The organism is Avibacterium volantium, from assembly GCF_049366555.1.
GTDB classification, from domain to species: domain Bacteria; phylum Pseudomonadota; class Gammaproteobacteria; order Enterobacterales; family Pasteurellaceae; genus Avibacterium; species Avibacterium volantium_A.
The window spans coordinates 1-92,993 of record NZ_JBMMGT010000009.1 but is presented as its reverse complement, the minus strand read 5'-3'; the positions used below and the strand labels follow the sequence as shown (position 1 = coordinate 92,993).

Annotated in this window: 88 protein-coding genes; 49 read left to right on the top strand and 39 right to left on the bottom strand. The window is 41.9% G+C overall.

From position 1 onward, the window contains the following. Positions 1-27: 27 nt before the first annotated feature. Positions 28-2,298: an NADP-dependent malic enzyme gene (locus tag ACLS0A_RS04445; RefSeq protein WP_416082559.1), complete on the bottom strand. Its 2,271-nt coding sequence runs from the start codon at positions 2,296-2,298 to the stop codon at positions 28-30. Between the two features lie 205 nt (positions 2,299-2,503). Between ACLS0A_RS04445 and rsuA the strand changes: the two genes are divergently transcribed. Then, a complete protein-coding gene (gene rsuA, locus ACLS0A_RS04440; RefSeq protein WP_416082562.1) occupies positions 2,504-3,199 on the top strand; it encodes a 16S rRNA pseudouridine(516) synthase RsuA in 696 nt (231 codons plus the stop codon). 7 nt (positions 3,200-3,206) lie between these two features. Continuing rightward, positions 3,207-4,403: a Bcr/CflA family multidrug efflux MFS transporter gene (locus ACLS0A_RS04435; RefSeq protein ID WP_416082561.1), complete on the top strand. Its 1,197-nt coding sequence runs from the start codon at positions 3,207-3,209 to the stop codon at positions 4,401-4,403. Here the strand turns inward: ACLS0A_RS04435 and cueR are convergent. Next, positions 4,398-4,796, bottom strand: a complete 399-nt coding sequence (gene cueR / locus ACLS0A_RS04430; RefSeq protein WP_103853946.1) for a Cu(I)-responsive transcriptional regulator — start codon at positions 4,794-4,796, stop codon at positions 4,398-4,400. The genes ACLS0A_RS04435 and cueR overlap by 6 nt on opposite strands. Positions 4,797-4,902: 106 nt before the next feature. Between cueR and ACLS0A_RS04425 the strand changes: the two genes are divergently transcribed. Beyond that, positions 4,903-6,528 (top strand): phosphoethanolamine transferase, encoded by a 1,626-nt coding sequence (locus ACLS0A_RS04425; RefSeq protein ID WP_416082558.1) that lies wholly within the window; start codon positions 4,903-4,905, stop codon positions 6,526-6,528. Between the two features lie 76 nt (positions 6,529-6,604). Here the strand turns inward: ACLS0A_RS04425 and bcp are convergent, their stop codons facing one another. After that, positions 6,605-7,072, bottom strand: coding sequence for a thioredoxin-dependent thiol peroxidase (gene bcp, locus ACLS0A_RS04420; protein ID WP_416082557.1), 468 nt, complete (start codon positions 7,070-7,072; stop codon positions 6,605-6,607). Between the two features lie 138 nt (positions 7,073-7,210). On the opposite strand from bcp, the gene dapA reads away from it, so the two are divergent. The 8 genes from dapA (at position 7,211) to tsf (ending at position 18,326) form a co-directional block, all read left to right on the top strand. Next, positions 7,211-8,107, top strand: a complete 897-nt coding sequence (dapA, locus tag ACLS0A_RS04415; RefSeq protein WP_416082556.1) for a 4-hydroxy-tetrahydrodipicolinate synthase — start codon at positions 7,211-7,213, stop codon at positions 8,105-8,107. 112 nt (positions 8,108-8,219) lie between these two features. Continuing rightward, a complete protein-coding gene (gene bamC / locus ACLS0A_RS04410; protein WP_416082555.1) occupies positions 8,220-9,224 on the top strand; it encodes an outer membrane protein assembly factor BamC in 1,005 nt (334 codons plus the stop codon). 123 nt (positions 9,225-9,347) lie between these two features. Further along, on the top strand, positions 9,348-10,193 hold the full coding sequence (locus ACLS0A_RS04405; protein WP_115249984.1) for a 23S rRNA (adenine(2030)-N(6))-methyltransferase RlmJ: 846 nt from the start codon (positions 9,348-9,350) through the stop codon (positions 10,191-10,193). A 118-nt stretch (positions 10,194-10,311) separates the two neighbouring features. Then, positions 10,312-11,667, top strand: a complete 1,356-nt coding sequence (gene gorA / locus ACLS0A_RS04400) for a glutathione-disulfide reductase (RefSeq protein WP_416082554.1) — start codon at positions 10,312-10,314, stop codon at positions 11,665-11,667. A gap of 281 nt (positions 11,668-11,948) precedes the next feature. Further along, positions 11,949-14,363 (top strand): endopeptidase La, encoded by a 2,415-nt coding sequence (gene lon, locus ACLS0A_RS04395; RefSeq protein ID WP_416082553.1) that lies wholly within the window; start codon positions 11,949-11,951, stop codon positions 14,361-14,363. A 134-nt stretch (positions 14,364-14,497) separates the two neighbouring features. Next, on the top strand, positions 14,498-16,357 hold the full coding sequence (gene ppiD / locus ACLS0A_RS04390) for a peptidylprolyl isomerase (protein WP_416082552.1): 1,860 nt from the start codon (positions 14,498-14,500) through the stop codon (positions 16,355-16,357). Between the two features lie 263 nt (positions 16,358-16,620). Next, entirely contained in the window at positions 16,621-17,349 is a 729-nt protein-coding gene (gene rpsB, locus ACLS0A_RS04385) for a 30S ribosomal protein S2 (protein WP_017807014.1), read from the top strand. Positions 17,350-17,480: 131 nt separating this feature from the next. After that, positions 17,481-18,326: a translation elongation factor Ts gene (gene tsf / locus ACLS0A_RS04380; protein ID WP_264256738.1), complete on the top strand. Its 846-nt coding sequence runs from the start codon at positions 17,481-17,483 to the stop codon at positions 18,324-18,326. Between the two features lie 100 nt (positions 18,327-18,426). Here the strand turns inward: tsf and ACLS0A_RS04375 are convergent, their stop codons facing one another. After that, entirely contained in the window at positions 18,427-18,762 is a 336-nt protein-coding gene (locus ACLS0A_RS04375) for a carboxymuconolactone decarboxylase family protein (protein WP_416082551.1), read from the bottom strand. A gap of 150 nt (positions 18,763-18,912) precedes the next feature. Between ACLS0A_RS04375 and ACLS0A_RS04370 the strand changes: the two genes are divergently transcribed. From ACLS0A_RS04370 to rsmC, 3 genes are all read left to right on the top strand, one after another. Next, the gene (locus ACLS0A_RS04370) at positions 18,913-19,821 is read left to right on the top strand and encodes an AraC family transcriptional regulator (protein WP_416082550.1); all 909 of its coding nucleotides are present in this window, start codon (positions 18,913-18,915) and stop codon (positions 19,819-19,821) included. Beyond that, positions 19,814-20,320: a DUF2301 domain-containing membrane protein gene (locus ACLS0A_RS04365; protein ID WP_416082549.1), complete on the top strand. Its 507-nt coding sequence runs from the start codon at positions 19,814-19,816 to the stop codon at positions 20,318-20,320. The genes ACLS0A_RS04370 and ACLS0A_RS04365 overlap by 8 nt, the downstream gene beginning before the upstream one ends. A 146-nt stretch (positions 20,321-20,466) precedes the next feature. Next, positions 20,467-21,459 carry a 16S rRNA (guanine(1207)-N(2))-methyltransferase RsmC gene (gene rsmC, locus ACLS0A_RS04360; RefSeq protein ID WP_416082548.1) on the top strand — a complete coding sequence of 331 codons (993 nt, stop codon included), beginning with the start codon at positions 20,467-20,469 and terminating at the stop codon, positions 21,457-21,459. Between the two features lie 94 nt (positions 21,460-21,553). Here the strand turns inward: rsmC and fbpC are convergent, their stop codons facing one another. The 4 genes from fbpC to ACLS0A_RS04340 are packed head-to-tail and all read right to left on the bottom strand — an operon-like array spanning position 21,554 to position 26,790. Continuing rightward, the gene (gene fbpC / locus ACLS0A_RS04355; RefSeq protein ID WP_416082547.1) at positions 21,554-22,603 is read right to left on the bottom strand and encodes a ferric ABC transporter ATP-binding protein; all 1,050 of its coding nucleotides are present in this window, start codon (positions 22,601-22,603) and stop codon (positions 21,554-21,556) included. 12 nt (positions 22,604-22,615) lie between these two features. Further along, positions 22,616-24,673 carry an ABC transporter permease gene (locus ACLS0A_RS04350; RefSeq protein ID WP_416082546.1) on the bottom strand — a complete coding sequence of 686 codons (2,058 nt, stop codon included), beginning with the start codon at positions 24,671-24,673 and terminating at the stop codon, positions 22,616-22,618. A gap of 21 nt (positions 24,674-24,694) precedes the next feature. Then, the gene (locus ACLS0A_RS04345; protein WP_416080569.1) at positions 24,695-25,723 is read right to left on the bottom strand and encodes an ABC transporter substrate-binding protein; all 1,029 of its coding nucleotides are present in this window, start codon (positions 25,721-25,723) and stop codon (positions 24,695-24,697) included. Between the two features lie 26 nt (positions 25,724-25,749). Further along, the gene (locus ACLS0A_RS04340) at positions 25,750-26,790 is read right to left on the bottom strand and encodes an ABC transporter substrate-binding protein (RefSeq protein ID WP_416082545.1); all 1,041 of its coding nucleotides are present in this window, start codon (positions 26,788-26,790) and stop codon (positions 25,750-25,752) included. Between the two features lie 271 nt (positions 26,791-27,061). Between ACLS0A_RS04340 and udk the strand changes: the two genes are divergently transcribed. The 4 genes from udk to ACLS0A_RS04320 are packed head-to-tail and all read left to right on the top strand — an operon-like array spanning position 27,062 to position 30,858. Then, positions 27,062-27,703: a uridine kinase gene (gene udk, locus ACLS0A_RS04335; RefSeq protein WP_103853449.1), complete on the top strand. Its 642-nt coding sequence runs from the start codon at positions 27,062-27,064 to the stop codon at positions 27,701-27,703. Positions 27,704-27,711: 8 nt separating this feature from the next. Beyond that, complete coding sequence (gene dcd, locus ACLS0A_RS04330) at positions 27,712-28,296, top strand: dCTP deaminase (RefSeq protein WP_103853448.1); 585 nt, start codon at positions 27,712-27,714, stop codon at positions 28,294-28,296. Positions 28,297-28,299: 3 nt separating this feature from the next. Continuing rightward, entirely contained in the window at positions 28,300-29,610 is a 1,311-nt protein-coding gene (locus ACLS0A_RS04325) for an AsmA-like C-terminal region-containing protein (protein ID WP_416082544.1), read from the top strand. 57 nt (positions 29,611-29,667) lie between these two features. Then, complete coding sequence (locus ACLS0A_RS04320; protein ID WP_416082543.1) at positions 29,668-30,858, top strand: sugar transporter; 1,191 nt, start codon at positions 29,668-29,670, stop codon at positions 30,856-30,858. 74 nt (positions 30,859-30,932) lie between these two features. On the opposite strand, the gene der is transcribed toward ACLS0A_RS04320, so the two are convergent. Further along, complete coding sequence (gene der, locus ACLS0A_RS04315; protein WP_416082542.1) at positions 30,933-32,462, bottom strand: ribosome biogenesis GTPase Der; 1,530 nt, start codon at positions 32,460-32,462, stop codon at positions 30,933-30,935. 295 nt (positions 32,463-32,757) lie between these two features. On the opposite strand from der, the gene ACLS0A_RS04310 reads away from it, so the two are divergent. The 4 genes from ACLS0A_RS04310 (at position 32,758) to ACLS0A_RS04295 (ending at position 37,275) form a co-directional block, all read left to right on the top strand. After that, positions 32,758-34,353 (top strand): lactate permease LctP family transporter, encoded by a 1,596-nt coding sequence (locus ACLS0A_RS04310; RefSeq protein WP_103854979.1) that lies wholly within the window; start codon positions 32,758-32,760, stop codon positions 34,351-34,353. 75 nt (positions 34,354-34,428) lie between these two features. Further along, positions 34,429-35,160, top strand: a complete 732-nt coding sequence (locus ACLS0A_RS04305; protein WP_416082541.1) for a (Fe-S)-binding protein — start codon at positions 34,429-34,431, stop codon at positions 35,158-35,160. Position 35,161: 1 nt separating this feature from the next. Continuing rightward, positions 35,162-36,574, top strand: coding sequence for a LutB/LldF family L-lactate oxidation iron-sulfur protein (locus ACLS0A_RS04300; protein ID WP_416082540.1), 1,413 nt, complete (start codon positions 35,162-35,164; stop codon positions 36,572-36,574). Further along, complete coding sequence (locus ACLS0A_RS04295; RefSeq protein WP_423105263.1) at positions 36,574-37,275, top strand: LutC/YkgG family protein; 702 nt, start codon at positions 36,574-36,576, stop codon at positions 37,273-37,275. Before ACLS0A_RS04300 ends, ACLS0A_RS04295 begins: the two co-directional genes overlap by 1 nt. A 195-nt stretch (positions 37,276-37,470) precedes the next feature. Here the strand turns inward: ACLS0A_RS04295 and typA are convergent, their stop codons facing one another. Further along, positions 37,471-39,321, bottom strand: a complete 1,851-nt coding sequence (typA, locus tag ACLS0A_RS04290) for a translational GTPase TypA (protein ID WP_416082538.1) — start codon at positions 39,319-39,321, stop codon at positions 37,471-37,473. A gap of 317 nt (positions 39,322-39,638) precedes the next feature. Between typA and glnA the strand changes: the two genes are divergently transcribed. Then, on the top strand, positions 39,639-41,057 hold the full coding sequence (glnA, locus tag ACLS0A_RS04285; protein WP_416082537.1) for a glutamate--ammonia ligase: 1,419 nt from the start codon (positions 39,639-39,641) through the stop codon (positions 41,055-41,057). Between the two features lie 73 nt (positions 41,058-41,130). Here the strand turns inward: glnA and ACLS0A_RS04280 are convergent, their stop codons facing one another. The 3 genes from ACLS0A_RS04280 to arsC all read right to left on the bottom strand — a co-directional run bounded on the left by ACLS0A_RS04280 (position 41,131) and on the right by arsC (position 42,138). Beyond that, entirely contained in the window at positions 41,131-41,424 is a 294-nt protein-coding gene (locus ACLS0A_RS04280; RefSeq protein WP_103853438.1) for a DUF5377 domain-containing protein, read from the bottom strand. Continuing rightward, positions 41,396-41,707: an alternative ribosome-rescue factor A gene (locus ACLS0A_RS04275; RefSeq protein WP_103853437.1), complete on the bottom strand. Its 312-nt coding sequence runs from the start codon at positions 41,705-41,707 to the stop codon at positions 41,396-41,398. The genes ACLS0A_RS04280 and ACLS0A_RS04275 overlap by 29 nt, the downstream gene beginning before the upstream one ends. Positions 41,708-41,787: 80 nt before the next feature. Continuing rightward, positions 41,788-42,138 (bottom strand): arsenate reductase (glutaredoxin), encoded by a 351-nt coding sequence (gene arsC / locus ACLS0A_RS04270; protein WP_416082536.1) that lies wholly within the window; start codon positions 42,136-42,138, stop codon positions 41,788-41,790. A 73-nt stretch (positions 42,139-42,211) separates the two neighbouring features. Between arsC and ACLS0A_RS04265 the strand changes: the two genes are divergently transcribed. From ACLS0A_RS04265 to artM, 5 genes are all read left to right on the top strand, one after another. After that, positions 42,212-43,279 (top strand): AI-2E family transporter, encoded by a 1,068-nt coding sequence (locus ACLS0A_RS04265; RefSeq protein ID WP_103853435.1) that lies wholly within the window; start codon positions 42,212-42,214, stop codon positions 43,277-43,279. A gap of 122 nt (positions 43,280-43,401) precedes the next feature. Continuing rightward, positions 43,402-44,139: an arginine ABC transporter ATP-binding protein ArtP gene (gene artP / locus ACLS0A_RS04260; protein ID WP_416082535.1), complete on the top strand. Its 738-nt coding sequence runs from the start codon at positions 43,402-43,404 to the stop codon at positions 44,137-44,139. An 11-nt stretch (positions 44,140-44,150) separates the two neighbouring features. Then, positions 44,151-44,873 carry a lysine/arginine/ornithine ABC transporter substrate-binding protein gene (locus tag ACLS0A_RS04255; RefSeq protein WP_103853430.1) on the top strand — a complete coding sequence of 241 codons (723 nt, stop codon included), beginning with the start codon at positions 44,151-44,153 and terminating at the stop codon, positions 44,871-44,873. A gap of 5 nt (positions 44,874-44,878) precedes the next feature. Further along, a complete protein-coding gene (gene artQ / locus ACLS0A_RS04250) occupies positions 44,879-45,550 on the top strand; it encodes an arginine ABC transporter permease ArtQ (protein WP_416082534.1) in 672 nt (223 codons plus the stop codon). Further along, entirely contained in the window at positions 45,550-46,233 is a 684-nt protein-coding gene (artM, locus tag ACLS0A_RS04245) for an arginine ABC transporter permease ArtM (RefSeq protein ID WP_103854706.1), read from the top strand. The genes artQ and artM overlap by 1 nt, the downstream gene beginning before the upstream one ends. Positions 46,234-46,359: 126 nt before the next feature. Here artM and era read toward each other — a convergent pair whose 3' ends face one another. Genes era through lepA form a run of 4 tightly spaced genes read right to left on the bottom strand, consistent with a single transcriptional unit; the run spans position 46,360 to position 50,822 of the window. Further along, the gene (era, locus tag ACLS0A_RS04240) at positions 46,360-47,283 is read right to left on the bottom strand and encodes a GTPase Era (protein ID WP_103854019.1); all 924 of its coding nucleotides are present in this window, start codon (positions 47,281-47,283) and stop codon (positions 46,360-46,362) included. After that, the gene (gene rnc / locus ACLS0A_RS04235; RefSeq protein WP_416082533.1) at positions 47,280-47,966 is read right to left on the bottom strand and encodes a ribonuclease III; all 687 of its coding nucleotides are present in this window, start codon (positions 47,964-47,966) and stop codon (positions 47,280-47,282) included. The genes era and rnc overlap by 4 nt, the downstream gene beginning before the upstream one ends. A gap of 18 nt (positions 47,967-47,984) precedes the next feature. Beyond that, the gene (gene lepB, locus ACLS0A_RS04230) at positions 47,985-49,016 is read right to left on the bottom strand and encodes a signal peptidase I (protein WP_103854021.1); all 1,032 of its coding nucleotides are present in this window, start codon (positions 49,014-49,016) and stop codon (positions 47,985-47,987) included. Between the two features lie 9 nt (positions 49,017-49,025). Beyond that, a complete protein-coding gene (gene lepA / locus ACLS0A_RS04225) occupies positions 49,026-50,822 on the bottom strand; it encodes a translation elongation factor 4 (protein ID WP_194751252.1) in 1,797 nt (598 codons plus the stop codon). A 249-nt stretch (positions 50,823-51,071) separates the two neighbouring features. Between lepA and ACLS0A_RS04220 the strand changes: the two genes are divergently transcribed. From ACLS0A_RS04220 to metK, 4 genes are all read left to right on the top strand, one after another. Beyond that, the gene (locus ACLS0A_RS04220) at positions 51,072-53,024 is read left to right on the top strand and encodes an LTA synthase family protein (RefSeq protein ID WP_416082532.1); all 1,953 of its coding nucleotides are present in this window, start codon (positions 51,072-51,074) and stop codon (positions 53,022-53,024) included. 136 nt (positions 53,025-53,160) lie between these two features. Continuing rightward, on the top strand, positions 53,161-54,063 hold the full coding sequence (gene corC, locus ACLS0A_RS04215) for a CNNM family magnesium/cobalt transport protein CorC (RefSeq protein WP_416082531.1): 903 nt from the start codon (positions 53,161-53,163) through the stop codon (positions 54,061-54,063). Then, positions 54,060-55,598 (top strand): apolipoprotein N-acyltransferase, encoded by a 1,539-nt coding sequence (lnt, locus tag ACLS0A_RS04210; RefSeq protein WP_416082530.1) that lies wholly within the window; start codon positions 54,060-54,062, stop codon positions 55,596-55,598. The genes corC and lnt overlap by 4 nt, the downstream gene beginning before the upstream one ends. Positions 55,599-55,733: 135 nt before the next feature. Continuing rightward, on the top strand, positions 55,734-56,888 hold the full coding sequence (gene metK, locus ACLS0A_RS04205) for a methionine adenosyltransferase (protein WP_416082529.1): 1,155 nt from the start codon (positions 55,734-55,736) through the stop codon (positions 56,886-56,888). Between the two features lie 66 nt (positions 56,889-56,954). Here the strand turns inward: metK and ACLS0A_RS04200 are convergent, their stop codons facing one another. Together ACLS0A_RS04200 and ACLS0A_RS04195 are read right to left on the bottom strand one after the other, a co-directional pair. Next, positions 56,955-57,284, bottom strand: coding sequence for a hypothetical protein (locus ACLS0A_RS04200; protein WP_416082528.1), 330 nt, complete (start codon positions 57,282-57,284; stop codon positions 56,955-56,957). A gap of 1 nt (position 57,285) precedes the next feature. Continuing rightward, positions 57,286-57,576, bottom strand: coding sequence for a hypothetical protein (locus tag ACLS0A_RS04195; RefSeq protein WP_416082527.1), 291 nt, complete (start codon positions 57,574-57,576; stop codon positions 57,286-57,288). 123 nt (positions 57,577-57,699) lie between these two features. On the opposite strand from ACLS0A_RS04195, the gene ACLS0A_RS04190 reads away from it, so the two are divergent. The 4 genes from ACLS0A_RS04190 to ACLS0A_RS04175 are packed head-to-tail and all read left to right on the top strand — an operon-like array spanning position 57,700 to position 60,128. Next, complete coding sequence (locus ACLS0A_RS04190; RefSeq protein WP_416082526.1) at positions 57,700-58,209, top strand: SprT family zinc-dependent metalloprotease; 510 nt, start codon at positions 57,700-57,702, stop codon at positions 58,207-58,209. 45 nt (positions 58,210-58,254) lie between these two features. Further along, positions 58,255-58,779, top strand: coding sequence for a DNA polymerase III subunit psi (locus ACLS0A_RS04185; RefSeq protein ID WP_416082525.1), 525 nt, complete (start codon positions 58,255-58,257; stop codon positions 58,777-58,779). After that, positions 58,779-59,222 carry a ribosomal protein S18-alanine N-acetyltransferase gene (rimI, locus tag ACLS0A_RS04180; RefSeq protein ID WP_416082524.1) on the top strand — a complete coding sequence of 148 codons (444 nt, stop codon included), beginning with the start codon at positions 58,779-58,781 and terminating at the stop codon, positions 59,220-59,222. The genes ACLS0A_RS04185 and rimI overlap by 1 nt, the downstream gene beginning before the upstream one ends. A 9-nt stretch (positions 59,223-59,231) precedes the next feature. After that, positions 59,232-60,128 (top strand): DMT family transporter, encoded by an 897-nt coding sequence (locus tag ACLS0A_RS04175; protein ID WP_416082523.1) that lies wholly within the window; start codon positions 59,232-59,234, stop codon positions 60,126-60,128. A 21-nt stretch (positions 60,129-60,149) separates the two neighbouring features. On the opposite strand, the gene ACLS0A_RS04170 is transcribed toward ACLS0A_RS04175, so the two are convergent. The 5 genes from ACLS0A_RS04170 to focA all read right to left on the bottom strand — a co-directional run bounded on the left by ACLS0A_RS04170 (position 60,150) and on the right by focA (position 65,665). Beyond that, positions 60,150-60,590, bottom strand: coding sequence for a methyltransferase family protein (locus ACLS0A_RS04170; RefSeq protein ID WP_416082522.1), 441 nt, complete (start codon positions 60,588-60,590; stop codon positions 60,150-60,152). After that, entirely contained in the window at positions 60,590-61,330 is a 741-nt protein-coding gene (gene pflA / locus ACLS0A_RS04165) for a pyruvate formate lyase 1-activating protein (protein WP_103853371.1), read from the bottom strand. The genes ACLS0A_RS04170 and pflA overlap by 1 nt, the downstream gene beginning before the upstream one ends. Before the next feature lie 134 nt (positions 61,331-61,464). Then, complete coding sequence (locus ACLS0A_RS04160; protein WP_416082521.1) at positions 61,465-62,277, bottom strand: 5'-nucleotidase, lipoprotein e(P4) family; 813 nt, start codon at positions 62,275-62,277, stop codon at positions 61,465-61,467. Between the two features lie 146 nt (positions 62,278-62,423). Continuing rightward, positions 62,424-64,736: a formate C-acetyltransferase gene (gene pflB, locus ACLS0A_RS04155; protein ID WP_410678042.1), complete on the bottom strand. Its 2,313-nt coding sequence runs from the start codon at positions 64,734-64,736 to the stop codon at positions 62,424-62,426. A gap of 74 nt (positions 64,737-64,810) precedes the next feature. Then, on the bottom strand, positions 64,811-65,665 hold the full coding sequence (focA, locus tag ACLS0A_RS04150; RefSeq protein WP_416082520.1) for a formate transporter FocA: 855 nt from the start codon (positions 65,663-65,665) through the stop codon (positions 64,811-64,813). Positions 65,666-65,979: 314 nt separating this feature from the next. On the opposite strand from focA, the gene hinT reads away from it, so the two are divergent. The 4 genes from hinT to rlmC are packed head-to-tail and all read left to right on the top strand — an operon-like array spanning position 65,980 to position 68,929. After that, positions 65,980-66,330: a purine nucleoside phosphoramidase gene (gene hinT, locus ACLS0A_RS04145; RefSeq protein ID WP_103854702.1), complete on the top strand. Its 351-nt coding sequence runs from the start codon at positions 65,980-65,982 to the stop codon at positions 66,328-66,330. Further along, on the top strand, positions 66,330-66,698 hold the full coding sequence (locus tag ACLS0A_RS04140; protein ID WP_416082519.1) for a YcfL family protein: 369 nt from the start codon (positions 66,330-66,332) through the stop codon (positions 66,696-66,698). Before hinT ends, ACLS0A_RS04140 begins: the two co-directional genes overlap by 1 nt. 8 nt (positions 66,699-66,706) lie before the next feature. Beyond that, positions 66,707-67,750: a beta-N-acetylhexosaminidase gene (gene nagZ / locus ACLS0A_RS04135; protein WP_416082518.1), complete on the top strand. Its 1,044-nt coding sequence runs from the start codon at positions 66,707-66,709 to the stop codon at positions 67,748-67,750. A gap of 9 nt (positions 67,751-67,759) precedes the next feature. Continuing rightward, a complete protein-coding gene (rlmC, locus tag ACLS0A_RS04130; protein WP_416082560.1) occupies positions 67,760-68,929 on the top strand; it encodes a 23S rRNA (uracil(747)-C(5))-methyltransferase RlmC in 1,170 nt (389 codons plus the stop codon). Between the two features lie 21 nt (positions 68,930-68,950). Here the strand turns inward: rlmC and ACLS0A_RS04125 are convergent, their stop codons facing one another. After that, a complete protein-coding gene (locus tag ACLS0A_RS04125) occupies positions 68,951-69,190 on the bottom strand; it encodes a YgjV family protein (RefSeq protein WP_416080513.1) in 240 nt (79 codons plus the stop codon). Between the two features lie 109 nt (positions 69,191-69,299). Beyond that, positions 69,300-70,442 carry an acetylornithine deacetylase gene (gene argE / locus ACLS0A_RS04120; RefSeq protein ID WP_416082517.1) on the bottom strand — a complete coding sequence of 381 codons (1,143 nt, stop codon included), beginning with the start codon at positions 70,440-70,442 and terminating at the stop codon, positions 69,300-69,302. Between the two features lie 101 nt (positions 70,443-70,543). Here argE and argC point away from each other — a divergent pair, with 101 nt between their 5' ends. From argC to argH, 3 genes are all read left to right on the top strand, one after another. Continuing rightward, positions 70,544-71,551, top strand: a complete 1,008-nt coding sequence (gene argC / locus ACLS0A_RS04115) for an N-acetyl-gamma-glutamyl-phosphate reductase (RefSeq protein WP_416082516.1) — start codon at positions 70,544-70,546, stop codon at positions 71,549-71,551. A 12-nt stretch (positions 71,552-71,563) separates the two neighbouring features. After that, positions 71,564-72,337 carry an acetylglutamate kinase gene (gene argB, locus ACLS0A_RS04110; RefSeq protein WP_416082515.1) on the top strand — a complete coding sequence of 258 codons (774 nt, stop codon included), beginning with the start codon at positions 71,564-71,566 and terminating at the stop codon, positions 72,335-72,337. Between the two features lie 84 nt (positions 72,338-72,421). After that, positions 72,422-73,795, top strand: a complete 1,374-nt coding sequence (argH, locus tag ACLS0A_RS04105) for an argininosuccinate lyase (protein ID WP_416082514.1) — start codon at positions 72,422-72,424, stop codon at positions 73,793-73,795. A 56-nt stretch (positions 73,796-73,851) separates the two neighbouring features. Here the strand turns inward: argH and ispD are convergent, their stop codons facing one another. From ispD to ACLS0A_RS04080, 5 genes are all read right to left on the bottom strand, one after another. After that, positions 73,852-74,553, bottom strand: a complete 702-nt coding sequence (gene ispD, locus ACLS0A_RS04100; protein ID WP_416082513.1) for a 2-C-methyl-D-erythritol 4-phosphate cytidylyltransferase — start codon at positions 74,551-74,553, stop codon at positions 73,852-73,854. 12 nt (positions 74,554-74,565) lie between these two features. Beyond that, the gene (gene ftsB / locus ACLS0A_RS04095; RefSeq protein WP_416082512.1) at positions 74,566-74,844 is read right to left on the bottom strand and encodes a cell division protein FtsB; all 279 of its coding nucleotides are present in this window, start codon (positions 74,842-74,844) and stop codon (positions 74,566-74,568) included. A 257-nt stretch (positions 74,845-75,101) separates the two neighbouring features. Beyond that, a complete protein-coding gene (locus tag ACLS0A_RS04090; RefSeq protein ID WP_416082511.1) occupies positions 75,102-76,247 on the bottom strand; it encodes an N-acetylneuraminate epimerase in 1,146 nt (381 codons plus the stop codon). Positions 76,248-76,300: 53 nt separating this feature from the next. After that, on the bottom strand, positions 76,301-77,284 hold the full coding sequence (locus ACLS0A_RS04085) for a sialic acid TRAP transporter substrate-binding protein SiaP (RefSeq protein ID WP_130231557.1): 984 nt from the start codon (positions 77,282-77,284) through the stop codon (positions 76,301-76,303). Between the two features lie 385 nt (positions 77,285-77,669). After that, positions 77,670-79,517, bottom strand: a complete 1,848-nt coding sequence (locus ACLS0A_RS04080; protein ID WP_416082510.1) for a TRAP transporter large permease subunit — start codon at positions 79,515-79,517, stop codon at positions 77,670-77,672. Positions 79,518-79,862: 345 nt separating this feature from the next. Between ACLS0A_RS04080 and ACLS0A_RS04075 the strand changes: the two genes are divergently transcribed. From ACLS0A_RS04075 to nanA, 5 genes are read left to right on the top strand one after another with little or no spacing between them, the layout of a single operon-like run. Then, positions 79,863-80,552, top strand: coding sequence for an N-acetylmannosamine-6-phosphate 2-epimerase (locus ACLS0A_RS04075; protein WP_416082509.1), 690 nt, complete (start codon positions 79,863-79,865; stop codon positions 80,550-80,552). 18 nt (positions 80,553-80,570) lie between these two features. Then, complete coding sequence (locus ACLS0A_RS04070; RefSeq protein WP_416082508.1) at positions 80,571-81,452, top strand: N-acetylmannosamine kinase; 882 nt, start codon at positions 80,571-80,573, stop codon at positions 81,450-81,452. Positions 81,453-81,470: 18 nt separating this feature from the next. Next, entirely contained in the window at positions 81,471-81,941 is a 471-nt protein-coding gene (nanQ, locus tag ACLS0A_RS04065; RefSeq protein WP_416082507.1) for an N-acetylneuraminate anomerase, read from the top strand. 21 nt (positions 81,942-81,962) lie between these two features. Continuing rightward, positions 81,963-82,832, top strand: coding sequence for a MurR/RpiR family transcriptional regulator (locus tag ACLS0A_RS04060; RefSeq protein WP_126371808.1), 870 nt, complete (start codon positions 81,963-81,965; stop codon positions 82,830-82,832). Between the two features lie 19 nt (positions 82,833-82,851). Next, positions 82,852-83,733 (top strand): N-acetylneuraminate lyase, encoded by an 882-nt coding sequence (gene nanA, locus ACLS0A_RS04055; protein WP_416082506.1) that lies wholly within the window; start codon positions 82,852-82,854, stop codon positions 83,731-83,733. Positions 83,734-83,864: 131 nt separating this feature from the next. On the opposite strand, the gene ACLS0A_RS04050 is transcribed toward nanA, so the two are convergent. The 8 genes from ACLS0A_RS04050 to lexA all read right to left on the bottom strand — a co-directional run bounded on the left by ACLS0A_RS04050 (position 83,865) and on the right by lexA (position 90,315). Further along, a complete protein-coding gene (locus tag ACLS0A_RS04050; RefSeq protein ID WP_416082505.1) occupies positions 83,865-84,416 on the bottom strand; it encodes a DUF5358 domain-containing protein in 552 nt (183 codons plus the stop codon). A gap of 2 nt (positions 84,417-84,418) precedes the next feature. After that, the gene (gene rlmB / locus ACLS0A_RS04045; protein ID WP_126371812.1) at positions 84,419-85,159 is read right to left on the bottom strand and encodes a 23S rRNA (guanosine(2251)-2'-O)-methyltransferase RlmB; all 741 of its coding nucleotides are present in this window, start codon (positions 85,157-85,159) and stop codon (positions 84,419-84,421) included. 116 nt (positions 85,160-85,275) lie between these two features. After that, positions 85,276-87,678 (bottom strand): ribonuclease R, encoded by a 2,403-nt coding sequence (gene rnr, locus ACLS0A_RS04040; RefSeq protein ID WP_416082504.1) that lies wholly within the window; start codon positions 87,676-87,678, stop codon positions 85,276-85,278. Between the two features lie 191 nt (positions 87,679-87,869). Continuing rightward, complete coding sequence (rplI, locus tag ACLS0A_RS04035; protein ID WP_103854029.1) at positions 87,870-88,319, bottom strand: 50S ribosomal protein L9; 450 nt, start codon at positions 88,317-88,319, stop codon at positions 87,870-87,872. Positions 88,320-88,336: 17 nt separating this feature from the next. Continuing rightward, a complete protein-coding gene (gene rpsR, locus ACLS0A_RS04030) occupies positions 88,337-88,561 on the bottom strand; it encodes a 30S ribosomal protein S18 (RefSeq protein ID WP_035687245.1) in 225 nt (74 codons plus the stop codon). 12 nt (positions 88,562-88,573) lie between these two features. Next, positions 88,574-88,900: a primosomal replication protein N gene (priB, locus tag ACLS0A_RS04025; RefSeq protein WP_416082503.1), complete on the bottom strand. Its 327-nt coding sequence runs from the start codon at positions 88,898-88,900 to the stop codon at positions 88,574-88,576. Then, positions 88,887-89,264: a 30S ribosomal protein S6 gene (gene rpsF / locus ACLS0A_RS04020; protein WP_035687243.1), complete on the bottom strand. Its 378-nt coding sequence runs from the start codon at positions 89,262-89,264 to the stop codon at positions 88,887-88,889. Before rpsF ends, priB begins: the two co-directional genes overlap by 14 nt. Before the next feature lie 415 nt (positions 89,265-89,679). Then, positions 89,680-90,315, bottom strand: a complete 636-nt coding sequence (gene lexA, locus ACLS0A_RS04015) for a transcriptional repressor LexA (protein WP_416082502.1) — start codon at positions 90,313-90,315, stop codon at positions 89,680-89,682. 224 nt (positions 90,316-90,539) lie between these two features. Between lexA and plsB the strand changes: the two genes are divergently transcribed. Further along, a complete protein-coding gene (gene plsB / locus ACLS0A_RS04010; RefSeq protein ID WP_416082501.1) occupies positions 90,540-92,972 on the top strand; it encodes a glycerol-3-phosphate 1-O-acyltransferase PlsB in 2,433 nt (810 codons plus the stop codon). Positions 92,973-92,993: the final 21 nt, after the last annotated feature.

Here is a 92,993-nt window from a genome sequence, read left to right as displayed (position 1 = left end):
AAATCTGCCCTAACTATTTTTTCTTTTTTAAGCTTCTTGCTGTGCTTTTACTGCGGCGACCGCCACCATATTAATAATACGGCGAACAGAAGACGCTGAGGTTAAAATATGTGCGGTTTTATTTACGCCCATTAAGATTGGCCCAATGGTGATTGGCGTTGCCGTGCCTTGTAGCAAGTTAAGGCTGATACGCGCCGCTTCCATTGTTGGCATAATTAGCAAGTTTGCCGCGCCTTTTAACGGGCTATCTGGCATCACTTCGTTGCGTAAACTTTCGGAAAGCGCAATGTCGCAGTGCATTTCGCCGTCAATGATTAATTCTGGCGCTTTTTCACGCACAAGTTTTAACACTTCACGCATTTTCACTGCATTTTCATCATTGAAACTACCATAGTTAGAATGAGAAACCAGCGCCACTTGTGGCTCAATACCAAAACGGCGAACTTCTGCCGCAGACATTAAGGTGATTTCCGCTAATTCTTCTGCCGTTGGATTTGGATTAACGAATGTATCGGCGATAAACAAGTTGCCTGTTGGTAACACCAAACCATTTACAGTAGCAGGAATTGCGCCTGCTTTCACACCCGTGAAATCTTTGATTGCGCCTAAGTGAGAAGCATAAGGCCCAACCAATCCGCAGAGCATTGCATCGGCTTTGCCAAGTTCTAACAACACCGTGCCAAGTGCGGTCGGATTATGCAACATTTTACGTTTTGCGCCTGATGGCGTCATTCCTTGGCGTTTTAGCTTGTCGTGATAACGTTGCCAGCATTCGTCATAGTAAGGATTGTTTTCGATGTCGATAATGTCAAAATCACGTCCTACTTCAAGATGCAAGCCAAGTTTTTTGATTTTTTCTTTGATGATGTGCGTACGTCCTAGCAACACCGGTTGTGCAATGCCTAAAGTGGCAATTTCTTGCACGGCGTGAAGCACGCGCGTTTCTTCACCATCTGTCAGTAAGACACGTTTTTTGTCTTGTTTCGCTTGGGCGAACACAGGTTTCATAAATAAATTCGTTTTGTAAACGAATTGAGTAAGTTTTTCTAAATAGGCATCAAAATCTTCAATTGGGCGAGTTGCCACCCCACTATCCATTGCTGCTTTTGCAACAGCTGGTGCAATTTTTACGATAAGACGTGGATCAAACGGTTTTGGAATAATGTAATCTGGTCCAAAAGAAATTTCTGCGCCACCATAGGCGGAAGTAACCACTTCGCTTTGCTCCGCCAAGGCGAGATCCGCAATGGCGTACACCGCGGCTAATTTCATTTCTTCATTAATGGTGGTGGCGCTCACATCTAATGCACCACGGAAAATGAATGGGAAACAAAGCACGTTATTTACTTGGTTCGGGTAGTCTGAACGGCCTGTACAAACAATGGCATCAGGGCGAACTTCTTTAGCAAGTGGCGGTAAAATTTCAGGTTCTGGGTTCGCCAAGGCAAGAATTAGCGGATTTGGTGCCATCACTTTAACCATTTCTTGGGTTAATGCGCCCGCTGCGGAACAGCCAAGGAAAATATCACAATTCGGCATTGCATCTGCCAAGGTGCGCGTGCCGTTATCTTCAATGGCGTAAAGCTTTTTGGTTTCGTCCATTCGCTCATCACGGCCTTTGAAAATCACGCCTTTGGAATCGCACACGGTGATGTGTTCTTTTTTCATTCCAAGGGAAACGAGCAAATTCAAGCAAGCAATAGACGCCGCACCTGCGCCCGATGCCACTAATTTTACGTCTTCAATTTTTTTATTCACAATGCGTAAACCGTTGATCACCGCCGCAGCTGAAATAATGGCTGTGCCGTGCTGATCATCGTGGAATACGGGAATATTCATTCGCTCACGCAATTTTTGTTCAATGTAAAAACACTCTGGGGCTTTGATGTCTTCAAGGTTAATGCCGCCGAAAGTTGGTTCAAGTGCGGCGATAATTTCTACTAATTTATCAGGATCTTTTTCATCAATTTCAATATCAAACACATCTACGCCAGCGAACTTTTTAAATAGCACGCCTTTCCCTTCCATTACGGGTTTGCCTGCTAAGGCGCCGATATTACCTAAGCCTAGCACCGCCGTTCCATTAGAAATTACCGCAACGAGATTGCCGCGAGCGGTGTATTTATAAACATTGGCAGGATCTTTTTCAATTTCTAAACAAGGCTCTGCCACTCCCGGTGAATAAGCTAAAGCAAGATCACGCTGTGTGGCGAGAGATTTGGTTGGGGTAACTTCAATTTTTCCCGGCTTTGGAAATTCGTGGAAATCAAGCGCCGCTTGGCGTAATTGTGCGTCCATAAAACAGTCCTTATAACAATTTGAAAAGGTTGTGAGAATAATTCAACGCCCTATTATAGGCGAAAAAATCAGAAAATCTGTGATTTACAACACATTATTTACAATTCATTCACAAAATCAACCGCACTTTTGTTTTCGGCTCAACTAGGGTTTTATGCCGAGATGTTGTACAATGTTTCGTTTTTATAAACGAGAAAATCACGCAATGAGATTAGATAAATTTTTAGCCGAACAAACAGGGCTGACGCGCTCTCAAGCCAATAAAGCCCTACGCCAAAGTGCGGTGCAAATTAACGGAAAAATTGAGAAAAACGGCGCAACCAAAGTGAGTGCGGAAGATGAGATTTACTTTGATGGTGAACGCCTTACTTGGTTTGAAGCGGGGCATTATATTATGCTAAATAAACCGCAAGGCTATGTTTGTTCCAATGATGACGGCGATTATCCAACAATTTATCAATTCTTTGATTATCCCCTTGCCGGCAAATTGCACAGTGCAGGACGGCTAGATGTGGATACCACAGGGCTGGTGTTGCTCACTGATGATGGGCAGTGGTCGCATCGCATCACTTCACCAAAGCATCATTGCGAGAAAACTTATTTGGTTACCCTTGCCGATCCCGTAGAAAATCATTATCAACAAGCCTGCGCCGAAGGCATTTTATTGCGTGGTGAAAAACACCCTACCAAGCCTGCTAAACTTGAAATTATTGATGATTACAATGTAAATCTCACCCTAAGCGAAGGGCGTTATCATCAAGTAAAACGAATGTTTGCCGCCTTAGGCAACAAAGTGATTGGGCTGCACCGTTGGAAAATTGGCGATGTGGTGCTAGATGAGCAATTAGAAGAAGGGGAATACCGCCCTTTAAGCGTAGAAGAATTAAACGCATTAAAATAAGGATAGCATTTTGAGCGAAAAAACGATTCATAAACCCAGCTTTATTTTCATTTTGACCCTTGGGCTACTTTCAATGTTGCCACCGCTTGGGGTAGATATGTATTTGCCTGCCTTTTTGCGAATGTCGCAAGATTTGCACGTTAGCCCTGAACAAATTCAACATACCCTAACCTTTTTCGCTTACGGTATGGCGGCGGGGCAGCTTTTCTGGGGACCTGTGGGCGATAGCTATGGGCGTAAACCCATTATTCTGCTAGGCGTAATTGTCAGTGCCATTACTGCGTTAATTCTCACGACAATCAATCAAATTGGTAGTTTTACCGTGCTACGCTTTATGCAAGGCTTTTTTGGCGCAGCGCCCGTGGTTTTAGTGGGCGCATTGTTACGCGACCTTTTCAGTAAAAATGAACTTTCACGCACAATGTCCACAATCACCCTTGTGTTTATGATCGCCCCACTGGTTGCGCCAATTATTGGTGGCTATTTGGTAACTTATTTCCATTGGCACTCGATCTTTTATGTGATTGCGGTAATGGGCGCGTTGAGTACCTTGCTGGTGTTTTTCATCATTCCTGAAACCCATAAAAAAGAAAACCGCATTCCTTTACGCTTAAACATTGTAGTGCGCAATTTCGTCAATTTATGGCAGAAAAAAGAAGTGCTGGGTTATATGTTTATGAGCGCCTTTGGCTTTGGTGGCTTGTTTGCATTCTTAACCGCAGGATCGATCGTATATATCGGCATTTATGGTATTCCAGAACAAAACTTTGGTTATTTCTTTATGCTAAATATTAGCGTGATGACCTTAGGTTCGTTTTTAAACGGGCACTTGGTAACCAAAGTCGGCGCAGAAAAAATGTTGCAAACAGGTTTGATCATTCAATTTCTTGCGGCGATTTGGCTATTATTAGTAGTGTTTTTCGATCTTGGCTTTTGGTCAATGGCTATTGGCGTAGCACTGTTTGTTGGGCAGAATTCACTCATTAGCTCAAATGCAATGGCATCAATTTTAGAAAAATTCCCTGCAATGGCTGGCACAGCGAATTCAATGGTAGGTAGTGTGCGTTTCGGCACGGGTGCTTGTGTGGGATCGCTTGTTGCATTAATGAAAATTAACAGCGCCGCGCCAATGCTTTTAACCATGGTCGGCTGCTCATTTTTAGCCGTAAGCTGCTATTATTTCTTAACCTACAAACGCCTATAATTTCGTTTTTTCCGTTAGCCCTGAAAGGATAGAACAATCAGGGCTATCATTTCCTTGGCAAGAACAATGCCAGCGCTGCAATAAATCCAGCATTTCTTGTAAGCTAGCAATTTTGTCTTTTAGCTCTGTAATATGTTGTTCTGTAATGGCTTTTACTTCGCGACTAGTGCGATTCGGATCACTATTTAACCTTAACAATTCGCGAATTTGTTGCAATGAAAATCCCACTTTACGCGCGTTACTAATAAAGCGCAGCTGGCTTAAATCCTGCTCAGAATAAAAGCGATAACCCGATAAAGTGCGTTGCGCCTCAGGCAATAATCCCGCTTTTTCATAATCCCTAATTTGCTTGGCAGATAAACCTGCTTTCTCGGCTGCTTGGCTGATGTTCATTTTTTCCTCATTTTATTTGTAAGTTTTCGTAAAGAACTTTTTAATTTTTTATTTGACTAATTCAACGACTATTCAATGATAATCTTAAAATTAGGAGATTCTTTTTATGTTATTTTCTCGGTTTAAATTAAAAAGCTCAACCCTTATTGCACTGGTTGCGCTTTATTTTACTTTAGTGCTAAATATTGCATTTTACAAAAAAGTGTGGGCGCTGCACCCATTTGCGGGTCAACCTGAAGATTATTTTCTTCTCACCGTTCCCGTCTTTATTTTCTTTACGCTAAATGCGGTTTTTCAGCTTTTTGCTTTGCCTATTTTGCACAAAGTGATTATTCCGCTGTTGCTGATTATTAGCGCTGCCATTGGCTATCAAGCCTTATTTTATGATGTGCATTTCACCACGGATATGCTCGAAAATGTGCTGCAAACCACGCCTGCGGAAAGTGTTCGTATGCTCACTTGGCAATATCTCACTTGGATCGCCGTTTTTGGCGTGTTGCCAGCCATTTTATACATTATGGTGAAAGTGGATTACCGCACTTGGTGGAAAGAGTTTGGTTTGCGCGTGGGCTTGATCGCCCTTTCTGGCGTGGTGATTTGGGGCATTGCGAAAGGTTTTTATCAAGATTACGCCGCCTTTGTTCGCAATAATAAGCCCGTTGTGAGCTTGCTTGTACCGTCTAATTTCATTAGTGCAGGCGTAAATAAAGTGAAACGCGTGCGTGAAGCCAATCGCCCTTATGAACAAATCGGTTTAGATGCACAACAAGCCAAACCTGATGAATATCGCCATTTCACCGTGATTGTGGTGGGTGAAACCACGCGTGCGCAAAACTGGGGGCTAAATGGTTATGCACGCCAAACCACCCCAAAACTGGCAGCGCGTGGCAAAGACATCATCAATTTCACGGACGTTTCCAGCTGTGGCACATCAACCGCCATTTCCGTGCCTTGTATGTTCTCCTATCTCACTCAAGCCCAATACAATGGTGGCAAAGCACAAAAAATGGACAATTTGCTCGATGTGCTACAACGTGCGGACGTGAACATTTTCTGGCTAGATAATAACAGCGATTGCAAAGGCGTTTGCTTGCGTGTGCCAAATGAAGTTACCAATATGAAAACGCCAGAATACTGTACGGACGGCGAATGTTTAGACGAGATTTTGCTGAAAGATTTCGACAAAATTCTCAACGAAAGCCAAAAAGATACGGTGCTGATTTTGCATACCATCGGCAGCCACGGACCGACCTATTATGAACGTTACAAGCCTGAATTTAAGAAGTTTGTACCAACTTGCGACACCAACGAAATTCAAACTTGTAGCAACGAACAATTAGTGAATACTTACGATAACGGCATTTTGTATATTGATAACTTCCTTGATCAAGTGATCCAAAAATTGGAACACCGTGATGATTTGGAAAGTGCGGTATATTATGTGTCAGATCACGGTGAATCCCTTGGTGAAGACGGCATTTATCTGCACGGCACGCCTTATGCTATCGCGCCAGATTATCAAACCAAAGTGCCGATGTTCTTTTGGTTTTCCAAAACGTGGCAGCAAAATGAAGGTGTGGATTTAGAGTGCCTGCGGCACAATGCCAGCGCCCAACATTATTCCCACGACAATTTATTTAGCACCGTGATTGGAATGATGGATATGAATTTAAAAACGGACGTGTATCAAAAGGATTTGGATATTTTGGCGAGTTGTAAAAAAGCTCATTAATAAAAATCACAAAAAATAAAGTGCGGTGGAAAAATTTAAAAAATTTGCACCGCACTTTAATTTGAGCCGTCAGAGATTATTTTTGTGTTAAATAATCTAGCACCACTTGATGATGCTCACCGGTTTTAAATTTCTCAAAGACTTTTTCGATTTTGCCTTGTTCATCAATTAAGAAGCTAATGCGATGAATGCCGTCATAGGTTTTTCCCATAAATTTTTTCTCGCCCCATACGCCAAATTGTTCAGCGACTTGGTGATCTTCATCGGAAAGGAGCGTGAAATTCAAGGCTTTTTTCTCGGTAAAATTAGCGAGCTTTTTCGGGCTATCGGGGCTAATGCCAAGAATCACGACATTGAGTTTTTCCAGTTCCGCTTTGCTATCACGCAATCCACAGGCTTGCGTGGTACAACCCGGGGTGAGTGCTTTGGGGTAGAAATAAACCAAGACTTTTTTGCCTTTAAAATCGGTAAGCGAAACCCGTTGCTCATTTTGGTCTAGTAAAGCAAAGTGCGGGGCAAAATCGCCCGCTTTTAATGTTTGCATAGTAAATATCCTTAAAAATTTGATGTTATTGAGAAAAAATGCAAAAAATTGCTTGCAAATTTTGGTTATTTTAGCGATCTTAAACAAACTTTTTCAAGCAAACTCAATAGACATAACAAAAATAATTCGGAGGTCTTTATGTCAGCAACGAATCCTTTATTTTACGGTAGTATTACCGCGTTGATTACCCCTATGGACTCACACGGTGAGGTTGATTTTGACGCACTAAAAAAATTGGTTGAGTACCACATCGCTGCGGGAACGCACGGTATTGTGTCTGTGGGAACAACAGGGGAATCTGCCACATTAAGCATAGAGGAAAACGTTAAAACAATTCTAAAGACCGTTGAATTTGCCGATGGACGTATCCCTGTAATTGCTGGTGCGGGCGCAAATGCCACCAGTGAAGCCATTACAATGACAAAATTATTAAACGGCAGTGGCGTTGCGGGTTGTTTATCTGTTGTGCCTTATTACAACAAACCAACGCAAGAAGGAATGTATCAACACTTTAAAGCGATTGCAGAATGCACAGATTTACCACAAATTTTATATAACGTGCCGGGGCGTACAGGCAGCGATATGCAGCCTGAAACCGTGGGGCGTTTAGCACAGATTGATAATATTGTGGCAATCAAAGAAGCAACAGGTGATGTGAGCCGTGTAGCGAAAATTAAACAGCTTGCAGGTGAAGATTTCATCGTGTTAAGTGGTGATGATGCGACAGGGTTAGAAAGTATCAAAGCTGGCGGTGAAGGGGTGATCTCGGTAACAAATAACATCGCTGCCGCAGATATGGCGAAAATGTGTGAGCTTGCTTTAGCGGGTAAATTTGATGAAGCAGAGGTGATCAACCAGCGTTTAATGGCATTACACAAAGATCTTTTTGTTGAATCTAACCCAATTCCTGTGAAATGGGCGGCTTATAAATTAGGTTTAATTCCAGAGCCAGTGTTGCGTTTACCACTGACAACATTAAGTGAAGCGGCACAACCAAAAGTGATTGAAGCCTTGAAAATTGCAGGATTGTTATAATTTTTAGTAAAAATCCACTGAGGGGTGTTGAGCAGTCAATGCCCCTTAAACTTTTCTGCATTCTGATTGTCAAAACTGGCAATGAAATTTGTTTAACCTTGAGGATAAATTGATGAAAAAGTGGTTATTAAGCACGCCAATTTTAATGACATTAGTGGCTTGTTCAGCAAGCAATGAAAGTAAACAGCAAGCTAATGATAACTTTGAAAAATACGCTGAACAGCAAGTGGTTTTTGCACCCCTAGCAAGCGGTGGGGTAAATTTACCTGCACAAGATAACACTTATGCATTGCCGCAGCTTAATAAACAAGCACATCAAAAAGTGGATATTCGCCCACCAAGCACACCAATCGCAGTGATTAATAATTCCATTGCACAGTTTGACGGTGAGCGTTCTTTGATTGTTTATCCCTCATCGAAAGAAGCAGTTTATAGCTTAAATCAAGTAGCACGTTTATTAAAAGAACAAGGGATTACTTATCAATATCAAGATAATCGTATCGAAACCAGTTGGGCGGCAACGGGGCGTGCCGATGATATTGGCGACACACAAATTCGTTATTTGATTGAGCAAGTGCAATATCAAGGGGCGAGTGCGTTGGTGGTGTCAATTCTGCAAATGAAGCGCGATAATATTATTTTTACCCCAACGGTGGCGCAAAAGCAGCGTTATACGTCTGATCGTTTAAATCAGCTGATCGGTGAGTTAAATACGGCGTATCGTAAACAGCAAAGTGAATTAAATAGCACTGCAGTAACGCCAATTCAAACGCAATTAACCACAGATATAAACGGTCGTGCGGCATTAGCGTTAAATGCACCTTTTAACCAAGCGTGGCAACGTCTGCGTGGAGCGTTAAATCAAGTAGGATTTGAAACCACGTCAGAAAATCCGGGGCGTGGCTATCGTGAATTAAAATATAGTCCATTAGAAAAAACAGAATGGGCGAGATTTGGCGTGGCTGCCGCTGAATTAGAAAAAGGGGAGTATGCAATGCAACTTTCTGATTTAGGCAGACAAAGTGCAGTGGTGATTAGCGATGAAGACGGCAATGCGCTTTCAGGTAATCAAGCACAGTCTATTTACCAAGCCTTGCAAGCGATTTTAGCCAAATAAATTGTCATCAAGTAGTTCTTTGATGACACAGGGCGAGCCAGAATGTTCGCCCTTCGTTTTAACTATCATAATCCGCAAAAATAAAGTGCGGTCTTTTTTTATCAAATTTTTAAGGGCAAACAAATGCTGAGTTATCGTCATAGCTTCCACGCAGGCAACTTTGCCGATGTGCTAAAACACATTGTGCAAATGCTGATTATTGAAAGTCTGCAACAAAAAGATAAAGGCTTTTATTATTTAGACACTCATGCCGGTGTGGGGCATTATCGCTTATTCGGCAATGAAGCTGAAAAAACCGGTGAATATAAAGAAGGGATCGGGCGTTTGTGGGATCAAACAGAAATGCCCGAAGAAGTGGCGCGTTATGTCGCCCTTATTAAGAAACTGAATTATGGCGGCAAATCGCTACGATATTACGCAGGATCACCGCTGATCGCCGCACATTTATTGCGTCCACAAGATCGAGCGTTATTAACGGAGCTACACCCAGCGGATTTCCCATTATTACGCAATAATTTCAAAGAATTTGATAATGTTACCACCAAGCGCGATAACGGTTTTCAGCAAATTAAAGCTACCTTACCGCCAAAAGAAAGACGCGGGCTGATTTTGATCGATCCCCCTTATGAATTAAAAGAAGATTATGATTTGGTGGTAAAAGCCATTGAAGAAGGCGTGAAACGTTTTGCCACGGGCATTTATGCCATTTGGTATCCTGTGGTGCTACGTCAGCAAGCCAAGCGTATTGTAAAAGGATTGGAAAACACCGGCATTCGCAAAATTCTCCAAATTGAAATGGCGGTGCGTCCTGATTCCGATCAACGTGGAATGACTGCAAGCGGAATGATTGTGGTTAATCCCCCTTGGCAGCTAGAAGCGCAAATGAAAAAAATTCTGCCTTATTTAACCAAAACCCTTGTACCAGAAGGCACGGGCAGCTGGAAGGTGGAATGGATTACGCCAGAGTAAGAATTTACCGATTAGATTAATTAGTCGCTTTACTCCGTATTTTTCGGCAAAATAAGCGCAGATTTATTATGGGCTTTTTCGCATTCACAGCCCAATTCACCAATTTAGGGAGTTAAAAATGACAAAACATTATGATTACATCGCCATTGGTGGCGGAAGTGGCGGTATCGCTTCAATTAACCGTGCGGCAAGCTATGGCAAAAAATGTGCCATTATTGAAGCAAAAGAACTAGGCGGAACCTGTGTAAACGTGGGCTGCGTGCCGAAAAAAGTGATGTGGTATGGCGCGCAAGTGGCAGAAGCGATCAACCTGTATGCACCAGATTATGGCTTTGATGTTGCAGTAAAAGACTTTGATTTCAGTAAGTTAGTGGAAAATCGTCAGGCTTATATTGGACGTATCCACAATTCTTATAACAATGTATTAGCCAAAAATAACGTGGACGTGATCAAAGGCTTTGCCAAATTTGTTGATGCCCACACCGTTGAAGTAAACGGCGAGAAAATCACTGCAGATCATATTTTGATCGCAACGGGAGCTTATCCTGCTCACCCTGAAATTAAAGGCGCAGAATACGGCATTGATTCTGACGGCGTATTTGAATTAAACGCGTTGCCAAAATCCGTTGCGGTTGTTGGCGCAGGTTACATCGCTGTGGAATTAGCGGGGGTATTAAACAGCCTAGGTGTGGACACTCACCTATTCGTGCGTAAACAAAGCCCATTGCGTAGTTTTGATCCGCTTATCGTAGAAACCCTTGTGGAAGTGATGGCGCAAGATGGCATTCACCTACACACACACGCCATTCCAAAAGAAGTGGTTAAAAATGCCGATGGTTCTTTCACCTTAAAATTAGAAGATGGACGGGAGCAAACTGTTGAAAAAGTGATTTGGGCGATTGGTCGTAAACCAAATACGGCAAACATCAATCTTGCCGCGGCAGGCGTGGAAACTAACGATCAAGGTTTCATCAAAGTAGATAAATATCAAAACACCAATGTGAAAGGCATTTATGCGGTGGGTGATATTATTGAAGGTGGCATTGAACTCACCCCTGTTGCCGTTGCCGCAGGACGCCGTTTGTCTGAGCGTTTATTCAACAATAAACCAAATGAACATTTAGATTACAATCTTGTGCCAACCGTAGTGTTTAGCCACCCACCAATCGGCACTATCGGCTTAACTGAACCGCAAGCCATTGAGCAATATGGCGCAGAAAACGTGAAAGTGTATAAATCATCGTTCACGCCAATGTACAGCGCAGTAACCCAACATCGCCAACCTTGTCGAATGAAATTGGTTTGTGTGGGTAAAGATGAAAAAATTGTCGGCCTACACGGCATTGGTTTTGGTGTTGATGAAATGATCCAAGGTTTTGCTGTTGCCATTAAAATGGGTGCAACCAAAGCGGATTTCGACAACACCGTTGCTATTCACCCAACGGGTTCAGAAGAATTTGTAACAATGCGTTAATGTTAAGTGCGGTGTAAATTTTCATCATTTTTAATCAATCCAACCTTTCGGGGTTGGATTTTTTATTTATCTACGCACAAATTGAATGTTTTTTAATCTTTTTCTTTCCTGAAAAGAGAAAAAATAAAATTTATGTGAAAAAATGACCGCACTTTTAATTTGAATGGGGTACACTGAACGGCATAAATCTTATTTTGCATAATTTGTGTTGCGAACTTGAACTTTGCTAAATTGCCCCAATATGGGAGAGTAATTTCAAGTTTTAAGGAAAGAGAGAAAATATGAACGCCAGACGAACAAAACAAAAAACCATGCCTGTTTTACCATTACGCGATGTGCTGGTTTTCCCATATATGGTTATGCCATTGTTTGTGGGACGCGAAAAATCCATCGCCAGTCTTGAAGAGGCAATGGAAAATGGCAAACAATTATTATTAGTTTCGCAAAAAGCGGCTGAGTTAGAACAGCCTACGGTGGACGATGTGTATGATGTCGGCACGGTGGCGAATATTATTCAATTACTCAACTTGCCAGATGGCACAGTAAAAGTGCTAGTGGAAGGGCAGCAACGTGCCAAAATTTCCCATTTAGAAGACAATGGGCGTTTCTTCGAGGCAAAAATTGAGTTAATGGATACCCAATTTGGTGATGAAACAGAATTAGAAGTGGCACAGAATACGGCACTGAAAGAGTTTGAAAAATACATTGAACTCAACAAAAAAGTGCAGCCAGATGTGCTTTCCGCCTTGAAAAATATTGCAGATCCAGAACGTTTAAGCGACACAATGGCAGCCCATATGCCGGTTTCAGTGGCGCGTAAGCAAGAAGTTTTAGGCATTGCAAATGTTGCTGAGCGTTTTGAATATTTGCTTGGTTTAATGATTAACGAAGCAGGCATTTTAGAAGTTGAGAAACGTATTCGCGGCCGTGTGAAAAAGCAAATGGAAAAAAGCCAGCGCGATTATTACCTTAACGAACAAATCAAAGCTATCCAAAAAGAGCTAGGCGAAACCGAAAGTACCGTTGATGAAGTGGAACAACTTCGTCAAAAAGTGGAAGAAGCCAAAATGCCGAAAGAGGCGAGAGAAAAAGTGGAAGCAGAATTGCAGAAACTGAAAATGATGTCGCCAATGTCAGCAGAGGCAACGGTGGTGCGCAGCTACATTGATTGGATGTTGCAAGTGCCTTGGCATAAGCGTAGCAAAGTGAAAAAAGATATTGTTAAAGCGCAAGAAATTCTTGATGCGGATCATTATGGCTTAGAGCGCGTGAAAGATCGCATTTTGGAATATTTAGCGGTACAAAGCCGTTTAAATCAGCTTAAAGGGCCTATCCTTTGCTTAGTTGGGCCACCGGGGGTAGGGAAAACGTCCTTAGGACAATCTATTGCCAATGCCACAGGACGTAAATATGTGCGTATGGCGCTAGGCGGCGTGCGTGATGAAGCGGAAATTCGTGGGCATCGCAAAACCTATATCGGCTCATTGCCGGGTAAATTAATCCAAAAAATGGCAAAAGTGGGGGTGAAAAATCCGCTCTTTTTACTTGATGAGATCGACAAAATGGCATCAGATATGCGTGGTGATCCTGCCTCAGCATTGTTAGAAGTACTTGATCCAGAACAGAATGCCAACTTCAACGATCATTATTTAGAAGTGGATTATGATCTTTCTGATGTAATGTTCGTGGCAACCTCAAACTCTATGAATATCCCAGGTCCGTTGCTTGATCGTATGGAAGTGATCCGTTTATCAGGCTATACGGAAGATGAAAAACTCAATATCGCCACACGCCATTTGCTTAACAAACAAATTGAGCGTAATGGCTTGAAAAAAGGTGAGTTGAAAATCGAAGACAGTGCGATTTTAGATATTATCCGCTATTACACTCGTGAAGCGGGCGTGCGTGGTCTTGAACGTGAGATTTCTAAAATCTGCCGTAAAGCGGTGAAAAATTTACTGTTGAACCCGAAATTAAAATCGATCACGGTAAACAGCGATAACCTGAATGAATATTTGGGCGTAAAACGCTTTGAGTTTGGCCGTGCAGATACACAAAACCGCGTGGGTGAGGTAACAGGCTTGGCGTGGACGCAAGTAGGTGGTGATTTACTCACTATCGAAGCCACTTCTGTTATCGGTAAAGGCAAATTAACCTACACAGGATCGCTAGGCGATGTGATGAAAGAATCCATTCAAGCAGCGATGACCGTGGTGCGTTCTCGTGCAGAAAAATTAGGCATTGCGCCTGATTTCCACGAAAAACGTGATATTCATATTCACGTTCCAGACGGTGCAACACCAAAAGATGGCCCAAGTGCGGGGATCGCAATGTGTACCGCCTTAGTTTCTTGTTTAACGGGAAATCCTGTGAAGTCTGAAGTAGCGATGACAGGGGAAATCAGCTTGCGTGGTAAAGTGTTGCCAATTGGCGGCTTGAAAGAGAAACTACTCGCAGCGCACCGTGGTGGCATTAAAACGGTGATTATTCCAAAAGATAATGTAAAAGATTTGGAAGAAATCCCAGATAATGCGAAAAACAGCTTAGATATTCGTCCAGTGGAAACCATTGATGAAGTGCTAAGCATCGCCTTAGAAAATCCGCCAGAAGGGGTTGATTTTTCTCACTTGATTACAAAAGAAGAAAAAACAACGCCACGCCGTAAAAGTAAACGTGCGGAAAGTGCGGTGAATTAATTGCAAGTTTTTTTCATAATAAAGTCGGTAAAGAACAATCTTTGCCGACTTCTTTATTTTTATGCTGGCAATCAAAGCACTTTCGATTATAATTCTCAAGAATTGTCTTAATCTTACATTTAAGGATAACTTCAATGTTAATGGAAAAACTCAGCGATGCGTCAAACAGCATCTTGTGGAAGATTATTTTCGCACTAATTGTGGTTTCATTTGTATTAAGTGGCGTGGCAGGCTATATGTTCACACGCGTTGATACTTCTGCTGCCAAAGTAAATGGCGAAGAAATTTCCCAACAAATTTTCTTAGAACAATATAACCAAGAATATCAACGTTTTAGTGAACAGCTCGGCGCACAATTTACCGCAGTAGCAGATTCCCCAGAATTTATTAATGGTTTACGCAGCTCCATTTTAGAGCGTTTAATTAACCAAGAATTATTGCGCCAATATGCTGCGGAATTAAAGCTTGACGTGAGCGATAGCCAAATTCAACAAGCTATCGTGACCAGCCCAATTTTCCAAAAAGACGGCAAATTTGATAACGAGCTTTATCAACAAATGTTATCAAACAATGGGTTAAGCGGTGAACGATATGCACAATATTTACGCCAAGGATTAACCTTACAACAGCTTAATGACGGTATTGCGCGTTCTGCGTTTACCGTATCTAGCCAAAATGAACGTGTAGCCCAACTATTTTTCCAACAGCGTGATGTTCGTTTAGCTGAATTTCCTTTAGCAGCCACTGTGGCGCAACAACAGGTGAATGAAGAAGAAATTAGCGCTTACTATAATGCGAATAAAACTGCATTTGCCGTGCCTGAGTTGGTGAAGGTGCAATATCTTGATTTAACCCAACAAGCCGCGGAAAAAAATGTGAAGGTTACTGATGTAGAAATTGCGCAATATTATCAAGATAACAAAGCGCAATATATGACTCAGCATTTGGCGCATATCCAACTTCCAACGGAGCAAGAAGCCCAAGCGGTTTATGCGGATTTACAAAAAGGTGAAAGCTTTGCAGCGTTAGCGAAACTTTATTCTACGGATAAAATTTCTGGCGCAAATGGTGGGGACTTAGATTGGGTCGTGGCAGGAATGATGCCGCCACAATTTGAAGCCGCGGCGCGTGAATTAAAAGCAGGGGAATATAGCCAACCAGTTAAGGTGGATAACGCTTACCATATCATCAAAGTGGAAGATGAAAAATTCCTGCCATTAGAACAAGTGAAAAATGATATTGCTGCCAAACTTCGTAGCGAATTAAGTGCGAAAGAATTCTACGCAATGGAAAAACAAGCCAATGAGAAAGCCTTTGAGCAGCCAGATTCGTTACAAGGAGCAGCGCAAGCGGCAGGCGTGAGTGTGCAAGAAACGGGTTATTTCTCACGCAACGATATTCCAGCTGCCCTTAATTATGGCAATGTGGTTTCGGCATTATTTGATTCTGAATTAACTCAGGGCGGAACAAACTCAGAAGCCATCAATGTGGGCGATCAGCATTCTTTGATTGTTCGTGTGGTGGAACATAAACCAGAAGGTGTGAAAACACTTGATGAAGCAAAAGATGAAATTGCGCAATATTTAAAACAGCAAAAAGCGGAAAAAATTGTGCTAGCTCAAGCTGAAAAAGTGGCGCAAGTGCTAAATGAAAATAGCAATGCCGCTCTGCCAAATGGCATTAAATTCGGCGAGAAAGAGCAATGGGTTTACGCTGAAAATAAAAATCCACAATTGCGTGATGTGATCTTTGCAATGAAAAAAGACACTGATAAACCTGTTTATACCGCAGCGAAGAATGGCGATAATAGTATTGTGGTGATTGAACTTACTAATGTTAAAGATGGCGAGTTAAACGCAGAACAGCTTAAACAGTTTGATGCACAGCTAAAACAAGCACAGCAAGTAGAGCTACAACAAGCGTTATTACAAGCGTTACGTGCGAAAGCAAAAATTGAAATTAACCAAGAGTTTTTAGCTCAGCAAGAGCAATAATTCTTAGCTCAAAAATTAAAGCGGCAATTTGCTATGACAGATTGCCGTTTTTTATTGGCTTTTAAAAAATTCGCTAGTTTTTCACCGCACTTTGTGGTATAAAGTGCGACGTTATTTTGGCTAGAATTAGAAAGCAATTTTTATTTTAGGCGAAATAATTTTTAACAATAAATCACACACATATCGCACGGATAAATCGGGGTGCCAAACGGTCGATTTATTTGGTATGTGGAGGCTAAACCCCAAACAAAAGGAAAATTATTATGGCACAAGTTTCAATGCGCGAAATGCTACAAGCTGGCGTTCACTTCGGTCACCAAACTCGTTACTGGAACCCAAAAATGAAACCATTCATTTTCGGACCACGCAACGGCGTTCATATCATCAACCTTGAAAAAACCGTTCCAATGTTCAATGCTGCATTAGCAGAATTAACTCGCATTGCGGGCAACAACGGTAAAATCTTATTTGTTGGTACAAAACGTGCAGCAAGTGAAGCAGTGAAAGCAGCAGCATTAGACTGTCAGCAATACTATGTAAATCACCGTTGGTTAGGTGGTATGTTGACTAACTGGAAAACAGTACGTCAATCAATCAAACGCTTAAAAGATTTAGAAACTCAATCTCAAGATGGTACTTTCGACAAATTAACTAAGAAAGAAGCATTAATGCGTAGCCGTGAGATGGAAAAACTTGAATTAAGCCTTGGCGGTATCAAAGATATGGCGGGTCTTCCTGATGCATTATTTGTTATCGGTGCAGATCACGAACACATCGCAATCAAAGAAGCAAATAACCTTGGTATTCCAGTATTTGCAGTGGTTGATACAAACTCTGCACCAGACGGTGTTGATTTTGTTATCCCTGGTAACGATGATGCAGCGCGTGCAATTCAACTATATCTTGCAGCAGCAGCGGCTGCAGTAAAAGAAGGTCGCCAACAAGAAGTGGTAGCCGAAGAGAAATTTGCTGAAGCAGAAGCAGCTGAATAATTCAGGTGAATGCGGCGAAAGCCCTTATTAATCACAACGATTAATTGGTTAGCAGGGGGCTTATGTTCCCTGCTTTTTTACATAAGTGCGGTCAAAAATCGCATCAAATTTTGTGGATAGAGGATTTTAAAATGGCTGAAATTACAGCATCTTTAGTAAAAGAACTTCGTGATCGTACCGGCGCAGGTATGATGGAATGTAAAAAAGCATTAGTAGAAGCAAACGGTGATATCGAATTAGCGATTGATAATATGCGTAAATCAGGTCAAGCAAAAGCGGCGAAAAAAGCAGGCCGTGTTGCGGCTGAAGGTGTTATCATCGCGCGTGTTGCTGGCGACTACGGTGTAATGATCGAAATGAACTGTGAAACTGACTTCGTAGCAAAAGACGCTGGTTTCTTAGGCTTAGCGAATGAAGTGGCAGATTACGCATTAAACAACAAAGGCGTAACCATCGAAGCATTACAAGCTGAATTTGAAGAAAAACGTGCTGCATTAGTGGCAAAAATCGGTGAGAATATGACAATCCGCCGTGTGGGTTCAGTACAAGCACCAGTTGTAGGTTCATACTTACACGGTGCGAAAATTGGTGTATTAGTGGGTGCAGCAAACGCTGATGAAGAATTAGTGAAACACGTTGCAATGCACGTTGCAGCAAGCCGTCCAGAATATGTAAACCCAAGCGATGTACCAGCAGACGTAGTAGAACACGAGCGTCAAATCCAAGTGGATATCGCAATGCAATCTGGTAAACCACGCGAAATCGCTGAAAAAATGGTTGAAGGTCGTATGAAGAAATTCACTGGTGAAGTGTCTTTAACTGGCCAACCTTTCGTAATGGATCCTTCTAAATCAGTGGGTGAATTACTAAAAGAGAAAGGCGCAGAAGTGGTTTCATTCTTACGCTTTGAAGTAGGCGAAGGTATCGAAAAAGTAGAAACTGACTTCGCCGCAGAAGTTGCTGCAATGACTAAATAATCATTGTAAAAGCATAAATAGAAAAGCAGATCTTTTGGGATCTGCTTTTTTGTTTATGTAGATAATAAAAACCTAGCGCTATCACTAGGTTTTTTATGAATTATTTATTAACATTAAACGCCTCTAAAGCTCTTAATGAATAAGTATAGGCAGCGCCAGCGTTGAGGGCGATAGCTGTAGCTAATGCTGCGGCAACTTCTTCTTCCGTTGCGCCTGCTTTGACAGCTTCATCTGCGTGTACTGCGATGCAGCTTTCGCAACGTGTGGTTACGGCAACGGCAAGGGCAATGAGTTCACGGGTTTTGGCATCGAGTGTGGAGGCTTCCATTGCACTTGATAATGCGCCATATGCCTGTAGCATTTTCGGGTATTTTTTGCCAAGTTCACCGAACGATTGTTTAACGTGGGTCTTTTCTTGTTTCCAGTCTTTAAACATTGTTTACTCCTATTTAATCAAATCATAGCTGTTTAACTTGTGTTATTATGAGATGATTTATTAGAGTTATCTTGCAAAATCATCTCAAGTTTTGGTTAAAAAAGTCTAACAAAATACGTTATGATGCTGGTTTAGCATAAGGAGAAAGCATTGGATATTTTGGATCATTTAATTGAACTGGCTCAAATTGAAGGAGAAATTCACACCCATTGTTTGTTTCAGGGAGATTGGCAGTCGCTACAACCAAGTGCAGGGCAAAATATGGGCGTTTTTCATATTATTGTGCGTGGTGAGTGTGAAGTTATTGTCAATAAAGAAAAAATTTTACTGAAAGCGGGAGATATTTTCTTTTTGCCTGAGGGGGAGTTGCACTATATTCGAAGCCGAAAATTTGCGGAAAATACACAAACCTTAATTGATAAGCGTGAAAATGGACTATTTCAAGTGGCGCGCAATAGTGTAGAAAAAAGTGATTTTGAAATGTTCTGTGGGGCGTTTTATTACGATAAGCAGTCTATTTTATTCAAAATTCTGCCGCATATTTTGCATTTTTCGATGTATCAAACGCCGATTGAGCAACTTGTTGCATTATTCCGTATTGAAGCCGAAGGGAAAGCGCAATTTGCAGGCAGATCTATTATTAATGCCCTTTCATCGGTGCTATTTTCCTACATTTTACGGCATTATATTGAAAAGCACGAAAGTAAAATGGGGCTGCTCGCGGTGCTACAGGACAAGCGTTTAGCGGTAGCGGTGCGAGCAATTTTGCAGAATCCAGAGAAAAATTGGAATATGGAAACCTTGGCAGAAATAGCGAATATGTCGCGCGCCAATTTTATTCGCGTTTTCCAAAAGAAAATGGATACGACACCCGGGAAATTTCTTTTCCAAGTTCGTATGCAGCAGGCATCAATGCTATTAAAAACAACGCAGAAAAACATTCTTACCATTGCTTTGGATATTGGCTATCAGTCAGAGGCTTATTTTAGCCGCGTCTTTAAGCAATATTACGGCATTTCGCCAAATCAATATCGTAAACAAGGAGAAACAGATGGCTGATCCACATATTCAATCACCGATGGATTGGTGTGATTATTTTACCGTCATCATTTATCGTTTAGGTTTTGTCTTAGCGGCAATAATGACAGCGCTTTTGCCTTATTATCCAGAGGTGGCTTATTTAGGATTACTCAGCGCGGCATTATGTTGTGCTTCATCATTACATATTTATTTGAAAAATATCCGTTTTCTACTGCAATTTGGCACTTGGGTGGCATTGTTATGCCATTTATATGGAATGCCGCAACTGGCTATGGGCGGTGCTTTGCTGACACTTGGCGGTTTGGCATTTAAAGAATATTTTTGTTTTCGCATTTGGGGATTAAATTGGCAACCTGTTTTTCTTGCTTTATTGTGGTTTGCAAAAGTGCTGAATTATTCTTTACTTCTCAATGGATTATCCGTTATTTCTGGATTACTCTTTGCCGTGCTTGCGATCCAAAAATGGCGAATGCCGCTACATTTTGATATTGGCGATAAGGGCAAATATCAAATTTAATAGCCAACAAAATGAAATGCTGAGATAAATTTTATTTACAAAGAGATTATTGTCTTGACTGATTTCGCATTATAGAATTCAGCAGTTTCATTCCTGCTTTTATCAAAGTAGGATTTTATTGATATTTTTATGAATAGGATAAAACCGTGATTTCACCTGAAAGCCAAGTGCTAGAACGCCATCTTTCTTTATTTGAAAATCGAAATGTATTATTTGCTGGGGCATTGAATGATGATTTTCCACAGCAATTACGCAACAAAGCGCAATCAGTTCATTGCTGGACGTGGTATTTTGATTATGCCGAAAACAAAAGTGCGGTGGATTTTTCCGTAGATTTTGTGCCAAGGGCCGATTTAATCGTTTATTATTGGACAAAAAACAAACAAGAAAATCAGTTGCAATTAATGCAGCTTTTATCGCAATGCACGCCTGAGCAAGAAGTGTTGATTATTGGTGAAAATCGCAGTGGCGTGCGTTCGGCGGAAAAAATGCTTTCCCCGTTTGGTGAGATTGGCAAAATTGATAGCGCAAGACGTTGTGGGCTTTATCATTTTTGTTTGAAAAATCCACCGTACTTTGATTTAGCCAAATATTGGAAATCTTATCAGCACGCACAACTTGGTGATTTGACGATTTTCAGCTTGCCGGGAGTCTTTAGTGCGGCGGAATTAGATGTGGGAACGGCATTATTGCTTTCTACCTTAGAGCACCCGATCAAAGGTCGTGTGCTAGATATGGGCTGTGGTGCTGGTGTGATTGGAAGCTACATTAAACAGCATAATCCAAGTGTGAATCTTGTGATGACGGATATTCACGCTTTAGCTATTGCTTCAGCAGAGCGTACTTTGATAGAAAATCAACTTGAAGCAGATGTGTTAGCAAGCAATGTGTTTTCACAAATAGAAGGCAAGTTTGACTTGATTATTTCTAACCCGCCTTTTCACGATGGCGTGGATACCGCATTTCGCTCAGTGTCTGAGCTTATTCAGCAAGCCAAATGGCATTTAAACGAAGGGGGCGAGCTACGCATTGTTGCTAATGCTTTCTTACCTTATGCGGATTTGTTAGACCAGCATTTTGGCTCGCATCAAGTGTTAGCCAAAACCAATAAATTTAAAGTGTACTCAGTGCATTATTAAGATAAATAAAGTGCGGTGGTTTTTTGCTAAATTTTAACAAATTTTCCACCGCACTTTTTTTATCGGCTGTTGTAAGCCATTGTAACTAAACGAGCTATTCTTTTTTCAGCAAGAACACGCCATAGTCAGCAAAATGCACATAGGCTTGCTTGATAGTAGGAGAAAAATTATCAGGTTGGCAGTTGATGAGTAGCGGTTTGCCACCCCATTGCGCCACAATTTCCCAGTGATTGCCCATATACACCGCGCTTTGAATTTCACAGCGTTGGGCCGCATCGCCTTGCGCTGAAAGACGTACGGCTTCAGGGCGAATGCCGACTAAACACTCTCCGTCTGGCAAACCGAAGGATTGTACATTTGGCAAGGTGAACGCGTATTGATTAACCGTTATCGTGCCGTTTTCAAGTTTGCCGTCAAAGATGCTACTTTCCCCCATAAAATTCGCCAAAAACAACGAGTTAGGGTGTTGATAAAGCTCTTTCGCAGAAGCCTTTTGCATAATTTTGCCTTTGTGCATTACGATCACTTCATCAGACACGGCGAAGGCTTCGCTTTGATCGTGGGTTACATAAAGGGAAGTGATGCCAAGGCGTTGTTGCAGCTCGCGGATTTTTTCACGCATACTACGGCGTAAATTCGCGTCAAGGTTGCTCAGTGGTTCGTCAAACAATAGCACTTTAGGCTTTAGCACCAGCGCACGCGCTAAGGCGACACGTTGTTGCTGACCACCGGAGATTTGATCCACATAGCGATCTTCAAAACCCGCCAAATCCACCAATTCCAAGGCTTCTTTAACCCGTTGTTTGCGCTCTGCTGATCCTACGCCCTGCATACGCAAGCCGTAGCCCACATTATCCCCAATGGACATATGCGGGAACAGCGCATAAGACTGAAACACGATACAAATATCACGGTTTTGAATGGAAGATTTGGTGACATCTTCTCCGTCAATAAAAATCTGTCCTGAAGTAGGACTTTCTAGCCCTGCTACAAGGCGTAGCACGGTGGTTTTTCCGCAACCAGATGGCCCGAGCAGGGTAACCATTGAGCCTTGTTTGATAGAAAGATTGAGATCATCGATCACTACCGCTTTACCGAAGGATTTAGTCACATTTTTTAACACTAAAAAATCATTATTCTTCATTTTTACAACCTATTAATTCATTTTTTTCGCTTTAGAACGAGCAATTCGCGTGTCGCCCACCAACCAGTCAAATAGCAAAATAATTGCCATCATTACCACGATTAAAATTGAGCCATAAGCAATGGCAACGCCGTATTCGCCGTCTTCCACGCGGTTTAGAATATAAGAAGTGGCAACCCTTGTATCCGCAGTAACTAAGAAGACAATGGCGCTGACCGTAGTCATTGCGCGCACAAAACTGGTTACCAACGCGGAGAGCAACGCGGGCTTAAGCAGTGGGAAGACAATATACCAAATGGTTTTTAACGAGCTGCCTTTGAGTGAAAGCGAGGCTTCATCAAGGGATTTATCGAGCTGTCCTAAACCTGCCACGGCAGCACGCATACCTACAGGCATATTACGCATTACCATTGAAAGCACGATGATGATGCTTGTCCCCGTGATATAAATTGGCGCATTATTAAAGGCAAGAATATAGGAAACCCCCGCCACCGTTCCCGGTACGGCAAAGCAAAGCAAGGTTAAAAATTCAAGGGTTTTCTTGCCTTTAAAATCACGGCGCACGGTGATGTAGGCAATCAATAAGCCAAAAATCGCTGTAATCGGAGCGGCGGTGGCGGCAAAAATCACCGTATGAATCAACGATGGCCAAGCGCCGTCACTAAAGCCTTGCCCGAATAAGGTGAGATAATGTTTAAAGGTGAAAGTGTAATCCACGCCCCAGTTCATTGTAAAGCTACCGTAGAAAATACTGCCGTATAGCACCGCATTAAACAGCACCCAGAAACCAAGGGTAAAAATAATGAAAAATTTCATCGCACTTGGCAAATCTTGCACATCACCGCGATAAGATTTGCCTGAAACGGTAACATAAGAGCGATTGCCGATCCATAAATATTGGATCACAAAAATCGCCAAAGAGAAGATCAGCAAAATACTGCCTAAGGTGCTGGCCGAAGCGTAATCTAACTGCGAGCCGGCAATGTAGAAATAAATTTGTGAAGAAATCACATCAAAGCTACCACCTAGCACAAGTGGGGTACTAAAATCTGCTAAAGATTGGATTGCCACCACTAAAAAGGCATTGGCAAGCGCCGGTTTGAGTAGGGGGAAAATAATATTGAAAAAGGCTTGATAGCGGTTTGAACGCAGCGTATATGCCGCTTCTTCAATAGACGGGTGAATGGATTTTAACGCCCCTTCTAAAATCATAAAAGCCATTGGCGTTAGCGCAAGCGTGTGGGCGATGATAATCCCAGTAAAACCATATAACCAGTTGCTGCTAAAGCCAAAATATTCCACTAAAAATTCCGTAACATAACCTGAACGCCCAAGCATTAGGGTTACCCCTAACCCCACCACAAAAGGCGGCGTCACAATCGGCAAAATGGAGAAAATTTTTCCGATCACGGCGGTGCGTTTAGCAATGCGTGTGGTGTAAAGGGCAAAAATCAAACCAAATAATGTGGCTAAAATGCCCACCGTAATTGCTACACTAAGGGAATTACCGATTATCCGAATGATGTAAGGTTTTTCCACAATGCTGATTACTTGGCTTGGCACAAATTCCCCGTTGTCGTAAAACATCGAGATAAAAATCGCCAAGGTGGGATACACAATAAAAAAGAAAATCAGCAAGACAATGCTAATGAGCGAGGCGATGATGAATTTATCCCCTTGCATCACCTTCATTTTTGCCAAGCCTTGAGTGGCAAGGGCAATCAGGCTCAACATTAGGACAAAAACGGAATAGCCAAGATTGAATTTTTCTATTGTGGCAGAAATAAACACAAATAGGAAAATCGCCAACACCGCCAGAAATTCTGCTATACCTTGCAGCCGTTCCCCTTTCCCTTTGAAAATGGCAGATAGAATTGGCACAAAGGCTAATGCAGCAAACCAAAACCAACTTAAATTAAAGTTCGCCCAGCCCATTGCTTCATAAATTTCATCAGGCGTGGATTCCGCCAAACCATAATACAACGCCATAGATGGCAAACAGATAAAGCCCAACAACGCGAGCAAAATCCAAAATAGGCTACTATTAAACATCTGTGACAGCTTTTTCATAACATCTCCGTGAAACAGCGATTATTTCGCCAATTTTACTTCATTCACCCATCTGTCAATAAGATGACGGCGCGTTTCGTTTGAACCAAATTTATCAAAATTATAATCGATCAAATTCAAATCAGCAGGTTTGAGTGCGTAAGGTGACGGCTCGGCATTAATGTTTGTGGCAACGTGATGAGATTGCGCTTCTTTCCATGACAATTCTTGCGCCTCTTTTGACATTACCCAATCAGCAAATAATTGTGCATTTTTTAAGTTACGCGCATTTTTAATAACGCTTACGCCACCAAGCTCATAACCTGTGCCTTCGCAAGGTACGACAAGCTCAATGGGCGCACCTTGCTGTTTTTCAAAAGAATAATTTTGTAAAAAACCGATACCAATCGCCGTTTCGCCCCTTGCTGTGTTGCGTGATGGGGCTGTTCCTGCTTTTGGATATTGTGAAATATTTTGATGGATTTGTTTTAAGTAATCAAAGGCTTTATCTTCTCCCCAAAGTTGCGTAAAAGTGGCAATGGCGGTGTAAGCTGTGCCAGAACTTTGTGGATCAGCAATTTGTACTTCATTTTTTAAGCGAGGATCTAACAGATCTTTCCAGCATTTTGGTGTTTCAGTAATACCTAGTTTTTTCAACCGTTCTGTATTAACGCCAAAACCTAAAACGCCCATATAAATAATAGAACTTTTTCCATTGCCAAGTTTTTGGAATTGGGTCATTACTTCATTGCGTTTCGGGAAATCATAAGATGCAATTAAGCCTAATTCACCTGCTTGGAGGTGGGTATCAAAAGGGCCGCCAACCCAAACATCTGCTTGAGGATTATTTTTCTCAGCTTCCATTTTGGCAAGGGTACTGCCAGAGCTATTACGAATAAAGGAAGTTTTTACATTGTATTTTTTCGCAAATTCTTGCACTGCTTTTTCGCATACAATATTCTGCGCACTACAATAAACCACCAATCGCCCTTCAGCAAAAGCCATATTAGAAAGACTTAATCCTGCTAATAATAGACTAGATAAAATTAGATTGGACGTTACTTTTTTCATTACCCACCTCACTATGACAAAACTATTTACTGCGCCAATTTCACTTCATTAACCCATTTGTTAATCAAGCGTTTGCGTTCTTCTGATGCACCGTATTTCTCAAAATCATAATTGATGAGATTAAGTTTGGTTGGATCAAACGCGGTTGGTGATTGTTCGGCGGTGGTGTTGGTTAGCGTTTGGAAAGCACGGCCTTTTTTCCACGCTAATTCTTGGCCTTCTTTTGACAATGCCCAATCCACGAATAATTTGGCGTTATCTAAGTTACGTGCGCCTTTTAAGATACTCACACCGCCAAGTTCATAGCCTGTTCCTTCGCAAGGCACGACTAATTCAATTGGCGCGCCCTGTTGTTTTTCAAGGGCGTAATCGTGTAGGAAGCCAATTCCTACTGTGGTTTCACCTCTGGCTGTGTTGCGTGAAGGGGTGATGCCCGATTTGGTATATTGAGAAATGTTCGGGTGAAGTTGCTTGAAGAAATCAAAGGTTTGATCTTCGCCCCATAATTGCACAAAGGTAGCAATGGCGGTGTACGCGGTGCCTGAACTTTGTGGATCGGCCACTTGAATTTCGCCTTTTAAGCGTGGATCGGTTAAGTCTTTCCAGCATTTAGGGACTTCTGTGATGCCTAATTTTTTCAAGCGTTCCGTGTTTACCCCAAAACCTAAAATCCCCATATAAATGGCGGAGGTGTAGTTGCCTTTGACTTTGGCAGGATCTTGGAATCTTGGCATAATTTGATCGACATTTGGCGAGCGGTAGGCTTCTAATAAACCAAGCTCGCCGGCTTGAGATTGTGGATCGAGCGTGCCGCCATACCATACATCAGCTTGCGGATTTTTCTTTTCTGCTTCAATTTTCGCAAAGGTACTGCCTGAACCATTACGGATAAAGGACGTTTTCACATCATATTTTTTGCCGAAGGCTTGGGTTTCAGCTTCACACATTTCATTTGTGGCGCTGCAATATACCACCAAGCGTCCTTTGGCTTGTGCTTGCACACTGAAGATTAAGGCAGAAGTGGCAAGTGCGGTGGAAATTGCGAGAGAAATTGCTTTATATTTCATTGGGGTACTCCTTATGGTTTGGCGCAAAATCGCCTAGATCATTGATTAATCTCAATTAAATGAGCCTAATCCTATCCGAATGGAGCAAAAAATGCTGTGAACCACTTCACAAAATGGAAGATTCCTTTCGTTTTATTTCATTAAAAGGGTGAAACTATGGGGGGCTGTTGATAACTCAAATGTCAAATGAATTATCAACAGCCCCTATAAAAAAACAAAATTTTTCTTTATAATTCTACAATCACTGTAACTCGTCTAGTTGAGCCATATTATGTCAGATCAAGATTGCATTATTATCGCTATCGCAGGGGCTTCCGCCTCAGGAAAAAGCCTTATTGCCTCCACCATTCATAAAGAACTTCGTGATGAGCTAAGTTGCGAAGATATTGGCATTATTTCCGAAGATAGCTACTACAAAGATCAAACCCACCTTGCTTTTGAAGAGCGCATTAAAACCAATTATGACCACCCAAATTCAATGGATCGCGATTTGTTGTTACAACATTTGCGCGCCTTAAAAGCAGGGCAGGCGGTGGATATTCCCGTTTATAGCTATGTGGAACACACACGCACGGGCGAAACCACGCATTTCAAGCCGAAAAAAGTGATTATTTTAGAAGGCATTTTGTTGCTCACGGACGAACGCATTCGCCAAGAAGCGAGTATTTCTGTATTCGTGGATACGCCGTTAGATATTTGTTTTATCCGCCGTTTAAAACGTGATATGGAAGAGCGTGGGCGTTCTTTGCAATCGGTAGTGGATCAATATCGTGCCACCGTGCGTCCTATGTTCTTACAATTTATTGAGCCGTCTAAACAATATGCCGATATTGTTGTTCCACGCGGTGGAAAAAACCGTATTGCAATCAATATGTTAAAAGCACAAATTAGACACCTGCTGAAAAGCAAATAGGGGGCAAAATGAGATTGTGTGATACCGACATTGAACGTTATTTAGATGAAGGCATTATCAGCTTAACGCCGCGCCCAGATAACGACAAAATCAATGGCGCGACCGTTGATGTGCGCTTGGGCAATTCTTTCCGCGTGTTTCGTGAACATACCGCGCCTTACATTGATTTAAGTGGCAAAAAAGAAGAGGTTTCAGCCCAACTTGAAGCGGTGATGAGCGATGAAATTCTCATTGATGATGGCGAAGCCTTTTTCCTCCACCCCGGTGAACTGGCACTTGCCACCACCTTTGAAGCGGTATCCTTGCCTGCCAATATTATCGGTTGGCTAGATGGACGCTCTTCCCTTGCCCGCCTAGGATTAATGGTACACGTTACGGCACACCGTATCGATCCGGGTTGGAATGGGCGCATTGTATTAGAATTTTACAATTCAGGCAAACTGCCTTTGGCATTGCGTCCGAAAATGGTGATTGGTGCGTTGAGTTTTGAAGTACTAAGTGGCGAGGCAGCGCGTCCTTATAATCGCCGTCAAGATGCTAAATATAAAGATCAGCAAAATGCGGTGGCCAGCCGTATTGATAAGGATAAATAAACAGTGAAAAAGAAAGCAATATGGCTAATCGCACTGTTGTGCGTGGGGCTGTGCTTTCTTTTTTGGCAGAAATCTCGTTTAACGGCACAGCTTTCTGAGCGTCTTGCGCAGCAGTATATCCAAGTGGAGCAACTGGAAAGCCAGCTTTTCCCCACTCAACTATCCTTACATAATGTTAAGTTCCAACAAAAAGCGCGGTGGTTTTTTTTCGAAAAAATTGTGCTTGAGCTCAATCCCACAGCATTGCTCGGCGGTGATCTTAAGCTCAATGAAATCCAGCTACATAACGGCAATATTGCCAACTCCCAATGGCAAAGGCTAAATTTTAGCCTAAAACCCACCGCACTTTCTTGGCAGGACGTGGCCCATTTACTCAATGCCTTACCACAAAATGCTCCGCTGAATTTGCAGAAACCTGTGCAAATGGCGTTTAGCGCACAAGCAACACGAGCAGCAAGCCAGATCCAGTTACAAGGCAATGTGCGGCTTTCTCAGAATGGCCTAGCATTTGAACAACTTGCAGGGCAATGGCAGTTTGAACGTCCTCTTTATGGTGATGTGAAAACAATGGCGTTACAGTTAAAACAAGGGCATTTACGCAGTGAAGCGCAAGGCGAAACGAACCGCTATCAGCTTGATTTCACGGATTTGAGCATTAATCAAATTCCCTTTTCGCAAGGCAAAATTTTGCTTGAATTTCAACCGAACTTTATTAGTGGCAAACTTGCTTTAGCACCGCAAGGAAATGTGGATTTCCAATTCTATCAACAACCCGAGCGTATGCAGTTTTCCGCGCAAAATATCGCCATAGAACAATGGCTTGCCTTGTTTAAGTTGCCTGTGCTAGCAACGGGGCAGGCGCAATTAAAAGGGGAAGTGGCACTTGTTGATATGCAAATCGAGAAAGGGCAGGCCAGCTTACAAATCGCGAATGGTAAGGTGAAAAACGTGAATTTGTTAGCCATTGTGGCACAACGTTTACCGATTAATTATGATGCGGAACAATTGCAAAATATGGATTCCCCCTTTGAACAGCTTAATGCGCAATTAATCTGGGATCAGCAAAAAATGCAATGGCAGAATTTACAATTGCGCGATCCTTATTTTCAGCTCACGGGCGAAGGTACGGTGGATCAAGTGAGCCAACAATGTGATTTTCTCGTTAATCTCAATTTGCGTGAGAAAAAATATCAAAACTTCCGCTTGCCGTTGCATTTCTTCGGTGATTGCCATTCGCCGCAATATAAAATTGAGTCCACCCAAGGCTTGAAAAAACAGCTCAAAGATTTATTCAAACAACGCCTTTCTCGTTGAACAAAATCTAAACTTCTGTGCTAGAATAGCCCACTTTTTTGCTAACCCTAATTTAAAATGTTATCTCCCAAAATTGTTCGCCGTGTGAAATTATGGCGTGTTATTTGTATGGCGTTTTCCGCCTTTATTTTCAATACGACTGAATTTATCCCTGTGGCGTTGCTTTCCGATATTGCCGAAAGTTTCCAGATGCCAGTCAGCCAAACAGGGCTGATGATCACCATTTATGCGTGGATTGTTTCTTTGCTTTCCTTGCCTTTTATGCTGCTCACCGCCAAGCTAGAGCGGCGTAGTTTGCTGATTAAGCTGTTTATTCTCTTTATTGTGAGCCATATTTTGTCTTGCATGGCGTGGAATTTCCAAGTGCTGCTGATTTCTCGCGTTGGCATTGCGATTTCTCATTCTGTATTTTGGGCGATCACCGCTTCGCTCACCGTTCGCCTCGCGCCAAAAGATAAAAAAGCACAGGCGCTCGGCTTGTTAGCAATGGGCAGCGCCTTGGCAATGGTGTTAGGCTTGCCGTTAGGGCGTATTATCGGGCAATGGCTTGGCTGGCGCACCACCTTTGGCGTGATTGGCGTAGTAGCGTTTATCGTATTGATTTTTCTATATAAATTATTACCGCACTTAGTGAGCAAAAACGCCGGCACATTAAAAAGCGTTCCGCTATTATTTAAACGCCCGCTATTGGTGGGATTATTTGTTCTCACCGCCATTGTGATTTCCGCCCATTTCACTGCATACAGTTATGTTGAACCTTTTATGATTCAAGAAGTGAGCATCGCCCCAACGGAAACCACTTTGATTTTATTGCTATTTGGCTGTGCAGGAATGATCGCCAGTATGCTATTTAGCCGTTTTCACCGCTTTGGGCCAGCAAAATTTCTGCTGATTGCAATGAGCAGTCTAGCTCTTTCGCTATTTGCTTTAGTGCTATTAAAAGGCCATTCCGCCTTTACTTATCCCTTGGTGCTATTGTGGGGCATTGGCATTGCAGGCATTGGCTTGAGCTTGCAAATCCGCATTTTACAACTCGCGCCAGATGCCACGGACGTCGCAATGGCGATTTTCTCAGGCATTTATAATATCGGCATTGGCGGCGGCGCATTGCTCGGCAATCAAGTAATGCAACATTTGGGGTTGTCTTATATTGGAATGGTGGGCGGTATTTTTGCCTTGGTTAGCATTATGCTGTTTTTGGCGATTCATCTACGCTATCGGCATTTACCGCTACAAGCCGTGCAATAATGAAGTGCGGTGGAAAAATAGAAAGTTTTTGTGTGGGTAATAAAAAAGGCGATATTAAATCGCCTTTGTTTTTATTATTTTTTCGATTTCTTAATAAATTTCATCAAACGTTTACGTTTACGCAGCTGATTTGGCGTAAGTTTATTGCGTTTTCCAGAGAATGGATTGCTGCCTTCTTGGAAAATCAAACGAATTGGCGAGCCAATAATTTTCAGGCTTCGGCGATAATAGTTTGATAAATAACGTTTATAGCTATCTGGCAAGCGATCAATTTGGTTGCCGTGTACCACAATAATTGGCGGATTATAGCCACCGGGGTGAGCATATTTTAATTTAATACGGCGACCACTAACCATTGGCGGTTGATGTTCATCTGTTGCCATTTGCAGAATACGCGTGAGCATTGAAGTCGTCATTTTTTGCGTGGCACAAGCATAGGCTTCTTTAATGGAATCAAACAGATTGCCCACACCACTGCCGTGCAAGGCAGAAATAAAATGGACGCGAGCAAAATCAATGAAGTCTAAACGGCGATCTAATTCTGATTTCACGCGATCTTTCACTTCTTGATCTAAGCCGTCCCACTTGTTCACCACAATCACTAAAGAACGCCCTGCATTGAGGATAAAACCGAGCAAGGAAAGATCTTGATCGGAAATGCCTTCACGCGCATCAATGGTGAGTAGCACCACATTGGCTTCTTGAATGGCTTGTAAGGTTTTGATCACAGAGAATTTTTCTACCGTCAAATGCACCTTACCGCGTTTACGCACGCCCGCAGTGTCAATAATGGTGTAATGCTGACCATCACGTTCCATTGGAATGGAAATACTATCGCGCGTTGTGCCGGGGAGATCGTAAACCACCACGCGATCTTCGCCTAAAATACGGTTAGTGAGAGTGGATTTCCCTACGTTCGGGCGGCCTACAATGGCAATTTTGATGTTTTGCTCTTGTTCGCTTTCTTCTTCCGCAAGGGCTTCATCTAATAGCTGGCCATCTTCTTCGTTATTAAAATCAAATTCGTGATCCCATTCATCTTCTTGATTTTCTTCGTTATTTTGAACCGCACTTTGGTTTTGCTCAGCCTCTTTTTCAGCATTTTGCTCAGCAAGTGGCGCAAGCACTTGTTCCATTAAGGCATTCACGCCACGGCCTTGTGAGGCAGCGATTTGTACCACTTCGCCTAAACCAAGCTGATAAAATTCCGCACAATGGGAATCCGCATCAATACCGTCCGTTTTATTGGCAACTAGCACGGTGGTTTTGTTTTGTCGTTGGCGTAAATATTGGGCAATACCTATATCGGCAGAGGTTAGTCCTGCGCGCGCGTCCACCAGAAATAACACAATGTCTGCTTCTTCAATGGCAAGTAAGGATTGCTCTGCCATTTTTTCTTCTACGCCTTCTTCTGTGCCGTCAATACCGCCAGTGTCAATCACAATAAAATCATAGCCAGCAATATTAGCTTGGCCATATTTGCGATCGCGAGTTAAGCCGGGGAAATCGGCTACAAGGGCATCACGGGTGCGCGTTAGGCGATTAAATAAAGTGGATTTTCCCACATTTGGGCGACCCACAAGGGCAACTACGGGAGTTGTCATAAAAACCTCTATATTCGTTAGGGCAAATTTTCTTTCACAGCAAAAGCAAAGTGCGGTGAAAAAATAATAAGTTTTTTGCAAAATTGGCTAATTATAGCGGATTTTGCCCTTAATGAGAAATGACTTCTCAGACTGGCTAAAGGCTAACCATAAGGAAGTATTTTTAGCGAAATGTTAAAATTTTTTGTGATCGTTGTCATAATTTCTTAACAAATGTTTTACTAAAACGTTTAAATCAGCATAGAATGGCGCTCTCATTTAAGTCATAACATTAATTATTGATGGAGTAGTTTGTATGGCTCTTTTTCTTAGTATTTTTCCTATTGTTTTATTAATTTATTTAATGGTAAAACGCAATGCGTTGCCATCTTATGTTGCATTGCCGTGGATTGCGGTAGTGGTCTTAATTATTCAATTTATTTTCTTTGGCACAGATATTGCTATCGTGAGCGCCAATGTAACAGCCGCATTGGTGGCGGTTCAAACACCAATTACGGTAATTTTCGGTGCGATTTTATTTAACCGTTTTTCTGAAATCTCAGGTGCAACGAATACGTTGCGTAAGTGGTTAGGTAATATTAATCCAAACCCTGTTGCACAAATTATGATTATCGGTTGGGCATTTGCCTTTATGATTGAGGGCGCAAGTGGCTTCGGGACACCAGCAGCGATTGCTGCGCCGATCTTAGTGGGCTTAGGCTTCCCACCATTAAAAGTGGCAATGCTTGCCTTAATTATGAACTCTGTACCCGTTTCCTTTGGGGCGGTAGGGACGCCAACTTGGTTTGGTTTTGGCCCATTAAATTTAACCGATAACCAAATTCTTGAAATCGGTTCAATGTCAGCGCTTATTCACTCTTTTGCTGCATTAATTATTCCATTAATGGCGTTACGTTTAATCGTAGGCTGGAGCGAAATTCGTAAAAACCTTGTGTTTATTTATATCAGTATTTTCGCTTGTGTTGTGCCTTATTTCTTATTAGCTCAAGTGAACTATGAATTCCCATCATTAGTGGGTGGTGCAATTGGTTTATTGGTGTCTGTGTTTGTAGCGAATAAAGGCATTGGTTTAGCCAAAGTAGAAAATAACCTTGATGATAATGCAGTAAGCACAGGGCAAGTAGTGAAAGCTTTATTGCCAACAGGTTTATTAATTGCGATTTTAATTGTGACACGTTTACAACAATTGCCATTCAAAGCAATGATGAACGATGCGACAACTTGGTTTAGCGTACAATTAGGTTCATTAGGTTTATTTGAAATTAGCCACGGTTTAATTTTCAGCTTAAAACAAATTTTCGGTACATCGGTGAATGCAAGCTATAAATTGCTTTATGTGCCAGCATTAATTCCATTTGTGGTAACGGTATTAATTTCAATCCCATTATTCGCATTATCGGCAAGCAAAACCAAAGATATTTTTATGGGCAGCTTAAGACAAACTCGCAACCCATTCTTAGCCCTTGTTGGTGCATTAATTATGGTGAACTTAATGCTTGTGGGCGGCGATAATTCAATGGTGAAAATCATCGGTAGAAGTTTTGCGGAAGCCACAGGCGAATATTGGACATTATTTGCGTCTTACTTAGGTGCGGTGGGTGCGTTCTTCTCTGGTTCAAACACCGTTTCTAACTTAACCTTTGGTAGTGTTCAGCTTTCCACTGCGGAAATTACTGGTCTTTCTGCAACCCTTGTTCTTGCCTTGCAATCTGTCGGCGGCGCAATGGGGAATATGGTGTGTATCAACAACATCGTTGCGGTAAGCTCGGTATTAAATATTGATAAACAAGAAGGCACAATCATTAAGAAAACCATCGTTCCAATGATCGTTTATGGTATTATTGCCGCACTTGTTGCACTCTTTATTATTCCACTTTTCTTTAACGTTTAGTGTGAATTATTACAAATCAGGCAGAGGTAACTTTGCCTGATTTCTCATTTCTATTTGATTATGTTGGAGTAATTTATGAACGTAAATTTTTACGTTACTTGTATCGCTGATGTGGTAAAAGCAGGCGTTGCAAAAAACACCGTATTATTACTAGAAAAGCTTGGCTGTAATATCGTTTTCCTTGAAAAACAGGGTTGCTGCGGTCAGCCTTCCCTTAACAGTGGTTATACCAAACAAGCCTTAGCTGGAATGAAAAACTTGGTAGAAACCTTTGAAGTCAATGATTATCCGATCGTTGCCCCTGCGGGTTCTTGTGTTTACGCGATTAAAACCTACCCTGAATATTTTAACCGTTTTAATGAGCCAGAATGGGCAGAGCGCGCGCAGAAAGTGGCCGATCGTTTTTATGATTTAACGGATTTTATCGTCAATAAATTAGGCGTAACCAATGTGGGCGCGACTTTAACAGGAAAAGCGGTATATCACCCATCTTGTAGCTTAAGCCGTAAATTAGGCATTGTGAACGAGCCTTTAACCTTATTACAAAATGTGAAAGGGCTAGAATTATTGCCAATTCACAACCAAAGCACTTGTTGTGGGTTTGGTGGAACATTCTCGGTAAAAATGGCGGAAATTTCTGGCGAAATGGTAACTGAAAAAGTGGAACATATCACGGAAGTTCACCCTGATTATTTAATCGGAGCTGATGTCAGTTGTTTGCTCAATATTGGTGGACGTTTAAGTCGTGAAGGCAAAAAAGTGAAAGTGATGCACATTGCCGAAGTATTAATGCAGGAGGGAAAATAAGATGTCATTAAAAACCAGCAATCTTGCATTTAAAAAACGTGTGGATAATGAAATTCACAACGACATTATGCGTAAAGCCATTGTAATGGCGCAAGAACGCATCGGCACAAATCGCCAAAAAATGGTGGACGAACTTGGTCATTGGGAAGAATGGCGTGATGAGGCGAAGCATATTCGTAACCACGTTTTAGCTAATCTTGATGCCTATTTATATCAATTAAGCGAAAATGTGACAGAAAATGGCGGAAAAGTGTATTTTGCCGAAACCGCAGAAGATGCCACCAATTATATTCGCCAAGTTGCTCTTGAGAAAAATGCCAAAAAAATCGTGAAATCCAAATCAATGGTAACCGAAGAAATTGGTATGAACGAAGTGCTGGAAGCCGAAGGTATCAAGGTGATTGAAACGGATTTAGGGGAATATATCCTACAAATTGCCGGGGATCGCCCTTCTCATATCGTGGTGCCAGCCATTCACAAAGATCGCCATCAAATTCGTAAAGATTTACACGAGAAATTAGGCTATGACGGCCCAGAAACGCCAGAAGCAATGACCTTGTTCATTCGTGAAAAAATTCGTCAAGATTTCTTAGAAGCAGACATCGGCGTGAGTGGGTGTAACTTTGCCGTGCCTGAAACAGGTAGCCTTTGCTTGGTTACCAACGAGGGAAACTTACGTCTTGCTACCACCGTGCCAAAAACGCACATTGCAGTAATGGGAATGGAGCGTATTGCACCCACTTTTGAAGAAGTGGACGTGTTAATCACAATGCTTGCCAGAAGTGCCGTAGGGGCAAAATTAACCGGTTATAACACTTGGCTCACTGGCCCACGTCTTGCGGGTGAAACGGACGGCCCTGAAGAATTCCATTTGGTTATCGTGGATAATGGACGTTCTAAAATTCTTGAAAGCGAATTTAAAGAAGTATTACGTTGTATCCGTTGTGGCGCGTGCTTAAATACTTGCCCAGCCTATCGTCAAATTGGTGGACACGGTTATGGCTCAATTTATCCCGGCCCAATCGGATCGGTAATTTCACCATTATTAGGCGGTTATGAAGACTTCAAAGAGTTACCGTATGCCTGCTCGTTATGTACTGCCTGTAACTCCGTTTGCCCAGTGAAAATTCCATTGGCACAGCTCATCTTAAAACACCGTGAGCATATTGCCCAAAGTGGTATGACGCCAACCGCAGAGCGTTTATCTATCTTTGGTTTCAACTTTGCCAACTCTCACCCAACCTTATGGAAAGTGGGTGTGAATGTGGGCGCGAAAGTGGCAAGCAAATTCATCAAAAATGGTAAAGCGCCGCTTGAATTTGGCGCATTGGCCGAATGGACAAAAGCGCGCGATCTGCCAAGTGCTGATGGCGAAAGTTTCCGTGAATGGTTTAACAAAAGAGAGGCAAAATAATGGACGCACAAAATAGAGAAAACTTCCTAAACAAACTTGCGGAACGAATGGGGCGTCCACGCCAGCTTGTGCCAGAGCCAATGCCTGCGCCGCTAAATGATTACGCCACAACGCGTTTAACCGATCTTGATCCGCAAGCCTTATGCCAAACCTTTATCGAATCGGCAAAAGCGATGATGGTTGATGTGATTGAAACCAATGAAGCAGAAGCCAAAAGTGCGGTGCTTTCTGCCTGTGAAAAATATGGCGGAGGGCCAATTATCCTTACTGGCGATGAACACTTAGAGCAACTTGGCATTACACAAGATGTACAAGCCAATTATGATGCGGATATTTGGTTACCACAAAATGGCGATGAAAACTTAAAACACGCAGAACAAGCTAATATCGGCATTAACTATGCAGAATATGGCTTGGCTGAATCAGGCGGTGTTGTGCTATTTTCGGGCAAAGACAAAGGCCGTTCAGTGAGCTTATTGCCAGAAAAATCCATTGTTGTGGTGCGTAAAAGCCTTGTTTTACCGCGTGTGGCACAACTTGCCAAAATTCTGCACGACAAAGCCGTGTTAGGGGAAAGAATGCCATCTTGCGTAAACATCATCTCAGGCCCAAGTTCCACTGCGGATATTGAGCTAGTTAAAGTGGTCGGTGTACACGGCCCGACAACCAAAGTGTATGTAGTGATTGACGATCTTGCTTAATCGCGAGTGATCGATGATAACAAGCCGAATGGATTTCCGTTCGGCTTTTTTGTTTAACCTGAGTTTGAGGTTTAGTAAAGATTGCTTTAGAAAAAATGGGGAAGAATAGCAGAGTTTGTAATAAGAAAAGTGCGGTGGAAATTTGCTAAAAATTTAACAAAAAACCACCGCACTTTTTATTAGTAATAATCAGAATTAATGCGTGCTTGTGCTAGTTGTTGTACGGCTAGCACGTTTGCGTTCCATTTCAGTGAGTAATTTCTTACGAATACGCACTGATGTTGGGGTAACTTCTACTAATTCGTCATCATCAATAAATTCAATGGCTTGCTCAAGAGAGAAGCGCACAGGCGTGGTTAGCGCGATAGCATCGTCTTTTCCTGAAGCACGCATATTGGTGAGTTTTTTCCCTTGTAAGCAGTTTACCGTCAAATCGTTTGAACGGCTGTGAATACCGATGATTTGTCCTTCATACACTTCCACACCGTGATCGATCATCAGCTTACCACGTTCTTGTAAGCCCCATAGCGCATAAGCGAGGGCTTTGCCCGTACCGTTAGAAATCAACACGCCGTTTTTGCGCTGACCAATTTCGCCTGGTTTTACATCGTCATAATGGCTGAATGTGGAGTAGAGTAAGCCTGTTCCTGACGTCATTGTCATAAATTCATTACGGAAACCGATTAAACCACGGCTTGGGATAATATATTCTAAACGGGTGCGTCCTTTGCCGTCTGGAATCATATCTTTCACTTCACCTTTGCGGATACCCAAGGCTTCCATTACCGCACCTTGATGTTGTTCTTCAATATCAATGGTTACTTGCTCGAATGGCTCTTGTTTGCGACCGTCTTCTTCTTTAAAGATAACTTTCGGGCGTGATACCGCAAGCTCATAGCCTTCACGGCGCATATTTTCGATTAATACAGAAAGGTGTAATTCACCACGTCCTGAAACGCGGAATTCATCTGGGTTTTGGGTTTCTTCCACGCGTAATGCCACGTTATGCACGAGTTCTTTGTTTAAGCGCTCTAAAATTTGGCGTGAGGTAACAAATTTCCCTTCTTTACCACAGAGTGGGGACGTATTTACGCAGAAGAACATGGTTACCGTTGGTTCATCAACACTTAAGGCCGGTAAGGCTTCTACATTGTTTACATCACAAATGGTGTCAGAAATATTGAGTTCGCCTAAACCGGTGATTGCCACAATATCACCCGCTTGTGCAAGATCTTCTTCATAGCGTTGTAAACCTAAATGGCCTAACACTTGGCCGATTTTGCCGTTGCGTGTTTTGCCTTCGCTATCAATAATAGTTACCGCTTGGTTTGGTTTTACTGTACCACGTTTGATACGACCAATCCCGATTACGCCTACATAGTTGCTGTAATCAAGTTGAGAAATTTGCATTTGGAATGGCGCATCAAGTTCCACTTTTGGAGGCTCAACGTGTTGTACAATGGCTTCAAATAATGGCGTCATATCTTGTGCCATATCTTCGTGTTCTAAGCCTGCCACACCATTTAACGCAGAAGCGTAAATAATAGGGAAGTCGAGCTGTTCGTCTGTTGCGCCAAGATTCACGAATAAATCGAACACTTGATCCACTACCCAATCAGGGCGTGCGCCTGGTCTGTCCACTTTGTTAATTACCACGATAGGTTTTAAGCCGTGGGCGAAGGCTTTTTGCGTTACGAAACGGGTTTGTGGCATTGGGCCGTCAAAGGCGTCCACCACTAACAATACGCTATCCACCATAGAAAGCACGCGTTCTACTTCACCACCAAAATCGGCGTGTCCTGGGGTATCTACAATATTTATACGGTAATCATTCCAGTTAATTGCGGTATTTTTTGCAAGAATGGTAATGCCACGTTCTTTCTCAAGATCATTGGAATCCATCACGCGTTCGTCCGCGTCTGCACGGCTTGCTTCAAGCGTGCCTGACTGCTGTAATAATTTATCAACAAGCGTGGTTTTTCCGTGGTCAACGTGAGCAATAATTGCGATGTTACGCAATTTGTTAATATCAATGGTATCTGTCATTTGAAAAGTCTTTTGTTATCAATAATGATGTTTGAATAATGTGCAATGTTGTTAGCAAGATTGCACGAAAAGGTTGCAGATTATACAACGTTTTGCCACGTTGAGCTATGAATAATTGGAAATAAGTGGATTTCTATCTTTTTTGGAGAGAATTTCACAAAGTGCGGTGTAAAAATTCCTGATTTTTTTACCGCACTTGAGTGAAATTAAAATCACGTTCGCCCCTTGAATTTTGCAGGTGATGTGATATTTTAGCCAGCGTGCATTAAGCACACAGCATCTCAACTCTAGCAATCATATTTATGAGGATTATCACTATGTCAAATGAAGCGGCCGTTGCCAATGTGTTTAAATTAATCGAAGAAAATGACATTAAGTTTGTTCTTCTTCGCTTTACCGATATTAAAGGAAAAGAGCACGGCGTATCCTTACCTGTTAACCTAATTGATGAAGATTTATTTGAAGACGGTAAAATGTTTGACGGTTCATCGGTGGAAGGCTGGAAAGCCATTAATAAAGCAGATATGTTGTTAATGCCAATCGCTGAAACCGCCGTAGTAGATCCTTTCGCACAAATCCCAACCTTATCCCTTCGTTGCAGTATTTATGAACCAACCACAATGCAAAGCTATGATCGCGATCCGCGTTCTATTGCGATCCGAGCAGAAAATTATATGCGCTCAACAGGCATTGCAGACGATGTGTTTTTCGGCCCAGAACCTGAGTTTTTCTTATTTGATGATGTTCGTTTTGGCTCGGCAATGAATGGCAATTCTTATGTGGTCGATGATATTGAAGGCGCGTGGAATACCAACAAAATTTATGAAGGCGGCAACAATGGTTATCGTCCACTTACCAAAGGCGGTTACTGTGCGGTTGCACCAAATGATACCGCGCACGATATTCGTTCAGAAATGTGCTTATTGCTAGAAGAAATGGGCTTGGTGATTGAAGCGCACCACCACGAAGTGGCCACCGCAGGACAAAATGAAATTGCCACCAAATTTAACTCGCTCACTTTAAAAGCGGACGAAACGCAAATTTATAAATATGTAGTGCAAAATGTGGCGGCAGAACACGGTAAAACCGCCTGCTTTATGCCAAAGCCAATCATTGGCGATAACGGCTCAGGAATGCACTGTAATATGTCCTTAAGCAAAGACGGCAAAAATATTTTCCAAGGGGATAAATACGCAGGGCTTTCTGAAACCGCACTTTACTACATTGGCGGGATCATCAAACACGCTAAAGCCTTGAATGCCTTTACTAACCCTTCAACTAACTCATACAAACGCTTAGTACCAGGTTTTGAAGCGCCTGTATTATTAGCTTACTCAGCAAGCAACCGCTCTGCGTCAATCCGTATTCCAGCGGTAACTAGCCCGAAAGCGATTCGTATTGAAGCGCGTTTCCCTGATCCAATGGCAAACCCATATTTAGCTTTCTCGGCATTATTAATGGCTGGCTTAGATGGCATTGTAAACAAAATTCACCCAGGCGATGCAATGGATAAAAACCTGTATGATTTACCGCCAGAGGAATTAAAAGAAATTCCAGCCGTAGCAGGATCATTGGAAGAAGCATTAAACGCATTGGAAAAAGATTATGAATTCTTAACCCAAGGCGGCGTGTTCAGCAAAGATTTCGTTGATGCCTTTATTGCGATTAAGCGTAAAGAAGTGGAACGCTTAAATATGACGCCACACCCAGTGGAATTTGAAATGTATTATGCGTAAAAGCAAATAGTGCTTAACAGTAAATAAAAAAAGAGCGGTTGAAAAATCGCTCTTTTTTTAGTTATCAATCAGATTAAGCTTTCACCCCTAAATTCCCAATTTTTACGCCTAAAAATCCTAATGCCACAGGATCAAGATATTCGCCTAAAAATTTGAATAATTCGGTTAAATCAGTAAAAGTGCGGTTGATTTTTACTTGATCTTCCACTTTGCGGGTGAATTCATAGGTGATCTTTTCCCCGTCAATATGGGCATCAAGCGTGATATAAATTTTCTCAAAAAAATGACTGTGCGCGCCTTCCTCACCGGGATCGCTAATTCGTACGTTCCATTCGTTGCTAAATAAACATTCTGTTCTGATTGACATAATGACTTCCTCTATTTGCTATTTTTGTTAAGAAAAACCCGATTATAAAATCTCTGTTGCCAAAAACTTGATAATCGGGCTTTTCAAAATATTTCCCTTGATGTTTCGCTTTTCGCTGATAACTGCCTTTGCCTTTTCGTTTCTTTTCAATGCGTTGGCGAAATAATTTGTCAGATAATAATGCCTGAATGGCGTTATCTCGGATTGTCCCTTTATTATGCTGATAGGTGGTGCAACCTTGCACGTCAGCAACGGGCGCAAAAGATTTTTTCTTTTTCATCATTGCCTCTCAATAAATAAAATGGGTAAAAATAATGCCCGCTCAATGATTATGGCGGAGCGGGCGTTATTATAGCGAAGAAATTATAAAATTGCTAAAACACTTTCTGGCGGACGGCCAATTTTGGCTTTTTCGCCGTTCACCACAATAGGACGCTCAAGCAAAGCAGAATGCTGTGAAATAGCTTTGAGCAACTGTTCTTCGGTGAGATCAGGATTATCAAGCTGCAAAGTGCGGTATAAATCGTCCTTAGTTCTCATCATTTCTCGCACGCTGTTAAGCTGTAACTTTTGCGCAAGCTGTTGTAAGAACTCAACGGAATATTGCTTTTCTAAATAAAGCTCGATCTCTGGCTCAATCCCCTGCTGTTGCAATAAGGCAAGGGTTTCGCGGCTTTTGGAACAACGTGGGTTGTGATAAATTTTAACAGTCATAGAAAATTCCTTATATTAAATCAGTCTCATTTTACCTTATAATCAGCACAAATTCTCGCCGAAAGGAGCTTTTATGTTAGAAATGTTGAAAAATTGGTATAAGCGCCGATTTAGTGATCCGCAGGCAATGGCATTACTCGCCATTTTGCTGTTTGGCTTTATCGCCATTTATTTTTTCAGTGATTTACTTGCGCCGTTATTGGTGGCCATCGTACTGGCTTATTTGCTGGAAATGCCAATCCGCGTGTTAAATGAAAAACTCAAATTCCCCCGCTTACTAGCCACCATTTTAGTGCTTGGCGGCTTTATTAGTATTGTGCTGATTATCGCGCTGGTACTCATTCCGACACTGGTTAATCAAACTATTAACTTGTTTAGCGAATTGCCACATATGTTTAATTCGCTCAATGATTGGCTACTTTCCTTGCCCGAGCATTACCCTGAAGTGGTGGATTACCAAATGATCGACAGCTTCTTCACCAGCGTGAAAAGCAAAATTTTAGGCTTTGGTGAATCAGCGCTCAAACTTTCAATTTCGTCCATTATCAGCCTTGTAAGCCTAGGTATTTACGCTTTCCTTGTGCCATTAATGGTATTTTTCTTATTGAAAGATAAACAAGAATTACTCACTTACATCAGCGGATTTCTGCCACGCAACCGCAAACTGGCTGATAAAGTATGGCAAGAAATGCAAAAACAAATCGCCAATTATATTCGCGGCAAAATTATTGAAATTTTGGTGGTTGGGGTGATTACTTATGCAATCTTCCTCTTTTTCGATCTGCGCTATGCCTTGTTGCTCGCCGTTGCCGTGGGGCTATCCGTGCTAGTGCCTTATGTGGGGGCGGTGTTAGTCAGCATTCCCGTGGCGTTAGTGGCAATGTCGCAATTCGGCATTACACCGACTTTCTGGTCATTAATCGCCGCATATGTGATAAGTCAAATTTTAGACGGAAACTTGCTTGTGCCATTTTTATTCTCTGAAGCGGTAAACCTTAATCCGCTGACCATTATTGTCGCCGTGCTGATTTTCGGTGGATTATGGGGCTTCTGGGGCGTATTCTTTGCGATCCCGCTTGCAACCTTAGTTAAAGCCGTTGTGCATTCTTGGCCTTCCGATGAAAGTGCGGGACAAAATTAAGGGATTTTATCTCAAAAGCGCCCATACAAAAGTGCGGTGAAAATTTTTTGACTTTTTATTTGCATAGTTATGCAAAAAACATTAATATTATTTCAACTTTAAATTTAGAGCTAACAACAAAAATGACCATTAGTGTAAAAAATCTCAATTTTTTCTACGGTTCATCGCAAGCCCTGTTTGACATTAACTTAACGGCGGAAGATGGCGATACCGTGGTTTTATTAGGGCCAAGTGGTGCAGGAAAAAGTACGCTAATTCGCACCTTAAACTTATTAGAAGTGCCAAAGTCTGGTGAATTGGTGATTGCCAACAATAAATTTGATCTTTCTGCGGCAACGGCAAATCCAAAACAAATGCGTCAATTACGCCAAGATGTGGGAATGGTATTCCAGCAATACAATCTATGGCCGCATTTAACGGTTATTGAAAATTTAATCGAAGCGCCCGTAAAGGTGCTTGGACTAGATAAAGAAACGGCGAAAAAACAAGCCCTTGAATTGCTTGCCCGTTTACGTTTAGAAGAATTTGCTGATCGCTTTCCATTGCATCTTTCTGGTGGACAGCAGCAGCGTGTGGCGATTGCGAGAGCATTAATGATGAAACCGCAAGTTTTATTATTTGATGAACCAACCGCCGCGCTCGATCCTGAAATTACGGCACAAGTGGTGTCCATTATTCAGGAATTACAAGAAACAGGCATTACCCAAGTGATTGTTACCCACGAGGTTTCTGTGGCACAGAAAGTGGCTACTAAAGTGGTATATATGGAAAAAGGCCATATTATTGAAATGGGCGATGCAAGCTGTTTTGCTCAGCCTAAAACGGAACAATTTAAACAATATTTATCTCATTCACATTAAGGAATTACACAATGAAAAAATTACTTTTAGCAACCCTTTTAGCAAGTTCAGCGGCAATGGCGCAAGCACAAGATATTACTTTTGCAATGGAACCAAGCTATCCGCCATTTGAATTAACCAATGAAAAAGGTGAAATCGTTGGTTTTGATGTGGATATTGCCAACGCAATTTGTAAAGAAATCGAAGCCACTTGTCATTTCAAAAGCCAAGCTTTTGACGCGTTAATTCCAAGCTTAATTAAAGGCCGTGGGTTTGATGCCGCAATTTCTGCTATTGATATTACCGAAGCGCGCGCAAAACAAGTGGCATTCAGCCAACCTTACTACGAAAGCTCAGCAAGTTTCATCGCAGTAAAAGGCAAAGCAGATTTAGCTACGGCGAAAACCGTGGGCGTGCAAAATGGGACAACTTACCAACAATATGCTAACGCAGAAGCCAAACAATACACGGCAAAATCTTACGCAAGCCTGCAAGATGCCATTCTTGACTTAAAAAATGGGCGTATTGATTTGATCTTCGGTGATACTGACGTATTGCGTGATATGTTCGAGAAAAACCCTGAATTAACTTTCGTGGGCGAGCGTGTTACGGATAAACGTTACTTCAACAACGGTTTAGGTATCGCGGTAAATAAATCTAACACTGCTTTAGTTGAAAGCCTAAACAAAGGTATCGAAGCCATTAAAGCAAACGGCGAATATCAAAAAATTTACGACAAATGGATGACTAAATAATCGCTATGTTTGTGGATTATCTTCCTTTAATGTACACCGCAACCCTAATGACCTTAAGGTTAGCGGTGTGTTCCTTATTATTAGGACTCATTTTATCGCTCATTTTTGTTAGCCTAGAAATGAGCAAATGGCAATGTGTGCGTAAACCGAGCGCCGTTGTCATCACCCTTTTGCGTGGCTTGCCTGAAATTTTGGTGGTTTTCTTAATTTATTTCGGCATTCCTGAAGTATTGGAATTAATCACCGGAAAATATTTGGAGCTTAGCCCATTCTTTTGTGGGGTGTTGGCGTTATCCATTATTTTTGCCGCCTATGCTTCGCAATCTTTACGCGGCGCAATTCAAGCTATTCCGCTTGGTCAATGGGAATCAGGTGCGGCTCTTGGTTTAAGCCGTAGCTACACCTTTTTGCATATCATTATGCCGCAAGTTTGGCGACACGCCTTACCGGGCTTGAGCAATCAATGGTTAGTGCTATTAAAAGATACCGCCCTCGTTTCATTGATTGGGGTACACGATTTAATGCGTCAAGCAGAATTAATTAACACCAGAACCCACGAACCTTTCACTTGGTATGGCTTCGCCGCATTGATGTATTTAGTGATTACGCTTATCAGCCAAGCGCTAATTCGTAAGCTCGAATGGCGTTTTACCCGCTTTGAAAGAGGAGTGGAATAATGATTCACGATTATTTCATCACCATCGCACAGGGGATTCCAACAAGTCTATTGCTTACGGTTTCGGCGCTCTTTTTTGCGTTTATTTTGGCCATTGCTTTAACCTTTATTCTTGCGATGGAAAATAAACTGCTAAAAAGTGCGGTGAATATTTTCCTAACTTTATTCACTGGCACGCCACTATTAGTGCAATTTTTCTTAATTTATTACGGCCCAGGACAATTCCAATGGATCGTAGAAAGCCCCGCGTGGGCGTTATTGTCTAATGCGTGGTTTTGCGCAATGCTCACCCTTGCGCTAAACAGTGCGGCTTATTCCACACAATTATTTTACGGCGCAGTGAAAGCGATCTCAAAAGGACAATGGGAAAGTTGTGCAGCGCTTGGATTAAGCCGTTGGCAAACGCTGAAAATCTTAATTCCTTATGCTTTAAAACGTGCCTTACCGTCTTACAGCAATGAAATTATTTTGGTATTTAAAGGCACATCGCTTGCTTCAACCATTACCATTTTAGATATTATGGGCTATGCAAGACAGCTTTACGGCACAGAATATGACGCTCTCACCATTTACGGCATCGCAGGTGTCATCTACCTTGCCATTACAGGCATCGCCACATTATTACTACGCAAACTAGAAAATAGAGTGTTGGTGTTTGAAAGATTGGAAGTGGAGCGTTCTTAAAACTAATGGTAGTTATTATGAAATAATAAGGGGGGAAAGTTTCCCCCTTTATTTTTATATAAAATGTAATTAAATGTTGAAAAGGAAAGGAGTATAAAACCGAGTACAAGTTTAATCGTTTTGAGTTTATTCTTCCATATACCCCAAGCTGCGCAAGGCACGTTCGTCATCTGCCCAGCCTGATTTCACTTTCACCCAAAGTTCTAAATGGACTTTGTTATCAAAGAGGCGTTCCATATCCGCACGAGCTTCTGTACCGATGACTTTAATTTTTTGCCCTTTATTGCCGATAACCATTTTTTTCTGGCCATCGCGTTCAACCAGAATTAGCGCGTTGATTTCATAAGTGCCACGTTCATTCGTTTTGAATTGTTCGATTTCAACAGTTACGGAATAAGGCAGCTCTTCGCCCATAAAACGCATTAATTTTTCACGAATTATTTCAGATGCCATAAAGCGTTGTGAACGGTCGGTAACGTAATCTTCAGGGAAATGATGTACGCCCTCGCGCAAGGATTCACGCACAATTTTTTCCAATTCTTGCACGTTGTTGCCACGTTGTGCCGAAATAGGAATAATGGCTTTAAAATCAAATTTTTGGCTGATTTCGGTAATAAATGGCAGCAAATCCTCTTTATCTTTGATATTGTCGATTTTGTTTATCGCCAACACCACAGGCGCTTTAGCACGGCGCAGTTTATTTAGCACCATCTCATCATCGGCATTCCAATGCGTGCCGTCCACCACGAAAATAATTAAATCCACATCACCAATGGCACTGCTTGCTGCGCGGTTCATTAAGCGGTTAATGGCGCGTTTTTCTTCAATATGCAGCCCTGGGGTGTCCACATAAATGGCTTGATAAGGGCCGTCTGTTTGAATGCCCAAAATGCGGTGGCGAGTCGTTTGTGCTTTTCTTGATGTAATGGAAATTTTTTGCCCTAAGATTTTGTTTAATAAGGTCGATTTACCTACATTTGGACGACCTACAATGGCAATAAATCCACAGTAGGTTGGCTGTTCTTGGTGATGTTCTGTCGTTTGTGTCATTTTATATCCAATATTTTTAAAATTTGTTCTGCGGCGGCTTGTTCCGCTTTACGGCGGCTTGAACCTACGCCAATAAAAGTGCGGTCAATTTTTTTGATTTTTTCCACACGACATTCTACGGTAAAGGTCTGGTTATGCGCTTCCCCTTTAATATCAATTACCTTGTAGCTCGGCAAAGGGAAATGGGACGCTTGCAAATATTCCTGCAAGCGAGTTTTCGGGTCTTTTTGATTTTCCCCCGGTTTGATATTTTTCAACAGATCTTGATACCAGTTACGCGTAATTTGCGTACTCGTTGGCAGATCTTGATCAAGCGAAATTGCCCCAATAATGGCTTCCACGCAATCAGCTAAAATAGATTCGCGGCGAAAGCCACCGCTCTTTAATTCGCCCGGCCCAAGCAGCATATATTCGCCTAGCTCAAATTCTCGCGCCAGTTGGGCAAGGGTGGGTTCGCGCACAAGGGTGGCTCGCATACGGCTGAGCTCCCCCTCGTTGCATTTTGGAAATTGCTGATACAAGGCATCTGCAATGGTGTAGTTTAAAATCGCATCGCCTAAAAATTCCAAGCGTTCATTGTGATTTTTCGCCGCACTTCGATGGGTCAGTGCTTGCTTAAGCCAATTAATATCTTGGAATTGATAGCCAATTTTACGCTGTAAGCGTTCTAAGTTTTTTGTCATTATTCTGATTATTCGATTTTATTCAATTTTGCTAAACATTCTTTCAAAGCGCAGACCGGTTGGCCATTCGCCTTGTTTTTTATCAAGGCTGAGCCAAATATATTTCGCTTTGCCGACAATATTTTTCTCTGGCACAAAGCCCCAAAAACGGCTGTCTGCGCTGTGATTACGGTTATCCCCCATAACAAAATATTCCCCTTCAGGCACAACCCATTCGGTGATGTAATTTTGCTGGTTGCGATAACCTTGATACAAGTAAGTGGCATTCGGTGGTTGTGGATCCCAATGAATTTGGTGGGTTACATCGCCTGTTTCAGTTACTTTTAACGGGTGAACATTGCTATATACCGGCTTACCTTGGCGATCTTGCCCGATGATAATGTTGAAATCCGCATCAGGTTGCGGTTCGCTATAAGTAAACGCTTTAGTTACGCAATTTTCCGTACATTCTTTGCCGTCTTTGCCATAAGTAATCGTAATGTGGCGATCCGCTTCGTTATATTCAATGCGATCCCCCGGAATGCCGATAATGCGTTTAATGTAATCCACATTTGGCTCAGGCGGGGCTTTAAAGACGATAATATCGCCACGTTGCGGTTTGCCTGTTTCAATTAAGGTGTTTTGGAAAACGGGATCTTTAATGCCGTAAGCATATTTTTCTACCAGTAAGAAATCGCCCACACGCAAGGTCGGTTCCATTGAGCCAGACGGAATCTGGAATGGCTCAAATAAGAAAGAACGCAAAATCAAAACAAAAGCAAGCACAGGAAAAAGTGAAGCTAAAAACTCACCGCTCTCTGAAATGGGTTCAATTTTGGCTTTTTCTTCTTCGCTTAACGATTTTCCGCTACGCTGTTCAACACGCTGAATTTGGCGCTCACGTCTAGGCTGCAGTGCAAAACGATAATAAGCCCAAAGCGCGCCACAAAGTGCGGTTAATAAAATCAATAAAATGGTGAAGGTATTTGGCAAGCCTAAATGCTCCAACCATTTCCATATTCCATAACCTGCGGCAATTAATAGAATAAAAAATATGTTTGATTTTGACATAAGCTTTCCTTATTTGTCTTTGCCAACGTGTAAGATGGCTAAAAACGCTTCTTGTGGCACTTCAACGTTACCTAAAGATTTCATTCGTTTTTTACCCTCTTTTTGTTTCTGTAACAGTTTTTTCTTACGGCTCACATCCCCACCGTAACATTTCGCCAATACGTTTTTGCGTAACTGTTTCACCGTTGAACGTGCGATAATATGGTTACCAATGGCCGCTTGGATCGCAATATCAAATTGCTGACGTGGAATCAGCTCACGCATTTTTTCCACCAATTCACGTCCGCGATATGGGGCGTTATCTTTGTGTACAATCAAAGCAAGGGCATCAACCCGCTCACCGTTAATCATAATATCTACGCGAACCATATCTGCCGCTTGGAAACGTTTAAAACCGTAATCCAATGAAGCATAACCGCGCGAAGTGGATTTCAAACGATCGAAGAAATCGAGTACCACTTCCCCCATTGGAATTTCATAAGTCAGCGCGACTTGGTTGCCGTGATATACCATATTGGTCTGCACACCACGTTTTTCAACGCACAGGGTGATCACGTTACCCAAATAAGTTTGCGGCAACAGCATATTACATTCTGCAATCGGCTCACGAATTTCGCTAATATTATTCAGCGGTGGCAATTTTGATGGGCTATCTACATAGATCACTTCACCGTTAGTTTGCAACACTTCATAGACTACGGTTGGCGCGGTGGTGATTAAATCAAGATTATATTCACGTTCTAAACGCTCTTGAATAATCTCCATATGCAATAAGCCTAAGAAGCCGCAACGGAAACCAAAACCAAGTGCGGTGGAATTTTCTGGCTCATAGAATAAAGACGCATCGTTTAAGCTTAATTTACCTAGCGCATCGCGGAAAGCTTCATAATCGTCAGAACTAATTGGGAATAAACCTGCATAAACCTGTGGTTTTACTTTCTTAAAACCTGGTAACGCGGTGCTTGCAGGATTATTATGTAGGGTTAAGGTATCCCCTACTGGTGCGCCTAAAATATCTTTAATGGCACATACCACCCAGCCCACTTCGCCGCAGTTTAACACTTGGGTATCCACTTGTTTCGGGGTGAAAATCCCTAAGCGATCCACGTTGTAAGATTGCCCAGTGGACATCACTTTGATTTTATCGCCTTTGCGTAGCGTACCGTTTTTAATACGCACGAGAGAAACCACGCCAAGATAGTTATCGAACCAAGAGTCAATAATCAAGGCTTGCAATGGAGCATCAGGATCGCCCTCAGGTGCGGGGATTTTTTTCACAATTTCTTCTAGCACATCTTCAATGCCCACGCCCGTTTTAGCAGAGCAACGCACTGCGTCAATGGCATCAATGCCGACAATGTCCTCAATTTCTTCCGCAACACGCTCAGGTTCAGCAGCAGGTAAATCAATTTTATTCAGAATCGGAACGACTTCTAAATCCATTTCAATGGCGGTATAACAGTTTGCCAAGGTTTGCGCTTCAACCCCCTGCCCTGCATCTACCACAAGCAACGCGCCCTCACAAGCAGCAAGGGAACGTGAAACTTCATAAGAAAAATCCACGTGTCCTGGGGTGTCGATAAAATTCAGCTGATAGGTTTCACCGTCTTTCGCTTTATAATTGAGCGTTACGCTTTGCGCTTTAATGGTGATCCCACGCTCACGCTCTAAATCCATTGAATCCAAAACCTGTTCCGCCATTTCACGGTCAGACAGCCCACCACAGGTTTGAATTAAACGATCGGAAAGGGTTGATTTCCCGTGGTCAATATGCGCAATGATTGAAAAGTTACGAATGTTCTTCATATTTTATAAATAAACTAAACTCTAAAATTTGACAAAATTTAACTGGGCGATTGTACCTGAATATGCGTTGCTATGCTATATGAAAGGGAAAGTATTTCTGTGTTTGGAAGATTGAGTGAAGAAAACATTAATGCTTTTGTGCGTTTGAATTTATTTTTTTGTTTTAAATAAACAAAGCAAGAAATTACAAGAACTTTTATCATTCTTATTGCTCTAACAAGCACAAACTTTTTCTTTTTTAGGAATATTATGAACTGCCTTAAAAAACGACTTGGTGCATTTTCCCCTATTTTTATTTTTTTCTGTATTAATCTCATTATTTTATCTATTAGCCGATTGTTACTTGGCATTTGGCAGGCTGATCGCATTTCAGCCGTTGATGGCTGGTTTCCACTATTCTTACAAGGCATCAGGATTGATATAGCAAGCCTATGTTGGTTATTCGCTTTGCCCATTTTGCTCACTTGCTTTCTGGCCGGTAATGGATCAGTTGGACGGCTGGTAAATGGCTTTGTGCGCGTATGGCTCGTGTTAAGTAGTGTGTTTATTATTTTTATGGAAATTGCCACACCTGCTTTTATCGAAACCTATGATTTCCGCCCAAACCGTTTGTTTGTGGAATATTTAGTCAATCCGAAAGAAGTGTTTACTATGCTCGCAAACGGCCATTTTCTGGCGTTAATTTTAACCCCAATTTTGACCGCACTTTTTGCTTATGGCTTCTGGCGACTGTCCGCTAATTTATGGAAAAATGTGCTTTATCCAAAATGGTATTGGCGGCCCGTGGTGTTCTTACTTGTCGGCGCACTTACCTTTATTGGCGCGAGATCAAGTTTTCAGCATCGCGGTATTAACCCAGCAATGGTGGCATTTTCTTCCGATCCCTTAGTGAATTCTTTGGTATTAAATTCCAGCTATTCCGTAATGTTTGCCATTCAGCAAATGAAAGACGAAGATCGCTCTTCCGAAATTTACGGCAAAATGCCGCTAGACGAAGTAGTCGCTACGTTGAAACAAGTGAGAAACCGCCCCGAAAGCGATTATATTTCTGACAGCTTGCCAACAATGACGAAAAATGTGGCGAGCTATCAAGGCAAGCCAAAAAATTTAGTGATTATTTTGGAAGAAAGCCTTGGCGCGCAATTTGTCCAAACCCTAGGTGGCAAGCCGCTTTCCCCTTATTTTGATGAGTTGGCAAAAGAAGGCTGGCTGTTTGAGAATCTTTATGCCACAGGTACACGTTCTGTACGCGGTATTGAAGCTATAACGGCAGGTTTTCCTCCAACTCCAGCCCGTTCGGTAGTGAAATTATCGGGTTCGCAAAATAATTTCTTCACCATTGCTGATTTTTTAAAGCAACAAGGCTATCAAACTTCGTTTATCTATGGCGGAGAAAAGCACTTCGACAATATGGCGAGTTTTTTCTATGGCAATGGTTTTGAAACCATTATTGATGAAAAAGATTATAAAAATCCACGCTTTACCGCCACTTGGGGTGTGAGCGATGAGGATCTTTTCGCCAAAGCCAATGAACAATTTAGCCAATGGCAAACAAGTGGAAAACCATTCTTTAGTCTAGTGTTTACTTCTAGCAATCACGATCCGTTTGAGTTTCCTGATGGCAAAATTGAACTTTATGAACAGCCTAAGCAAACTCGTAACAATGCTGCGAAATACGCCGATTATGCCTTGGGGTATTTTTTCCAATTAGCGAAAAAATCCAATTACTGGCAAGATACCGTGTTTTTAGTGATTGCCGATCACGATTCGCGCGTGAATGGTAGCACCTTAGTGCCAATCAAGCATTTCCATATTCCAGCTCTGATTTTAGGGGAAGGGATTGCACCACGCCGTGATAATCGTTTAGTGAGCCAAATTGATATGCCGACTACCTTGCTTTCGTTGATCGGAGCAAGTGGCAATTATCCAATGCTCGGTTATGATTTAACCCAGCCACAAGATCCAAACCGTGCATTAATGCAATTTGACCGCACAATGGCTTATCGCAAAGGGGACGATGTCGCGATTTTACAGCAAAATCAACCTGTACAAGGCTTCCGTTATGATACGCAAGCAGGAAAGCTTATTCCAGCGGAGATTCCCGAAGCAATTAAAAAAGAAGCCTTAGCTTACGCCCTGTGGGGTAGCTATGCTTATAAGCAAAAGCTGTATCGCACGATGCCAGCTACAAAATCGAAATAAAACAAAGTGCGGTGCTTTTTGACGGAATTTTTTCTTTCAATATAAGAAAATCTTCCCTGCCCCTTGCTCAGTGGTTAAGTTTTGATATGATAGCCCGACTATTTTTTCATAAACCAAGAAGATAAGAGATAACAAAATGGCCGATGATAGCCAAAATACTGGCTTAGAAACAGTAAATAAAAAGAGCTTTTTGCAATCCCTATTTGGGCGATTTTTCCAAGGTGAGCTGAAAAATCGTGAGGAATTGGTGGAGGTGATCCGTGATTCCGAACAGAATGAATTAATCGATCAAGATACCCGTGAGATGATCGAAGGGGTAATGGAAATCGCTGAATTACGCGTGCGTGATATTATGATCCCGCGCTCGCAAATAGTGTTTATTGAAACAGATCAGGATCTGGATTCTTGCTTGGAAACCATTATTGAAAGCGCTCACTCACGTTTTCCTGTGATCACGGACGAAAAAGACAACATCGCAGGGATTTTACACGCCAAAGAATTGCTCAAATTTTTACGTTCTAATGCAGAAGAATTTGATTTACTTTCCTTGCTTCGCCCTGTGGTGATCGTGCCAGAAAGTAAGCGGGTGGACAGAATGTTAAAAGATTTCCGTTCTGAACGCTTTCATATGGCGATTGTGGTAGACGAATTTGGTGCGGTGTCGGGCTTGGTCACTATTGAAGATATTTTGGAGCAAATCGTTGGCGACATTGAAGATGAATTTGATGAAGAAGATGTGGCAGATATTCGTCAGCTTTCGCGTCATACTTATGCCGTGCGCGCATTAACGGATATTGAAGACTTCAACCAGCAATTCCACACCCATTTTGCTGATGAAGAAGTGGATACCGTGGGCGGTGTGGTAATGCAAGCCTTTGGTCATTTGCCGAAGCGGGGCGAAGAAATCACCCTTGAAAACCTGCACTTCAAAGTTACTTCCGCAGACAGTCGCCGCATTATTCAGTTGCGCGTTACTGTGCCTGATGAATGTTTGGAAGAAATGGAAACTCACGAAGAAAATAACGATAACACTCAATGAAATCAGCATTAATTTATCTCATTGCTTTATTGTCAGGGGGATTAGGCGTTTTTGCCTTTTCTCCTTTTGATTTTTGGGGCGCGGCCTATGTTTCCCTATTGGGATTATTATGGGTGGCAAAAACAGCGAAAAAAAGCACCGCACTTTGTGGCGCATTTTTATGGGGATTGAGCTTTTTTACTTTTGGGGTGAATTGGCTACACATTAGTATTCACCAATTTGGTGGTTCACCTTTGTGGCTCAGCTATATTTTGGTGGTGTTGCTAGCGGCTTATCTTGCCCTGTTTCCAACGTTATTTGCCTATTTAATTCAACGCTTTAAAGTGAATAATTTGGCACTTTATCCCGTGCTTTGGACATTCACTGAATTTTTACGTGGTTGGTTATTTACAGGCTTTCCGTGGTTGCAATTTGGCTACACACAAATCGACAGCCCATTTTCGGGGCTTGCGCCTATCTTTGGTGTGCAAGGGCTAACTTTCTTTGTAATGTGGGTAAGTGCGGTGCTTTTTTCGCTGATTTCTCACTTATTACAAAAAGATAAAAAATGGTTGGTGATCACTTCACAATCGGCGTTGTGTTTAATCGTAAGCAGTTTAGCGATCTGGTCATCGTCCGCCAATTATACGCAAGAAAAGCCAGAAAAAGCCTTAACCATCACCCTTGTGCAAGGAAATATTGAACAAAATTTGAAGTGGGATCCTGAATATCTTAATACCACATTAGGCATTTACAGCCGTCTTATTGCCCAGCACTTAGGCAAAACTGATTTGATTATTTTGCCAGAAGCTGCATTGCCGACTTTAGAAAATCATATCCAACCGTTTTTGCTTTCTTTGCAACAAGCCGCACAAGAAGCGGGAACAGAAGTGATGATTGGTACAATTTATCAAGACTGGCAAAAAGGGAAATTATTCAATTCCATCATAAACTTAGGTGATCCTGATTTACCTTATAGCGAGCAAACCAGCAACCGCTATAACAAACATCATCTTGTGCCATTTGGTGAATATGTACCGTTGGAAAGTTTGCTGCGTCCACTAGGCTCTGTGTTTAATTTACCGATGTCAGCGTTCCAATCAGGGGAAGAAATTCAGCAACCATTTTTAGCCAAACAGCGTAAATTTACCCCTGCAATTTGTTATGAAATTATTTTCGGTGCGCAAGTGCAGAAAAATCTGCACGCAGAAACGGATTTTTTACTAACCATTTCCAATGATGCGTGGTTCGGCAATAGCATCGGCCCTTGGCAACATTTGCAAATGGCCAGAATGCGTGCGTTAGAATTAGGCAAGCCTGAAATTCGCGCTACTAACACAGGAATCACCGCCTTTATTGATGCCAAAGGTCAGCTGATCGCCCAAGCACCACAGTTCGTGGAAACCACCTTAACCCAGCGTATTGCACCAACCGTAGGCAAAACGCCTTATGCGCAATTAGGTGATATGCCATTGTATTTATTGTGCTTTTTGCTAGTGTTATTGCGTGGTGTGAATCTCTTGTTGTGGCGAATGATGCGTAAAAGAGCGGTGTAAATTTTGCTCATTTTTTCTTTCGTAGAAGCAAGTGTGTAAATGAATTAATGCTTGCTTTATAAACGAAAAAGCGTATTATAGCCGTCTAGACGCAAAAACATCTAAACAAATTTAATTGAAAATTTAAGGAAAGCTATGTCATCTTATTTATTTACTTCTGAATCTGTGTCAGAAGGGCACCCAGATAAAATTGCCGATCAGATTTCTGACGCGGTGTTAGACGAAATTCTAAAACAAGATCCAAAAGCTCGCGTTGCCTGTGAAACCTATGTAAAAACAGGTATGGCACTTGTGGGTGGCGAAATCACCACTTCAGCTTGGGTGGACATTGAAAATCTTACCCGCCAAGTAATTTGTGATATTGGTTACAAGCACTCTGATATGGGCTTTGATGGCCATTCTTGTGCGGTGTTAAACGCCATTGGCAAACAATCTTCCGATATTAATCAAGGCGTGGATCGTGAAAGTCCGTTAGATCAAGGGGCGGGCGACCAAGGCATTATGTTTGGTTATGCCACCAATGAAACCGAAGTGTTAATGCCTGCGGCGATTACCTATGCACACCGCTTAATGGAACGCCAAGCGCAAGTGCGTAAAGACGGCACATTGCCTTGGTTGCGTCCTGATGCGAAAAGCCAAGTAACGCTAAAATATGAAAACGACAAAATTGTGGGCATTGATGCGGTGGTGCTTTCCACTCAGCACGCCGACAGCGTAAGCCAGCAAGAGATTTATGAGGGCGTGATGGAAGAAATCATCAAGCCCGTGCTGCCAAGTGAATGGCTCGGTAAAGACACCAAATATTTTATCAATCCAACAGGACGTTTTGTGATTGGCGGCCCAATGGGAGATTGTGGCTTAACAGGACGTAAAATTATTGTGGACACCTACGGCGGTGCAGCACGCCACGGCGGTGGTGCGTTCTCGGGTAAAGATCCGTCAAAAGTGGATCGCTCAGCCGCCTATGCTGCTCGCTATGTGGCGAAAAATATTGTTGCCGCCGGCTTGGCAGATCGTTGCGAAATCCAACTTTCTTATGCTATCGGCGTGGCAGAACCGACTTCAATTATGGTGGAAACCTTTGGCACGGGCAAAGTGAGCAACGAATTATTGGTGAATTTAGTGCGCGAATTTTTTGATTTACGCCCTTATGGATTAATCAAAATGTTAGATTTAATCCAGCCAATTTATCGCCAAACCGCCGCTTACGGCCACTTCGGCCGCGAACAATTCCCTTGGGAAAAAACCGACCGCGCCGCAGAATTAAGAGCGGCAGCTGGGTTGAAATAAATTAAAGTTAGTTTGGAAAAAAGCCATTTCAATCTGTTGCAATGGCTTTTTTATTACCTAGATTGGCTAATAATACTGACGAATTTCTAGATCGGTTTTTTCAGATAAAATCTTTTCTATGGTTGTAAGGTGTGCTTTTTTGTTTCCCGTTAGCAAATCCGTTTTACCAAACTGAAATGCCTTAATCACAAAGTTCCCTTTTTCCACATAAACAAAGATCACTACATTTTGTGGTTTTCGTTTAACAAAAAATTTCCTTGCCTGTTTACGCAGAAAAATAGTTTTGCGGATATTATCTGTTAGCTGCCTTTCCAGTTCTTTCTTACTTTCTTCGCTTAAAATACGATAATAGACAAAGGAAATAAATCGGTTATGAAACTGCAAATTCGCTAACATTTCAATAATCTAACAATTTTGCCAAACTCTCGCCATTTCTCACTTTCTCACCAATTTTTAAGGCTTCATCTTGCGTTAATGGGGGAGTTAAATGCTGATTTTCAGGTTTATCAAAAAATGCCGTTGAACGTGCAATAATTTCTCGCTCTTCTGCGGTGAGATCTTCACCCGCGGCAAAAAAATCGTTTAGCATTTGTTCAAAGAATTCTTTTATCGTAATTTGATGAATTGAAGTATAAACCTTGATTTTATGCTTCATTTCTTCAGATGTATCAAAATTTATCCTGCTCATTTTATCCCCCTTGATTTACGCAATGACACAAATGATACTTTACTCATTTGTGTATGTAAAAATAAAATTGATCTTAGCTTTTTTACCCCCATATTGTAAAAAACTTAGTGATATTTTTTATTTATGCCAGACACTCATTCTTCATTACGTTTACTTAATATACAAATTCTTCGCCAATTACGCCATTATTTGCAACTGGCGGAGCAACATTTTCAACGCACTTTTCCAATGCCAATAGTGAGTTACCAATTGCGTGGGGTGAAAGCGGGTGTGGCATATTTACAGAAAAATGAAATCCGTTTTAACCGCACTTTATTATTGGAAAATTCTGACTATTTTTTGCAACAAATTGTTCCGCACGAATTAGCCCATTTAATTGTTTATCAAGTATTTGGGCGAGTAGCGCCGCACGGTAAAGAATGGAAAGCGTTGATGGAAAACATCTTCCAGCAACCTGCAGAAATTTACCATAATTTAGATGTTAAAAGTGTGCAGGGGAAAACCTTTACTTACCGCTGCGGTTGCCGCACTCACGATCTTAGCGTACGCCGCCATAACAAAGTGCAAAAGCAAAGTGCGGTATATTTTTGTCGAGAATGTAAACAAGCATTAACCTATTTAAAAATAGCTTAAGGGTTTGTTTGAACTGATTATATAAATTCTTACTATGAAGCATTAATGTTAAGTACGGTGGTTTTTCACCGCATTTTTATGCTGAAATATTTTGCTTTATTTGATGAACCTTTGCTAAATGTTTACAATACAGCAATTTCCTTAAGCTATGATTACACTATGAAACGGCATCAACTTCTATTACAAGAAATGGGGCTTTCCCAATGGCAACTGGTGCGCCCTGAAAGTTTGCAAGGCGTGGTAAATATTCCTATTGATGAGCAGGTGCGGTTGGTGATCATTAGCGAAACCGAAAATCCCCCAACCTCATTATTACAAGATATTTTGCGCAGCTTAGATCTAAAGCAAAATGAATATTTAGCGATCCATTTTGATTTTATCCCCCATTTGCACGTCAGCCACGAAGTGCATTATTGGCTATTAAGTGAAAATTCTGAAAAAATCCACCGCACTTTACCTTATTGCCAAAAAGCGTTGAGCCAATGGCATTCACCAGACTGGCAAACCTTTATGGCAAGCCCACAAGAAAAACGTAAATTATGGCAACAAATTCAAGGAATTAACCCATAATGGTAAAAATTTCCCCTATTCTATCTCAAGATTTTGATCGATTATTTGAGATCGAACAGCAAGCGCATCTTGTGCCTTGGTCATTAGGTACATTAAAAAATAATCAGGGCGAGCGTTATTTCAATTTAAAATTGGAAAAAGAGCAACGTATTATCGGCTTTGCTATTTGCCAAAAAGTGCTTGATGAGGCGACTCTGTTCAACCTTGCCATTGATCCAGGTTATCAAGGACAAGGCTTAGGAAAGCAATTATTGCATTCATTAATTGATGAATTGCGTGGGCAGGGCATTTTGACATTATGGTTAGAAGTGCGTCAATCCAATGAAATTGCACAAAAACTTTATCTACAATGCGGCTTTAATGAAGTAGATATTCGCAAAAATTATTATCCAACGTTAGACGGTGGACGAGAAAACGCCGTGGTTATGGCGTGCTATTTATAAGGAAAAACAATGTTAGAACGTTATCGTGGGGAAATTATCCTTTTATTTGTTACTATTTCGGCTGCTATTGGCTGGTTCTTTTCCAAATATGCCATTGATGCTTTGCCCTCGGTAGGATTCATCGGTTTGCGTTTTTTTCTTGCCGCGCTGGTTTTTCTGCCCTTTGCTTACATTCACTTACGCCGTTTAAGCCGCCAGCAAGTGATAAGTGCGGTGCTAATTGGTGGTGTTTTTGCGGTTTTTCTTGGTGTTTGGATTTTAGCTATCACCAATAATACCAATTTTGGTGAAGGCGCGTTTCTCACCAGTTTGTCAATGTTGATCGCACCGTTGCTGGCTTGGATCGTATTTAAACAAAAGCCACAATCGAGCTTTTGGCTCTGTTTACCCATTGCGGTTTTAGGCTTGTACTTTCTTGCCTTAGGCAACAATGGCTTTGATCTTTCTTCCGATAACAGCCTGTATTTGCTCACTTCATTATTGGCCGCTAGCTATTTTGTGCTTAATCATCATTATGCACGGCACATTCCCGTGTTGCCACTCACCACCATTCAGCTTGCTATGGTTGGAATTTTATGTGGTTTGTATTCAATGTTTGTAGAAACTTGGCCTGCGAATATTCCTAATGTAACTTGGGGCTGGTTGGCGGCCAGTGTGTTGATCGCCACCAATTTCCGCTTTTTACTGCAAACGCTCGGGCAGAAATATTCCAGTGTCGGTAATGCCGCATTAATTATGCTGCTTGAGCCGGTATGGACGCTGTTTTTGAGTATGATAATTTTCTACGAGCCGCTCACACCCCATAAGGCACTAGGCTGCGGCTTAATTTTTATTGCCTTAATTTTCTACCGCTTGCCGAAAGAAAAAGTGAAACAGTTTTTGCGTAGAAAAAATGCTAAAAAATGACCGCACTTTCTGTGCGGCGAGTTATATCCAGCGTGTAACTTGCTGACAATATTGTTGATAGGCTTTGCCGAAAAGCCGTAGTAGAACTTGTTCTTCTTGCTTAATTTGAAACTGGTTCATAATGAGAACAAAGAAAATCAGCCCAAAAATTGCCAGCCCATTGCCCAGCCATAAAAACCAGCTGAGTAAAATCAACCATAAACTAAGATACATTGGATTGCGGTTAAACGCATAAATGCCTGTTGTGATAAGCTGCGAAGTTTTTTCTACCGACAGCGGATTGATCGTGGTTTTAGCTTGATGAAATTGCCAAAGGCTACAAATCGCAATAAGGCTTGCGAGTAACACTATCGGCAAAATAACTAGTCGTGAAAGATGAAACATACCAAAAGCAGGAAGAAGATACATTCCGCCCGCACAAGCAAGGAAAACGAGAGGTGGGGGAAGGATAATCTTCCCCATTAATAACTCACCTTATGCCCATAGCTTTCAAGGATTTGCTTGATATGCTCAAGGGACTCTTTTGTTGGTGGTTTAACATCTTCCAGCTCATATTTTTCTCCCATTGCTTCCCATTTATGCGCGCCAAGGCGGTGGTAGGGGAGTAACTCAACTTTTTCAATATTGTGCATATCTTGAATGAACTGCCCAAGCAAATGCACGTCTTCATCGCTGTCTGTCCAGCCCGGCACAACCACATAGCGTATCCATACAGGCTGGTTGCGTTTTTGTAAATATCGAGCAAATTCTAAGGTGCGTTTATTGGGCACACCAATCAAATTTTGGTGTACGCGATCATTGAGCTCTTTTAGATCAAGTAGCACTAAATCGGTAACATCAAGCAGTTCATCAATAATATGATCATAATGACGAACAAATCCGTTGGTGTCTAAGCAAGTGTGAATACCTTCCTTTTTACAAGCACGAAACCAATCGCGCACAAACTCTGCTTGTAACACGGCTTCACCACCAGAGGCAGTAACGCCACCGCCAGAAGCATTCATAAAATGGCGATAAGTAACCACTTCTTTCATTAGATCTTCTACGGAAATTTCTTTTCCGCCGTGTAGATCCCAAGTATCGCGGTTATGGCAGTATTTGCAACGCATTAAGCAGCCTTGCAAAAACAGGATAAAACGGATTCCCGGGCCATCAACCGTGCCGCAAGATTCATAAGAATGGTAGCGAGCTAAAACAGACATAATGTTCCTTTGTTAGAGAGAATGTAAAATCGTTAATTTCTATTTAAGGCTTTCAAAAAAGCATTAAATGGAAATCAATCTGCCTAACAGCAAGGCAGATTGTGTGTATTATAGCGTAATCTTGGCGAAAAAACTTATTTTCCGCTCCACGCTTTGATAGCATCGTGGCGAATTTTGACACGGCTTTGATCATCACCTTTGTAATAATCTTTAGCTAAACCACCTTCCCAATCGCCATAGTTTGGATTTGGTAACATAATGAATTTTTTACCAAATTGCTTACTATTTTGTTGAACGAAAGCACGGCGTTCTGCGTTAGATTTTTTATAGGTGGCATCGCCAAAATCGTTAAGGTTATCACCAACATAAAGGACGATGTCGTAGCCCAGTTTTTCAATTTCAGCAAAGCGAGGGGATTTATTTGATTTGTTTTTTTTCAAATAAAGCACGTCTTCACTTGCGCCGATAAAGCCAAGGGTTTTCAGATCATCAAGGGTTGCTGCTTTTTCTGTGGCATCTTTACGATTAGAAACATAGAAAACTTTACCATTGTGGCTGTTCACATAGTTGTTAAATTCAACCGCCCCTGGTACAGCAGCGGTCTGGCGTGCATTCACCCAACGCGTCCAGTCATCGCCATTAAAACTGCTCCCTGTTTGCACTTGCCACCCCGCATAAGCACTGTTGTCCATCATTGTTTCATCAAGATCCACCACAACCGCTTTCTTTTTACCTTTAGCCGCTTTCGCTTGGTCAAAGGCAATTTTTGCCATATTAAAGGCTTGATAGGCTAAGGCTTGATATTCACCAGATTGTTGTACCCAGTTTAAGCCTAGCACGGCTTGCTCTTGTAATTGCTGTTCAGCAGCTTGCTGGTTTGACGTACAAGCAGTTAATGCTAGAAGTGAAGAAACCGCTAAGATTGATAGTTTAAATGTGGTTTTCATAGAATCTCCCGTTTAAAAAAGGATTATGTAAAAATAGGGTAAAGATCTTACCGCTCTTTATTATGGCAGATAAATTTAAGGGAACAATAGATTTTCTCTATGTTCCCTTTTTTTATTCACAACTTAAATTCGCATTGGCGAAAAGCTTACAACGCTTGTGTAAACGTACGCGTAATTACATCTTGTTGTTGCTCTTTAGTTAAAGAGTTGAAACGCACGGCGTAACCAGAAACACGAATGGTTAATTGTGGGTATTTTTCTGGGTTTTCCATTGCATCTAACAACATTTCACGGTTCATTACGTTCACGTTTAAGTGTTGTCCGCCTTCAACAGTCGCTTCGTGGTGGAAGTAACCGTCCATTAAGCCTGCAAGGTTACGTTTTTGTGCTTCGTAATCTTTACCTAATGCGTTTGGTACGATTGAGAAGGTGTAAGAAATACCGTCTTTTGCATAAGCAAATGGTAATTTCGCTACAGAAGTTAATGAAGCTACCGCACCTTTTTGATCACGTCCGTGCATTGGGTTTGCACCCGGCCCGAATGGCGCACCAGCACGGCGACCATCTGGGGTGTTACCTGTTTTCTTACCATAAACCACGTTAGATGTAATAGTAAGTACAGATTGTGTTGGGGTTGCGTTGCGATAAGTGTTGTGCGTTTGAATTTTCTTCATAAAGCGTTCAACTAAATCTACCGCTAAATCATCAACACGGCTGTCGTTGTTACCGAATTGTGGATATTCACCTTCGATTTCAAAGTCAATAGCTACATTAGATGCCACTACGTTGCCGTCTTTATCTTTAATGTCGCCACGAATTGGTTTTACTTTAGCGTATTTGATCGCAGCTAATGAGTCTGCTGCCACAGAAAGCCCTGCAATACCGCAAGCCATTGTGCGGAATACATCACGATCGTGGAATGCCATTAATGCCGCTTCATAGGCATATTTATCGTGCATAAAGTGAATGATGTTCAATGCAGTAACGTATTGGGTAGCAAGCCAATCCATAAAGCTGTCCATACGTTCCATTACTGTATCGAAGTCTAACACTTCATCTGTAATTGGGGCAGTTTTAGGTCCTACTTGCATACCTGATTTTTCATCAATACCACCATTGATTGCGTATAACAAGGTTTTTGCAAGGTTCGCACGCGCACCGAAGAATTGCATTTGTTTACCCACAACCATCGGGCTTACACAACAAGCGATCGCATAGTCATCACTGTTGAAGTCTGGACGCATTAAGTCATCGTTTTCATACTGTACAGATGAAGTATCAATAGACACTTTCGCACAATAACGTTTGAACGCTTCTGGTAACTGTTCAGACCAAAGAATGGTTAAGTTTGGCTCTGGTGAAGGCCCCATTGTGTAAAGGGTGTGTAAGATACGGAAGCTGTTTTTGGTTACTAATGTACGACCGTCTAAGCCCATACCAGCCAATGTTTCTGTTGCCCACATTGGGTCGCCAGAGAATAATTGATCGTATTCTGGAGTACGCAAGAAACGCACCATACGCAATTTCATTACAAGGTGGTCGATTAATTCTTGTGCTTCTTGTTCAGTGATTTTGCCCGCTTTAAGATCGCGTTCAATGTAAATATCTAAGAAAGTAGAAACACGACCGAAAGACATCGCCGCACCATTTTGTGATTTTACCGCTGCAAGATAAGCGAAATAAGTCCATTGTACCGCTTCTTGAGCGTTAGTTGCTGGGTTAGAAACATCGAAGCCGTAAGAGGCTGCCATTTCTTTAATTTTACCCAATGCACGGTGTTGTTCAGCAATTTCTTCGCGTAATTGAATTGTTGCTTGAATATCTTCACCACGCTCTAATTTTTCTTGTAATGAATTAAATTGGTTGAATTTATCTTTCATTAAGAAATCCGCGCCATAAAGCGCTAAACGGCGATAGTCCCCGATGATACGACCACGACCATAAGCATCTGGTAAACCAGTGATTACGCCTGATTTACGGCAACGTAAAATATCTGGGGTGTAAACATCAAATACCCCTTGGTTATGGGTTTTACGATATTCTGTAAAGATATGTTCAATTTCAGGTTTTAATTCGCGGCGATAAACTTGGCACGAACCTTTCACCATTTTGATCCCACCGTAAGGCATAATGGCACGTTTTAATGGTGCATCAGTTTGTAAGCCGACGATTTTTTCCAAGTCTTTTTCAATGTAACCCGGTTTGTGAGAAGTAATGGTTGATGGCGTATCTGTATCAATGTCATAAGGTTCGTGAGTTTTGTTCTCAACCTTAATTTTTTCCATTACATCATTCCATAATTTTGTGGTCGCTTCTGTTGCGCCAGCAAGGAATGATTCATCACCTTCATAAGGGGTGTAGTTTTTTTGAATAAAATCGCGTACGTTTACTTCGGTTTGCCAGTCACCTGGAGTAAAACCTTCCCACGCTTTTTTTTGCGCTTCTGTTAGTTGAGTCATTACTATTTTCCTTTAACGTAAATAAAATTTTAACTATGTAAAAACGGCAAAAAAACAACCGCTCTTACGCCAAACTAATGTGAATGTGGTCTGTTAGTAAACCACTGCATTAATGCAATACATACCCCGCCACCAACGATATTACCAAGCGTAACAGGAATAAGATTTTTTACGACAAAATGATAAACATCTAAATCAGCAAATTGTGCAGCATTTAGCCCAAGTGATTGCCAAAACTCGGCTGAACTGCAATGGGCTGCAATGATCCCAAGGGGAATCATAAACATATTCGCCACACTATGCTCAAAGCCCGAAGAAACAAACAAGCCGATCGGTAAAATCATAATAAAGGCTTTGTCTGTTAAGGTTTTTCCTGCATAGCTCATCCACACCGCAATGCACACCATAATGTTACATAAAATGCCTAAGCTAAAGGCTTCAAACCAGCTATGATGAATCTTATGTTGGGCTGTTTTCAAAATCGTCAAGCCCCATTGTCCATTGGCCGCCATTGTTTGCCCAGCGAACCAAATTAAGCCTGCAATGATGATTGCGCCCACGAAATTACCTGCATAAACAGCAACCCAGTTGCGTAACATTTGAATGGTATTGATTCGTTGCCCTGCGCGCGCCACCAATGTCATTGTTGATGAAGTGAATAATTCAGATCCACAGACAACTACCATAATCACGCCCACAGAGAACACTAAACCGCCAACCAGTTTAGCCAATCCCCAAGACACATTCGCTAGCCCTGTTTGCGTGGTGGTATAAAAGACGAAAGCAAGCGCAATAAATGCCCCTGCTGAAATTGCGGAAAGAAAAGAATAGAATTGATTTTTCGTTGCTTTATATGTACCGACATCTTCGGCAAATTGAGCCATTTCTGTTGGCGTTGCCATAAAGCTGACTGAGTTTTCTTTTTTCATCACACACCCTACAAAAATTAACTGTGCCTATTCTAAGGTATAAACCTACAACTTAAAACTAAAAAAAATTTTATTTTTTATAAAATTTGTTCAAAATCAAATTTGTTTACATTTATGTAACATATTGAAATAAAAAATAAGTTTTGCATTAACATAAATTTAACAAATGGATTGCAAATTGCTATTTGGGGACTTTTCTGATAAAAATAACCGCACTTAATTTATCGCAAAATAGCAATTAATGAGCGAATAAAAAGTGAGCGATAAAGATTGTATTTACCTCTAAATATCCCTTTAAAATATAAGGACTTCCTATGGCAGAAGAAACCATTTTCAGCAAAATTATTCGTAAAGAAATCCCAGCAAATATCGTTTATCAAGATGAATTAGTCACCGCATTTCGTGATATTTCACCGCAAGCGGCAACCCATATTTTGATTATTCCGAATAAACTGATCCCAACTGTGAATGAAGTTACTGAACAAGATGAAGTGGCGTTAGGGCGTTTATTTACTGTGGCGGCTAAGCTGGCTGAGCAAGAAGGCATTGCGCAAGATGGCTATCGCCTTATCGTTAATTGCAACAAACACGGTGGACAAGAAGTGTATCATTTACATATGCACTTGCTTGGTGGTGAACCTTTAGGAAAAATGTTGGCAAAATAATGAAAAAACTGTTTTTTCTGTGCGGATTAAGCCTATTGCTTGCGGCTTGTAGTTCCACTCCTTCGCAAAATATTGTGAGCGAAAATGAGCCTATTTTAAATGTAGAAGCCAATCTTGCGCCGTTGATTGAAACAAAATTACGCAGCAACAATGTTTGGTTGAAAAACAAAAGTCAGCAGCAGCTTGATGTGGCTTATTATTTCTTTTGGTATAACAAAAATGGCGTAACCCAAGGGGAAGAGCCGAATTTAAAGGCGCCCTCTAGTTTGCTGCTGCAACCAAGCCAACAAACCAACTTAACGCCTGTTCCACCAACAGAACAAAGCGTCAATTACCGTTTATATCTTCGTTTGAATAAATTGCAATAAGGATTTCAATGTCAGCGTTACTTATCGATCTTACTGGACAAGAAGTTAGCCAAGAAGAATTAGAATTGCTTGCGCATCCCTTAGTCGCTGGCGTAATTTTATTTACCCGCAACTTTTATGATCGTGAGCAAATTCAATATCTTGTCGCCACCTTACGGCAGAAAGTAAAGAAACCCTTATTGATTACCGTCGATCAAGAAGGCGGGCGCGTACAACGTTTTCGTGCAGGCTTTACTCAACTGCCCGCAATGCAAAGTTTCGCTAGCCTAATCGCTGATCCGCAACAGCAACAAGCAATGGCATTGCAAGCGGGCTGGCAAATGGCGGCAGAAATGATCGCGCTAGATATTGACTTGAGTTTTGCCCCCGTGCTGGATTTAGGCCATCAATGCCGTGCTATTGGTGATCGTAGTTTTCACGATGAAGCCGCACAAACCCTCGATCTCGCACGTCAATTTATTATTGGAATGAAGCAAGCAGGAATGGCTAGCACAGGCAAGCACTTCCCCGGACACGGCCACGTTCTGGCAGATTCTCACCTTGAAACGTCTTATGATGAACGCCCAAAAGCAGAGATTTTTAAGCAGGATATTGTGCCATTTCAACAACTGATTGCGGAAAATTATCTTGATGCCGTAATGCCTGCGCACGTAATTTATACCCAATGCGATCCGCAACCTGCTAGCGGCTCAGCTTACTGGCTACAACAAGTACTCCGCCAACAGCTTGGCTTTAAAGGGGCGATTTTCTCTGATGATTTAGGAATGAAAGGCGCAGGCTTTATGGGGGATTTTGTGGCGCGTTGTCAGCAATCGCTCAATGCAGGGTGCGATTTACTATTACTATGTAACGAACGTGAAGGTGTGATCCAAGTATTGGATCATTTCCAACCGCAAGAAACAGCTGAGCAATATGCTTTGCGCCAACAACGTTTGCAAGGTTTGTTTAAACGTAGCCAGTTAGATTGGAAAACCTTAGAAAAATCATCACGTTGGCAAGAAAATCAGCAAAAATTGACCGCACTTCAACAAACTTGGTTAGCGAGCGCCTAAATGTCAGCAATGCCAATTTGTCCACATTTTATAGCTGGAGAATGCCATTCTTGCCAATGGCTTGAAATGCCTTATGCAAAACAGCTTGATGAGAAAAAATCCCATTTAGTTCAACAACTTAATGGGCTTGATCAATCACAGCTTGAATGGTTGCCACCTTATACTTCTGCGCAACAAGGTTTTCGTAATAAAGCGAAAATGGTGGTGAGCGGTTCGGTGGAACGTCCGATTTTAGGCATTTTGACCGATCCCAATGATCCACAAAGTGCGGCGGATTTATCCGATTGTTTGCTCTACCCTGCACATTTCGCTGAGATTTTTGCCCAATTAAAAACCTTTATCGGGCGCGCGGGCTTAGTGCCTTATAATATCGCAAAACGCAAAGGTGAACTGAAATATATTTTGCTCACCGAAAGCCAAAGTAACGGCACATTAATGTTGCGTTTTGTGTTGCGATCTACCGCCAAACTGGCGCTTATTCAACGAGAACTCCCACAATTATTGGCGAACTTGCCACAAATAAAAGTGGTGAGCCTAAATATCCAACCGAAACACGCGGCAATTTTAGAGGGGGAAGAAGAAATTTTTCTCACGGAACAAAAACAGCTCGCTGAAAGTTTTAACCAAATTCCGTTATTTATTCGTCCGCAAGGCTTTTTCCAAACCAATCCAAAGGTGGCAGAAGGCTTATACGGCAGGGCACAGCAATGGATTAAAGATCTTCCCATTAGCAAAATCTGGGATCTGTTTTGCGGCGTTGGGGGCTTTGGCTTGCATTGTGCGGCGATCTTGCAACAAAAAGGCGTAAACGTGCAATTAACTGGCATTGAGATTTCCCCTTCTGCCATTGCTAGTGCTAGCTTGTCAGCAGAAAAATTGGGCTTAGCAGAGGTGAAGTTTCAATCCTTAGATGCAGCAAATTTCGCCTTAGCACAAAATGAAAGACCAGATTTGCTGATCATCAATCCGCCACGCCGTGGCATCGGCAAAGAGTTGGCTCAATTTCTCAATAAATTACAACCGCACTTTATTTTATATTCCAGCTGCAATGCGGTTTCAATGGGCAAAGATTTACAAGAACTAGCCAACTACCAAGCACAAAAAATCCAACTTTTTGATATGTTTCCTAATACGGCGCATTATGAGGTGTTGGTGTTGTTAGAACGCTCAGGGGGATGATGAGCGTTCTTTCTCAAGTCCTTAGTGAGATTGAAGGTTTGTCGTGTTTTTACGATGTCTAATCAGTTGAATAACATTGATGATAACGATAAAACCGTCTAACAGCACTACCGGCAAGGCATTTGTGTAGATCGCATAAATGGTAACAAAAAAAGCACCTGTGGCATTTAACAAACGTAATTTTAATAGTGAGTTGGTCATAAATGAAAGTACCACTAATGCCGTGCCAAAATAGCCAAGAATATTCATTAATAAATCCATAAAATTTCCTTAAAAAGAATGGAAAAGAAAAAGGGGCGTATCTTAGCACAATGACGCAAAAAATACGGTGAAAAATCACCGCACTTTTTATTTTTAGCAAATCTCTGCGTTAGCAAAAATGCCCAATCAACTTACTCAACAGTTCGTGAGTAGGTTTGATAAATTCGGCGGAGAGATATTCATCAGGTTGGTGGGCTTGTTCGATTGAACCAGGACCTAGTACCAATGTTGGGCAAAGTTGTTGAATGAAAGGGGCTTCGGTGCAGTAGTTCACCGCTTCGCACTTTTCGCCAAGTAATTTTTCCACCACTTGGACAACTTGGGCGGAGTGTTCGCATTCATAACCTGGAGTGGGTTCGTGTAAGGCTTTGAGTGAAATAAGATCGCCCCATTTTTCAAACATTGGGCGCAACTTTTCTTGTAGCATTTCATTGAGATCTTCTAAGCGCATTTGTGGCAATGGGCGAATGTCAAAATGCAGTTCGCAGCACGCACAAATACGGTTTACCGCATCGCCGCCGTGGATTGCGCCAAAATTCATTGTCGGATAAGGAATAGCAAAGGCGGAATGATGATATTTTTCCTTTAACTCATTACGCATTTCCATCAAATAACCGGTGGCTTCGTGTATTAATTCAATGGCATTGATGCCTTTGTCAGGATCACTGGAATGCCCTGTTTTCCCCATAATTCGCACCGCTTGCCCGATATGCCCTTTATGCGCGCGTACGGGTTTTAAGGAAGTTGGCTCGCCGATAATGGCACAATCTGGACGGATATGGCTGTGCTGGCTGAAAGTTCGTGCGCCCAAAAGTGTGGTTTCTTCATCGGCGGTAGCAAGAATGCGTAAGGGTTTGCTTAATTTGCTTAGATCAATATGGCGCAAGGTTTCTAGCACAAACGCAAAGAACCCTTTCATATCCGCGGTGCCTAAGCCGTAAAATTTGCCGTCTTTTTCGGTGAGTTTGAAAGGATCAAAATGCCAGCGCCCTTCATCGAAAGGCACGGTGTCCGTATGCCCTGCGAGCAATAATCCCCCTTCCCCTTCGCCATAAGTGGCTAATAAATTGAATTTATTTCGGCTGCCTTCCACAGGAATAATGTTGGTTGCAAAGCCTAGATCACCAAGCCAAGTGGCAAGCAATTCAATTAAGGCTTTATTCGATTGATCAAATTCTGCTTCTACGCTACTAATGGTGGGTAATGCGATAAGCTGAGAATACATTTCAAGGAAAGGCGGCAATTTTTTCATTAAGTTTATCCTGTATTAAATTAAAGGTTGATTTATGATTAATTATGCACAATAATAGCATAATTAATCAAGTGTTATATTTTTTATCTACAAGGTGTTCTATGCAAAAAGCCATTATTATTGGGGCAAGTGGTTATACAGGGGCTGAACTGGCTCGTATTCTAACCCTGCACCCTGCATTTCAGCTCAATGGATTATATGTTTCAGCGCAAAGCCAAGATGCGCATAAAGCTATTTCTGATATTTATCCGCAACTGAAGCAGGTTGTTGATTTACCGTTGCAACCTTTGGACGAAAATTTAACCGCACTTGCACAACAAAACGACCTGGTCTTTTTAGCCACCGCACACGAAGTTAGCCACGATCTTGCGCCAATTTTCTTGCAAAATCAATGTAAAGTGTTTGATTTATCTGGCGCATTTCGGGTAAATAATGCGGAATTTTATCCACAATATTATGGCTTTGAACATCGCTATCCTGAATTATTAGAAAAAGCGGTTTATGGTTTAGCGGAATGGAATGACAGTGCCATTGCACAAACGGATTTAGTAGCGGTAGCTGGTTGCTATCCAACGGTGTCGCAACTGAGTTTAAAACCGTTAATTAAAAATAATTTATTAGATCTCAATCAGTTACCTATTATTAATGCAGTCAGTGGGGTAAGCGGTGCAGGACGCAAAGCCTCGCTCACGAATAGTTTTTGCGAAGTCAGCCTGAATGCTTATGGCGTATTTAACCATCGTCATCAGCCTGAAATTGCCACCCATTTAGGCACAGAAGTGATTTTTACCCCGCACTTAGGTAATTTTAAACGGGGAATTTTATCCACCATTACCGCCAAATTGAAAGATGACGTGGGCGAACAGCAAATCCGTGAAGCCTATCAGCAATATTATGCGCATCGCCCTCTTGTGCGTGTCTATGAACAAGGCTTGCCAAGCATTAAAGCGGTGGAATTTACCCCTTATTGCGATATCGGTTTTGCAGTGAAAAATGGCTACATTATCATTGTCGGCGCAGAAGATAATCTACTTAAAGGCGCGGCAGCACAAGCGGTGCAATGTGCCAATATTCGTTATGGCTTTGCGGAAACCTTAGGATTAATTTAGTGGAAGAAAAGAATGAAACCTTTAGTAATTAAATTAGGCGGCGTGCTATTAGATACCCCGCAAGCAATGGAAAATCTGTTTACCGCACTGGCAAATTATCAGCAAAATTTCGACCGCCCTTTGCTTATCGTACACGGTGGCGGTTGCGTAGTGGACGAATTAATGCAGCGCCTTGCATTGCCTGTACAAAAGAAAAACGGCTTAAGAGTAACGCCCGCGGATCAAATTGATATTATCGTCGGTGTGCTGGCAGGCATTGCCAATAAAACCTTGGTGGCGCAAGCGGCAAAATTTAATCTCAACCCCGTGGGGCTTTGTTTAGCAGATGGCAAACTCACCAGCGCAAAAGCCTTTGATGAAGAGCTTGGCCACGTTGCCAATGTGAAGCCAAATAATCCAACGCTTTTGCATACTTTATTAAGTGAAGCCTTTTTACCCATTATTAGCTCCATTGCGGTGGACGATCAAGGGCGTTTAATGAACGTGAATGCGGATCAAGCGGCAACGGCAATTGCCGCATTAATTGGCGGCGATCTGGTGATGCTTTCTGATGTTGATGGTGTTTTAGATGCCAATAAACAGCGCCTGCCACAGCTTAATAGCGAACAAATTCAAAAACTTATTCAGCAAGGTGTGATTACAGATGGAATGATCGTGAAGGTCAATGCCGCCTTAGATGCAGCAAAAATGCTTAACACAGGTGTGGATATTGCCAACTGGAAATATCCAGAAAAATTGACCGCACTTTTTGCAGGTGAGATAATCGGCACCAGAATTTTACCGTAAACATAAAGCAATTTGGTATGGGCGAACATTTGGGTTCGCCTCTACATTTTTTAATCATAAAAATCAAAAAGATAAGGATAAACTATGGCACTTTGGGGTGGACGTTTCACACAAGCAGCAGATAAACGTTTTAAAGATTTCAACGATTCACTACGCTTTGACTATCGCCTTGCAGAACAGGATATTGAAGGCTCAATCGGCTGGTCAAAAGCCTTGGTCAGCGTTGGCGTGTTAAGCGCGCAAGAACAGCAACAATTAGAGCAAGCCTTAAACGAACTGCTGATTGAAGTGCGGTCAAATTTGCAAGGTATTTTGCAAGATGACGCTGAAGACATTCACAGCTGGGTGGAAAGTAAGCTCATCAACAAAGTGGGAAATCTGGGTAAAAAATTGCACACAGGGCGTAGCCGTAATGACCAAGTGGCGTTAGACATCAAAATGTGGTGCAAACAGCGTGTAACCGAGTTGCAATATTCCATTCGTGCCTTGCAGACCAAATTGGTGGAAACCGCAGAAAACAACCAACACGCCGTAATGCCGGGTTATACCCATTTGCAACGTGCGCAGCCCATCACGTTCGCCCATTGGTGTATGGCTTATGTGGAAATGCTTGAGCGTGATTATTCTCGCTTGGCAGATGCTTATCATCGAATGAATACTTGTCCTTTGGGGAGCGGTGCCTTAGCTGGCACGGCGTATGCGATCGATCGTGAGCAATTAGCACAAGATCTCGGCTTTGCAATGGCAACCCGTAACAGCTTAGACAGCGTTTCCGACCGCGATCACATTATCGAATTGCTTTCCTCCGCTTCGTTAAGTATGGCTCATCTTTCACGTTTTGCGGAAGATATGATCATCTTCAACAGCGGTGAAGCGGATTTCGTGGAGCTTTCTGACCGCGTTACTTCCGGTTCTTCCTTAATGCCACAGAAGAAAAATCCTGATGCTTGCGAACTCATTCGTGGTAAAGCAGGTCGCGTAATGGGCGCGCTAACTGGAATGTTGATGACGGTGAAAGGCTTGCCACTGGCTTATAACAAAGATATGCAAGAAGACAAAGAAGGCATTTTTGATGCTTTGGATACTTGGCAAGACTGTTTGGATATGGCGACTTTCGTGTTAGATGATATTAAAGTGAACGTTGAGCGCACCCGTGAAGCGGCACTAAAAGGCTACTCAAATGCCACCGAGTTAGCTGATTATTTAGTGGCAAAAGGCGTACCATTCCGCGATTCTCACCATATTGTGGGCGAAACAGTAGTATATGCCATCAGCGTACACAAAGGCTTAGAAGATCTGAGCTTAGAAGAGTTCCGCCAATTCAGTGATGTGATCAGCGATGATGTATATGAGATCCTATCGCTACAATCCTGCTTAGACAAACGCTGCGCCAAAGGTGGGGTGTCCCCATTACGCGTGGCAGAAGCCATTGCTGAAGCAAAAGAGCGGTTGAAATAATTTGAGTTTTTGAAATGAAGGGCAAAGGAAACGTTGCCCTTTCTTTTTGCTTATGATTAAGCAAGCGCTGTTCTCCGACTTAAATAAAACTCTGCCAACGCTAAATCTTCAGGACGGGTGATTTTGAGATTATCGCTTCTGCCTTCCACAAGATGAGGGTGAAAGCCCATTAACTCCATTGCAGAGGCTTCATCTGTGATGGTGAAATTGTTGGTTAAGGCTTGCTGTAAAGCGTGTTTTAGTGTTTGAGCGGGGAAAAATTGGGGCGTTTGAGCAAGCCAAAGTTGTGAGCGATCTTCTGTTTGTTGAATTTGTAAGCTTGAATTTGTACGTTTGATGGTATCCACCGCTGGAATGGCTAAAATTGCCCCATTGATGTCGTTGATTTGTAATAATTTATCGAGATCTTGATGAGCCAGGCAAGGGCGTGCTGCATCGTGTACCATAACCCAAGTATTCGCGTTGTTTTTAATTTGTTGTAAGCCGTTTAGCACAGATTCCGCCCGTGTTTTTCCCCCTTCAACAAGCTGAATTTTTGAATGATTGAGTAAGTCGATTTCCGCTAAATAAGGATCGCTGGAGGTTACCGCCACAATAATTTGGCTAATGGCAGGGTAGTGAATTAGCACTTCAAGGGTATGCTCAAGAATAGTTTTTCCCTGAATTTTTAAATATTGTTTCGGTTTATCCGCCTGCATACGGCTACCAATACCCGCTGCTGGGACAACGGCAATAATTTTACGAGGCGAATGTTTCATTATTGATGCTCTTTACTTATGTTCTTTCACAATGCGATAAAAAGTTTCGTTATTTTTTACCATTTCGTGTTGTAATCTGGCGCGCTCTTCAATGGCGTCCACCCCTTCTTTGAGATCTTTAATTTCTGCCGCAATCACTTGATTACGCTGGGAAAGTTTTTCATTTTCTTGTTGGCGAAGGGTGATTTCTTTTTCGGTGTTTTTGTAATCTAAATAACCGTTTTTGCCGACCCAAAAATCGTATTGAAAAAGTAGGGCAAAACCCGCCAAAATAAAAATTAATAAACGCATAAATTTTCTCGTCAATTAAAAATAGCGATAGTTTACCTTGAAATGAGTAACATTTGTAGTATAGTCGTTTGATTTCAAAATAATACTGCGTTACTTCGCCTTGCCGTACTAATTGTACTGTCTGCGGCTTGTTGCCTTGCCTTATTTTGAACTTAAACGACTATAAATGGATATTTTTAAGTGCGGTGTAATTTTGGCGAATTTTTATGAAAAAAGCCTCGTCAGACGAGGCTTTAGATTATGTTTATCGGTATGTTTTATTCAACAACCAGTTTTTTTCCGTCATAACTCATTATTTGAACTGCGGTGAGTGCTTTTCCTCCTTGACCTTCACCACCGATTAATAGCACTTTGTTATCATAGCTGACACTTACCCCATAACCAATCGGCTCTGGTAAGTTACCAATGATTTTCCAAGTGCCTTTCTTGGCATTGAGTGCGTAAATATCACTATGCCAAGTTTTTTTCAACCCACCAGTGCGATGTGCATCGGTGATACCATTTTGATAATTTGCTCGCGCCCCCGGGAAGTTTGCCCCACCGGTTACGATATAGTTACCGTAGGTGTAGCCCCCCATTGCGCCAGCAATACCTTCTTGTTGTTTTTGCCCTTTCGGTGTTGGTAAATCGCCTAATTTTTTCCAAGTAACTCCATTTTTACCGATTGTACCAAGTTCCGTGGTTTGGGTTCGCAATCCTGCTTTTACTTCTCCGTTTACAACAAGAAGTTTGTTATCCTTAATTGCTACAGCTGCCCCTGCTCGTCCTGAGTATGGGAAAATGCCTTCGTTACGCCACGTGTTGGTGGCTGGCTCATAGCTGACAATTTCTGGTGAGAAGAAGAAATCCTGTACGCGTAAATTGAAATAAGGATCAAAAATGGCTTTTTCTTTGTCTTTATCGCCACCTGCGGCTGCGATGTCTTGGAAAAGTCCGTTCCAAATTTCTTGGTTAATTCCGCCTACAAAATAAATTTTACCGTTGGTTTCTGCCACACTAGCTCCTACGGCTGAACGTGGTGAGCGAGTTTGCAATTTTGTCCAAGTGTTTGTTTTTGGATCATAGCGATAAGCATCATTGATGACTTGATTTTTCGCCACATCAGTATCTTGGAAACCGCCAAACACATAGAGCTTACCATCTACGCCAGCAGAAACCGGTTGATTACGTTTTCCACCTGGGAAAGCTGGCAGTTCTTGCCATTTAGCGTCTTTCTCTTTTAAATTAAGAGAATAAAATTTATCTCCACCCGTTCCTAAACCTACATAAACGGTATCGCCAATTAATGCCCCTGTTCCGCTTTTAATCCCTACAGGCAGATCAGGATATTGGCTTGATTGTGCAGCAAATGTTGTCATTGCAATGGCAGCAAATAATGCACTGTGTAATGCTGTTTTTTTCATATTGACCTCTTGTCGTTAAGGTTATTGCTTAATAGATTGAGTAAGCAAACCACTTATTTAGCTAACTCAGAGATTTCTTCTACAGCTTGTTTTCCAACTTCACCATTCTTTTTCAAGTATTCATCGTAATATGGTTGTAACGCTGCTTTGAACGGCGCAAGATCAGGTTTCGTTACGGTTACGCCTTTTTCTTGGAAGAAAGCGATTAACTCATTTTCGCCGTCCACAAATAATTTTGTGTGATAATCTGCGGCTTTAAGCGCAGCTTCTTTCACCACAGCTTTCAAATCATCTGGCAACTCATCAAGGGTTTCATTACTGATAACGTAAAGTTGGTCATTTAAAATGTGGTTGGTTAACGCTAAGTATTTTTGCACTTCATAGAATTTTTGCGCTTGAATGGTTGGTAAGGGGTTTTCTTGGCCATCTACCGCATTGGTTTGTAACGCAAGATACACTTCAGAAAATGCCATTGGTGTTGGGGTTGCACCGACATATTTAGCGAAAGCAAGGTTAGTCGCCGCATTCGGCACACGAAGTTTCAAGCCTTTCATATCCGCAATGCTGTTAATTGGGCGGTTTGAGGTGGTTTGGCGAGTACCGTTATAACCGATAGAAAGCACGCTCACACCTAACTCTTTATTGATTTTAGCGAATAAGTTTTTACCAAAGTTGGTTTCTAACACGGCTTTTTTCGCCACATCAAAATTTTTCAACATATAAGGCAGTGCAAACACTTCCGCTTCAGGATAGAAAATTTGGAAACGGGCAGATTCTGCAAGAGTGAAGTCTAATGCACCATCTTTAAGTTGCTTTAACATTACGCGGTCATCACCAAGTTGAGCGCTTGGGAAAATTGCAACTTCAATTTTACCTTGAGATTTATCTTTCACTTCTTTTGCGAAGAACTCAACGGCTTTGTATTCATTGGAGCTTGTACCAGCAACCATACCAAATTTTAAGTTATAGTCTGCGGCAAACACCGAGCTAGATAGACCTAAACATAATGTAGCAAGAGCAAGTTTGTTTAATTTCATTGCAATTCTCCTTTCATTGATTTGCAGAGTGAACAGAACATTTCAATCTAAATGGTTAGGGCATATTTCTCTTTGGGGATACGACAACGCCAAACAACGGAGGAAACGTCCTAATGGCTATATAATAAATGAAGTAATATTTCATTACTGAGAGCTGTATCACAAAATTGAAAAAAGATTGAAAAAACTTTTAAACGCATTTTTTCTTGAAATGACTTGGTTTTAAACGCATTAAGCATTTTTTGATATGAAATGATACTCCATTTTTTGCAAAAAGGATTTTTCTAAAAATCAAAGTGCGGTGCTTTTTTTCGGAATTTTTAGTGATAAATTGGCGATAAAAAAGCGGGTGAATTTTCACCCGCACTTTGGTTTTTCTTTTCTCTTATGGCATTAAGAGATTTGGTATAAAGGTAATAATTTGTGGGAAGATGGTGATAAGCACCAAGGTGGTAAACACAGGGATTAAGAACGGTAGCACCCCTTTGGTTACCGTACTCACTGGCATATTCCCTACACGGGCTACCACGAACAATGCCATTCCCATTGGTGGGGTTAAAATGCCCACCATCATATTTAATGTGGTCATCACGCCAAAGAAGACTAGATCAATACCAAAATGCACCGCGATTGGAATGAGCATTGGTAGCACTAAGAATTGTAGCGCAAGAGCATCAATAAACATTCCTAAGAATAAGAGCAGCAAGTTGATCATAATGAGCACCATTGTTGGTGTATCTGCCACGGCCATAAAGAGATCGGCAATGCGCATTGCCACTTGCTCACGTGCTATCATATCGCCGAAGAAGGTTACCGTCATCACCATTAGGGCGGTTACTCCGGTGATTGCCATTGCTTCCACACAGCTTTTGAATACCATTTTTAGCGTGAGTTCGCGGTACGCAAACATTCCAATAATAATGGAGTAGGCAGCAGCGATCACAGCAGCTTCTGTTGGGGTGAACAAGCCTGAGAAAATGCCGCCAATAATTAAAATTGGGGTGAGGATTGCCCAAATGGCTTTTTTGAATGCTTCACAACGCTGTTGTAGTGAGGCTTTTGGCGTTCTTGGATAATGACGTTTTTTCGCAATGGCATAGTTCATCGCCATTAATGCGATCGTGAGTAAAACCCCAGGTACAAAGCCTGCGACAAAGAGTTTGGCGATAGATTCATTGGCGATCACACCATAAATAATCATCGCAATACTTGGTGGCACAAGGGGACCAATAATACAAGATGCCGCCGTGATCCCTCCACAAATATCATCATCATAGCCCGCATCACGCATTGCTTTAATTTCAAGCTGACCTAAGCCACCAGCGTCTGCCAGTGCTGACCCCGACATTCCAGAGAAAATTAAACTTGCGCCGATATTAACGTGTCCCATACCGCCAGAATAATGCCCTAACAAGGCTTTGGCAAAGTTGAAAATCCGTTCGGTTATGCCACCTGTGTTCATCAAAATCCCCGTTAGAATAAAGAACGGCACGGAAAGCAGTGGGAAACTGTTTAGGCTATCAACTAATTTTGATGAAGCAGAATTGACCACATTCCAGCGAGTCATTGCGAAATATAAAATGGTAACGATAAATAGCGACCAGCCCACAGGTGTGCCAAGGAACATAATCACAAGCCACACAATTAAGCAGACATACACCGCATTGCTGCCAAGTTTGATGTAGTTGCTAATGCGCAAGGCTTTGAACCATTCTGGGTGGGTCATCAAAATTGCAAACAGAAGCAAAGCGAAAATAATGTAGAAAGTGGCAGGCAAATAGCTCAATTGATTTTTGTAATTTTCACTTTGCGCTTGCAGAAAGCGAACAAACACTAAAATTGAAATGAATGGCAAAGGCGCATAAAGCCATTTTTCCGAAATCTGCAAGGATACAATTTCAAAGCTGGCATCTAAAAAGACTTTGAAACCTAAATAGATAAACAAGAAAATACAAGCAAAGATAATCAGTTGAACAAAAGAGTTGATGGCTTTCCGCACCTTCTCATGCATTAAATTTGTGAGAAAGTCGATGTAAACGTGTTGTTGCGAACGCGTTGCCATACTAACGCCAAACATCGCGACATAAACAAAGAGTAAGCGAGCCAGCTCTTCACTCCAGATAAATGGAGAATCAAAAACTTGGCGAGCGATAATTTGGGCAAGAAGAATGATAAAAATGACAAGGAATAAAACGCCGCCCACCCATTCTTCTAATTTATTGAAATATTTCATAGGAACTCCAAAGATGTTCAACTAAATAGTGCGATACTTATCTATAATGAAATGCGAAACAGATTTGCCTTGTAATGCTTTCATTCTCAAATTTTAATGAAGTAATATTTCAAGAAAATCCTAATTTTGGTTTGAGAAGAGAGATGTAGCATTTTCAGCAAAAAATGTATTTCCCTTTAAAAATACAAGGTGGCTGGAGTTTTTTCAAATTGTTTATGAAATTTTACTCCAATTTATGATCTGGATCTCACTTTTAAACTATTTTTCTTGTATTTTATTTTCAGAGGTCTATCCTAGCACCCAGTGAAAATTAACTTCCTTTCTTAAAAATATCTTGGAGTTTATATGTCAAAATTATCACATCAAGATGTGTTAAACCAGATTCGCTACGGGCTTATTGCCTCTTGCCAACCTGTTGATGACGGCCCGATGGATAAGCCTGAAATCGTGGCGGCAATGGCACAAGCCTCAGTGCAAGGAGGCGCAGCTGGATTGCGAATTGAAGGAGTCGAAAACTTAAAAGCCACGCGCCCTGTGGTGGATAAGCCCATTATTGGGATTGTAAAACGTGATTTGCCAGATAGCCCTGTGCGCATTACGCCGTTTTTGCAGGATATTGAAGATTTAGCAGCGGCGGGCGCAGACATTATTGCCGTGGACGGCACGTTGCGCACGCGTCCTGTTTCCCTTGAAAGTGCGGTGAAAAAAATCAAAGAATTAGGCTGTTTAGCGATGGCCGATTGCTCGAACTTGGAAGAAGGGCTGTATTGCCAAAAACTCGGCTTTGATATTGTGGGCAGCACAATGTCGGGCTACACAGGCGGTGAAGTGCCTGATGAGCCTGATTATCAGCTAGTGAAAGATCTCAAAGCGGCGGGCTGTTATGTGATGGCGGAAGGGCGTTACAACACCCCAGAGCTGGCGAAAAAAGCCATTGAAATTGGCGCAGATGTGGTTACCGTGGGATCGGCGCTGACTCGCTTAGAACATATTGTGAGCTGGTTTTCCAGTGCGGTGAAATCAGCAAAATCATAACCAAAACAAGGACGGCGTATGCGTTGTTTAGCATTAGATATTGGTGGCACAAAAATTGCTGCCGCATTGGTGGAAAATGGCGTGATTTCACAACGTCAGCAAATTAGCACCCCGCAAGATCAGTCTGCACAAGGAATGGAGCAGGCGTTAAAAACCTTAGTTACAGGCTATGCAGGGCAGTTTGATGCGGTGGCTGTGGCGTCCACAGGGATTATTAATCGTGGCGTGTTAACCGCATTAAATCCGAAAAATTTGGGCGGTCTTGCCAATTTTCCACTGAAAGCGTGTATTGCGCGTTACACCGATAAGCCCATTGGCTTACTCAATGATGTGCAAGCTGCGGTCTGTGCAGAATATCAAGCACAAGATAAAAGTGCGGTGCAAAATTTCTTATTTATTACCGTATCCACCGGCGTGGGCGGTGGAATCATTTTAAATGGCGAATTAACCACAGGCGAGAACGGCATTGCTGGACATATTGGGCATACCCTTGCTGATCCCAATGGGCCAATGTGTGGTTGTGGGCGTAAAGGTTGTGTGGAAGCCATTGCATCAGGACGCGCCATTGAAGCGGTGTCTTCACAATGGGCAGAACCTTGTTCACCAAAAGAAGTGTTTGAACGCTTTAGAAAAAATGACGAAAAAGCCACCGCACTTGTGCAACGTTCTGCGCAAGCCATTGCCAATTTAATTGCCGATATGGTGATTAGCCTAGATATTCAAAAAGTGGTGTTAGGCGGTAGTGTGGGCTTGGCGCAAGGTTATTTGCCTTTAGTACAACAATATTTACAGACAATGCCAACGTTTTATCAATGCCCTATTGAAGCCGCTCAATCTGGCGCTGATGCAGGTTTATTAGGTGCGGCTTATTGGCTAGAGCAACAAGTCATAAAACAATAAAAATCGAAGGAGTACAAAATGATTTTAGGCGATTTAACCCGTGATGATTTTGCCAGAGGTTTACCAATGGCGCTGGCAGAAATTTGTCATCAATTAAGAAGAATGGAGCTCACCAAATTAACTGTTGGCCGCCACGATCTCACCGATCAAATTTATATGAATGTGATGGAGTTTGACACCGCACCAAGCGACAGCAAACAAGCAGAACTTCACCATAAATACATTGATGTTCAACTGCTTATTAGCGGCAATGAAGTGATTGAATATGGCGTAAATGAGCCTGATCTCAGCACTTATAATGAATACAACGAAGCAGATGATTATCAGCTCACGCCAGATATTCCAAACAAAAGTGCGGTGCGTTTAACGCCGAAAATGTTTGCCGTGTTTTTCCCTTATGAGCCTCATAAACCGGGCTGTGTGGCTGGGGAAGCGCCAGAATTTATCAAAAAATTAGTGGTAAAAGTGCCAGTGGAGTTGGTGAGTTAAACAAACACAGGGGGAAGTTTTATGGTTGCAACAAGCGGGAATATTCTGGATACCATCGGGGCGTTGTATAACAGCCTGACAAAAACGGAGAAGAAAATTGCGACTACGATCTTATCTTCTCCACATTTGTTAAGCCAATTTTCATTGGCGGAAATTTCACAGCAGTTTGATGTGGGGGAGGCGACTTTTATTCGCTTTTGCCGAACTCTCGGGTTTAAAGGGTTTACCGATTTCAAATTGCAGCTTTCCATTGAATTGGCAACCAAAGAAAAACAGCCAAATTCTTTGTTAGAAAGCGACATTACCAAAAATGATGATACGCAAAATATCGCAGAAAAACTGCATAATTCCATTAATAATGTAATTAAAGAAACCATTAATTTGCTTGATGTAAAACAGCTTGAACAAGTGGTGTTGGCAATGCGTCAGGCAAAACGCGTGTTTCTTTTTGGCGTGGGCTCATCAGGCATTACCGCGGAAGATACAAAACACAAATTAATGCGTATTGGGTTACAGGTGGACGCTATTAGCAACAACCATTTTATGTATATGCAAGCTGCGTTGATGAATAAAGATGATGTGGTGATTGGCATTAGCCACTCAGGTTATTCTAAAGAAACCACGCAATCTTTAAATATCGCCAAGAAAAATGGGGCAACAACGGTGGCATTAACCCACAATTTACGCTCGCCCATTACACAGGTTGCCGATTATGTTCTCATCAACGGACATAGACAGGGGCAACTACAAGGAGATTCTATCGGAACAAAAATTGCACAGCTCTTTGTGTTAGATTTAATTTATGCCTTGATCGTGCAAGCCGAAGAAGAAAATGCAACAGAAATGAAGCAAAAAACCGTGAATGTGATTTTAGAACAGCGGATCAAATAAATTAGTTTAGGAGAAACCAATGAAAAACTTAAAAGGCATTTTTAGCGCCTTGCTTGTATCTTACAACGAAGACGGCTCAATCAATGAAAAAGGATTGCGTGAAATTATTCGCTACAACATTGATAAAATGAAAGTGGACGGCTTGTATGTGGGCGGCAGCACAGGGGAAAACTTTATGATTTCCACTGCGGAGAAAAAAGAAATTTTCCGCATTGCCAAAGATGAAGGGAAAGACCAAGTAGCATTGATTGCACAAGTAGGGAGCGTCAATTTACACGAAGCCGTGGAATTAGGGAAATACGCCACGGAACTTGGTTACGACAGCCTTTCAGCGGTAACCCCGTTCTACTACAAATTTAGCTTTGCAGAAATCAAACATTATTACGACACCATTATTGCCGAAACAGGCAATAATATGATCGTCTATTCCATTCCATTCTTAACCGGTGTGAATATTGGCGTGGAACAATTCGGTGAGCTTTACAAAAACCCGAAAGTGTTAGGCGTAAAATTCACCGCAGGCGATTTCTATTTGTTAGAACGCTTGAAAAAAGCTTACCCAGATCATCTTGTGTGGGCAGGCTTTGATGAAATGATGCTACCAGCCGCTGCCCTTGGCGTGGACGGTGCGATTGGCAGTACGTTCAACGTTAATGGTATCCGTGCAAGACAAATTTTTGAACTTACCCAAGCCGGCAAACTTGCCGAAGCCCGCGAAATTCAACACGTTACCAATGATCTCATCGAAGGCATTTTGGCAAACGGCTTGTATCTCACCATTAAAGAATTGCTTAAACTTGAAGGCGTAGACGCTGGCTACTGCCGCGAACCAATGACCGCCAAAGCCACCGCACAACAAATTGCCGTGGCAAAAGAGCTAAAAGCGAAGTTTTTATCATAACAAGAAAAAAGAGCGGAAAATTTCCGCTCTTTCTTAGTCATCAATAATTTTTGGCTAGAGTTTCTAGCCTTTTTTCTTATGTGTTTACCTCATTCGTGCAAAACTAAGTGCGGTGCAAATTTTTGTGATTTTTATAGTAGTAGGGTAGCGCCCCATTTAATAATATCAAAGAAAAACTTATTATCATTAGTGGCAACGCCGCTGCTTGCTTTGCCGTCTTCTTCTTTGCTGATCTCTGCCATACCACTTTTATATTGCCCTTTCACCACGGCTAAATCATCGCGAGCCTTAAGGCGTAGCACATTACATTCAGCCTGAGTTAAAGGTTCAAATTCGGTTTGTTTGAATTTTTTGAATTGGTATTGTGCATAGCCCATTGATTTTTCATCATCTTGAATGATTTTGAGGTACTCTTCACCGATAATGTTTTCTAATGGATAGAAGAACACATATTGCGCGTGGATATAAGCGTCTTCTTTACTAAAATGCGCTTGCTGAATACGAGTTAAATTGGGGTAAATACATTGTTCCGCTTGGCGACTTGCTGAAACCCAACGCTGTGCATCTTTATCGGATAACACATAATCTGCCCCTGCAAATTGGGCTGGAATAGGCGCTGTAGCACTATGCCAACTACAAGCCGCAATTAAGCTAATAAAAAGAGAGAGAACGAACTTTTTCATTGTTAGCCTGCCAAACGCTGTCTTGCAATTTCAAATAAACACACGCCTGTCGCGACTGACACATTCAGGGAAGAAACCGACCCCGCCATTGGAATACTCACCAACTGATCGCAAGTTTCGCGGGTTAAGCGGCGCATTCCGTCTCCTTCTGCGCCCATTACTAATGCGAGCGACCCCGTTAATTTGCTTTGGTATAAGGTTTCTGTAGCTTCCCCAGCGGTACCAACCACCCACATATTATAATGCTGTTGCAACTCTCTTAGGGTGCGCGCTAAATTGGTTACACGAATCAATGGTACCACTTCTGCCGCACCACAAGCCACTTTACGTGCGGTGGCATTGAGCTGTGCCGATTTATCTTTTGGCACGATCACCGCACACACGCCAGCCGCATCGGCGGTACGCAAACAGGCCCCCAGATTATGCGGATCGGTAACGCCATCTAGCACCAAAACAAGGGGATTTTGCTGATCGCGTAAAATACGATCCAGATCATTTTCATTTAATTCTTTGGCAGGTTGCACGCGGGCAATAATTCCTTGATGTACTTCGCCATTGGCTTTTTTATCCAACGTTTCGCGATTAAGGAATTGCACGGAAATGCCAAGCTGATAAAGCGTATTGAGAACAGGCTGTAAGCGTTTATCTTCACGCCCTTTTAGCACATAAACTTCAATCAGCCGTTCTGGTGCATTTGCCAAAAACGCATTAACCGCGTGGATTCCATAAATATTTTCAGACATTGTTATCCTTTACATTGATACATAAAATTAGGCGGAATTATACGCTTGTTTGCCGTCTTTCCGCCAGTTTTTCGCAAAGCGATCTTCTTGCGCTATTTTTTCGCAAGTGTATTTAACTAAGTGCGGTGCGATTTACGCTTATTTTTCTTAGCAGAAATTTCTGATTTTTTCACCGCACTTTTATTTTTCGCTTTTTTCGTTGATTTAGTGGCAGATTTCCTTTTTTGTTTTTTCGCACTTTCCGCATAGCGGAAGCCTTTTTTCGCTTTATCTTTGGCTGTTTTACCTTCGCGCCGTGGCTTGCGTTCTGTGCTGATGAGTGAGAAATCCACTTGGCGTTGTTCAAGGCTAACGGCTTCTACTCGCACTTCCACTTTATCGCCTAAACGATAAATTCGTCCGCTGTTTTCACCGATTAGCTGCTGGCGATTGACATCAAATTGGTAATAATCGTTATCCAAGGTTGAAATATGTACAAGCCCGTCAATGAATAAATCATCTAAACGGACAAATAAGCCAAAACCTGTTACGGCGGAAATTACGCCCGTAAATTCTTCGCCAACGTGATCTTGCATATACTCACATTTGAGCCAATCTGCCACTTCACGAGTTGCGTCATCGGCGCGGCGTTCGGTCATGGAGCAATGTTCGCCTAGGTTATCCATTTCATCAAAGGAATAATGATAGCCGCCTGAATCTGTAGTTTTGCGTTTTGAGCCTTGCAATTTAGCCAGTAAATATTTGATTCCGCGATGTAAAGTTAAATCGGGATAGCGGCGAATTGGCGAGGTGAAATGCGCATATTGCTCTAGTGCTAAGCCAAAATGCCCAATATTATCTGGGGAATAAATCGCTTGGCTGAGAGAGCGTAGCAACATTGTTTGGATAAGTTCGTGATCAGGGCGATCTTTCACTTGCGTTAGTAATTTGGCGTAATCTTCTGTGGTTGGCTTTGCACCACCGCTGAGAGTTAACCCTTGCTCTGCGAGATAAGCGCGGAAAGCACTGAGTTTTTCTTCACTTGGCCCTGCGTGAATACGATATAACGCAGGTTCATTGTGGGTTTCCATAAAATTCGCCGCGGCAATGTTGGCTAAAATCATACATTCTTCAATGATTTTATGGGCATCATTGCGCACCACTGGCTCAATGCGTTCAATGCGTCCCATTTCATTAAACACAAATTTGCTTTCGATGGTTTCAAAATCAATCGCGCCACGTTGTTGGCGAGCTTTTACCAAGGCTTGATAAAGATGATGTAATTCTTGCAAATGGGAAACAAGGGGTTCATAGCGCTGTTGTAGTTCTTCATCACCTTCCAAAATGCGTGCCACTTTAGTATAGGTTAAACGCGCGTGAGAATTCATCACGGCTTCGTAAAAGCGGTAATCGGTCATTTTGCCTTTTGGTGAAATGTTGAGCTCACACACCATACATAAACGATCAACCTGTGGATTGAGCGAACACAAGCCGTTAGAGAGTACTTCTGGCAACATTGGCACAACACGATTTGGGAAATACACCGAGTTTCCACGATTATAGGCTTCGTTATCCAGTGCCGTGCGTAGGCGAACATAGTAGCTCACATCGGCAATGGCAACCCAAAGCTTCCAGCCCCCTTTGTTGGTGCGTTCGCAATACACCGCGTCATCAAAATCTCGTGCGTCTTCACCATCAATGGTAACTAAAGGAAGTTGGCGTAAATCCACCCGCCCTTTTTTCGCCGCTTCAGGCACTTCTTCGGTGAATTTTTTGACTTGTTTTTGCACCGCACTTGGGAAAACGTGCGGAATATCGTGATTGCGAATGGCGATTTCGGTTTCCATTCCTTTTGCCATATTTTCGCCCAACACTTCAATAATCATTCCCACTGGACGAGTAAACATTGCAGTGCGAGGCTTGAGTTCCACCACCACAACTTGCCCCATTCGTGCGCCGTGGCGATATTCATTGGGGATCAAAATATCACGATTGATTCGGCTGTCATCAGGCACAACATAGCCAATCCCTTCTTCTAAAAAGAAACGGCCCACAATATGCTTTTTGCGTCCTTCAAGTAAACGCACGATGCGCACTTCTTGACGCCCTTTGCGATCAAAACCGCTTGGTTGTGCAAGGACATAATCACCGTGCATGACTTGCTTCATTTGTCCATTGGGAATGAATAAATCTTGCTTTGCACCGTCCACTTGTAAAAAACCGTAGCCTTCTTTATGCCCAATCACCATTCCTTTGATTAAGTCTAATTTTTCTGGCAAGGCATAGCGCTTACGCTTGGTAAAAACAAGTTGCCCTTCATTTTCCATAGCGCGTAAACGGCGGCGCATTGCCTCTTGACGCTCCTCATCGTGAATCGCCAAAACGGTATATAATTCTTCTTTTGACATTGGCGCATTATGATCACGAATAATATTGAGAATAAACTCACGACTTGGCACAGGGTTGCTATACTTTTTTAATTCCTGCTGATAATTTGGATCGGAAAGTGCGGTGGTTTTTTTTGTTATTTTTTTAGCCATAATGATTTCCTTATAAGGCATAGATTGCAGTAAGTTTGACATCGCAGGAAGGGGAAAGCAAGGAAAGAATCGGAGATATTTTAGGCAAAGTGCTTTTTATCGTTTTTATGTGTAAGTAATAAGAATATAAAATATCGTTACAAACAAAAACCCAGCGCGCGCTGGGTTTTTTATCTTATAAAAAGCTGTGATTATTCAGCAACTACGATAAGACGTAAGTTTGCGAATACTTCACCGTGAAGTTGGAAACGAACTTCGTGTTCACCAGTAGTACGGATTAAACCGTTTGGTAAACGAACTTCGCTTTTCGCTACTTCAACACCACGAGCTGTGATTGCATCAGCAATATCACGAGTACCGATAGAACCGAATAAACGGCCCTCATCACCCGCTTTACTTGCGATGGTTACAGACTCAAGGGCTTCAAGACGCTCTGCGCGATCCATTGCTGCCACAAGTGCTTTCGCTGCTTTTTCTTCTAATTCTGCACGACGTGCTTCAAAATATTCAATATTAGCTTTAGTCGCCATAACTGCTTTCCCTTGTGGGATTAAGAAGTTACGTGCATAACCAGATTTAACATTAACTTGATCACCTACATTACCAAGGTGAACAACTTTATCTAAAAGAATTACTTGCATTACCGTATTCTCCTTAATTACTGATTATCAGTGTATGGAAGTAACGCTAAGAAACGCGCGCGTTTGATTGCACGAGCTAATTGACGTTGATACTTCGCACGAGTACCGGTAATACGGCTTGGAACAATTTTGCCGCTCTCTGAAATATAGTTCTTTAACGTTGCGATATCTTTGTAATCGATTTCTTGAACGTTTTCCGCTGTAAAGCGGCAGAACTTACGACGACGGAAATAACGTGCCATTTGGCTAGTCTCCTAATCTATAAATTCGATTTGCTCGGCGTGTAATACTAATTGACTTAAACCATTTGCAGATTTGTGTGCAGTGATAAACCCCACAATCAATAAATTACTGCCGACCGTAATGCTTTGAGTTTTTGCAATTAATTGATTGCCACTAACTTGAACTGCGATTTTACACCACACTTGACGGGGCAAACCCGCTTCTTGTTGCTCTGAACGATGTTCTAAATAAAAGCGACAATGTTCAATGCCGTTAGGGCTTTTGCTTCGCTTGGGAAAGTCAGTAACTCGCCCAATTAATGAGAAGCGATTATCAACCTTTGAATTACTCTTCAGCATCCTCAAAATCGTTGTTTTCAACTTCAGCTAAAGGTTTACGCTCTTCGCGTGCTTTAACCATTGGGGACGCTTCTGTTACGGCGTGCTTAGTACGAATAATTGCGTTACGAAGAACTGCGTCGTTGTAACGGAATGCTGTTTCTAGCTCGTCGATGACTTCTTGAGGCGCTTCTACATTCATTAGCACATAATGTGCTTTGTGTAATTTGTTGATTGGGTAAGCTAATTGACGGCGACCCCAATCTTCTAAACGATGGATTTGACCGCCCGCTTCTTTAATAGAATTGGTATAGCGCTCAATCATCGCTGGTACTTGTTCGCTTTGGTCCGGGTGAACCATAAACACGATTTCGTAGTGACGCATTACTGCTCCTTACGGGTTAATCAGCCTCCGACTGTAAGACCAGCTACCAATCTTGCGGAAGCAAGGAACGAAAATGATGATGTAGCTGTAAGGCGTGCGATTATACAGGATTAACGAAAAAGCACAAGGGGAAATTATGTTATTTTATAAGGAAATTTTGAGTTTCAAATTGCACACTTTTAATATATGTAAAAAGCGTCAATTTACTCAAAATTACTCAAAAAATTTCGCAAAAAACAACCGCACTTTTAATGGAACTCATTCAGTAAAGCCGATGAGCATTACAATTCAAAGATAGCTTGTAAAACTCAGGCTCTCGTTACCTCATCGCTAGCTTTGTAACCATTTGTATTTATAGCCAAAGTGCGGTGCAATTTTTTGAATTTTTTAATAGTGAGCAAAGCAAATAAATGGGTTACATCCACGCATTATTACGAATGATCCCTACCGCAATCCCTTCAATTTCAAATTGTTCTGTTTCAGCGAGATCAACCACAATTGGCTCAAATTCTTCGTTTTCTGCGTGAAGATAAACAATCGAGCCTTTGCGTTCAAGGCGTTTTACGGTAACTTCATCTTCAATGCGAGCCACGATCACTTGGCCATTACGTACGTCTTTAGTGCTATGCACGGCTAATAAATCGCCGTCTAAAATGCCAATGTCTTTCATTGATTGACCATAGACTTTTAGCAAGAAATCCGCTTGTGGTTTGAACATATTAGCATCTACTTTATAAGTGCCTTCAATATGCTGTTCTGCTAAAATCGGCTCACCTGCGGCGACACGTCCGATAAGCGGTAAGCCATCTAGTTCTTCTTCCTCATTTTCTTCTGCAAGTAAACGAATACCGCGTGATGCACCTGGGATAATTTCAATTACGCCTTTTCGTGCAAGGGCTTTAAGATGTTCTTCTGCCGCATTTGGTGAGCGAAATCCCAATTCCCGCGAAATTTCCGCCCTTGTTGGTGGCATTCCGGTGCTTTCCAAATGGCGTTTTAGTAGATCATAAACTTCTTGCTGACGGGCTGTGAGGGCTTTCATCATTGTCATTTTATTCCCCTGTTTTTATATACATATTCACTGGTATTATATACAGAAACAGATTTGTTGCAATCTTCTTTTGTTTTATTGATGGGATTTGTTTGATTTTTGTTAGATTTATGCGAAATTTTAGCGCTAAATCAATTTATATCAGCGTAAATTGAAAAAAATGCCAAAATTTTGTGGTAAAATGGCGTAACTTTTTATCTAGATAAATAAATTACGGAATTTATATGGCAAGTATGCTTAATTTATATAGAAAATTATTAGAATTACCGCTTTCTGTATTAGTTAAAAATAATCCGATTCCTCACAATCCTATTGAAGAATTATCTTTAAATGTGCAGCAGCCTATCGTTTATGTGCTGCCTTATACATCACAAACGGATTTAGTGATTTTCCGCAAAAATTGTTTAAATGTTGGCTTGCCTGATCCTTTTGAGAAAAATGAAATTGGTGGCATTTCGTTGCCACGTTTTGTGTTTTTAGATGAAGGACGCCGCATTTTTAAATCTAAAGGGGCAAAAAAGGAAACCATCGCCATTTTTAATAAATACCTAGAATTACACCGCACTTTAGCTGATCTTGATGTGCAGCTTATTCCTGTTTCGGTATTATGGGGACGTTCGCCCGGCCATGAAAATAAAACAGGCTTGCCAAATTTGCGTTTATTAAACGGTATTCAAAAATTTGCCGCCGCGATTTGGTTTGGGCGTGATACCTTTGTGCGCTTTTCGCAAGCTGTTTCACTGCGTTATATGGTGAATGAACACGGCTCAGATGAAAAAATTGCCGCGAAGTTAGCGCGAGTTGCGAAAATTCACTTTTCTAAACAACGCATTTCAGCCACAGGGCCGCGCTTGCCAAATCGTCAAGCGATGTTTAATAAATTGCTGCAATCCCCTGCGATTCTAAAAGCCATTGAAGATGAAGCCAAAAGCAAGAAAATTCCAATGGAAAAAGCGCAAAAAGAGGCCTATAAAATCTTAGATGAGATCGCCGCCAATGTAAGCTATGAAGGCTTGCGTGTAGCGGATCGTTTCTTGCGTTGGCTATGGAATAAACTTTATCAAGGTATTGATGTGCAACACGCTGATCGTGTGCGCAAATTGGCACTTGAAGGCCACGAAATCGTTTATGTGCCTTGCCATCGCAGTCATATTGACTATTTATTGCTTTCTTATGTGTTATATCATCAAGGTTTGGTAACACCGCATATCGCTGCTGGAATAAACTTAAATTTCTGGCCTGTGGGCGCAATGTTCCGCCGTGGCGGTGCATTTTTTATTCGCCGTACATTTAAAGGCAACCGCCTATATTCAACCATTTTCCGTGAATATTTAGCGGAATTATTCCATCGTGGTTACTCAGTTGAATATTTCATTGAAGGTGGGCGTTCTCGTACCGGGCGTTTACTTGCGCCAAAAACTGGAATGATGTCAATGACCTTGCAAGCCTTGCAGCAGCGTCAGACGCGTCCAATTTCTGTCGTGCCTGTTTATGTGGGTTATGAGCACGTTTTAGAAGTGGACACTTACGCCAAAGAATTGCGTGGTGCGGCAAAAGAGAAAGAAAATGCGGGGCTGGTGTTACGCGTAATCAAAAAATTGCGTAATTTAGGCAAAGGCTATGTGAATTTTGGCGAGCCGATTGTATTAAGCAGTTATTTGAACCAACATTTCCCAGAATGGAAAGAACCGCATTCAGAAGATGAGCGTTCACAATGGTTTAATAAAGCGGTTGATTCCGTTTCAAACCAAGTTATGGTGAATATTAATAATGCAGCTGCCGTTAATGCGATGAATTTAACGGGAACGGCATTGTTGTCCTCTCGTCAGCGAGCCTTGACGCGTAAACAGTTATTAGAGCAGTTAGCAAGTTATCAGCAATTTTTGCAGAATGTACCTTATTCTGATGATGTGATTGTGCCAAGCGAAATGCCAGAAGAAATGCTCGATCACGTTTTAAACCTTGATCGTGTGGGCGTTCTGGTTGAAAAAGATAATTTTGGCGAAATTATTCGCTTAGAGCGTAATTCTGCGGTGTTAATGACCTATTACCGCAACAATATTCAACATTTATTTGCTTTGCCTTCTTTGGTGGCAAGCATTGTGTTGCATTATGGTGCAATCCAAAAAGATCTTGTGTTGGAGGCAGTTGGAAAAATTTATTCGTTCTTGCGCGGTGAATTATTTTTACATTTCAGCGATGATGAATTAAAAGAGCGTGTCGAAAATATTATTCAAGAATTGCAACGACAAAATATTATTCAGTGCAATGAGAATTTGCTCGCAATTCATAAACCGCAAGTCAGAATGTTGCAACTTTGGTCATCGGGTGTGAGAGAGATTTTGCAGCGTTATTACATCACAGTGAGCATTCTACAAAATGATCCGACGATTTCTCGTGCGACATTGGAAAAAGAAAGTCAATCGGTGGCGCAACGTTTATCTGTGTTACACGGCATTAATGCGCCAGAGTTTTTTGATAAAGCGGTGTTTTCTGCGTTTGTGGGTAACCTAAAACAATATGGTTATTTTGATGAGAATAATCAAGTGAACGAGGCGTTACTTGACGAACTCAGCGAAATTCTTGCGCAAATGATTTCTACTGAAGTTCGACTCACAATTAAAAGTGCGGTGGAAAAAACAGAAGAAATTGATTAATGTTGTGATTTAATATGTTCA

Excerpts from the sequence above, each read along its gene's own strand:
- ACLS0A_RS04445 (WP_416082559.1), bottom strand. The coding sequence starts at position 2,298 with ATGGACGCACAATTACGCCAAGCGGCGCTTGATTTCCACGAATTTCCA.
- rsuA (WP_416082562.1), top strand. The coding sequence starts at position 2,504 with ATGAGATTAGATAAATTTTTAGCCGAACAAACAGGGCTGACGCGCTCT.
- cueR (WP_103853946.1), bottom strand. The coding sequence starts at position 4,796 with ATGAACATCAGCCAAGCAGCCGAGAAAGCAGGTTTATCTGCCAAGCAA.
- ACLS0A_RS04425 (WP_416082558.1), top strand. The coding sequence starts at position 4,903 with ATGTTATTTTCTCGGTTTAAATTAAAAAGCTCAACCCTTATTGCACTG.
- bcp (WP_416082557.1), bottom strand. The coding sequence starts at position 7,072 with ATGCAAACATTAAAAGCGGGCGATTTTGCCCCGCACTTTGCTTTACTA.
- dapA (WP_416082556.1), top strand. The coding sequence starts at position 7,211 with ATGTCAGCAACGAATCCTTTATTTTACGGTAGTATTACCGCGTTGATT.
- bamC (WP_416082555.1), top strand. The coding sequence starts at position 8,220 with ATGAAAAAGTGGTTATTAAGCACGCCAATTTTAATGACATTAGTGGCT.
- ACLS0A_RS04405 (WP_115249984.1), top strand. The coding sequence starts at position 9,348 with ATGCTGAGTTATCGTCATAGCTTCCACGCAGGCAACTTTGCCGATGTG.
- gorA (WP_416082554.1), top strand. The coding sequence starts at position 10,312 with ATGACAAAACATTATGATTACATCGCCATTGGTGGCGGAAGTGGCGGT.
- lon (WP_416082553.1), top strand. The coding sequence starts at position 11,949 with ATGAACGCCAGACGAACAAAACAAAAAACCATGCCTGTTTTACCATTA.
- ppiD (WP_416082552.1), top strand. The coding sequence starts at position 14,498 with ATGTTAATGGAAAAACTCAGCGATGCGTCAAACAGCATCTTGTGGAAG.
- rpsB (WP_017807014.1), top strand. The coding sequence starts at position 16,621 with ATGGCACAAGTTTCAATGCGCGAAATGCTACAAGCTGGCGTTCACTTC.
- tsf (WP_264256738.1), top strand. The coding sequence starts at position 17,481 with ATGGCTGAAATTACAGCATCTTTAGTAAAAGAACTTCGTGATCGTACC.
- ACLS0A_RS04375 (WP_416082551.1), bottom strand. The coding sequence starts at position 18,762 with ATGTTTAAAGACTGGAAACAAGAAAAGACCCACGTTAAACAATCGTTC.
- ACLS0A_RS04365 (WP_416082549.1), top strand. The coding sequence starts at position 19,814 with ATGGCTGATCCACATATTCAATCACCGATGGATTGGTGTGATTATTTT.
- fbpC (WP_416082547.1), bottom strand. The coding sequence starts at position 22,603 with ATGAAGAATAATGATTTTTTAGTGTTAAAAAATGTGACTAAATCCTTC.
- ACLS0A_RS04350 (WP_416082546.1), bottom strand. The coding sequence starts at position 24,673 with ATGAAAAAGCTGTCACAGATGTTTAATAGTAGCCTATTTTGGATTTTG.
- ACLS0A_RS04345 (WP_416080569.1), bottom strand. The coding sequence starts at position 25,723 with ATGAAAAAAGTAACGTCCAATCTAATTTTATCTAGTCTATTATTAGCA.
- ACLS0A_RS04340 (WP_416082545.1), bottom strand. The coding sequence starts at position 26,790 with ATGAAATATAAAGCAATTTCTCTCGCAATTTCCACCGCACTTGCCACT.
- udk (WP_103853449.1), top strand. The coding sequence starts at position 27,062 with ATGTCAGATCAAGATTGCATTATTATCGCTATCGCAGGGGCTTCCGCC.
- dcd (WP_103853448.1), top strand. The coding sequence starts at position 27,712 with ATGAGATTGTGTGATACCGACATTGAACGTTATTTAGATGAAGGCATT.
- ACLS0A_RS04320 (WP_416082543.1), top strand. The coding sequence starts at position 29,668 with ATGTTATCTCCCAAAATTGTTCGCCGTGTGAAATTATGGCGTGTTATT.
- der (WP_416082542.1), bottom strand. The coding sequence starts at position 32,462 with ATGACAACTCCCGTAGTTGCCCTTGTGGGTCGCCCAAATGTGGGAAAA.
- ACLS0A_RS04310 (WP_103854979.1), top strand. The coding sequence starts at position 32,758 with ATGGCTCTTTTTCTTAGTATTTTTCCTATTGTTTTATTAATTTATTTA.
- ACLS0A_RS04305 (WP_416082541.1), top strand. The coding sequence starts at position 34,429 with ATGAACGTAAATTTTTACGTTACTTGTATCGCTGATGTGGTAAAAGCA.
- ACLS0A_RS04300 (WP_416082540.1), top strand. The coding sequence starts at position 35,162 with ATGTCATTAAAAACCAGCAATCTTGCATTTAAAAAACGTGTGGATAAT.
- ACLS0A_RS04295 (WP_423105263.1), top strand. The coding sequence starts at position 36,574 with ATGGACGCACAAAATAGAGAAAACTTCCTAAACAAACTTGCGGAACGA.
- typA (WP_416082538.1), bottom strand. The coding sequence starts at position 39,321 with ATGACAGATACCATTGATATTAACAAATTGCGTAACATCGCAATTATT.
- glnA (WP_416082537.1), top strand. The coding sequence starts at position 39,639 with ATGTCAAATGAAGCGGCCGTTGCCAATGTGTTTAAATTAATCGAAGAA.
- ACLS0A_RS04280 (WP_103853438.1), bottom strand. The coding sequence starts at position 41,424 with ATGTCAATCAGAACAGAATGTTTATTTAGCAACGAATGGAACGTACGA.
- ACLS0A_RS04275 (WP_103853437.1), bottom strand. The coding sequence starts at position 41,707 with ATGATGAAAAAGAAAAAATCTTTTGCGCCCGTTGCTGACGTGCAAGGT.
- arsC (WP_416082536.1), bottom strand. The coding sequence starts at position 42,138 with ATGACTGTTAAAATTTATCACAACCCACGTTGTTCCAAAAGCCGCGAA.
- ACLS0A_RS04265 (WP_103853435.1), top strand. The coding sequence starts at position 42,212 with ATGTTAGAAATGTTGAAAAATTGGTATAAGCGCCGATTTAGTGATCCG.
- artP (WP_416082535.1), top strand. The coding sequence starts at position 43,402 with ATGACCATTAGTGTAAAAAATCTCAATTTTTTCTACGGTTCATCGCAA.
- ACLS0A_RS04255 (WP_103853430.1), top strand. The coding sequence starts at position 44,151 with ATGAAAAAATTACTTTTAGCAACCCTTTTAGCAAGTTCAGCGGCAATG.
- artQ (WP_416082534.1), top strand. The coding sequence starts at position 44,879 with ATGTTTGTGGATTATCTTCCTTTAATGTACACCGCAACCCTAATGACC.
- artM (WP_103854706.1), top strand. The coding sequence starts at position 45,550 with ATGATTCACGATTATTTCATCACCATCGCACAGGGGATTCCAACAAGT.
- era (WP_103854019.1), bottom strand. The coding sequence starts at position 47,283 with ATGACACAAACGACAGAACATCACCAAGAACAGCCAACCTACTGTGGA.
- rnc (WP_416082533.1), bottom strand. The coding sequence starts at position 47,966 with ATGACAAAAAACTTAGAACGCTTACAGCGTAAAATTGGCTATCAATTC.
- lepB (WP_103854021.1), bottom strand. The coding sequence starts at position 49,016 with ATGTCAAAATCAAACATATTTTTTATTCTATTAATTGCCGCAGGTTAT.
- lepA (WP_194751252.1), bottom strand. The coding sequence starts at position 50,822 with ATGAAGAACATTCGTAACTTTTCAATCATTGCGCATATTGACCACGGG.
- ACLS0A_RS04220 (WP_416082532.1), top strand. The coding sequence starts at position 51,072 with ATGAACTGCCTTAAAAAACGACTTGGTGCATTTTCCCCTATTTTTATT.
- corC (WP_416082531.1), top strand. The coding sequence starts at position 53,161 with ATGGCCGATGATAGCCAAAATACTGGCTTAGAAACAGTAAATAAAAAG.
- lnt (WP_416082530.1), top strand. The coding sequence starts at position 54,060 with ATGAAATCAGCATTAATTTATCTCATTGCTTTATTGTCAGGGGGATTA.
- metK (WP_416082529.1), top strand. The coding sequence starts at position 55,734 with ATGTCATCTTATTTATTTACTTCTGAATCTGTGTCAGAAGGGCACCCA.
- ACLS0A_RS04200 (WP_416082528.1), bottom strand. The coding sequence starts at position 57,284 with ATGTTAGCGAATTTGCAGTTTCATAACCGATTTATTTCCTTTGTCTAT.
- ACLS0A_RS04195 (WP_416082527.1), bottom strand. The coding sequence starts at position 57,576 with ATGAGCAGGATAAATTTTGATACATCTGAAGAAATGAAGCATAAAATC.
- ACLS0A_RS04190 (WP_416082526.1), top strand. The coding sequence starts at position 57,700 with ATGCCAGACACTCATTCTTCATTACGTTTACTTAATATACAAATTCTT.
- ACLS0A_RS04185 (WP_416082525.1), top strand. The coding sequence starts at position 58,255 with ATGTTAAGTACGGTGGTTTTTCACCGCATTTTTATGCTGAAATATTTT.
- rimI (WP_416082524.1), top strand. The coding sequence starts at position 58,779 with ATGGTAAAAATTTCCCCTATTCTATCTCAAGATTTTGATCGATTATTT.
- ACLS0A_RS04175 (WP_416082523.1), top strand. The coding sequence starts at position 59,232 with ATGTTAGAACGTTATCGTGGGGAAATTATCCTTTTATTTGTTACTATT.
- ACLS0A_RS04170 (WP_416082522.1), bottom strand. The coding sequence starts at position 60,590 with ATGGGGAAGATTATCCTTCCCCCACCTCTCGTTTTCCTTGCTTGTGCG.
- pflA (WP_103853371.1), bottom strand. The coding sequence starts at position 61,330 with ATGTCTGTTTTAGCTCGCTACCATTCTTATGAATCTTGCGGCACGGTT.
- ACLS0A_RS04160 (WP_416082521.1), bottom strand. The coding sequence starts at position 62,277 with ATGAAAACCACATTTAAACTATCAATCTTAGCGGTTTCTTCACTTCTA.
- pflB (WP_410678042.1), bottom strand. The coding sequence starts at position 64,736 with ATGACTCAACTAACAGAAGCGCAAAAAAAAGCGTGGGAAGGTTTTACT.
- focA (WP_416082520.1), bottom strand. The coding sequence starts at position 65,665 with ATGAAAAAAGAAAACTCAGTCAGCTTTATGGCAACGCCAACAGAAATG.
- hinT (WP_103854702.1), top strand. The coding sequence starts at position 65,980 with ATGGCAGAAGAAACCATTTTCAGCAAAATTATTCGTAAAGAAATCCCA.
- ACLS0A_RS04140 (WP_416082519.1), top strand. The coding sequence starts at position 66,330 with ATGAAAAAACTGTTTTTTCTGTGCGGATTAAGCCTATTGCTTGCGGCT.
- nagZ (WP_416082518.1), top strand. The coding sequence starts at position 66,707 with ATGTCAGCGTTACTTATCGATCTTACTGGACAAGAAGTTAGCCAAGAA.
- rlmC (WP_416082560.1), top strand. The coding sequence starts at position 67,760 with ATGCCAATTTGTCCACATTTTATAGCTGGAGAATGCCATTCTTGCCAA.
- ACLS0A_RS04125 (WP_416080513.1), bottom strand. The coding sequence starts at position 69,190 with ATGGATTTATTAATGAATATTCTTGGCTATTTTGGCACGGCATTAGTG.
- argE (WP_416082517.1), bottom strand. The coding sequence starts at position 70,442 with ATGAAAAAATTGCCGCCTTTCCTTGAAATGTATTCTCAGCTTATCGCA.
- argC (WP_416082516.1), top strand. The coding sequence starts at position 70,544 with ATGCAAAAAGCCATTATTATTGGGGCAAGTGGTTATACAGGGGCTGAA.
- argB (WP_416082515.1), top strand. The coding sequence starts at position 71,564 with ATGAAACCTTTAGTAATTAAATTAGGCGGCGTGCTATTAGATACCCCG.
- argH (WP_416082514.1), top strand. The coding sequence starts at position 72,422 with ATGGCACTTTGGGGTGGACGTTTCACACAAGCAGCAGATAAACGTTTT.
- ispD (WP_416082513.1), bottom strand. The coding sequence starts at position 74,553 with ATGAAACATTCGCCTCGTAAAATTATTGCCGTTGTCCCAGCAGCGGGT.
- ftsB (WP_416082512.1), bottom strand. The coding sequence starts at position 74,844 with ATGCGTTTATTAATTTTTATTTTGGCGGGTTTTGCCCTACTTTTTCAA.
- ACLS0A_RS04090 (WP_416082511.1), bottom strand. The coding sequence starts at position 76,247 with ATGAAAAAAACAGCATTACACAGTGCATTATTTGCTGCCATTGCAATG.
- ACLS0A_RS04085 (WP_130231557.1), bottom strand. The coding sequence starts at position 77,284 with ATGAAATTAAACAAACTTGCTCTTGCTACATTATGTTTAGGTCTATCT.
- ACLS0A_RS04080 (WP_416082510.1), bottom strand. The coding sequence starts at position 79,517 with ATGAAATATTTCAATAAATTAGAAGAATGGGTGGGCGGCGTTTTATTC.
- ACLS0A_RS04075 (WP_416082509.1), top strand. The coding sequence starts at position 79,863 with ATGTCAAAATTATCACATCAAGATGTGTTAAACCAGATTCGCTACGGG.
- ACLS0A_RS04070 (WP_416082508.1), top strand. The coding sequence starts at position 80,571 with ATGCGTTGTTTAGCATTAGATATTGGTGGCACAAAAATTGCTGCCGCA.
- nanQ (WP_416082507.1), top strand. The coding sequence starts at position 81,471 with ATGATTTTAGGCGATTTAACCCGTGATGATTTTGCCAGAGGTTTACCA.
- ACLS0A_RS04060 (WP_126371808.1), top strand. The coding sequence starts at position 81,963 with ATGGTTGCAACAAGCGGGAATATTCTGGATACCATCGGGGCGTTGTAT.
- nanA (WP_416082506.1), top strand. The coding sequence starts at position 82,852 with ATGAAAAACTTAAAAGGCATTTTTAGCGCCTTGCTTGTATCTTACAAC.
- ACLS0A_RS04050 (WP_416082505.1), bottom strand. The coding sequence starts at position 84,416 with ATGAAAAAGTTCGTTCTCTCTCTTTTTATTAGCTTAATTGCGGCTTGT.
- rlmB (WP_126371812.1), bottom strand. The coding sequence starts at position 85,159 with ATGTCTGAAAATATTTATGGAATCCACGCGGTTAATGCGTTTTTGGCA.
- rnr (WP_416082504.1), bottom strand. The coding sequence starts at position 87,678 with ATGGCTAAAAAAATAACAAAAAAAACCACCGCACTTTCCGATCCAAAT.
- rplI (WP_103854029.1), bottom strand. The coding sequence starts at position 88,319 with ATGCAAGTAATTCTTTTAGATAAAGTTGTTCACCTTGGTAATGTAGGT.
- rpsR (WP_035687245.1), bottom strand. The coding sequence starts at position 88,561 with ATGGCACGTTATTTCCGTCGTCGTAAGTTCTGCCGCTTTACAGCGGAA.
- priB (WP_416082503.1), bottom strand. The coding sequence starts at position 88,900 with ATGCTGAAGAGTAATTCAAAGGTTGATAATCGCTTCTCATTAATTGGG.
- rpsF (WP_035687243.1), bottom strand. The coding sequence starts at position 89,264 with ATGCGTCACTACGAAATCGTGTTTATGGTTCACCCGGACCAAAGCGAA.
- lexA (WP_416082502.1), bottom strand. The coding sequence starts at position 90,315 with ATGACAATGATGAAAGCCCTCACAGCCCGTCAGCAAGAAGTTTATGAT.
- plsB (WP_416082501.1), top strand. The coding sequence starts at position 90,540 with ATGGCAAGTATGCTTAATTTATATAGAAAATTATTAGAATTACCGCTT.